The organism is Pseudanabaena sp. SR411, assembly GCF_002251945.1.
Taxonomy (GTDB): Bacteria; Cyanobacteriota; Cyanobacteriia; order Pseudanabaenales; family Pseudanabaenaceae; genus Pseudanabaena.
Genome location: NZ_NDHW01000037.1, coordinates 57,672 through 163,533 on the forward strand (window position 1 = coordinate 57,672; position 105,862 = coordinate 163,533).

Annotated in this window: 108 protein-coding genes, 1 tRNA gene and 3 pseudogenes (1 of these 112 running past the window's edge); 52 read left to right on the forward strand and 60 right to left on the reverse strand. The window is 43.0% G+C overall.

Annotated elements, in window-relative coordinates:
* On the reverse strand, positions 1-352 hold the beginning of the coding sequence (locus tag B9G53_RS02045) for a 3'(2'),5'-bisphosphate nucleotidase CysQ (protein ID WP_254923510.1). The gene continues 476 nt to the left of window position 1, outside the view; the window shows 352 of its 828 coding nt (coding positions 1-352); the start codon lies at positions 350-352; its stop codon lies off the left edge, out of view.
* Positions 353-733: 381 nt separating this feature from the next.
* The gene (locus B9G53_RS02050) at positions 734-901 is read right to left on the reverse strand and encodes a metallothionein (protein WP_094528655.1); all 168 of its coding nucleotides are present in this window, start codon (positions 899-901) and stop codon (positions 734-736) included.
* Between the two features lie 98 nt (positions 902-999).
* On the opposite strand from B9G53_RS02050, the gene B9G53_RS02055 reads away from it, so the two are divergent.
* The 5 genes from B9G53_RS02055 to B9G53_RS02075 all read left to right on the forward strand — a co-directional run bounded on the left by B9G53_RS02055 (position 1,000) and on the right by B9G53_RS02075 (position 8,390).
* Positions 1,000-1,377 carry a metalloregulator ArsR/SmtB family transcription factor gene (locus tag B9G53_RS02055; protein ID WP_094528656.1) on the forward strand — a complete coding sequence of 126 codons (378 nt, stop codon included), beginning with the start codon at positions 1,000-1,002 and terminating at the stop codon, positions 1,375-1,377.
* A 128-nt stretch (positions 1,378-1,505) separates the two neighbouring features.
* Positions 1,506-3,605 carry a D-alanyl-lipoteichoic acid biosynthesis protein DltD gene (locus tag B9G53_RS02060; RefSeq protein ID WP_094528657.1) on the forward strand — a complete coding sequence of 700 codons (2,100 nt, stop codon included), beginning with the start codon at positions 1,506-1,508 and terminating at the stop codon, positions 3,603-3,605.
* Positions 3,606-3,832: 227 nt separating this feature from the next.
* Positions 3,833-5,845, forward strand: coding sequence for a GspE/PulE family protein (locus tag B9G53_RS02065; protein WP_094528658.1), 2,013 nt, complete (start codon positions 3,833-3,835; stop codon positions 5,843-5,845).
* Positions 5,846-5,981: 136 nt separating this feature from the next.
* The gene (locus B9G53_RS02070) at positions 5,982-7,136 is read left to right on the forward strand and encodes a type IV pilus twitching motility protein PilT (protein ID WP_094528659.1); all 1,155 of its coding nucleotides are present in this window, start codon (positions 5,982-5,984) and stop codon (positions 7,134-7,136) included.
* A 45-nt stretch (positions 7,137-7,181) separates the two neighbouring features.
* A complete protein-coding gene (locus B9G53_RS02075) occupies positions 7,182-8,390 on the forward strand; it encodes a type II secretion system F family protein (RefSeq protein ID WP_094528660.1) in 1,209 nt (402 codons plus the stop codon).
* A 30-nt stretch (positions 8,391-8,420) separates the two neighbouring features.
* Here the strand turns inward: B9G53_RS02075 and miaA are convergent, their stop codons facing one another.
* Positions 8,421-9,335 carry a tRNA (adenosine(37)-N6)-dimethylallyltransferase MiaA gene (gene miaA, locus B9G53_RS02080; RefSeq protein ID WP_254923511.1) on the reverse strand — a complete coding sequence of 305 codons (915 nt, stop codon included), beginning with the start codon at positions 9,333-9,335 and terminating at the stop codon, positions 8,421-8,423.
* A gap of 97 nt (positions 9,336-9,432) precedes the next feature.
* Between miaA and B9G53_RS02085 the strand changes: the two genes are divergently transcribed.
* Complete coding sequence (locus tag B9G53_RS02085; RefSeq protein WP_094528662.1) at positions 9,433-9,897, forward strand: pentapeptide repeat-containing protein; 465 nt, start codon at positions 9,433-9,435, stop codon at positions 9,895-9,897.
* Positions 9,898-9,934: 37 nt separating this feature from the next.
* Here B9G53_RS02085 and B9G53_RS02090 read toward each other — a convergent pair whose 3' ends face one another.
* The 12 genes from B9G53_RS02090 to B9G53_RS02145 form a co-directional block, all read right to left on the reverse strand.
* Entirely contained in the window at positions 9,935-10,516 is a 582-nt protein-coding gene (locus tag B9G53_RS02090; RefSeq protein ID WP_094528751.1) for a thermonuclease family protein, read from the reverse strand.
* A gap of 46 nt (positions 10,517-10,562) precedes the next feature.
* Positions 10,563-10,934 carry a 2Fe-2S iron-sulfur cluster-binding protein gene (locus B9G53_RS02095; protein WP_094528663.1) on the reverse strand — a complete coding sequence of 124 codons (372 nt, stop codon included), beginning with the start codon at positions 10,932-10,934 and terminating at the stop codon, positions 10,563-10,565.
* 5 nt (positions 10,935-10,939) lie between these two features.
* The gene (locus tag B9G53_RS02100) at positions 10,940-11,488 is read right to left on the reverse strand and encodes a 3-isopropylmalate dehydratase (protein WP_094528664.1); all 549 of its coding nucleotides are present in this window, start codon (positions 11,486-11,488) and stop codon (positions 10,940-10,942) included.
* A 58-nt stretch (positions 11,489-11,546) separates the two neighbouring features.
* The gene (locus B9G53_RS02105; protein ID WP_094528665.1) at positions 11,547-12,050 is read right to left on the reverse strand and encodes a DNA recombination-mediator protein A; all 504 of its coding nucleotides are present in this window, start codon (positions 12,048-12,050) and stop codon (positions 11,547-11,549) included.
* A 300-nt stretch (positions 12,051-12,350) separates the two neighbouring features.
* A complete protein-coding gene (locus tag B9G53_RS02110) occupies positions 12,351-13,550 on the reverse strand; it encodes an ATP phosphoribosyltransferase regulatory subunit (RefSeq protein ID WP_094528666.1) in 1,200 nt (399 codons plus the stop codon).
* 192 nt (positions 13,551-13,742) lie between these two features.
* Entirely contained in the window at positions 13,743-15,605 is a 1,863-nt protein-coding gene (gene ftsH / locus B9G53_RS02115) for an ATP-dependent zinc metalloprotease FtsH (protein ID WP_094528667.1), read from the reverse strand.
* Between the two features lie 140 nt (positions 15,606-15,745).
* Positions 15,746-16,894 carry a cell wall metabolism sensor histidine kinase WalK gene (locus B9G53_RS02120; RefSeq protein ID WP_254923512.1) on the reverse strand — a complete coding sequence of 383 codons (1,149 nt, stop codon included), beginning with the start codon at positions 16,892-16,894 and terminating at the stop codon, positions 15,746-15,748.
* A gap of 30 nt (positions 16,895-16,924) precedes the next feature.
* Positions 16,925-17,989 (reverse strand): transposase, encoded by a 1,065-nt coding sequence (locus tag B9G53_RS02125; RefSeq protein ID WP_094528669.1) that lies wholly within the window; start codon positions 17,987-17,989, stop codon positions 16,925-16,927.
* A 33-nt stretch (positions 17,990-18,022) separates the two neighbouring features.
* Positions 18,023-18,268, reverse strand: a complete 246-nt coding sequence (locus B9G53_RS02130; RefSeq protein ID WP_094528670.1) for a GAF domain-containing protein — start codon at positions 18,266-18,268, stop codon at positions 18,023-18,025.
* A gap of 53 nt (positions 18,269-18,321) precedes the next feature.
* Positions 18,322-18,723, reverse strand: a complete 402-nt coding sequence (locus B9G53_RS02135) for a hypothetical protein (RefSeq protein ID WP_176453056.1) — start codon at positions 18,721-18,723, stop codon at positions 18,322-18,324.
* Positions 18,724-18,952: 229 nt separating this feature from the next.
* Positions 18,953-20,695, reverse strand: a complete 1,743-nt coding sequence (locus tag B9G53_RS02140; RefSeq protein WP_094528671.1) for a R3H domain-containing nucleic acid-binding protein — start codon at positions 20,693-20,695, stop codon at positions 18,953-18,955.
* Between the two features lie 93 nt (positions 20,696-20,788).
* Positions 20,789-21,790 carry an LdpA C-terminal domain-containing domain gene (locus B9G53_RS02145; RefSeq protein WP_094528672.1) on the reverse strand — a complete coding sequence of 334 codons (1,002 nt, stop codon included), beginning with the start codon at positions 21,788-21,790 and terminating at the stop codon, positions 20,789-20,791.
* A gap of 213 nt (positions 21,791-22,003) precedes the next feature.
* Here B9G53_RS02145 and clpS (B9G53_RS02150) point away from each other — a divergent pair, with 213 nt between their 5' ends.
* Both clpS (B9G53_RS02150) and B9G53_RS02155 read left to right on the forward strand, forming a co-directional pair.
* A complete protein-coding gene (gene clpS / locus B9G53_RS02150) occupies positions 22,004-22,312 on the forward strand; it encodes an ATP-dependent Clp protease adapter ClpS (RefSeq protein WP_094528673.1) in 309 nt (102 codons plus the stop codon).
* 196 nt (positions 22,313-22,508) lie between these two features.
* Complete coding sequence (locus tag B9G53_RS02155; protein ID WP_094528674.1) at positions 22,509-23,915, forward strand: alkaline phosphatase family protein; 1,407 nt, start codon at positions 22,509-22,511, stop codon at positions 23,913-23,915.
* Positions 23,916-24,092: 177 nt separating this feature from the next.
* On the opposite strand, the gene B9G53_RS02160 is transcribed toward B9G53_RS02155, so the two are convergent.
* The gene (locus B9G53_RS02160) at positions 24,093-24,524 is read right to left on the reverse strand and encodes an HNH endonuclease (RefSeq protein ID WP_094528675.1); all 432 of its coding nucleotides are present in this window, start codon (positions 24,522-24,524) and stop codon (positions 24,093-24,095) included.
* Positions 24,517-24,927: a hypothetical protein gene (locus tag B9G53_RS02165; protein WP_094528676.1), complete on the reverse strand. Its 411-nt coding sequence runs from the start codon at positions 24,925-24,927 to the stop codon at positions 24,517-24,519. Before B9G53_RS02165 ends, B9G53_RS02160 begins: the two co-directional genes overlap by 8 nt.
* 12 nt (positions 24,928-24,939) lie before the next feature.
* Between B9G53_RS02165 and B9G53_RS27090 the strand changes: the two genes are divergently transcribed.
* Entirely contained in the window at positions 24,940-25,092 is a 153-nt protein-coding gene (locus B9G53_RS27090; RefSeq protein WP_176453057.1) for a hypothetical protein, read from the forward strand.
* Between the two features lie 224 nt (positions 25,093-25,316).
* Here B9G53_RS27090 and B9G53_RS02170 read toward each other — a convergent pair whose 3' ends face one another.
* The 4 genes from B9G53_RS02170 to B9G53_RS02185 all read right to left on the reverse strand — a co-directional run bounded on the left by B9G53_RS02170 (position 25,317) and on the right by B9G53_RS02185 (position 29,579).
* A complete protein-coding gene (locus B9G53_RS02170) occupies positions 25,317-26,555 on the reverse strand; it encodes a hypothetical protein (RefSeq protein ID WP_094528677.1) in 1,239 nt (412 codons plus the stop codon).
* Positions 26,556-26,801: 246 nt separating this feature from the next.
* A complete protein-coding gene (locus tag B9G53_RS02175) occupies positions 26,802-27,074 on the reverse strand; it encodes a hypothetical protein (RefSeq protein WP_141211677.1) in 273 nt (90 codons plus the stop codon).
* A gap of 26 nt (positions 27,075-27,100) precedes the next feature.
* Entirely contained in the window at positions 27,101-28,570 is a 1,470-nt protein-coding gene (locus tag B9G53_RS02180) for a PAS domain-containing sensor histidine kinase (protein ID WP_094528679.1), read from the reverse strand.
* A 139-nt stretch (positions 28,571-28,709) separates the two neighbouring features.
* Complete coding sequence (locus B9G53_RS02185; RefSeq protein ID WP_094528680.1) at positions 28,710-29,579, reverse strand: MBL fold metallo-hydrolase; 870 nt, start codon at positions 29,577-29,579, stop codon at positions 28,710-28,712.
* 296 nt (positions 29,580-29,875) lie between these two features.
* Here B9G53_RS02185 and B9G53_RS02190 point away from each other — a divergent pair, with 296 nt between their 5' ends.
* The gene (locus tag B9G53_RS02190) at positions 29,876-30,673 is read left to right on the forward strand and encodes a class I SAM-dependent methyltransferase (protein ID WP_094528681.1); all 798 of its coding nucleotides are present in this window, start codon (positions 29,876-29,878) and stop codon (positions 30,671-30,673) included.
* 61 nt (positions 30,674-30,734) lie between these two features.
* Here B9G53_RS02190 and B9G53_RS02195 read toward each other — a convergent pair whose 3' ends face one another.
* The 3 genes from B9G53_RS02195 to B9G53_RS02205 form a co-directional block, all read right to left on the reverse strand.
* Complete coding sequence (locus tag B9G53_RS02195; protein ID WP_094528682.1) at positions 30,735-31,427, reverse strand: hypothetical protein; 693 nt, start codon at positions 31,425-31,427, stop codon at positions 30,735-30,737.
* A 250-nt stretch (positions 31,428-31,677) separates the two neighbouring features.
* Positions 31,678-32,538 (reverse strand): fatty acid desaturase, encoded by an 861-nt coding sequence (locus tag B9G53_RS02200; RefSeq protein WP_094528683.1) that lies wholly within the window; start codon positions 32,536-32,538, stop codon positions 31,678-31,680.
* An 84-nt stretch (positions 32,539-32,622) separates the two neighbouring features.
* On the reverse strand, positions 32,623-33,099 hold the full coding sequence (locus B9G53_RS02205) for a heavy metal-responsive transcriptional regulator (protein ID WP_094528684.1): 477 nt from the start codon (positions 33,097-33,099) through the stop codon (positions 32,623-32,625).
* A 226-nt stretch (positions 33,100-33,325) separates the two neighbouring features.
* On the opposite strand from B9G53_RS02205, the gene B9G53_RS02210 reads away from it, so the two are divergent.
* The gene (locus tag B9G53_RS02210) at positions 33,326-33,904 is read left to right on the forward strand and encodes a Uma2 family endonuclease (protein WP_094528685.1); all 579 of its coding nucleotides are present in this window, start codon (positions 33,326-33,328) and stop codon (positions 33,902-33,904) included.
* Between the two features lie 112 nt (positions 33,905-34,016).
* Here B9G53_RS02210 and B9G53_RS28320 read toward each other — a convergent pair whose 3' ends face one another.
* Positions 34,017-34,148: a hypothetical protein gene (locus B9G53_RS28320; protein ID WP_254923513.1), complete on the reverse strand. Its 132-nt coding sequence runs from the start codon at positions 34,146-34,148 to the stop codon at positions 34,017-34,019.
* On the opposite strand from B9G53_RS28320, the gene B9G53_RS02215 reads away from it, so the two are divergent.
* The 3 genes from B9G53_RS02215 (at position 34,147) to B9G53_RS02225 (ending at position 39,028) form a co-directional block, all read left to right on the forward strand.
* The gene (locus tag B9G53_RS02215; RefSeq protein ID WP_094528686.1) at positions 34,147-35,511 is read left to right on the forward strand and encodes an NAD-dependent succinate-semialdehyde dehydrogenase; all 1,365 of its coding nucleotides are present in this window, start codon (positions 34,147-34,149) and stop codon (positions 35,509-35,511) included. The two genes, B9G53_RS28320 and B9G53_RS02215, sit on opposite strands and share 2 nt — an antisense overlap.
* A gap of 59 nt (positions 35,512-35,570) precedes the next feature.
* On the forward strand, positions 35,571-37,211 hold the full coding sequence (locus tag B9G53_RS02220; RefSeq protein ID WP_094528687.1) for an acetolactate synthase large subunit: 1,641 nt from the start codon (positions 35,571-35,573) through the stop codon (positions 37,209-37,211).
* Between the two features lie 86 nt (positions 37,212-37,297).
* Positions 37,298-39,028, forward strand: coding sequence for an ABC transporter ATP-binding protein (locus tag B9G53_RS02225; protein WP_094528688.1), 1,731 nt, complete (start codon positions 37,298-37,300; stop codon positions 39,026-39,028).
* A gap of 35 nt (positions 39,029-39,063) precedes the next feature.
* Here the strand turns inward: B9G53_RS02225 and B9G53_RS02230 are convergent.
* Positions 39,064-39,788 (reverse strand): annotated as a pseudogene (locus B9G53_RS02230) (IS1 family transposase).
* 207 nt (positions 39,789-39,995) lie between these two features.
* Here B9G53_RS02230 and B9G53_RS02235 point away from each other — a divergent pair.
* Positions 39,996-40,271: a hypothetical protein gene (locus B9G53_RS02235; RefSeq protein ID WP_094528689.1), complete on the forward strand. Its 276-nt coding sequence runs from the start codon at positions 39,996-39,998 to the stop codon at positions 40,269-40,271.
* 265 nt (positions 40,272-40,536) lie between these two features.
* Here the strand turns inward: B9G53_RS02235 and B9G53_RS02245 are convergent, their stop codons facing one another.
* From B9G53_RS02245 to B9G53_RS02270, 6 genes are all read right to left on the reverse strand, one after another.
* Positions 40,537-41,031 carry a DUF427 domain-containing protein gene (locus tag B9G53_RS02245; RefSeq protein WP_094528691.1) on the reverse strand — a complete coding sequence of 165 codons (495 nt, stop codon included), beginning with the start codon at positions 41,029-41,031 and terminating at the stop codon, positions 40,537-40,539.
* Positions 41,032-41,108: 77 nt separating this feature from the next.
* Complete coding sequence (gene ovoA, locus B9G53_RS02250) at positions 41,109-42,434, reverse strand: 5-histidylcysteine sulfoxide synthase (protein WP_094528692.1); 1,326 nt, start codon at positions 42,432-42,434, stop codon at positions 41,109-41,111.
* Positions 42,435-42,449: 15 nt separating this feature from the next.
* Positions 42,450-43,469 (reverse strand): L-histidine N(alpha)-methyltransferase, encoded by a 1,020-nt coding sequence (egtD, locus tag B9G53_RS02255; protein ID WP_094528693.1) that lies wholly within the window; start codon positions 43,467-43,469, stop codon positions 42,450-42,452.
* Positions 43,470-43,589: 120 nt separating this feature from the next.
* Complete coding sequence (locus tag B9G53_RS02260; RefSeq protein ID WP_094528694.1) at positions 43,590-44,063, reverse strand: TspO/MBR family protein; 474 nt, start codon at positions 44,061-44,063, stop codon at positions 43,590-43,592.
* Positions 44,060-44,545 (reverse strand): thiol-disulfide oxidoreductase DCC family protein, encoded by a 486-nt coding sequence (locus B9G53_RS02265; protein ID WP_094528695.1) that lies wholly within the window; start codon positions 44,543-44,545, stop codon positions 44,060-44,062. Before B9G53_RS02265 ends, B9G53_RS02260 begins: the two co-directional genes overlap by 4 nt.
* A 177-nt stretch (positions 44,546-44,722) precedes the next feature.
* On the reverse strand, positions 44,723-45,607 hold the full coding sequence (locus tag B9G53_RS02270; RefSeq protein WP_094528696.1) for an MBL fold metallo-hydrolase: 885 nt from the start codon (positions 45,605-45,607) through the stop codon (positions 44,723-44,725).
* A gap of 515 nt (positions 45,608-46,122) precedes the next feature.
* Here B9G53_RS02270 and B9G53_RS02275 point away from each other — a divergent pair.
* The 3 genes from B9G53_RS02275 (at position 46,123) to B9G53_RS02285 (ending at position 50,728) form a co-directional block, all read left to right on the forward strand.
* Positions 46,123-48,483: a cation-translocating P-type ATPase gene (locus B9G53_RS02275; protein ID WP_254923514.1), complete on the forward strand. Its 2,361-nt coding sequence runs from the start codon at positions 46,123-46,125 to the stop codon at positions 48,481-48,483.
* Between the two features lie 276 nt (positions 48,484-48,759).
* Positions 48,760-49,080 (forward strand): quaternary ammonium compound efflux SMR transporter SugE, encoded by a 321-nt coding sequence (sugE, locus tag B9G53_RS02280; RefSeq protein ID WP_094528697.1) that lies wholly within the window; start codon positions 48,760-48,762, stop codon positions 49,078-49,080.
* Positions 49,081-49,126: 46 nt separating this feature from the next.
* Positions 49,127-50,728: a CPBP family intramembrane glutamic endopeptidase gene (locus B9G53_RS02285; RefSeq protein WP_094528698.1), complete on the forward strand. Its 1,602-nt coding sequence runs from the start codon at positions 49,127-49,129 to the stop codon at positions 50,726-50,728.
* Between the two features lie 25 nt (positions 50,729-50,753).
* Here B9G53_RS02285 and tilS read toward each other — a convergent pair whose 3' ends face one another.
* Positions 50,754-51,755: a tRNA lysidine(34) synthetase TilS gene (tilS, locus tag B9G53_RS02290; RefSeq protein WP_094528699.1), complete on the reverse strand. Its 1,002-nt coding sequence runs from the start codon at positions 51,753-51,755 to the stop codon at positions 50,754-50,756.
* Between the two features lie 251 nt (positions 51,756-52,006).
* On the opposite strand from tilS, the gene B9G53_RS02295 reads away from it, so the two are divergent.
* Entirely contained in the window at positions 52,007-53,179 is a 1,173-nt protein-coding gene (locus B9G53_RS02295) for a hypothetical protein (RefSeq protein ID WP_141211679.1), read from the forward strand.
* A gap of 183 nt (positions 53,180-53,362) precedes the next feature.
* A complete protein-coding gene (locus B9G53_RS02300) occupies positions 53,363-53,968 on the forward strand; it encodes a hypothetical protein (protein WP_094528701.1) in 606 nt (201 codons plus the stop codon).
* 218 nt (positions 53,969-54,186) lie between these two features.
* Here B9G53_RS02300 and tyrS read toward each other — a convergent pair whose 3' ends face one another.
* The 5 genes from tyrS to B9G53_RS02325 form a co-directional block, all read right to left on the reverse strand.
* Positions 54,187-55,395, reverse strand: coding sequence for a tyrosine--tRNA ligase (gene tyrS / locus B9G53_RS02305; protein ID WP_094528702.1), 1,209 nt, complete (start codon positions 55,393-55,395; stop codon positions 54,187-54,189).
* A gap of 255 nt (positions 55,396-55,650) precedes the next feature.
* Positions 55,651-57,357: an ABC transporter ATP-binding protein gene (locus B9G53_RS02310; protein WP_094528703.1), complete on the reverse strand. Its 1,707-nt coding sequence runs from the start codon at positions 57,355-57,357 to the stop codon at positions 55,651-55,653.
* Between the two features lie 132 nt (positions 57,358-57,489).
* On the reverse strand, positions 57,490-57,837 hold the full coding sequence (locus B9G53_RS02315; RefSeq protein ID WP_094528704.1) for a type II toxin-antitoxin system RelE/ParE family toxin: 348 nt from the start codon (positions 57,835-57,837) through the stop codon (positions 57,490-57,492).
* Positions 57,838-58,107, reverse strand: coding sequence for a type II toxin-antitoxin system Phd/YefM family antitoxin (locus B9G53_RS02320; RefSeq protein WP_094528705.1), 270 nt, complete (start codon positions 58,105-58,107; stop codon positions 57,838-57,840). It lies immediately after the preceding gene.
* 43 nt (positions 58,108-58,150) lie between these two features.
* On the reverse strand, positions 58,151-59,011 hold the full coding sequence (locus B9G53_RS02325; protein WP_094528706.1) for a hypothetical protein: 861 nt from the start codon (positions 59,009-59,011) through the stop codon (positions 58,151-58,153).
* Between the two features lie 35 nt (positions 59,012-59,046).
* Here B9G53_RS02325 and B9G53_RS02330 point away from each other — a divergent pair, with 35 nt between their 5' ends.
* From B9G53_RS02330 to aroQ, 4 genes are all read left to right on the forward strand, one after another.
* Positions 59,047-59,454 (forward strand): MAPEG family protein, encoded by a 408-nt coding sequence (locus B9G53_RS02330; protein ID WP_094528707.1) that lies wholly within the window; start codon positions 59,047-59,049, stop codon positions 59,452-59,454.
* A gap of 153 nt (positions 59,455-59,607) precedes the next feature.
* Positions 59,608-60,129 (forward strand): DUF1499 domain-containing protein, encoded by a 522-nt coding sequence (locus B9G53_RS02335; RefSeq protein ID WP_094528708.1) that lies wholly within the window; start codon positions 59,608-59,610, stop codon positions 60,127-60,129.
* A 320-nt stretch (positions 60,130-60,449) separates the two neighbouring features.
* Positions 60,450-60,776, forward strand: coding sequence for a BMC domain-containing protein (locus B9G53_RS02340; protein WP_094528709.1), 327 nt, complete (start codon positions 60,450-60,452; stop codon positions 60,774-60,776).
* Between the two features lie 44 nt (positions 60,777-60,820).
* Positions 60,821-61,270 (forward strand): type II 3-dehydroquinate dehydratase, encoded by a 450-nt coding sequence (aroQ, locus tag B9G53_RS02345; RefSeq protein ID WP_094528710.1) that lies wholly within the window; start codon positions 60,821-60,823, stop codon positions 61,268-61,270.
* A gap of 194 nt (positions 61,271-61,464) precedes the next feature.
* On the opposite strand, the pseudogene B9G53_RS28910 reads toward aroQ, so the two are convergent.
* Positions 61,465-61,569 (reverse strand): annotated as a pseudogene (locus tag B9G53_RS28910) (hypothetical protein); the annotation flags it as partial.
* Between the two features lie 463 nt (positions 61,570-62,032).
* Between B9G53_RS28910 and B9G53_RS02350 the strand changes: the two are divergent.
* The 5 genes from B9G53_RS02350 to B9G53_RS02370 all read left to right on the forward strand — a co-directional run bounded on the left by B9G53_RS02350 (position 62,033) and on the right by B9G53_RS02370 (position 67,171).
* A complete protein-coding gene (locus B9G53_RS02350; protein ID WP_217901491.1) occupies positions 62,033-62,602 on the forward strand; it encodes a hypothetical protein in 570 nt (189 codons plus the stop codon).
* A 37-nt stretch (positions 62,603-62,639) separates the two neighbouring features.
* Entirely contained in the window at positions 62,640-63,083 is a 444-nt protein-coding gene (locus tag B9G53_RS02355) for a DUF1772 domain-containing protein (protein ID WP_094528711.1), read from the forward strand.
* Between the two features lie 14 nt (positions 63,084-63,097).
* Entirely contained in the window at positions 63,098-63,865 is a 768-nt protein-coding gene (locus tag B9G53_RS02360; RefSeq protein WP_094528712.1) for a CPBP family intramembrane glutamic endopeptidase, read from the forward strand.
* A gap of 170 nt (positions 63,866-64,035) precedes the next feature.
* Entirely contained in the window at positions 64,036-65,370 is a 1,335-nt protein-coding gene (locus tag B9G53_RS02365; protein ID WP_094528713.1) for a cytosine deaminase, read from the forward strand.
* A gap of 43 nt (positions 65,371-65,413) precedes the next feature.
* On the forward strand, positions 65,414-67,171 hold the full coding sequence (locus B9G53_RS02370) for a M61 family metallopeptidase (RefSeq protein WP_094528714.1): 1,758 nt from the start codon (positions 65,414-65,416) through the stop codon (positions 67,169-67,171).
* A gap of 176 nt (positions 67,172-67,347) precedes the next feature.
* Here the strand turns inward: B9G53_RS02370 and B9G53_RS02375 are convergent, their stop codons facing one another.
* Positions 67,348-69,474 (reverse strand): EAL domain-containing protein, encoded by a 2,127-nt coding sequence (locus tag B9G53_RS02375; protein ID WP_141211680.1) that lies wholly within the window; start codon positions 69,472-69,474, stop codon positions 67,348-67,350.
* A 636-nt stretch (positions 69,475-70,110) separates the two neighbouring features.
* Between B9G53_RS02375 and B9G53_RS02380 the strand changes: the two genes are divergently transcribed.
* From B9G53_RS02380 to B9G53_RS02400, 5 genes are all read left to right on the forward strand, one after another.
* On the forward strand, positions 70,111-71,550 hold the full coding sequence (locus B9G53_RS02380) for an ATP-dependent DNA helicase RecQ (protein ID WP_094528716.1): 1,440 nt from the start codon (positions 70,111-70,113) through the stop codon (positions 71,548-71,550).
* Positions 71,551-71,581: 31 nt separating this feature from the next.
* Entirely contained in the window at positions 71,582-72,664 is a 1,083-nt protein-coding gene (locus B9G53_RS02385) for a DUF3474 domain-containing protein (RefSeq protein WP_094528717.1), read from the forward strand.
* A gap of 247 nt (positions 72,665-72,911) precedes the next feature.
* Positions 72,912-73,193, forward strand: coding sequence for an ATP-dependent Clp protease adapter ClpS (clpS, locus tag B9G53_RS02390; RefSeq protein ID WP_094528718.1), 282 nt, complete (start codon positions 72,912-72,914; stop codon positions 73,191-73,193).
* Between the two features lie 197 nt (positions 73,194-73,390).
* A complete protein-coding gene (locus B9G53_RS02395; protein ID WP_254923515.1) occupies positions 73,391-74,242 on the forward strand; it encodes a CPBP family intramembrane glutamic endopeptidase in 852 nt (283 codons plus the stop codon).
* 99 nt (positions 74,243-74,341) lie between these two features.
* Positions 74,342-74,423, forward strand: a tRNA-Tyr gene (locus B9G53_RS02400).
* A 286-nt stretch (positions 74,424-74,709) separates the two neighbouring features.
* On the opposite strand, the gene B9G53_RS02405 is transcribed toward B9G53_RS02400, so the two are convergent.
* Together B9G53_RS02405 and B9G53_RS02410 are read right to left on the reverse strand one after the other, a co-directional pair.
* Positions 74,710-74,916, reverse strand: coding sequence for a hypothetical protein (locus tag B9G53_RS02405; RefSeq protein ID WP_141211681.1), 207 nt, complete (start codon positions 74,914-74,916; stop codon positions 74,710-74,712).
* A gap of 48 nt (positions 74,917-74,964) precedes the next feature.
* The gene (locus B9G53_RS02410; RefSeq protein ID WP_094528720.1) at positions 74,965-75,885 is read right to left on the reverse strand and encodes a TIGR01777 family oxidoreductase; all 921 of its coding nucleotides are present in this window, start codon (positions 75,883-75,885) and stop codon (positions 74,965-74,967) included.
* Between the two features lie 85 nt (positions 75,886-75,970).
* On the opposite strand from B9G53_RS02410, the gene B9G53_RS02415 reads away from it, so the two are divergent.
* Positions 75,971-78,916 carry a response regulator gene (locus B9G53_RS02415; protein ID WP_094528721.1) on the forward strand — a complete coding sequence of 982 codons (2,946 nt, stop codon included), beginning with the start codon at positions 75,971-75,973 and terminating at the stop codon, positions 78,914-78,916.
* Between the two features lie 175 nt (positions 78,917-79,091).
* Positions 79,092-79,934 (forward strand): acyl-ACP--UDP-N-acetylglucosamine O-acyltransferase, encoded by an 843-nt coding sequence (gene lpxA, locus B9G53_RS02420; RefSeq protein WP_094528722.1) that lies wholly within the window; start codon positions 79,092-79,094, stop codon positions 79,932-79,934.
* A gap of 167 nt (positions 79,935-80,101) precedes the next feature.
* Here lpxA and adhE read toward each other — a convergent pair whose 3' ends face one another.
* The 6 genes from adhE to B9G53_RS28325 all read right to left on the reverse strand — a co-directional run bounded on the left by adhE (position 80,102) and on the right by B9G53_RS28325 (position 87,288).
* The gene (gene adhE, locus B9G53_RS02425) at positions 80,102-82,693 is read right to left on the reverse strand and encodes a bifunctional acetaldehyde-CoA/alcohol dehydrogenase (RefSeq protein ID WP_094528723.1); all 2,592 of its coding nucleotides are present in this window, start codon (positions 82,691-82,693) and stop codon (positions 80,102-80,104) included.
* 37 nt (positions 82,694-82,730) lie between these two features.
* A complete protein-coding gene (locus B9G53_RS02430; protein ID WP_094528724.1) occupies positions 82,731-83,180 on the reverse strand; it encodes a hypothetical protein in 450 nt (149 codons plus the stop codon).
* A 24-nt stretch (positions 83,181-83,204) separates the two neighbouring features.
* Positions 83,205-83,945: a pyruvate formate-lyase-activating protein gene (gene pflA, locus B9G53_RS02435; RefSeq protein ID WP_094528725.1), complete on the reverse strand. Its 741-nt coding sequence runs from the start codon at positions 83,943-83,945 to the stop codon at positions 83,205-83,207.
* A gap of 53 nt (positions 83,946-83,998) precedes the next feature.
* On the reverse strand, positions 83,999-86,227 hold the full coding sequence (gene pflB, locus B9G53_RS02440; RefSeq protein ID WP_094528726.1) for a formate C-acetyltransferase: 2,229 nt from the start codon (positions 86,225-86,227) through the stop codon (positions 83,999-84,001).
* 191 nt (positions 86,228-86,418) lie between these two features.
* Complete coding sequence (locus B9G53_RS02445) at positions 86,419-86,949, reverse strand: hypothetical protein (protein ID WP_141211682.1); 531 nt, start codon at positions 86,947-86,949, stop codon at positions 86,419-86,421.
* Positions 86,950-87,066: 117 nt separating this feature from the next.
* Positions 87,067-87,288 carry a hypothetical protein gene (locus B9G53_RS28325; protein ID WP_254923517.1) on the reverse strand — a complete coding sequence of 74 codons (222 nt, stop codon included), beginning with the start codon at positions 87,286-87,288 and terminating at the stop codon, positions 87,067-87,069.
* 1 nt (position 87,289) lies between these two features.
* Here B9G53_RS28325 and B9G53_RS02450 point away from each other — a divergent pair, with 1 nt between their 5' ends.
* A complete protein-coding gene (locus tag B9G53_RS02450) occupies positions 87,290-88,204 on the forward strand; it encodes a S1C family serine protease (RefSeq protein WP_254923518.1) in 915 nt (304 codons plus the stop codon).
* Positions 88,205-88,280: 76 nt separating this feature from the next.
* Here the strand turns inward: B9G53_RS02450 and galT are convergent, their stop codons facing one another.
* From galT to B9G53_RS27100, 4 genes are read right to left on the reverse strand one after another with little or no spacing between them, the layout of a single operon-like run.
* Positions 88,281-89,291 carry a galactose-1-phosphate uridylyltransferase gene (gene galT / locus B9G53_RS02455; protein WP_094528729.1) on the reverse strand — a complete coding sequence of 337 codons (1,011 nt, stop codon included), beginning with the start codon at positions 89,289-89,291 and terminating at the stop codon, positions 88,281-88,283.
* Positions 89,292-89,313: 22 nt separating this feature from the next.
* Positions 89,314-90,855 (reverse strand): diguanylate cyclase, encoded by a 1,542-nt coding sequence (locus tag B9G53_RS02460; RefSeq protein WP_094528730.1) that lies wholly within the window; start codon positions 90,853-90,855, stop codon positions 89,314-89,316.
* A gap of 42 nt (positions 90,856-90,897) precedes the next feature.
* The gene (locus tag B9G53_RS02465; protein ID WP_094528731.1) at positions 90,898-91,752 is read right to left on the reverse strand and encodes a Tab2/Atab2 family RNA-binding protein; all 855 of its coding nucleotides are present in this window, start codon (positions 91,750-91,752) and stop codon (positions 90,898-90,900) included.
* The gene (locus B9G53_RS27100; RefSeq protein WP_176453058.1) at positions 91,731-91,901 is read right to left on the reverse strand and encodes a hypothetical protein; all 171 of its coding nucleotides are present in this window, start codon (positions 91,899-91,901) and stop codon (positions 91,731-91,733) included. The genes B9G53_RS02465 and B9G53_RS27100 overlap by 22 nt, the downstream gene beginning before the upstream one ends.
* A gap of 78 nt (positions 91,902-91,979) precedes the next feature.
* Here B9G53_RS27100 and B9G53_RS02470 point away from each other — a divergent pair.
* From B9G53_RS02470 to B9G53_RS02485, 5 genes and pseudogenes are all read left to right on the forward strand, one after another.
* Positions 91,980-92,132 (forward strand): annotated as a pseudogene (locus tag B9G53_RS02470) (type II toxin-antitoxin system RelE/ParE family toxin); the annotation flags it as partial.
* Positions 92,133-92,160: 28 nt separating this feature from the next.
* A complete protein-coding gene (locus tag B9G53_RS02475; protein ID WP_094528755.1) occupies positions 92,161-92,475 on the forward strand; it encodes a helix-turn-helix transcriptional regulator in 315 nt (104 codons plus the stop codon).
* Between the two features lie 3 nt (positions 92,476-92,478).
* On the forward strand, positions 92,479-92,607 hold the full coding sequence (locus B9G53_RS28330; RefSeq protein WP_254923520.1) for a hypothetical protein: 129 nt from the start codon (positions 92,479-92,481) through the stop codon (positions 92,605-92,607).
* A gap of 90 nt (positions 92,608-92,697) precedes the next feature.
* Positions 92,698-92,922 (forward strand): DUF433 domain-containing protein, encoded by a 225-nt coding sequence (locus tag B9G53_RS02480; RefSeq protein WP_094528732.1) that lies wholly within the window; start codon positions 92,698-92,700, stop codon positions 92,920-92,922.
* A 64-nt stretch (positions 92,923-92,986) separates the two neighbouring features.
* Entirely contained in the window at positions 92,987-93,184 is a 198-nt protein-coding gene (locus B9G53_RS02485) for a type II toxin-antitoxin system HicB family antitoxin (protein ID WP_094528733.1), read from the forward strand.
* On the opposite strand, the gene B9G53_RS27105 is transcribed toward B9G53_RS02485, so the two are convergent.
* The gene (locus B9G53_RS27105) at positions 93,124-93,558 is read right to left on the reverse strand and encodes a hypothetical protein (RefSeq protein WP_176453059.1); all 435 of its coding nucleotides are present in this window, start codon (positions 93,556-93,558) and stop codon (positions 93,124-93,126) included. The genes B9G53_RS02485 and B9G53_RS27105 overlap by 61 nt on opposite strands.
* 179 nt (positions 93,559-93,737) lie before the next feature.
* Between B9G53_RS27105 and B9G53_RS02495 the strand changes: the two genes are divergently transcribed.
* The 3 genes from B9G53_RS02495 to B9G53_RS02505 all read left to right on the forward strand — a co-directional run bounded on the left by B9G53_RS02495 (position 93,738) and on the right by B9G53_RS02505 (position 95,141).
* Positions 93,738-93,956 carry a type II toxin-antitoxin system HicB family antitoxin gene (locus B9G53_RS02495; protein WP_094528734.1) on the forward strand — a complete coding sequence of 73 codons (219 nt, stop codon included), beginning with the start codon at positions 93,738-93,740 and terminating at the stop codon, positions 93,954-93,956.
* Complete coding sequence (locus B9G53_RS02500) at positions 93,956-94,195, forward strand: type II toxin-antitoxin system HicA family toxin (RefSeq protein WP_094528735.1); 240 nt, start codon at positions 93,956-93,958, stop codon at positions 94,193-94,195. The genes B9G53_RS02495 and B9G53_RS02500 overlap by 1 nt, the downstream gene beginning before the upstream one ends.
* 61 nt (positions 94,196-94,256) lie before the next feature.
* Entirely contained in the window at positions 94,257-95,141 is an 885-nt protein-coding gene (locus tag B9G53_RS02505) for a hypothetical protein (protein WP_094528736.1), read from the forward strand.
* Between the two features lie 58 nt (positions 95,142-95,199).
* On the opposite strand, the gene B9G53_RS02510 is transcribed toward B9G53_RS02505, so the two are convergent.
* Positions 95,200-96,069 (reverse strand): GUN4 domain-containing protein, encoded by an 870-nt coding sequence (locus tag B9G53_RS02510; protein ID WP_094528737.1) that lies wholly within the window; start codon positions 96,067-96,069, stop codon positions 95,200-95,202.
* Between the two features lie 187 nt (positions 96,070-96,256).
* On the opposite strand from B9G53_RS02510, the gene B9G53_RS02515 reads away from it, so the two are divergent.
* Complete coding sequence (locus B9G53_RS02515; RefSeq protein ID WP_141211683.1) at positions 96,257-97,147, forward strand: IS982 family transposase; 891 nt, start codon at positions 96,257-96,259, stop codon at positions 97,145-97,147.
* Between the two features lie 10 nt (positions 97,148-97,157).
* On the opposite strand, the gene B9G53_RS02520 is transcribed toward B9G53_RS02515, so the two are convergent.
* From B9G53_RS02520 to B9G53_RS02535, 4 genes are all read right to left on the reverse strand, one after another.
* Positions 97,158-98,135, reverse strand: a complete 978-nt coding sequence (locus B9G53_RS02520; RefSeq protein WP_094528739.1) for a serine/threonine-protein kinase — start codon at positions 98,133-98,135, stop codon at positions 97,158-97,160.
* A 176-nt stretch (positions 98,136-98,311) separates the two neighbouring features.
* The gene (petE, locus tag B9G53_RS02525) at positions 98,312-98,689 is read right to left on the reverse strand and encodes a plastocyanin (RefSeq protein ID WP_176453062.1); all 378 of its coding nucleotides are present in this window, start codon (positions 98,687-98,689) and stop codon (positions 98,312-98,314) included.
* Positions 98,690-98,833: 144 nt separating this feature from the next.
* The gene (gene psbV, locus B9G53_RS02530) at positions 98,834-99,331 is read right to left on the reverse strand and encodes a photosystem II cytochrome c-550 (protein WP_094528756.1); all 498 of its coding nucleotides are present in this window, start codon (positions 99,329-99,331) and stop codon (positions 98,834-98,836) included.
* A 102-nt stretch (positions 99,332-99,433) separates the two neighbouring features.
* A complete protein-coding gene (locus B9G53_RS02535) occupies positions 99,434-99,628 on the reverse strand; it encodes a translation initiation factor IF-2 (protein ID WP_094528741.1) in 195 nt (64 codons plus the stop codon).
* Positions 99,629-99,903: 275 nt separating this feature from the next.
* On the opposite strand from B9G53_RS02535, the gene B9G53_RS02540 reads away from it, so the two are divergent.
* Both B9G53_RS02540 and B9G53_RS02545 read left to right on the forward strand, forming a co-directional pair.
* Positions 99,904-101,757, forward strand: a complete 1,854-nt coding sequence (locus B9G53_RS02540; protein WP_094528742.1) for a C39 family peptidase — start codon at positions 99,904-99,906, stop codon at positions 101,755-101,757.
* A 148-nt stretch (positions 101,758-101,905) separates the two neighbouring features.
* On the forward strand, positions 101,906-102,325 hold the full coding sequence (locus B9G53_RS02545; protein WP_094528743.1) for a DUF29 family protein: 420 nt from the start codon (positions 101,906-101,908) through the stop codon (positions 102,323-102,325).
* 25 nt (positions 102,326-102,350) lie between these two features.
* Here B9G53_RS02545 and hisA read toward each other — a convergent pair whose 3' ends face one another.
* Positions 102,351-103,115 (reverse strand): 1-(5-phosphoribosyl)-5-[(5-phosphoribosylamino)methylideneamino]imidazole-4-carboxamide isomerase, encoded by a 765-nt coding sequence (gene hisA, locus B9G53_RS02550; protein WP_094528744.1) that lies wholly within the window; start codon positions 103,113-103,115, stop codon positions 102,351-102,353.
* 230 nt (positions 103,116-103,345) lie between these two features.
* On the opposite strand from hisA, the gene B9G53_RS02555 reads away from it, so the two are divergent.
* The 4 genes from B9G53_RS02555 to B9G53_RS02570 all read left to right on the forward strand — a co-directional run bounded on the left by B9G53_RS02555 (position 103,346) and on the right by B9G53_RS02570 (position 104,924).
* A complete protein-coding gene (locus B9G53_RS02555) occupies positions 103,346-104,197 on the forward strand; it encodes an ABC transporter permease (RefSeq protein ID WP_094528757.1) in 852 nt (283 codons plus the stop codon).
* A 38-nt stretch (positions 104,198-104,235) separates the two neighbouring features.
* Positions 104,236-104,436, forward strand: a complete 201-nt coding sequence (locus tag B9G53_RS02560) for a hypothetical protein (RefSeq protein WP_094528745.1) — start codon at positions 104,236-104,238, stop codon at positions 104,434-104,436.
* Positions 104,433-104,627: a hypothetical protein gene (locus B9G53_RS02565; RefSeq protein WP_094528746.1), complete on the forward strand. Its 195-nt coding sequence runs from the start codon at positions 104,433-104,435 to the stop codon at positions 104,625-104,627. The genes B9G53_RS02560 and B9G53_RS02565 overlap by 4 nt, the downstream gene beginning before the upstream one ends.
* A 78-nt stretch (positions 104,628-104,705) precedes the next feature.
* Complete coding sequence (locus B9G53_RS02570) at positions 104,706-104,924, forward strand: type II toxin-antitoxin system HicB family antitoxin (protein WP_094528747.1); 219 nt, start codon at positions 104,706-104,708, stop codon at positions 104,922-104,924.
* Between the two features lie 297 nt (positions 104,925-105,221).
* Here the strand turns inward: B9G53_RS02570 and B9G53_RS02575 are convergent.
* A partial coding sequence (locus B9G53_RS02575; RefSeq protein WP_176453060.1) for a transposase occupies positions 105,222-105,862 on the reverse strand: 641 nt, incomplete at its 5' end.

Below are 105,862 nucleotides of genomic sequence, written 5' to 3' on the forward strand. Positions count from 1 at the left end.
TTGCCACGAGTCCTAGGACAGGACGTTGGCGATAGGTCAAGCCAATATGCACCGCAAACTCATTAGTCCGACGAATAAAGTCACTCGTGCCATCCATCGGATCAATGATCCATACCCATTCATGTTCGAGGCGATCGATATTGTCCTCAGTTTCTTCGCTCAGGTACGCAAAATTATCTGTGCCAAAGGATTGCTTAAGCTGGCTCAAAATGAAATCATTGGCAGCCAAATCTGCGGAAGTCACATTGCCCTCTTCGCCCCCCTTAAACGTGATTTCTAAGTCTTGAGGCTCTTGATAGTACTTCATCAGAATATCTCCTGCACCCCAAGCGATCGGGCGAGCAAGCGACATAATTTCGTTTAAATTCAGCATCTTGAATTTTGGTGAAGCGAATGATTGCTTCTATTCTGTAACCAAAAGCCAAAAAGAAGCAAGTAGGTAAAGCCCCTTGCTCCTTATTTATTCGCCCCCTAGCCCCCAATTCTAAGGGAACAAGAAAATAAAATTTTTTCAAAGCCCCCCAGAATTGGAGAATTTAGGGGACTTAGATACATTGAAATATAGACAGAGAGACTTGTGTGTACCCGTTATTTTTTTAAGGGAGGATTGGGGGATCTAGGCAATTCTTAAATGACTTCTAAGACATAAAACCAAAAGATAATGGCGGCGCTAAGCGCCACCATTATCTAAAAAACTGGGTACAAAGCGTCCAGTTTTCTATGTCGATAAAATCTAACCGCAGCCGCAACCAGATTTTTGACAACCTGCTGATCCTTCAGGATGTCCATCGGCACAAGCTTTGCTGCAATATGGTTTGCCATTTGCCATGATCGCCGTGTCTAGGGAGACGGTACAAGTACATTTAGGGCAAGCGCATTTAGTTTCCGTGAGAGTTGTCATTTATTTAATCCTATTCAATTGAATTTATTATATATGAATATACGTTCATATATCAAGGTGAATTAAAAAAGCGATCACTTTTTTTGTAAAATGTAACAATGCTAAATTCTTCTGCACTTTCCATTGAGCACTTGCCTACTTGCGATCTCCATGCGATCGCCCCTGAAGCATTACAGGATTTAGTTAATGAGATTTTGCCAGCCGAGAAAGCGCAAGCCATGGCGGAATTTTTCGGAATGTTGAGCGATCCTAATCGTCTGCGGATTCTCTCAGTTTTATCCAAGCAGGAGCTTTGCGTTCATGATCTTGCGGCTGTAGTAGGCATGAGTGAGTCGGCGGTATCTCATCAGTTGCGAGTTTTACGCACCATGCGTTTAGTTAGCTATCGCAAAAGTAAGCGCAAAGTCTATTACCAACTCCTCGATCACCATGTTTTAGAACTTTATCGCTCCGTTTCTGAACATTTGGATGAGTAAACAAACAAGACAACATAGGGCGCAAAGCGCCGTATGTTGTCTTGTAAAACAACTTTTTGTCTTGTTTTGGAGTCGCCGTGCTAACCTTGTAGCAAATTTTTTATCCTGCTGACCTCCTCAAATAGCCAATGGAAATAACATCATCCTTAGATGCAAATCCACTACTAACACCAAGCCTAGATTCAAGTACAGATGCAGGTACGGATGCGAATCAACCCTCTCGTTTGCCCAATCCTCGCTTGAATGCTTCTACGAGCAAGCCTACTTTGGTGCGAGAGTCGTCACCAAGCATTTTGACCGAGGAATTAGCAGGGATAAAACTTTCACATACCAAACAAAAAGGGGATTGTTTATATCTTTATAGTCAAGATCGAGAGGTCACCTGTGCAACCAAGATATTAGAGGCGATCGCCCCAAGCACACAGGATTTAGAAAGTTCAGTTTTATATGCCGAAGGAATCCACCGTCTGAAGTTGCATGGCAATGCATGGGCGTTAGGACTGGATTTGCCGATCGCCCCATCGGCAATCATCGCTGCCGAAATTATCGCCGCATTATTGACCAACTTCCGTCAAGATCCGCAACTAGCCCCAAAACTTGCTCAAACTAAGCTGAAGTTGCTGCTCCAAAATAACTGCCTAAATTTACTATGTGAGACGCGCACTGCGATTTTGCAAGCAGAGATAGTGCTGCCTATGTTAAATACTTTGCGAACCGTGAGTGCATCAGAATATTTTCAATCAGTAACAGTATCCAGCCGCGTCATCGGTGAGAAAAAACCGAGTTGGTCGTTTGAAATTGACTTGTTAGCGATCGGGATACAGAACTCCAGTAATGACGAATTAGCAACGATCGAAGATGAACAAGAGCAAAGCATTGAGTTTATTAGTGAAGATGTAAATGAAGCTAATGCTTGGCAGAAACTAAGCGGATATGCAGGGACGAAATTACTGGCGGTCGGACAAGCTATCTTTGGACTGAAATGGCTAGGACAAACTGAACCGAAGATGCTCTCCTTATCTGCTTGTATGGCAAGCTTAGCGATCGGTATTGGTTCAACGATCGCCATTGATCGGACGCTGAGTAATTACGCTCAGCCCGAGCAGTCAACCAAATTTATCATCGCCGATTCCAAACTTGATGTACCAGTCAACCTGCCAGAAACCTCTCCTGAAAAGGGGCTTATCAAAAAACCTGCTCCCAATTTTAATATTGCTTTATTCAATGAAAAATTAGCCCTGCTGGATTGGCAGACCACCAATAAACAGCGATCGCCAGAAGTTTTAATTGTGGGTAGTTCGAGAGCTTTGCGGGGCATCGAACCAAAAACCTTAGAAAAAACACTGATCAACAAAGGCTACAAAAATATCAGCGTCTTCAATCTTGGTATTGATGGTGCAACTGCTAAGGTGGTGAACCTGCAAATTACGCAAATACTCTCACCGTCTCAACTACCACGTCTAATTATTTGGGCTGATGGATTGAGAGCTTTTAATAGTAGTCGCAATGATCTTACCTATGAGGAAATTACGGCTTCGGTTGGCTATAAGCAATTGCAGGAAACCCTCAAAAATACAGATCGGAATCTTGATCCTATAGCTAATCAAAGTGCGATCGCGACCACATCACCAAGTCCGATCGCCACATCCTTTGACCTTCTTTTTACTACCTTTTCTAAACGGCAAGAAATTCGGACTTCGCTAGTCAAGAAATTTGATCGTAATACGCATATGCTCAGCAATAGCGAAGCCTTAATTGCGGCGACCATGCCCAGCACCGTCACTGCTCTTGACTCCAAAGGCTTTGTCTCTTTTGATGTCACCTTCGATCCCAACACCTATTTCCAAAAATTCCCCCAAGTCCCTGGGGATTACGATCTTGACTATCGCAACTTTGAGACCAATGGTTCCCAATTCGAGGCTTTTGCCAATGTAGTTGATTTTTGTCGCCGCAATAATATCGAGCTTTTGGTCGTGAATATGCCCTTACATGCCACCTATCTCGATCAAATTCGCACTCAATATGAAGCTAATTTCAATGGCAGAATGCAAGAACTTTCCTTACGTGAAGGTTTTACCTATCTCGATCTTTCCCAAGCGATTCTCAATCAAGCTGACCTTTTTTCAGATCCTAGCCACTTAAATCAAAAAGGGGCGATCGCCATCTCTCAATTGCTTGCTCAAAATCCCAAAGTTCGATGGCAAGTCCTCATCAAGAATGGGAGATAGCGCTTTGTAATATCTCCCATTCTTAGGGAGAATTTTTTATGTAGGCGATCACCCAAATTTTTAGCTTATTTTGTAAAACTATGAAACACTTGTGCTATTTTTGCCCAATATAGTTATGCAAACAGCTATGATCGCCTTACATTGCTTTGCGATCGCACCTCATATTACTTTGCGATCGCAAAATCTAATCTCACTTGGGTAATGAACTCTTAGGAAATCTTGGGCTTATGAATACATCAGATCAAGCGCCAACCACCGCCGCAAGCAGAAATAAAACTAAAGCTCTGGCAAAACGGGGAGGTCGAACTCCCTTCGAGAGCAAACTGATTCAAGCAGGACATGCCACCTCCGACCAGTTCGATCGCGCTGTCAAAGATAGCCAAGAACAAAATGTTCCATTCCTCAGCGTCCTAGAGCAAATTCTGGGGCAGCAACTGGCTCCAGACATTACCCGCTATTACAAGCGCCAACAACTTTTTGAACTGCGGGTTCTTTACGGCATTGAACCGATCGATCCCGATGTCGAAATTGACAAATTTGATATTCCCACTCTCAGCGCTTTACTCGACTCTAACATTATTCCAATTTCCACTTGTCGGGACTGCGAAGTATTACCGCTAGTTAAGACTGAAAATAGCATTACGATCGCTGTAGTCTCTCCCGACAGCTACAAAGTCCAAAATGAGATTGCTCGCCTACTTAAAAACATCACAATCGTTCGGCGCGTGATCTCCCGTGAAGATTTTCATCGCACCTTTGACAATATTGTTCAATTTCAAGTTAACAAGAGTGCTAAGGCTGAAGGAGCAATCAGCGACGAAGATCTCCAAGTTAAAGATGATGTTTTTAGCGAAGATATCACTGGCGCAGATGATGGCGATGAACTCATGGTGGGCGGCGAAAATTCCGCTCCAATCATCAGTCTCGTCGATAAAATTCTCGTTAAAGCGCTCAAAGAAGGATGTTCAGATATCCACATCGAGCCACAAGAAAAAGACCTTTGCATCCGTCTTCGTAAAGATGGCGTACTGCGCGAATACTTCTTCCTGAGTGAAGGCAAGCGCTTACCACGTAACATCGTCAATGCTGTCATCTCGCGCTTTAAGATTATCTCCAACCTGAATATTGCTGAAAAGCGCGTCCCTCAAGATGGCAAACTGAAGCGCAACTTCCAAGGTCGGCGGGTGGATTTCCGCGTCAATACCTGTCCCACTCAAAATGGGGAAAAAGTAGTTTTGCGGATTCTGGATAACTCCAATACGCAGCTTGGACTCAACAAGCTGATCAGCGATCCTGAAAGCTTGGAACTGATGCAAAGCTTTGCCAAACGCCCCTATGGATTGATCTTGGTTACAGGTCCCACAGGTTCAGGCAAGACTACCACCCTATACTCGACTCTTGCTGAATGTAATGATCCTGGTATCAACATCAGTACTGCTGAAGATCCTGTTGAATATAACTTACCTGGTTTGACTCAGTGCCAAGTCCTGCGTGAAAAGGGGATGACCTTTGCCAGCATTCTCCGCGCCTTCTTACGGCAAGATCCTGACGTAATCCTTGTTGGTGAAACACGAGATGCGGAAACAGCGAAAACGGCGATCGAGGCGGCGCTAACAGGTCACTTAGTTCTCACGACACTACACACCAACGATGCACCTAGCAGTATTGCTCGCCTCGAAGAAATGGGCGTAGAGCCATTTATGGCAAGCACCGCGATCATTGGTGTTCTTGCCCAACGTCTACTTCGCCGAATCTGTGACAACTGCCGCATTCCTTACAATCCTAGCCAAGAAGAACTCGATCGCTTCGGGTTACCCAGCAGCGATCTTGAAAGAACCTTCTACCGAGCCAATATCGTCAACCGCGATGCCATGCTGCCCGGACAACGAGTATGTCCAAAATGTAGTGGTTCTGGGTACAAAGGGCGTGCAGGGGTATACGAGATCATGAAAATGACCGAACGCTTGCAAAGTGCGATCAACAAAGGTGCAACTACCGAAGTAATCAAAGAAATTGCTGTCCAAGAGGGCATGAAAACTCTTATGGCATACGCCTTTGACTTGGTACGACAAGGAGCAACTACTCTAGATGAGGTGCTGCGAGTTGTATATACAGACAAAGGACGTGAAGCAGAAGAACGCGCCCGACGCGGCAAAGGACTGGAATGTGACAACTGTGATGCTATGCTCACACCCGAAACAATTGAATGCCCGTACTGCACCACGCCGAGAACTTTCTAGATAGTATTTGAGCCTTGCGCGAAGCGCAAGGCTCAAATACTGGTTTTAAAGTTTGCGCTTATCGCAGTTTTTAGAGGCTATATAGGGAACCATGCAATTAATTAGGATTAGATCAGGAGAATAGCCCGCTATGGTAATGGACTACATCATTGAAGACTTGATGGAAGAGGTGGTAGAACGTAAAGGTTCTGACCTCCACATCTCCGCAGGGCTGCCCCCTTACATTCGTATTAATGGTCACCTCACCCGTACCGATCGAGATCCGCTGACCCCTGAAGAATGTCAGCGCTTGATTTTTGCGATGCTGAATAACAATCAGCGTAAAGCTCTCGAACAAAACTGGGAGCTAGACTGCTCCTATGGGGTTAAGGGACTCGCCAGATTTCGGGTTAATGTTTATAAAGATCGGGGAACCTATGCTGCTTGCCTACGGGCGCTTTCTTCTAAGATTCCCGACATGGACGATCTCAACTTACCACCGATTGTGCGTGAACTGAGTGAAAAGCCGCGTGGACTAGTGTTAGTTACGGGACCAACGGGTTCGGGTAAAACCACGACCTTAGCCGCGATGATCCAAACGATCAACAAAACTCGCGCCGAACATATTCTCACGGTTGAAGATCCGATTGAATTTGTCTATGAATCCGTAAAAAGTGTAATCCACCAGCGTCAAGTTGGGGAAGATACTAAAACCTTTGCAAATGCATTAAAAGCAGCGCTGAGAGAAGATCCAGATGTAATTCTCGTCGGAGAAATGCGTGACTTAGAAACGATTCAGCTAGCCGTATCTGCTGCTGAAACAGGACATCTTGTATTTGGGACATTACATACCAGTTCCGCTTCTCAGACTGTAGATCGCATGGTGGATGTATTCCCACCAGAGCAACAAGGACAAATTCGGGTTCAACTTTCTAACTCCCTTGTGGCTGTATTGAGCCAAACTCTTGTCCAGCGACATAATCCACAACCAGGGCAGTTTGGGCGCGTGATGGCTCAGGAAATTATGGTGGTAACGCCTGCGATTTCTAACCTCATCCGTGAAGGTAAAACTGCACAAATGTATGGCTTTATCCAAACGGGTGGTAAAGAATCAATGCAAACTCTGGAATCGGTGTTGGCAAAGTTATATCTGGATGGCGACATCACTTTTGAAGCAGCAATGTCTAAAACTTCGCGTCCTGAAGAATTATTGCGTGTAGTTGGACCAAATCCTGCTCCTGTGATGAAACGAAAAGCAACGGGAGATTTGCGATCGCCAGATATGATCAAGTCGCGATCAATCAGTGGCTAATCTAATAGTTTTCAATCCATAATTCCTATTAAAGGAGGTGCAATCATGGCAAAGTTTAAGGGAACGCTCAAAGACTCCCAAGGCAGGTCAGTACAGCAGACAATGGTTGCTGTAACAGTCAAAGAAGCCCGTGAGACTTGGAAGCAGAAAGGCTTTGTTGTTCAAGACATCAAAGAAGTGAAAGGCGGCTTTGATTTTGCTGGCTTCACGATGAAAAAAGTTTCAGTCAAGGACTTAGCTTTGTTCTCCCGACAATTAGCAACCTTGGTCAATGCTGGTGTATCGATGGTACGTGGTTTAGGGGTAATGTGCGATCAATGTTCTAACCCTAGACTCAAAATTGCCCTCACCGAAGTTCTTGACGATGTGCAGCAAGGTACTAACTTCTCGGACGCATTGCGTAAGCACCCGAAGGTATTCGACAAGTTGTACTGTGCCATGGTGCAAGCAGGTGAAACGGGTGGTGTACTTGATGATGTTTTAGCCCGTCTAGCCACCTTACTTGAAGATTCGGCACGCTTAACTAACCAGATTAAATCAGCGATGACCTATCCAATTGTGGTTTCATCGATCGCCGTTTTAATCTTCTTAGCGATGTGTATTTTCATTATTCCTGTATTTGATGGCGTATTCAAAAGCTTAGGTGGTGAATTACCTGCATTTACGCAAATATTGGTAAATATCAGTAACTTCTTAAAGAGTCCTTCGGTACTAATCATCCCAGTTATTATTGTTGTCTCTGGTTTTGTTTATAACCGTGTTTATGCAACTCCTGCTGGTAAGCTCTACCTTGATGGTGTTTTCTTGAAGTTGCCTTTGTTTGGTGATCTTGTTGTTAAAACTGCGGTGGCTCGATTTGCACGGACTTTTGGTTCACTCTCCCGTGCAGGTGTACCAATTTTGGCTTCTCTCGAAATTACGGCGGAAACCGCAGGTAATTTGGTGATTTCTAATGCGATCGATTCAGCACGAAATGCTGTAAGAGAAGGTGGTCAAATTGCACCTGCAATGGAAAAGACAGAAGTATTTCCTGTAATGGCTTTGCAAATGGTCAGTATCGGTGAAGAAACTGGTGAAATTGACAAGATGCTTATGAAGGTCGCTGACTTTTATGAGAATGAAGTTGAAGAAGCGGTAAAGGCTCTTACAAGTTTAATGGAACCATTGATGATCGTTGTCCTCGGTGGCATGGTTGGTTCGATTATTGTCGGGATGTACTTACCGATTTTCTCGATTATGGACAAAATCAAATAATAAAAAAAGCCCTGCTACTCAGGGCTTTTTTTATAACATTGCGATCGCCTCTTCCCAATTACATCCCGATCGCACCCAATGAATTGGCAAATTACCATTGCCAGAGCCACGAAACCATGTACGTTGACGTTTAGCAAATTGGCAGGTATGCGTAACTGTGAGTAGTTTGGCGGTTTCCAGATCGGTTTTATTATCTAAATAATCAGACATCTCACCATAGCCCAAAGTTCTTAAAATCGGTAAATCCTTTCCATAACGCTGCTGTAAATCGCGAATTTCGTCTAGCCAACCATTCAGGAGCATCTGTTCAGTGCGATCGCTAACTAACTTGCGATAAGCATCCAGATCGTCACATTCCAAGCCAATCTGTACAATTGGATAACTAGGTGGCTGCTCGTATTGTTGCTCTGAAAGAGGCTGTCCCGTCACATAAAAAACCTCTAGCGATCGCCAAGTTCTAATTTGATCATTGGCATGAATTTTGGTAGCACCCACAGGATCAACCTGTTTTAAAACTTGATAGCAGTAGGGTTGCCCTAATTCCTCAAATTGCGATCGCAGTTCAGGCTGAGGCGCGACTCTAGGAATCTTTAGCCCTGCTGTAATTGCCTTAATATACAAACCTGAGCCACCCACCAAAATCGGCGTAACTCCCTGAGTATGAAACTTCGCGATTAACGTTTGGGCTTGATCTTGATAATCCGCCAATGTCAAAGTTTGATCAGGTTCAATAATATCGATTAAGTAATGGGGTACGCCTTGACGTTCTGCAATAGTTGGTTTTGCTGTGCCAATATCTAAATGTCGATAAACTTGGCGAGAATCGGCACTCAAAATTGGTGCATTTAGGTGCTTGGCAAGCGCGATCGCCAGACTAGTTTTCCCCGTAGCAGTTGCTCCTAAAATCACAATTAAACCAACAGGTTGTTTTATAGATTCCATCATTGGTTAAGAATAGTGACGACATATATAGCAGAACGAATACGAAATAAATTGCAGCGATAATAGATGTATAGCATTCCTCGTATATGAGGAGGGCAAAATGAAAACTAAATTAGTTGCAATTTTGGCTGTGATTGGAATTGGGTGGGCTATGCCTGTAGAAGCCTATGACCCTGTCGAAGTTCAACAACTACTCCAAACCAAACAATGTGCAGGTTGCGATTTAACTAACGCAAATCTAGCGGGTACTGATTTGAGCCAATCGCACTTAATCGGTGCATCTCTAATGGGAGCAAACCTAAGCGGGGCTAATCTCACCAACGCTAACTTGGAAGGTGCTGATCTTACAGGTGCAAAACTGGAAACAACCAATCTTACCAAAGCTTTTCTAACCGATGCCATTCTCAATGACACCAATTTAAAGGGTGCTAACTTTACTAACGCTGTGTTAATCCATGCGAACTTGCGCAGGGCTAACATCAACAATACCATCTTCAAAAATGCCAACGTGAACGGTGCTGACTTTACTGGCACAAATTACAGTCTAGCTACCACTGAGGAATAATTTCCAGTAATTAAAAGGCGGCGCTTCGCACCGCCTTTTAATTACTTAATTGGCGGCGAAAGTCTCTAGGACTAAGGCGTAATGGATTTTGAGTGTCCCAAATTCCTAGCTCTTGCAATCTTGCTTTAGATTGGGCGCGGCTGATCCTTGCGTCATACTTGACATTAGGCGAATAGGAATCAGCGATCGCTAGCCCTTCAGCCACTAAATATTGATTTACTAAAAGATTATCTTTCCAAATATAGGCAAGCAGGCGATCAGAGTTATCTTTTTGCTTGACATCAAACTCTAAAATTACTTTCTGCTCTTTAATTAAATCTGACAGACTCTGACGAGCGCGATCGCCCCAAGGAGATTGCTCCTTAAGTGGCGCACTGATACCAAGTAATCGCACGCGCTGCACAGTCATATTTGGATTACTCACAACTGTTGCCTCAACTGTCTGACCACTGACAACTCGATTGATAATCCAGATTTCGCCATTGATCTGTTCCTTGGGTTGCATAAAGGCGATCGCTATATTGGAGATCGTCAAAAAAGCAACTAACAGCACAACCCAAATCAATAAACGCGGTGATGATTGGGCGATCGTGTCTCTTTTCCCTGTTTTAGAGTTCATAGGCATAATTCAAAGCATAAAGGGCGCAAAGCGCCCTTTATGTAATTTAGTCATGATCGATCGGAATACCAAACTGAAACCAGTGGCGTTTGCGTTTGGCAAAAAAGTTACCAAACTGGAGCCGATAGACCTCATCTTCATCTTGGGTTTCTAAGTCTAAGTCTGACTGTGCGTAACCCGAACAAATTAGTGCATACCCCTCATCCTGCAATGTCTTGGATAAACCAATCACTTCATGCTGGTCGATTTTCCCTGATTTGACCCGCATCGCGCAAGCTGTACAAGCACCATTCAAACAGGAAAAAGGGAGTTTAATACCTTGATCTTCTAAAGAGTCAAGAATATAGCGATCGCCTTCGATATCAGCTTCATAGAGCTTATCGTTTTGGCGATCGTGAATGCGAATGTGATAGGACATAGTTTTTACACGCGAGTAGGAATCATGCCCGTTTGCCGAGCATAATCAAATAAACCACCAGCATCAATGACAGGGCGCACATCGCCAAGGGATTTCAACACAAAGGTTTGGCCAGTGGTCTCATTAATAATGACATTATTATCAAAATCAATCGTCGCTTCTTCACCAGTCTTAAAGAGATCGACCAACCGCTCAACGGACTCCCAAGGATATAGCTCACCCGTCGCTGTACAGTTACGGAAGAAAATTCTGGCATAGGACTGAGCAACTACCGCATCTAATCCCGCCGCACCAAGAGCGATTGGTGCATGTTCTCGCGAAGATCCGCAACCAAAGTTTTCCCCTGCGACAATAATCGAATATACAGTCTTGCTCTCACCTTCAGCAATAAAGCGATCGTAGCGATCGGGGAGTCCAATCATCGCATAGCTTCCTAACTTCTCGTACTCATCGGGCTTAGATGGTACAAGTGTGAGATATTCCGCAGGAATAATTTGGTCAGTATCGATATTGTCATCCAATACAAACACTTTCCCCTTGATAGTCTTACTCATAATTTTTACTTATAAACTACTTACAAACAGAAAGAGCGCTAAGCGCTCTTTCTGTTATTTAATCAAAATAAAACAGTGTGACAACCTTGCGTTGCTCTTCAGCATCCTGACAAGTTTGTAATAAAGTCTCGCTGCCATGAAACGCAAAGCAAATCAGTTGCTGACACTTAGAAATAATTTCTTGGTTGCATCGGATACTTGCTTCAGCCAAGGATAGGGTGTCATTCTCACCATGCTCAATTAAATGAATCACATTTTCTAGCTGTTCGCGAGATTCATAGGGCTGTCTATCGAGACTTTGAGGCAAAATTACGGTCAACAAATTGGGGTCAGCCCGCAAAGCTCCCCGAATCGCAGCAAAATTTGTACCTGTTGCACCAGAGGTAATAATACTGTTGCCAGATAGAGCCAAGGCATAGCTGAGCAGTTCGATCAGCAGTTGGTGAGTTAATGGCACATGGCGGGAGCCTAAAAACGCAATTCGCTTTGAGCCTTGCTGCTGTATCGTGGCCAGCTCTTGCAAAAAGTCGTCTAGCTTGGGTAGATTAATTGACTGAGTCAAACAAATCCCTCTCGATTACTACTTACTGAACGAATACTTACACAATATCACTTAACCCTAGAGAAGCAAACTATAGAGTTAATCAAGATATGCATGTCCTGAAATATAGATGTAGTTTAATATTATTTTCACTCCCTAATGCTGTAACACAAAAGCACAAAATGGCTACGCTATTTTGTGCTTTTAAAACCCTTGATGGGCTTGGTTCTCAATCCATAAAAGTGTCGTCACATTTTTATGGATTGGGATAATTGACTAACGCAGAAGCATAGAGAGAATAATCAACAGTCCCTCTATGCTTTAAATGATGGCTTCTAAGTGAATTTCTCCATCACCACTGACCCATTCAATCTGAGAAATGCCACGCGATCGCGCATGGTCACGAACAGCATCCTCCGCCCGAAATTCTAGCTCTAGCTCGATCGCTTCAATATTGGGATCTTGTCGTAAAAGTGCCGCATGGGCAAAGGCTGCTTGCATTGCATCGGCAGTTTTAGCAACTACTAGGCAGTTAGAGGAGGCAAGAGCCTGAGGTAACTGCGACTGTAGAGCTTGCTGTAAATCCTCAAGATTAAGGCAAAAGCCAATGCTGGGATAGCTGACATTTTGGGGATGGTAAACCCCAAGCAGGTGATCATAGCGTCCACCCTGAGCAACCACATAGTTATTACAAGCGACTTCAAAAACGATCCCTGTGTAATAGTCAAAGGTTTGCATGAAGCTAAGATCAAGAATTAGGCGATCGCTTGAAGTTAGCCCCGTACTTTCCCAAAGATCAATTAATGATTTGAGGTAATTAATTTCGCCTGTTAATCCAGAAGTCCATGTACTACCCGACAAGCGACTCAAAACATCCTTGGGCTTACCGCGCAGGTCAATCAATTCGAGGGCATAGCCCTTGACATCAACAGGTAAGTCCATCTCTTGCAGCGCAATGCGATCAAGACTGGCTAGACATTGCCGTACTCTGGCGCGATATTGCTCTGGCAGTAAGTCTAGCAATGCACCCGTCAGTCTGGCATCACCGAGAATAATTTTCCAGTCTGGCAGTTCTAGGCGATCAAGGCTCTCGGCTAAAAGCATCAAGATTTCACCATCCGCAAGCAATCCCGAAGCCCCCAATAGTTCTACGCCAGCCTGAAAGGATTCTTCAGAAGTGTTATTGGCTCTGCGCCGAAATACATTGGCGTTGTAATAGAGTCGCTGCGGACAGGTTGCCACATTCTGCCCCAGACGAGCGGCATAGGCTCTGGCGATCGAGGCGGTAAATTCGGGGCGTAATCCTAAAATATCAATGCTGCTGCTATGCAGTTGAATCACCGATTTGGGATCAACGGCTCCACCTGCGGTCAGCGATCGCAGATGTTCGACAGTAGGAGTAATGATGCGTTGATAGCCCCACGACTGAAAAACTTGTTGAATGCGGCTCTCGATCCAACTCTTTTGAGCAACGTCTAGGGGAAGTAAGTCTTTTGCGCCAGTTGGCAGTTGATGCACCATACAATTCTCTCAGTCTTCGTCTTTTATCGTACCGTGAATCCTTACCGATATTAGGCAATCGCCTTTTACAAAACACAAAATGGCTAGCCATTCCAAGAATTAGGGGTGCGGCGCAAAGCGCCGCACCCCTAATTCTTGGACAGCCAATAAAAAAGCCGTGCTTTGTACGGCTTTTTTATTGGGTTGAGATTGTTATACGTTAACTTCAGCAGGTTTGACTTGAGCTAGTAAACCAGTCAGGAATTCACCCTCGATGACTTCTGTTTCTAAAAGCTTCTCAGAGATCGACTCTAGCAAATCACGATTCGCATTGAGAATCGCTAGCGCCTTCGCATGGGCATTTTCGACGATGGTTTTGATTTCCTTGTCGATCGCTTCCGAAGTAGCAGGGCTGACATTGCGAGCCATCTCCATTCCACCAAGGAATTGATTTTGTTGCTTTTGGTAAGCAAGTGGACCTAAAACTTCGCTCATACCGTAGCTAGTCACCATCTTATCCGCGAGATCGGTAGCCCTTTGGAGATCATTCGATGCGCCTGTAGTAATGCTACCGAAAATGATTTCTTCTGCCGATCGCCCACCGAGAAGGGTCGCAATTTGAGCTTCAATTTCTTCTTTACTTAACAGGAAGCGATCTTCCGTTGGGAGTTGCAAGGTATAGCCGAGAGCCGCCATACCGCGAGGCACGATTGAGATTTTCTCGACTTTTCCGCTACTGGAGTTAAGCGCTCCGACTAGGGCATGACCAACTTCATGATAGGCAACGATCCGCTTTTCGTTCTCATTAAGAACACGGCTCTTCTTTTCTAGACCAGCGACTACACGTTCGACGGCTTCAGCAAAGTCTTCCAGTAACACAGTTTCACGTCCCGCACGAGCCGCAAGAAGGGCTGCTTCATTAACAAGGTTAGCAAGATCCGCACCTGCAAAACCTGAAGTGCGAGTAGCGATCGTCTCTAGGTCAACACTCTTATCGAGAGTAACTTTAACAGCATGGATTTTGAGAATTGCTAATCGTCCACTCTTGTCAGGGCGATCGACTAAGACTTGGCGATCGAAACGACCTGGACGTAACAATGCTTGGTCAAGGGTTTCAGGTCGGTTAGTTGCCGCAAGAACAATCACTGTTGTTCCATCAACGCCGAAACCATCCATTTCCGTGAGCAATTGATTGAGAGTTTGTTCGCGTTCGTCATTTCCGCCGTACATGCCGCCGCTGGAACGTGCCTTACCGATCGCATCAAGTTCATCGATAAAGATGATACATGGCGATTGTTTCTTGGCTTGTTCAAACAAATCACGTACTCGTGAAGAACCAACACCGACAAAGAGTTCCACAAATTCGGAACCAGAGATACTGAAGAAGGGAACACCTGCTTCACCAGCAACAGCTTTTGCAAGCAGAGTTTTACCCGTTCCAGGAGGTCCAACTAGCAATACGCCTTTAGGAATCTTTGCGCCGATCTTGGTGTACTTCTCAGGAGTTTTAAGGAACTGTACAATTTCTTGAAGTTCTTGTTTGGCTTCATCGACACCCGCGACATCGCCAAACATGGTTTTAGTTGCTTCACCTTCGACATAGACTTTTGCCTTGCTTTTGCCAATCTGCAAGCCACCAGGAGCACCACCGCCACCGTTACGGCTGAACAGTTGGAAGATACCAACAAAAATCAAGGGGGGAATGACCCAGCTAAGTAACGTACCGAACCAGCCTGATTTCTGAACAGGTGCGGCTGCAAATTCGACCCCACTCTTTTCGAGGCGCTCTGGCAAATTCAAGTCAAAAATTGGGGTAGTCGAAATTACATCTCCAGGGATTTCAGGAGTGACACCCTTTAATTGATAGGTGATCTGATCCTGTCCGATATATACCCTTGCTACATTGCCTTCTTCAATTTCATGGACGAAGAGGCTATAGGGAACACGCGCCATGGGCGGCGCAAATAAGTTTGGTAAAAAGATGTTTATTATGAGCAATCCTGCGCCGATCAGCAATAGGACATTGCCAATTAGTCTTGCACGCGATCGCTTGGGATCTTCTTTTTTGACAGCCATTTTTTTATATTTTACGATTTGTTTCTAAAGTCATTATAGAAATGATGGTTTCTTGACGCTAGACAGCAAACGTAGGGATAGCCGCCTGTGTCGCTAGGAAGAGAATAAGCAAAAGGCAGCGCGATCGCGCTGCCTTTTGCTTATTCTGGGGAAGGCAGTAATAAAGGTAAAGTAAACGAAAATGTACTGCCTTTACCGAGAATACTTTCAGCCCAAATTTTACCCTCATGTTGTTCGATGATTTTGCGGCAGATGGTTAGTCCAAGTCCTGTCCCACCCTTCCGTCTTGAATCTGATGAATCCATTTGCTGGAATCTCTCAAAAATACTTTCTAATTTATCCGATGGAATTCCTTGCCCTTCATCTTGAACTGAAAATAGTACTTCGGTATCAGATTTACGCTCAGCAGTTAACCAAACAGTCCCGTCGGTTGACGAGAATTTGATCGCATTACTGAGGAGGTTTGTGAGAGCTTGAACAATGTAATCAGAATCAACTAAAATATCGATGTCGATTGGCTTAGCTGCCAAGATTACCCCCTGCTGTTGAGCCATGGGTTGCATAGATTCCGTTGCTTTAATCATTAAAGCCGCAGCATTACAGACCTGCTTTTCCATTTGGACTTCCCCTGCCTCAATCCGCTGCAAATCAAGGACATTATTAACTAAGCGTAGCAATCGTTCGGTATTATCATAAGCGATCTCTAGCATTTGCTTACCATCTCTAGACAAGTTACCTAAGCGCCCAGTTGCCAAAATTTTTAAAGCACTATGCATAGATGTTAAGGGTGTGCGTAATTCATGACTGACCACAGCGATAAATTCATCTTTCATGCGTTCGATCGCAAAGCGATCGCTGATATCACTGGTCAACGCAAAGAACCCAATCACATTTTTGTGTTCATCAAGGTGAGGAATATAGGTAACATTCACCGAGCAAGGTAGTCCATTCTTTAAGGTAATTTCATTTTCGTAGGTAACTGCTTGTCCTCTTAGCACTAACTTCACATAGATTTGCATTCGTGCATAACATTCAGCCCCCCAAACGGTTTCAATATTGCTGCCATAAATATTGTCTGGTGACTTTCCTAGCCAATCTTCATAGGCTTTGTTGTTAAAGCGATAGTACTGATGTTCATCGACATAGGCAATCAGAACTGGTAACGCATTGGTGATTAGTCGCAACTGTTCCTCACTACGACGTAGCGCTGTTTCCGCCAACATCCGATCATTGATTTCTTGCTGAAGACTGCGATTGACTTCTTGTAACTCCGCAGTGCGTACTTCCACAATTTCTTCAAGATGTTCTAATAACTGATGTTACGTGGAAGGAACAGTCAGTTTTTGAAGAAGAGAGAAACTAGCCCTAATAGCATTGAAGTAGAGTTTAGCCTTGAGAGCACAATGATTGAGTTTCGTATTGATACGAAGGCGCTCTAACTTAACAAAAGCCAAAAAGCAAGCAAAGATGTGATTTTTCTGAGTATGAGCAATCCCTGTAGGAGACTTAGCAAGAGCGAGATTAGATTTCAAAGACTTGTGAAATTCTTCGACTTTCCATCGTTTTTGATAGATTGTGTTGATGTCAGTTGCAGTTAAGTCGAGATTACTGCAAGCTAAATACAAAATCCCTGTGGATTGATCTTTGTTTCTAAAAACTTGCTTGGTGATCGAGACAGGAAAATCAAGTCCCTTTAAAAACACCTTGCAACAGGAATCTGGGTTTAACTCAATTGACTCAAGATTAACGAAAAGTCCCTGACATTTATCGTCTGGAGATAATGCAACCAAACGATTGCCTTTAAGAGCAATGATGAAGTCTTTTTTGACTCGGAGCTTAATGTATTGCATATTTTCTTTGCTGCTGAACCAACTATCGGCCAATACATAACTGAACTTTAGTCGATTCTGACAGCAGACATGGAGCATGTTTCGCATCATCTCATTTTTGCTTTCCTCAGATACGAATTTTGTTTTACCTGTTTTTGTGTCGGTTACCTCTTGCAGTTTTTGGACAATTTCAAAGGCGACAGGTAAGCTGATAGCTTCGTTGTGATAAATACAGTTGAGGATATTTATGCCTTTGACACTACGGTTACTACTATGGTCAAAGTACCACCCTACTATCGTATTTTCATCACTATAAGGTTTTGGCTCTAGGGTGTCATCAAATATCAGTACTCCCTCTTCGCTTTCATGCTTGCGGATTGTCGGTTTGACAAGATACCATAACTCTGGTGATCCTCCTGTAATTTGCCTTAACCGACTGGTAATTTGGTCATGGCTTAGTTCCCCGTCTAGTAATTCTGATAGTCCTGTTGCGGTCACCTTTCCGAAACTACTGATTAGGTAATCTGAGTATAGGTCTAAGAACTTTCTGTCCATACCTTTTAGCCTCTTTTTGAGCCTATCTTTACTCTACTCTGCTTTCCTTCCACGTAACATCAGTCTTAATTGAGCTTGAGCTAAAGCAATGCTGATCTGATCAGCGAGTTGTTGCATTAGCTCAAGCTCAAAATCAACCCAATGATGAGGGCGATCGCAATGATGAGCAATCACTAAACCCCATAACTGATTAGGTGCAACAGCCTCATTTTGTTGATGGGAATTGAGATTTTGGAGAATCGGGACAATTAATACCAAAGAACAAAATGGCGTAGCCATTTTGTTCTTTTAAAACCCTGACTGAGTTTGGTTTTTAATTCACAAAAGTGTCGTCATACTTTTGTGAATTGGTATAACTTGGCTTTGATGTTGAACTGATTAACAAACTCAATTAGACATTCCGATAATCCTGCTTTAGGATCATGCACATCAGCGATCGCCCTCACCCGTCCCTTAGCATAAAGCCCTTGATATTCCGTAGGAAAAACTTCTTCGGGAAACGCCAAATCGAGGAGAGCTGGGTAATCAGGTAGCACTGATTCACTAATGGCTCGTCCTGTCCCATCAGGTAAAACTTGGTAAATCAGCACGCGATCGGCTCGTAAGATGCGCTGTACTTCCGTGATGGGAGCTCGTAAAATCTCCTTAAACTGCAACGATTGGCGAATTTTCAGCGTAACTTCTGCAAACAACTTCACCCATTTGCCTTTGTCTCCACAACACATCTTGCTCATGATTTGGAGCAGCGAGAGGAGTCTTACCGACAAGTGGCTGATTTGCTTGGCGAAGATTAGAACGCTTGCGTTCAGCCATTTTCAACAGTCAAATTAATTATCAGAATGCCCTGCACTCAAGTGCAGACTGAAAGCTAAAACCCGTTGCAACAAGTTGACTTAATTGAGTCATATCTTAGATGACTTTAGCTTTTAGCCAAGAACTCAAGTTCTTGGCTACTTGTGATTACTAATTAGGGAAAATGCGTAAACGTCGATTTGGTTCAGAACCGTAGCTCTCCGATCGCAGTTGGTAATGCTCCACTAATTCATGCTGCATCCGCCGAATAATTGATGAACGCGGTAATAACTCCACTGGTTGACCTTTAGGAATCACAATCTGCTCCACGGCGAGACGAGTTTCTTCGAGAGCTTCGATTTCATCCTCAGAGTCACCATAGGCAAACATATTCAAGTCGCTAATCGTATCCGCAGGACTTTCATCAATGTGTAAAATCCTCCGCAGAGCGCGAGTGATTTGGGGGAGGGTGCTAGTTTTGATCGCATGAATGGGAATCTGACGTGCTTCAGCAACTTGGCGCACTTTGGAACTGGTGCGAATCTGCGATCGCAGCGCCAACACAATATCTGCCTCATCAAGATCCTTGGTGATTTCAATCGGTAAATTAATCGATTGCACCACCTGCTCAGTTTGATGGCGGCTGACTCCATAGAGATAAACATTCAACGTACCAAAACGCTCTCGCATCGCCCCATAGGAAGAAAGATCGCCAAATTCCTCTTCCTCTTCTTCGCTAGCATCGTTTAATTCTGCTACAGCAGTATTACTAATCTTGCTAGTCAAATCAGCAATTTCAGAACGCATTTGCACCTGTGGATCAAGGGGAATCGGCTTGAGTTTACCTGTGGCTCGCCAACCTTTGACGGCAGGATTTCGCATTACTTCAGGATTTTTGGGCTTTTCCTCGGCGGTGGTAACTTCACCCTCGTCGCTGACGGAGCGAATTTGACGACCAGGATCGCGATCGCGCAGGAGCATATCAATGGTTCCCGCAACATCTGCATGGACAGCCCAACGGTAACGCTCCCACATTTCCACCGCAATATCAAAGGTCGGTTGCGCTTTACGTTCAAGAATGCTCTTTTGGGGTAAGCCGCGCCGCCGCATTTCTTCATCACCAAGGGTGACAGACTGAATACCGCCAATTAAGTCTGAAAGAGTAGGATTTTTAATTAAATTGGCAAGTTGATTACCATGCGCTGTACCGACAAGTTGCACACCACGCTCAGCGATCGTTCTCGCCGCCAAAGCTTCTAGTTCCGTACCAATTTCATCGATGACGATCACTTCAGGCATATGATTTTCCACTGCCTCGATCATCACTTGATGCTGCAATTCAGGCTGTGAGACTTGCATCCGCCGCGCCCGACCGATCGCAGGGTGGGGAATGTCGCCATCGCCAGCGATTTCATTGGAGGAGTCAATAATCACCACCCGCTTATTCAGGTCATCGGCAAGCACACGGGCAATCTCGCGCAGGGCTGTGGTTTTGCCCATCCCTGGTTTACCTAGCAATAAAATCGATTTGCCTGTTTCCACTAAGTCGCGAATCATAGCGATCGTGCCATAGACAGCCCGACCGACGCGACAGGTTAACCCGATGATTTCACCCTTGCGGTTGCGGATGGCACTGATACGGTGCAGAGTGCGCTCGATACCTGCACGATTATCGCCGCCAAATTCACCGACTTGATGCACACAGAGCGCTAAATCTTCTTTAGTAATCGGGTCATCAGTTAAATATTTAGTACTGTCAAAATAACGCGCTTCTGGCAACCTGCCTAAATCCATCACAATTTCGACAAGTTGTTCTAACCCGCCGCATAGTTCGAGACTGCTTTTGATGCGTGGTGGCAAAATATCCAGAAGTTGATCGAGGTTGTCTGTAACTTGCTTGCGGATGGAGTCCATTAGGCTTTTTCAGGTTTTACAGTTAGGTTTGATTTTGCAGCGCTAAGCGCTGAAGTCAAACCCAGCCTAAAAACTTTTGCAAAGCAAAAGTTTTTAGGCTGGGTTTTTGATTTGGGAAACGAGTTGACGGGCGATCGCCACAGCTTGCCAGAGCAAACAAGGACGATCTTCAAGGCGATCGGGTATGTCTTCTCCCAGCCCTTCCAGAAAATCAATCACGATTTTACGAGCATAGCTGCCATAGGCAACACCAGCCACGGGGATGTTTGCTTGGCGCAGTTTGGGGACAGTACTTGCATTTGTACCACCAGCCAGTTGCACAAAGCCCAGAGGTAATTTAAAATCCAGAACCTTCTGCCCAAGTTGCAGCGCCGCACGGGTTGCACCGTCACCAATATCGCCGCTCATCGGTCTGCCATCGGTCTGCCAGATCAGCGATCGCGGTTGGGGATTCATCCCTTCGAGCAACGACATCAGATAATTCTGCAAATCTTCGCAATCTGGGAAGCTTACAGCTACTAACTTGAGCTTAGGGATAATCGGACTCAAGCGCTGCCAAAATGCGGCAAATTCTTTAGTGCGATTGGGCTGCGTATGAATTTCGATCGCATTAACCGACTGGTTAAGTACTTCATCAAAAATATCTTCAGGGACATAAACCTGTTCGCGGGTATGAATAATCTGCACTGGACATAGCGGCAAGCAACGACCGCACCCATAACAAAGATTTGGCATGATCCCATTGTAATCATTACTAAACTTTATTGCAGTGGTGGGGCATACTTTTTCGCAAGGTCGGCTGCAATCGCTAGGACAAAGCTGAGGATCGAAAAAAGCTTTCCGAAAATGGGGGTCTTCGCCATCATTAAAGCTAACCATCACTAAAGGGGCGATCGCCTTTGTGTCTAGCTCTAGTGCGGCGGCGATGCCTTCCCTTGCGGCGGCGATCGTGGCAGGATCGGGAGCCATATCAATGCAATCAGCGCCAGCCAATGTATAAATTAGCGCCAGATGGCGAATTGAGGGTAAATGTTGATAACTCGCACCACAAATGAGCTTAAACCACTGGTGCGATCGGAGAGCTTCAAGTTCCATAGTTTCAGTGCTATTTACTCAAGGTCATTAGCACGCTGAAAAACCTCGTAGTTGGGGATATTTTCGATTGTAACCGCGATCGGGCTTTGCTTTTCGCAACCCAGAAGATGAAGGCAGCGCTTTGCGCTGCCTTCATCTTCTGGGTTGCGTTCTATATGCACAACTATGATCGATTTTTGCGATAATGCAATATATAAAGCGTGAGTTGAGATTATGGCTATTTTTGCTGCTGTTCAAACCCCTGAAAAAGTCAAAGATACTGTCAAAGAGGTAGTACGCAAGCCTTACCCGAAATATAAGGTCATTGTGTTAAACGATGATTTCAATACCTTTGAGCATGTTTCTGAATGCCTGATGAAGTATATTCCAAATATGACTGAGGAAATGGCTTGGGAGTTGACCAATCAAGTACATTTTGAAGGCTTAGCGATCGTTTGGGTGGGACCAATGGAGCAAGCTGAGCTTTATCACGCTCAACTGAAGCAAGCGGGCTTAACGATGGCTCCTCTAGAAGCTGAGTAAAGGCAATTATTTTTCTTTGAGTTGGGATGTATCCTGAAAGCGATCGCCAATAACTTCTCTAAACTCAATGACGAAGCGAACTATTTCTGATGGCACAATCTCGGATAGAAACAGACAACTTTAGCGGGCATGAAGATTAAGGGAGGAGACGATCACGCTACAATGGTCAATATGGTGAATCCATTCAAAAATATCCATGGCAAATTCTTCGTTTCCCAATGTGACCTCCATTGCTGAAAACGCCTTGCTCGAAAGACAATCGCTGCCACCTGAATTGTTAGAAGCAGAAACGGTCTGTCCTAGCTATGATGGCTTGGGACTGGCGAATGTGCCTGCCTTAGCGATGCATTGGTTGGGGATCGATAAGATGCCAGCTTCCATCGCTACGTTGCCGCCATTCAATCCATCACTGTTGGAGAATCCAGCCGTGACCGAGGCGTGGAAGTCTTGGCAACAGCAGGATGACATCAACCACGTGGTTCTATTAATCATGGATGCCTTTGGTTACGATCAACTCCAAACGGTAATGGCAGACGGTGATGCCCCTGGACTAGCGATCGCCTGCGGCAGTCCCCAAGCTTTTTTCATGCCTGCGACTTCGGTTTTCCCCAGCACCACCGCCACTGCTCTCACCAGCGCCGCCACTGCCCATGCTCCTGCCCAACATGGCATCATGGGGACAAGAGCCTATGTCCGAGAAGTGGGAAGTATTGTCAATTTTCTACGGTGGACACCAGGCTTATCCCCCACATCGACCCCCTATCCAGATTCACAACTTAATCCAGACACGTTTGTCCCCGTCCCGAATTTATATTTGACCTTGGAGGATGCTGGGGTCGATGTGGGGATTGTCAACTGGCGCAACTTTCGAGGAACTAGCGTCAGTCGATTCACTACAGGCGGCGCACAAGCGGGTAAAAAAGGGTATGTTGATTATCTGACGGCGAGCGATGGATTTGTTCAGCTTCGCAATCGATTGCTCAACCTTCAAGAGAAAAGCCTTCAAGAGAAAACCAAGAGTTTTACACACATCTATATTCCGAATTTAGACAGTGCAGCCCATCGGTATGGGCCTCTCAGTGATTGTTACCGAGCAGAGGTCGCAACGTTAGATTTTGCGTTGAAGCGGGAGTTGTTCGAGCCATTGCGAGGGCGATCAGACATTGTGTTATTACTGGTCGCTGATCATGGACAACGGATGATCGATCCAGATAAAGTGCTGTGGTTGAATCACCATCCTGAGTTAACGAAATGTCTGTGTGTTACCGCAACGGGTGAGTCGCAAGCTCGATTTTTGCATGTTAGATCGGGGCAAGAAGAATCAGCGATCACCTATATTCAGACTCATTTGAGAGATCGGTTTTTAGCAATTCCAAAAGATAAAGCAATCCATCTTGGATTATTTGGATTACCCGAGCAGCCACCTACTGAGGAAATGAGCGATCGCATAGGAGATTTGATTTTAATTCCCCAAAATGGCTGGTCTTGTTTTCAGCATGTGGGAGAAACGAAACCAGAGGATTGTCAAACGACGCTCTTGGGTATTCATGGCGGGGTGACCCGTGCTGAGATGCTGATTCCGTTCTTAGCCTATCGATTTTAGGCTGATCGCAATCTCTATCTATTCTGTGCTGTTATTGCTAATTAGCACGCTAAAGAATGGATAGATTTCTCTCTAAAAGTGGATTACATATTCTTGTTGAGCATTAAAGCAAGAGTGCTAATTTATCCATGCGATCTCATGTCCAAAAATTGAAGGTGATCGCAAAGATCGTCACGATTATTTGTCAATAGGTGGATGTAGCCCTGCCATGAGGAGCAATCTTCGCATGTTGAGAACTCCAGATCGATTCAATTGAAGCGCGTTTATAGTAGCCCTTGCGATCGCAGTTAGTCCAACCACCTGAAGAAAATCATCGCTCCAAACGAAATTATCTCGCCAATTTTGCTGTCTTGGATTGTAAAGTGATACAACTTCTCTACTGACTGGATCTAGCGCTTGGATTTTTGTATATTTGTGTCCGTTGCATCCACCACAGGAGAAGGCTAAGTTCTCTAAATCTGTTTTTCCACCTTCAGCAATCGGAATAATATGGTCAATCACAAATGGTTGTGCAGAATAGTCCATAGAACTACGGCAATATTCACATAGACGATTAGCACGTTCTATGATTTGACGCTCCTCTGTGGCAGTGATGTATCGTCTAGACATGAACTGGTTGAGGATGAATATCTAACTGTTGCATCAGTTCGGGTAAGGAAATATTCCGTAATTGTGATAGTTGGATCAGATATTGCAGGCGATCGCCATCATTTTGTTCAACAATGTCGATAAGTTTGAGCAGTTCTTGATGTTCGTTAGAAGTGATCACTCCCGATCTCATTTTTTTGCTTAAGTCGTTGTATTGCTGTTGTAATTCGTCGGGTAAGGTTTGATTAATTTTTTGCAGTAGTTCGATTTCTAGTGTAGGTAGACTAGGATTTTTGCGATGTGCAAGTACCTGTCGAACTTGAATGAGTAGTTTTTCTAAGTCGGGGGTGTCTAGCTGGGCTACTCCAGCAAGTAGTTGATCGAGTTCTATGCTGATCTCTGATTTAAACTGAACTGTAGCCATTAGTGATGACCTTTGACAGGTTGTAGATTACATATTCTTGTTGAGCATTATAGCAAGAGTGCTAATTTATCTATGCGATCGCCTATCCAAAAATTGAAGGCGATCGCTACCAGTGTATTGAAGCGCGATCGCTTAAATATTATTTGTCTTTGCGATCACCGATAACTTCCCGGAACTCATCAACGAAGTCAGCCATTTTTACTTGCCTAATCTTGGCTAGCAACAGATAAATTTAACGGGCATTTCGTTTAGATATAACGGTTGATGTCAGCGGCGGGCAAAGAATGTCACGAAAATATCACAGAGAACGCCCGTCCGCTGCACTGAATGGTTAGGCAACATCAATCGAATCCAGCACTTCTTAAAAACCATGAAAAAACCTCACATAATTATCTAAAAACAATTGTAAAGATTTCATCACTTACAGCAGGATCGAAATTAGCGTTTGCGATCCCTTGGACACTACCAACACTGTCATGACAATTGAAGAAAAAACCTCGACGGCTTCGAAAAAGAATTTTGTCTCCACTGTTAATAATTCCACCGCCGTTCTTAACAATTGTAAAGATTTCATCACTTACAGCAGGATCGAAATTAGCGTTTGCAATCCCTTGAACACTACCAACACTGTCATGACAATTGAAGAAAAAACCTCGACGGCTTCGAAGAAGTACTTTATCTTCACTGTTAATACTCTTATCTTGGTTATTACTGCCATCACCAAGCTTAACAATTGAAAAGATCTCATCACTTACAGCAGGATCGAAATTAGCGTTTGCGATCGCTTGAACACTACCAACACTGTTATGACAATTGAAGAAAAAACCTCGACGAGTTTCGAGGGTTATTAACGAGAGGGTTATTAATCCTAGGTTAGGTTTTAGATTAATGAAATTATCTGGAATAATCTTACGTGGAATTACAATATCCGCAGAAAATTGAGTCTTTTGTTCATTAGTATCTCCATCACGTATAGTTACATTTACCAAAACGGTAAAGCTTGTATCTTCATTTGTTATCACAGGAAAAAGAGAATCACCGTTAGACAACCGAAAGTTTTTATGAAAAGTACCACCAATTGAAGTCTCACCAAAAGTATCAATATTTAGAAAGGCTTTGTCGAGAATAAGTATTGGTCCAGGATTCCACTTTATTCTGATAAAGGCATTGCCAGATTCATCTCTGAAGCCATAACCATTAATACTTGCTTGTTGATTACTAGAAACTCGATCCACACAAACTCGCCAGGCTTCAATAGTGTTGGGATCTCTTACAAAAGTTGCAAAATGGCTTGCAAATGAGAATGATTCATTATCTTGCCTTGAAAAACTTGTTTCGTTCTTCCATTTGCTATATGCTTCCCTAAATTCTGAAGTAGTGAAAGCCCTACTCCCCTTTCCAGCAATATCAATCCCAACTGGAAATCCCTCAAAAGGGAAGCGGGCACCAATATTAAGGCTTTCTCCACCATTTTTCGATACCCAATTCTGATATGTTGTAAAGGCTTCACTCTCGCCCATATGGAAGAATGCAAGAGAGCTAACATAGTTTTGCTCTTGTGTTATTGAGGAAATTGACTTATTGAATAAATCTCCAGCCAAGACAGCATTGCAGTCATCGATGCTCATTCTTTCTTCCTCATTGATTAATTTTAGTAAGGTTAGCCTAAATAGTAATTATACTGAAATTCTTTGTATAAATACCTTAAATGTGATGATCACACAGAAACTTTCTGGGTAACACAGCCATTTTGCGTAATATACGATATTTGTCTGGGTAACACCCTTATAGGTGAGTTATCCAGACAAATGTTGGTTAACACGACAGAGCAAAAGCCAAAAAATTTCTAGCCCGATCGCACAACACAATCCGCATTAAATACCAAACGAAGCTAAACATTCCTGCATTGCTTGTGCCATAGTTTCGAGATCGCTGTGATAGACCATTAACAATTTTGTAAAACTTGAGCAGCCGTTAACTGAAGTTCGGGAAATATTGGCGAAGCGATCGCCGATAACTTCTTTGGACTCAACATCATCGAAGCAAACTATTTTTAACTGCCCAATCTCGACTGGAAATAGATAAATTGGTCTTATCGCTTCGGTATAACTTTCTCGCTGAGCGTCTGCTAGCAACCTTTGCAACACCACTAAAGTTGTCCCAAATTATCAACTCAATTGCCGGCTGCCCTATCTAGTGGCAGCCTGACCACAAAATGAACGCCCAACGCATCACTTTCAACCCATAGGATGCCCCCTAAATATTCTATCTGCTTCTTGATGAGTGCTAACCCTAAGCCAGTTCCACCCTGCTTCCAGTGATCACTCTGAGGGATTCGATAGAACTTCTCAAAGATGCGGTCTAACTGGTCTTGAGCAATCTGAACCCCACTATTGCTGACCTGTAATTGAAGATGCCCTTCTGATGAGCCAACATTAACCGTAATCGTTTCTTCAGGAGGGGTGTACTTACAGGCATTAGTCATCAATTCCGTGAAGATACGAGTCAAGATGTTGATATCAGAACTAAAGGGTGGAAGTTCATCGGGCAGAATCACCTGTAAGTGTTGCTGCCGTTCCTCCATCCTGTCTTCAAAGGTTGCGGCAATATTGGAAACCCACTCAATCACATGAATAGGGGCAATGCTTACCTGAATTCTTTCTGCATCTAATCGCTGTAAGTCCAGCAGGTTATTGACGAGTTCCAGCTCTTGGTCACACTGTTCACTCAGAATCCCTAAACACTTTTGGAGACGTTGTTGTTTGGCGTGATCATCTGTGCCAGGAGTCGCTACAGGGAGTAGCTCTTCAACCATCATCTCAACCACCTCGATCGCCATTTTAATACTGGCTAGGGGAGAGCGTAATTCATGGGATACTGTGCTGAAAAAATCATCTTTCATCTGGCTCAGTTGATGTTGCTGTACCTCTACCGCCTTCCGTTCAGTGATATCTAGAGCAACTCCCACTAAGCGCACCACCTGATGATGATCATTCAAAATAGGTTTGCCCTTAGCTAATATCCATCCATTTGAACCGTCCACGCGAATAATCTGGAGATCGACCTCATAGGGTTCTGCTTGTTTTAATGCCCTCCTGACACACTCATTGAGCCTTTGTCTATCTTCAGGAGGAAAGTGTTGCTCTAGCAGTTCTTCATAATCGGGTTCTTGTTGACCGAGTGTGAACCCAAAGATGCGAAAGATTTCATCAGACCAAAAGACTTCCTCGGTGGCAGCTTCTAATTCCCACCTGCCAATATGGGCAACTTCTTGGGTTTCCACCAAGCGATCGCTGAGGGTTTGTAGTTCCACTGTGCGCTCAGCGACTCGTTGTTCTAATTGGGCATTAAGTTCCTGCAATGTCCTTTGAGTAATCTGTAGTTCCTCAAGCGCCTTTTTAAGTCTGATAGTGGCAATTCGCGCAACCCGCGTTTCCCTATTAATGAGCCAATAAAGCATTCCTGCGGTTGCCAAGACGTAAAACCAACCCTTTAGAGTTTGGAGTTGGGTCAGTACGTTAGCGGGAGGATAGGTCAGGTAACTGAGTAGTTGGTCTGAGAAGAAGATCCATAGACATCCAACAATGAGATACACTCCCACTACTTTGACAGCTATGGGGACTTTCAAAGGGGTGCGGGGCATAGGAGAAAGGTTCTTTTTTGCGGAATATAAGGAATTTTCTTGGGTCACATCCCATATAGGTGAGTTATCAAGAAAAAAGCATGTTAACACGACAGAGCAGCCAAAAAACTTCTAGCCCGATCGCACAACACAATTCGCATTAATCACGAAACGAAGCTAGACATTCCTGCATTGCTTTCGCCATTGTCTTGCGATCGCTGTGATAGCGGCGACCATGCCCAGGCAAAACCCACTCAAACTGATAGGTTGCCAACCTTTCCATCGATCGCCCTAATTCATCCCATGAATACCAGCAAGCATTCCGAAACGCAATTAAACGCTGGAGTCGCTCAGACCAAGCTAAATGATCACCCGAAAACAGAAACTTCTGCCCATATAGCAAAACCGTATGTCCCTTAGTATGTCCAGCCACAGGAATGATTAGCAAATCATCAGCGATCGCGATCGGCTCTGTTCCCGTTATTTGCATCTCAACACTGCGAGTACTTGTCGTAATATCATCTTGATGCAGAATGCGATCGCAACCAAAATGGTCATGGAACTTCTGATGATCGGCAACATCATCACGATGGGTCAGATACAAATAACGAATCCCTCCCATCGCTTCTATCTGTTTTACTAGTGGAGCCACAAAACGTGGCGAATCAACTAAAATATTACCTTCAGGATGCTGGATCAAATAACTAGCCGCACCATAGGAAGACTCCGCATGATAACCACAATGGAAAACATTTTGGTCAATGAGAATTGGGAAACTTTGCTGCGCCATCTGAATGTCAGTTGGCTTCTCGACCGTAGCAATGGAAGCAGTAGGACAGGATAGAACGGCTTGTAAAGCTTTGAGACGTTCGCTGGCATTAGTGGGTTGATGATAAACAGCAGACTGCTCAGCGACTTGATGAAATATTTCTGGAGCCATCCATCGACAGGTATCACAATCAATACAGGAGCTATCAACATAAAAATCACCACTCACATTATGAGGGAGTCGCCGTTCAATTTTTGCCATCACATTCCATTCTCCTAATATTTTTGCAAAACTTGCGCTGCTGTTAACTGGACTTCGGGAAATATCGGCGAAGCGATCGCTTGCTCACCTTCATAAACTCTCTCTTCATAAAAGCCTTCCACCCATTCTAATACTGTTATCTTTTGATTGTTATTTCTCCAATGGTTTTGCTTAGACTAATTATCACCGATCGCATCGACAGTTGTTGCCCTCAAAATGGTATGTTGATGAGCCTGACTATTTTGTTTTTTAAATGCAAGTAACTTTCCACAATTCTCCTTCAAACATAGTGCTTCATGTTTGAGCATAATCATCAAGTTTATACAGCTCGTGAGATTGTTCAACACTATAGCCAGTTATGCCAACTACAACCTGCTGAACAAACCATTCTCGATCTCCTACGCGATGAATGGGCAAGTATGAAAATGCTAGATATTGGTGTGGGGGGAGGACGCACTACCCAACATTTCTCTGGAGTTGTTCAGGAATATGTGGGAATTGATTATGCTAAAGAGATGATTACAGCTTGCCAAAAACGCTTCCCACCGTTTTCTGCATCATCTTCTCAGTCAAGAGTTTTTGCAGTGGGCAATGCTAGAGACATGAGTCAGTTTGCAGATAACTCTTTCGACTTTATTTTATTTAGCTTTAATGGGCTTGATTCTCTTTCCCATCTGGATCGATTGCAGGTATTTCAAGAGGTCAGTCGAATTGGAAAGTCGGGAGGCTACTTCTTTTTCTCCAGTCATAGTTTACAAGGGCTAGAACGAGAATTTAACTGGCGAAAACAGATCAGCTTAAATCCTCTAACTACCTATGTTAACTTGGTCATGTGGGGGATTCTACGCTTCTTTAATCGTTCCATTTCCCCGCAACAGATCAAATCTTCTAACTATGAAATTATTCAAGATGAACCGCATAACTTCCGTTTAAAGCAGTATTACATTAGACCACAGGAGCAACTCAATCAATTAAAAGCAGATTTTGGCAATGTCACAATGTATTCTTGGAAAAGTGGTTTAGAACTCGCAACGCCACAAGAGTTAAACGACAATATTGATATGTGGCTTTATTATCTTTGTAAGATTAAATGAAGCTTAAATTAGGCTTTTTCAATGAGTCCTGCCCACGAAGCTCATTGGAAACCTACTAGTTTTATTTGCTTTCTTTAGCCTTTTTTACTTCAGCAGGAATAATGGTTGTAACGTTGTAAATGTTCTGTTTATTATCTACTAGTTCCGTGAAATCACTGCTTAGGGCGATCGCTTCAGGTTTGCCGACATCCTCAAACATGGCGCTACAATTCCAATTCGTCATCAGTACCAAATCATCACTATCCAAACTCTTCAACAAGATCACTGACTGCGGGATCGGCTGATTTTCCAGAATAGAGGGAACCATCTCTTCCATGCTAGTCAGAACCTGCGATCGCATTTCAGGACTTCTTGGAGCTAATTGAGTCAGTCGGACAACGGCTTCTTTACCACGAAGCGCTGGAGTCGCCCCTGCGATCGCAGACTGAGCATTTACAACTTCAAATATGAGGGTTTGGATAGGTGCAGGTGGTGCAGTTAAGCCCTCTGCACTTTTGGACTTACTAAAGTCAGCGGCTAAAGGTGGGACATAAGCCTGATAGCTAGGTAGATCTTGCCATTGAGAGAGCGCAATTATTTGTTTACCATCTTGACTTTGGAGCAGAGAAAATCCTTTAAACCCCGTAGCTTTTTTCATAAGCTTATTACTGATTTTCAAGGACTTCACAAGAGCCTTCTGGGTTGAATAGGAAGTTTCGTAGATAGCTGCAACCTCAACTGGGTCATTCGCAGTATCAAAGACTAGAGAAGCCATGAATTTACCAGCTTGAACTGGACTGTCAAAGGTTAAAAGAATGGGACAGCACAGTAGGCAAAAAATTAGTGAGGCTCTTAAAAATACTCTTAAATAAGCGATCGCCAGCTTAAGCATAAAATCTCTCAAAAATGCTCCTATTAGCAAGATAATATACCAAAACAGAAAATGGCTACGCCATTTTCTGTTTTGGTATATTCCTATAAAAAAAGGTGAGATCCAAAGCATCTCACCTTTTTTAGTTTTTATTTTAATTTTTAAGTGCAGGAGGCATAATTACCTTTGTGGCTAACCCTAAACTTCTTAGCAATTGAATAGCCCACCAAGTGACATCAACTTCCCACCAACGCCAACCTGCTTTGGCGACATGAGGATAAGCATGATGGTTATTGTGCCAGCCTTCGCCATAGGTAACGATCGCCGCCCACCACAGATTCCGTGAATTATCATTAGTCTCAAACGTGCGATATCCCCACATATGCGTAACCGAGTTGATAAACCAAGTACTATGCCATAGTAAAACTGAGCGTACACACATGCCCCAAATGATATAAGACCAACCACCGAGGAGATATAACGCAACTCCTAAAGGAATTTGTAATAGCAGATAGTACTTATCTAGCCATAGATAGAAAGGATCGCGAGCCATTTCAGGCGCATATTTGCGGTACAAAGTTGGATTGAAGAATTCTTCTTTAGGGTAGAACAGCCACAACATATGACTCCACCAAAATCCTTTACGAGCCGAGTAAGGATCTTTCTCTACATCTTCAGTATGCGCGTGGTGTAAGCGATGCCCTGCTACCCAAAAGATTGGACCTCCTTGAACTGCGGCGGCTCCGACTAGGGCGATCGCATACTCGAGCCATTTAGGGACTTGAAAGCTGCGATGACTCAGCAACCGATGGTATCCCAAACAAATACCAATACTTCCTAAAAACCAATGCAATATCAGAGTCACACCTAAAGCTGACCATGAGAAGAACCAAGGAGCTAATAGAGCCAAAGAGTGGAAAACCGCAAAGAATATGATTGCTGGCCAACTTAATTTTAGAGGTTTAGAGTTATTGTCACTAGATGGATAGAGAATATCTGAGAATAGTCTGGTCATGATTTACAACTAATATTTTTGATACAGGACTTTTGATTTTGCCTACTTGAAAATCAAAACCACTATGGAGATAAGGGAGATTATTTATTGCTTGATTTCTGAAGACATTTCAGTACGTCCTTGCCAAGCGCTACAAGATTGGTGGAACCCATGACGCGGATCATCTGTATCAGCACAAGATTCCTGTGAATTCGGACAATCTTGGCATTCGATATGTTGTCTACAGTGATCAATCAGTGGCAAAAGTTCGTCATGTAGTATTTGCAGTTGTTGGATTGTCTCTTCAATCATTCTGGCTTTTTTAAGAAGAGAATCATGTACAGCCTGACAAGCTGGGAACTTTCCGTCTTTGGCTGCCAAAATCTCTCTGATGTCATCTAGACTCAAACCCATCGCCTTAGTCTGGGTGATAAAAGCTAAGCGATCTACATCCTCTTGACTAAACAAGCGATATCCTGCCTCAGTTCTAAGAGGAGAGGGAATTAAGCCAATTCGCTCATAGAAATAAAGCGTCTGAGGATTTAAACCCAATTTGCGAGAGACTTCACCAACTTGCAGCATTGACATCTTTGCTTTTTACATCCAACGGTTACAAGTGTAGACCTTATACTATGGTATAAGGTCAAGGATTTCAGGTAAGCTTCTTTATTGTAAAGATATTTTTCATGATTTATTGCAAGATTGCGTTCCTAAGGGACGCAATCTTGCAATTTTTTGTTTTAACCTAGCGATCGCTATCCCAAATTTTGCTTATTGGTATCCTAGAAGAAGAAATTGAGAGGACGTTATGGTTGTAACAACGAAACTTGCCGCAATACCTACACCAGCTAAGTATCGTCTCACTGTTGAGCAGTATTACAAAATGGCAGAAGTTGGCATCTTAGGAATAGAGCAACGCACAGAGTTAATTGAAGGAGAAATTATTGAGATGTCACCGATTGGAGCAAAACATGCTGGTACGATTAACCGACTAAGCCGAGTTCTGTCACCACGTATCTCTGATCAATCAATAATTTCGATTCAAAACTCAATTAGGTTAAATGACAAGACAGAACCACAACCAGATTTAGCGATCTTACATTTACGCGATGATTGCTATACCGAAAGTATCCCTACGCCTGATGATGTTTTCTTGTTAATCGAAGTTTCCGATTCCACCTTGAAATACGATCGCGATATTAAGATTCCACTCTATGCCAAAGCAGGAATTCCTGAAGTATGGATTGCCAATATCGAAGAGCAGGTATTTGAAGTTTATAAATCCCCCAATCAGAATAGTTATGAACAGATCAAGATTTATAGCAAAGGTGAAGTAATTCTGATTGAAAGTTTAGGGGTAGCGATCTCTGTTGATGAAGTTTTCTAAATTTCTATATCTAAAGATTTGGTATTGCTCTGGAGGTAAGGACAAAGCGCCGCCTATCCTTACCTCTTAAATCTTGCCATCTTGATGAACTTCAATCGTGATACATCGTAAATTAAGTTGAATTATCGGTATATTTAGCGATCGCAAGGCTTAAGATCTTAATACATACAGATATAGCGAGTTCAAGCTTACCAATGGCGAGTTTGAGCTTGATGTAGCTGCTCAGGAATGGAGAAAAGATCATGGCGATCGCATCAATAAATCCTGTAACGGGAGAATTGTTAAAGACCTTTGAGCCTTTGACAGATGAGCAACTCGAACATAAGCTAGCACTCGCCGATCGCACCTTTGCCACCTACAGACATACAAGTTTTCGCGATCGCGCCCAATGGATACACCAAGCCGCCGACATTCTAGAAGCCAAGAAAACCGAATTCGGGATCATCATGACCCTTGAGATGGGGAAAACACTCAAAAGTGCGATCGCCGAAGTCGAGAAATGTGCCAATCTCTGTCGGTTTTATGCCGAACATGCGCCCCAATTTTTAGCGGATACTCCTGCCCAAACCGATGCTAGCCGCACGCTCATTCGTTATCAACCCTTAGGAATTATCCTCGCAGTCATGCCTTGGAACTTTCCTTTTTGGCAGGTGTTTCGCTTTGCTGTCCCTGCTTTGATGGCGGGAAATGTAGGACTGCTCAAACATGCTTCTAATGTGCCGCAATGTGCTTTAGCGATCGCGGAAGTCTTCCATGCCTCAGGTATACCTGAAGGTGCATTTCAATCCCTGTTAATTGGGGCGGATCGCGTAGCGGGACTAGTTGCTGATGCGAGGGTAAAGGCGGCGACATTGACAGGAAGCGAACCTGCGGGACAAAGCCTCGCCGCGATCGCAGGGCATCATCTCAAAAAAGTAGTTTTGGAACTTGGGGGCAGTGATCCATTTATTGTGCTTAAAAGTGCGGATTTGGAATTAGCCGTGAATACCGCAGTGATAGCGCGAGTGATGAATAATGGGCAAACCTGTATTGCGGCAAAGCGATTTATTATCGAAGAGGCGATCGCTGATCAGTTTATTGCTAAATTTGTCGAGAAATTCAAAGCTTTGAAAGTAGGCGATCCGATGCAACCTGAAACCGATGTTGGGCCCCTTGCGACACCACAAATTTTAAAAGAGCTAGATTTGCAGGTGAAAGCCAGTGTGGATCTAGGCGCAAAGGTCTTAGTTGGGGGTTATCGCGTGAAAGAGAAAGGTAATTTCTACGCGCCGACAATTTTGGCGGATATTCCCTTGGGTGCGCCACCCTATCAAGAAGAATTTTTTGGCCCCGTTGCTTCGGTGTTTCGGGTGAAGAATTTCACTGAGGCGATCGCCCTTGCTAATAGCACTAATTTTGGATTGGGGGCAAGCTTTTGGAGTAACGATCAACAAGAAATAGAGTTGGCGATCGAACAAATCGAGGCGGGTGCAGTCTTTGTAAATGGGATGGTCAAATCCGATCCGCGTATTCCTTTTGGGGGAATCAAGCGATCGGGATTTGGTCGTGAGTTAGGTGTCGAAGGTATTCGCGAATTTGTGAATATCAAAACTATTTGGATTAAATAAACCCTATTTGGATTCGCACGCGAAATGTGCGAATCCAAACTTAAATTTGTGAGAAAGCTATGAAAACCGCAGAATTATTAGTCAAATGCTTAGAGAATGAGGGAGTAGAGTATATTTTCGGTCTTCCGGGGGAAGAGAATATGGCGGTTCTCAATGCCCTTGAGAATTCATCAATTAAATTTATTACCACTCGCCATGAGCAGGGAGCCGCTTTTATGGCAGATGTCTATGGCAGACTTACAGGCAAACCAGGAGTATGTTTGTCGACGCTAGGGCCAGGAGCTACAAATTTGATGACGGGGGTTGCTGATGCCAACTTAGACTGTGCGCCCTTAATTGCGATTACGGGGCAAGTGGGAACCGATCGGATGCATACCAATTCTCATCAATACCTCGATCTAGTTGCGATGTTCGAGCCTGTAACCAAGTGGAATGCCCAAATCGTGCGTCCTAGTATTACCCCTGAAATTGTGCGGAAAGCCTTTAAACTGGCTAAATCTGAGAAGCCGGGGGCAGTGCATATTGACTTGCCAGAGAATATTGCTGATATGGAAGTCACAGGGCAACCATTATTGATTAAAGGCGATCACAATTCGATGTATGCATCCTATCGCAGTCTCTCGGAGGCAGCATTGCTGATTGCTCAGGCAAAAAATCCTTTGATTTTGGTAGGCAATGGTGCAATTCGTTCCCAAGCTAGTCAAGCTTTCATCGATTTTGCGACCCGCTTAAATATTCCTGTGGCAAATACCTTTATGGGTAAGGGTGTCATTCCCTACCGCCATCCTCTGGCACTTTGGTCAATCGGTTTACAGCAAAGGGATGTAATTAATTGCGCTTTTGATGAAACGGATTTAGTGATTGCAGTTGGCTATGACTTAATCGAATATTCACCCAAGAAATGGAATCCTAAAGGGACTATTCCGATTATTCACATTGCGGAGTTAACGGCAGAAGTTGATAGCAGCTATATGCCACAGGTGGAAATTGTAGGTGATATTTCTGATTCATTAATGGAGATTATGCATCGTTGCGATCGCACGGGAATGACTGATCCTCACGCGATCGCCTTACGTCCACAAATTTTGGCGACCTATGAGCAGTATGCCCATGATGACGGGTTTCCGATTAAGCCGCAAAAGATCATCTATGATCTGCGTCAAGTCATGGCTGCTGAGGATATCGTTATTTCCGATGTGGGAGCGCATAAAATGTGGATGGCAAGGCATTACCATTGCGATCGCCCTAATACTTGTATTATTTCCAATGGTTTTGCGGCGATGGGGATTGCGATTCCGGGAGCGATCGCGGCAAAACTGGTCAATCCTGATCGCAAGATTGTGGCCGTAACAGGTGACGGTGGCTTTATGATGAATATGCAAGAATTAGAAACCGCAACTCGCATCGGTACGCCCTTTGTGACGATTATTTTTAATGATGGTGGCTATGGACTGATCGAATGGAAGCAACAAATCCATTATGGTCGATCAGCCTTCATCAAATTTGGTAATCCTGATTTTGTGAAACTAGCGGAAAGTATGGGACTGAAGGGATATCGTGTGACTTCGGCGGTGGATTTAATACCAACACTTAAGGAAGCTCTTGCCCAAAATGTACCTGCTGTCATCGATTGTCCCGTTGATTACCGTGAAAACATGCTTTTTTCTCGCAAAGTTGGTGAGTTATCTTGTCCAATGTAAGGACTTCTCCGTAAGATTTTTGATGGCACGGCTTTGCTACACCATCAAAAATCAGTTACTTATCAAATTGCCCAAACCTCGAAATTATGCAAGCGATCGCCGTCTTAGACAAAGTTTCCTATATCTATCCCAACTCCAAGGAGACAGTCTTAAAAGATATCTCGTTAACCATTAACAAAGGAGAATTTTTAGGCATTATTGGGGCGACGGGAGCAGGAAAAACCACTCTATGTCTTGCACTCACTGGCATCGTTCCCCAGTTTTACGGTGGACGTTTTTTTGGCAAAATTGCGATCGCAGGATTAGACAGCCTTGAACATCCTGTCAGTGAGCTAGCGCGTCATGTAGGCATAGTTTTTGAAGATCCTGAAATCCAGATTACCGCTACATCCGTCGAAAACGAAATCGCCTTTGCCCTCGAAAATCTCTGTGTCCCTCGTGAAGAAATCCTGCGACGGATTCCCATAGTTTTAAAATCAGTCCGTCTAGAAGGATTTGAGAAGAAGAATCCGCAAGAGCTTTCGGGTGGTCAAAAACAACGTTTAGCCATTGCCGCCGCACTAGCATTACAACCTGATTTACTAATTCTTGATGAACCCACTTCGCAACTCGATCCCATAGGTTCCCAAGAAGTCTTTGCTACAGTTAGGGAATTAAAAGAAGAACTCGGCGTGGCGATCGTGATGATCTCCCATGCTGCGGAAGAAATGGCAGAATTTTGCGATCGCATTGCCTTACTCTCAGACGGGCAATTACTAGCCGTCGGTACTCCCGAAGAAATCTATGCAAAGATTGATTTACTGGAACAAAATAAACTCCGTCCTCCTGAAGTTGCTCAAGCTTTTAGCCAAGTTCAGCACAAGGGAATTAATATTCCGCAGATTCCCGTTACTTTGGAATCGGGAATAGTCGCTTTAAATGCACTGCGATCTCAAATTCCGCCTAATGATCCGCCCCTATTTACAACTCCGACTCGCAGTAGCAGACCACCTGTTCTCTCAGTCCAAAACCTCCAACATACCTATGACGATGGTACGGAAGCTCTCAAAAATATCTCACTAGACATCCATGCAGGTGAATATGTACTCATCGTGGGACAGAATGGCGCTGGCAAAAGTACCCTAGTTAAGCATTTTCTCAACTTACTAAAACCGACATCAGGCAAAGTATTAGTAGGCGATCGTAATACTAAAGAGCTATCCGTCAGCGACCTTGCTCAATCCATCGGTTACCTTGCCCAAAATCCCGACAATCAAATTTTTAATACTTCCGTTGAGAAAGAAGTCTCTTTTGCTTTGCCATTTCTTGGTTACGCTCCCGATGTAGTAAAGAAAGAAACCGAACGTAGTCTTAAAGCTATGCAATTATGGGAACAACGTCATGCCCATCCCTTATCTTTACCCAAGGGAGAACGTGGACGCATTGTGATTGCGGCTCTATTGGCAATGAATCCTGAGATCATTATTTTTGATGAACCGACGACAGGACAAGACTATCAGGGTGCTTCTTCGATTTTAGAAGTCAGTCAGCAACTGCATCAAATGGGGAAAACTGTAATTGTAATTACCCACCATTTATATCTAATGCCTGACTATGCCGATCGCGCGATCGTGATGGGCAAAGGAACGATCTTGCTAGATGCGCCGTTGCGCCAAGCCTATCATCAAACTGATTTGCTAGAGTCCACCTATCTCACGCCGCCACAATCAGTGGTGTTATCACAAAAGCTAAGTATGTTGTGCGATCGCGACTATCCTCTAATTACGCCCACAGAATTTGCTAATTGTTTCATTCAAATACAAAGCATTGTAGGCTAAGATAAATAGCAGCTATCCCTTTCCCTATGACACTTTTAACTATAGAATCTCTGGTAGTCCAAAAAAGGAAAGGATGAACATAGAGGAAGAGAATCATTGTAGTGATGGATAAAATTCCAAATAGCACCAATATGATTTTCTAACTTTTTAGAAAAAGCTAGAGCTTTCCTAACCAGACGCGATACTCGTTGCCTGAGGGTGCAATTAAACCTTTCAATATAGCTAGTTTTACCCGTTTCTTTACCCACAACCCAATGACCCTTACGGGGAAGAACATTCGGATAAGCTGACCAGAAGTCGGTGTAACAGACAGCACACTGACGATAGACTGGAGGTAGAGAATCCCATAACTTTTAAGCTGATGCACCAGAGTGATCGCCAATATAACAACCAACAATTTCACGCGTCTCAACATCAAGACCTAACCATACCCACAGTTGATTGTCGGTGTTACCGAAAAATGACCATAATTCGTCCATCTGTATAGTCAGACGACGTTTAGGACGTATCTCTGTAACCAACGTTCTGACACTTTCAGCACTCTTGCAATCCCTCCTAACGGGATTTTTTCCAATAGCAGTCGCTCCAGCAGAGATTGCATGGGTTGAATAGGTTCTAACACTCTTTGATATTGAGGATTTTCAACAAATTGACGACCACAGTCTCGACACTTGTAATTTTGTTTGCCGTGACGGGTTTTACCATTTTTTACCACTGACTCGCAATGGCACGATAGGCAGTTTGGTCTGGGCTCTGTCATGGGCTAATTTAGGACTACCTAAATTCATCACATCTCTTGAAAGCTAATTTGAGCAAGCTAGATTTATAGCTTTACTTCGTTAGTGCGATCGCTTCCCATAGCAAATTTATTACTTACAATGCCACAGGTTTAAAATTATTATTAGCGATCGCGATTGCATTCAAAATCAAGATAAAATCGAGAAATTAATGGGAGAAACAACCAGCTATGGCTAAAAAATCTAGAGAATTTAGTGAACTTGTCCGCCAGCAAAAATGGGAGAAAGCCAGCAATAAGTCATTCGAGAAATTGCAAAAAACTGTTAAACAGGATTTTGGCGAGGATGTACAGATGGTGAGAAACATGGAAGGAATTGCCAAGATGTCTGAGGTTTTGAAAGACTTCATTAGACCCTATGCTGATATTTCCCAGAACAAAAAAGAGCTTCAGCGCCTGTTAGAGACCGCAGTGACAGCTTGGGATTTAGCGCTTATGCCAAAATAAAAAAGGGAATCTGAGTTAGACCAAATATTTGCCTCAATGCTTAAAAAAGCTAAGAAGAATATAGATAAAGAGGATCTTGCGACTAGTAGAGCTTTGATTGAAGACTTTATTGATCGTAAATTAAAGTATTTTGCCGATGAGCAGCGACAAGTCATAGATTTTCAGTTAGAGTACCTTGGTCGAGGTTCATACCATCTCTCAGTAGCCTCCTCAATGTTCAAATCATCAATCTAAGCAAATTTTTGCATACTGTATTGAGGAAAAGCTACCAGCCCCAAGTACCTACCTCGCCTTTAAATGGCCCCACAATATCAGAAGTAATCCAGCCACCGTAAAAGTCACCCGCTTGCGGCGTGATTAACTCGTCATTCACATAGCAAGCATCCATAAGGCTGCCGTAGAAACTTATTGAATCTTGAATATCCACGAAATTAGGAGTGGGGATAGAATATCGCCATGCCGCATTTTGGATATATTTATCAGCGATCGCAATATCATAATATTGACTGATTCCCTTCCATTCACACCTTGTCCGCCGCGAAGTCTCGATCAGATACTCCATTTTAATATCTTCAATGGGAATGTAATAACAAGGCGGATGACTGGTTTCTAAAACTCGCTTAGCGCGTTGGGTTTCGGCAAGAACGATGCCATTACAGATAACGCGAATATGTTTCGTCATATCTTCTAGAATTGCGGGACGAGGATAGTCCCATACGGATTCTTGACCTGCTTGTGGTTCAATTCTTTGTGGATGCATTATTTTCTCCAGCGCTTTGCGCTCTCATTAAAAACAAATAAGCCATATAAAATCTGAAACGCTTTGCGTGTCAGATTTTATATGGCTACTCTGAAACCTGCGTGTTGATAGAAGTTGGGACGGAACCAGTTGCGGTAGTACCTCTCCGCTTCAGTTCCACTGGTAATCCATGAGCCGCCTGCCATCATATTGTGCTTCGTATCAAAATATGGCGCAGAATAATTCTCATAGAGATAATGCGGCTTATATCCTGTTAGTGGCGTTAAATGATCGCTGAGCCATTCCCACACATTACCGCGCAAGTCGTATAGTCCGACATCACTTTTGGCTTGAGGAAGATAACCAACGGGATTTGGAGAAGCAAATTTTAAATTGAGATTGTAATTTTCAGCTTGGCTATCTGCTGTTTGAGCAAGTTCAGAAGAACCATAGGTTGCCAGATACCATTCAGCTTCGCTCATCAGGCGTGTATGATTTCCTTTCCAGCGACAATAGGCGTTCGCTTCATAATGATTGACCTCCACAGGAAAATCAAAGGGCATCGCAATTTCATCAAACATGGCACGATATTTATAGCTGTTAGCATCAGGAATCCAGAATTTAGGATGCTTAATCTGATTCTCAACTTTCCAAGCCCATGATTGCTCATGCCAATAGGCTTGATTGTCGTAGCCGCCATCTTTGACAAAATCGAGAAATTCAGCATTAGTAATTAGATATTTACTTGCCTGAAAAGTCGCCACATTCACTGTGCGATCGCCATATTCAATATCCCAACCATAGATATTTGAATCTTGAGGTTTGCCTAGTCGCACTGTACCACCCGTGACTTCAATCATTTCATTTGCCGTGGTATAGCCATTGGCGGGAGCATATTGCCAACTTTCGGGACGTTGCAGTTGATCAACAGGCAACTGGCGAATTAACATCGAAGAGGTTTCGATATGAATGTATTGATGCTCGATCGCCATCATCAACGCCCAAAGTGGATGCTCTGAATTAATCGGCAGGGTAATATTTGTTAAGTTATTAATTAGCTCAGAAATTGCGTTATAAACTTGGTCGCGATATTGCCAAACATCTGTAACTTCTGCTTGGCGAAGATTATCAAAAATATTAGCTATTTCTTCGGGTTTCTCTGGATCAACTCCAAGTTCAAAAAGCCTTTCAAAATCAGGATTTAGGCGTTGATCTAATAAGCCAACTTTGACTAATTTATTAATATAAAAGGCTGCCGAATGCCCTAAATAGAAAATCAATAAATTGCGTAAGGGATCTGGATTTGTATAAAAAGTTTCTGGATTAACCAAACTTTTCATTAAGCTATCTTCAATTTGCCAAGCTCTTTGAAAATAGGCAAGAATTTCTGGGCGATCGCAACGGTGGAGATTTGGTGGTTGCATAGAATTAAGGCAATATTAATTATGGGGAACTTGACAAAGAACTAAGCCAAACCATTTTTGGGGATCTGTCCAGATTTTGACGGTTTCTAAACCCTGCGATCGCAGTTGTGCTTGAACTTTTTCTAAGTCAAATTTACGCGAGATCTCCGTAAGAATGCTTTCACCTGCTTCAAATTGAACCTTGAGATCGAGTATTTCGAGAGATGCTTGATGGGGCGATCGCGCATGTAAATACATTTCAATTTGATGATCGATCTCGTTATAAATGGCTTGGTGCTTAAATAAATCGAGATCAAAATCACCTTGAAATCGCCAATTTAAATGGGCAAGCATATTCAAGTTAAAGGCAGCCGTTACTTCTTGACTATCGTTATAAGCGGCTTCTAAGATTTCTTTCGGTTTCTGCAAATCAATTCCTAATAAGAAATAATCTCCTTGAGTCAAAGCATGGGAAACCTTACCTAAAAAATCATTGGATTCGGATTCTGTGAAGTTACCGATCGAGCTACCTAAAAAGAAAATCATCCGCGATCGCAAATGGTTTTTGCCCAAGTGAAATAACGCTTCGTCATATGTGCCAATCAGTCCTTCAATGGATAAATCGGAATATTTTTGTTGTAAATGTAAGACTGTAGTTTTGAGAATGCCACCACTCACATCAATGGGAATATAGCTAAAAGCATCGGGTATGACTTTAGTTAAGGAGTTAGCAACTTTTTGATAAGCATTTAATAAATAATGAGTTTTTGCAGAGCTACCGCTACCTAGTTCTACCAATTCACAGCAACCTGTAATTGCTGCAATTTCATCAGCGTATTGATTGAGAATCCATGCTTCGGTGCGGGTGGGATAATATTCAGGTAAATCACAAATCTGCTCAAATAATTCTGAACCGTGATCGTCATAAAAATACTTGGGCGGCAAACTCTTCGGTTTTTTTGTTAATCCTTGAACAACATCATGACCATCTTTTTCAAAAATTTGATTAGTCGATGAATTATGTTGATGGAGTATTTGTAAATGCTTAACTGTCATGCTCGGATTTATGTCTGTTGATGTTTATACGATAGATTAATTTTTTTGGATGAAAGCTAGAAACTCCTTTTTATATAACAATCCTAATTTATAGAAGAGCAGCCTGAAAGGCTGCTCTTCTTAGGGTTGCTGTGGATTTAATCTTGCCATCACCCATGTTACATATGTGCCGACGGGACTCCAAAGCAAATAGGGTAATAATAACCATCCTGCCAAGCTGGAGATTTGCCAAACTTGAGTTGTTAAAACTAACCCCAATATAAAACCGATCGCTCCTACGAGTGCCCCTAACCTGACATTACGAAATCGGGTCATCACTGGGGTATAGGCTAAAATTGCAATTTCCAAGATCGCATAGCCAACCATCAGTAACCATGTGTTAACTGTGGCAGGTTGGGCTTCCCAGAGGAAGGCGGCGGAAGTGATGCCACAAATAAAAATCGCGATCCAAATAAAGGGAATTGCGCCTTCAAAGGTGAGCCATCGTGGACGACGCAACCGCATAAACCATTTGTAGTCAGCGGGATAAAGCTTGTTGAGGGCAAATCCACCAACAAAGGAGATAACCACGATCGCTAGCCAAGTAATAATCATGATGTTTCCTGATCGGCGATCGCACAGCCATCAGTACAACCTTGCAATCTTTGCCGACGTTCAGCAACGATAGTTTGGAGATCGGCGCGACCAGTTAGTAAAAGGCGATAGTCTGCCCAAACGCCATAAAGTGCATCGGCTAAGCTCCCGACTAATGGCAATTTGGTAATTGCATAGATCCAACCGATGCCTAGAATGTCATAGGTTTGGCGAAATACTTCAACATTTTGAACGATCTCACCATTAGGCAACACTGCATGAATCCGTCCCATGGCAGTCTCAAAATCAATCCCCGCATTGTCAGCAGGATTGTAGTCATCGGCGGCGATATCCACAAATTTAATCAAACCGCGATCGCCATCTTTGCCTTTTAAAAAGTTAACTTCACGCACACAGAGAGGACAAGCGCCATCGTATAGCAGCTTAATTTTCCATGTGGACGCTTGGGGGGCGAGTTTGTCTGTTACCTGTGGAGATAGCATTTGGTTCGGCTGATGTAGTTTCTAGCCCTATTTTATCGAGATCGCTTTGGATTTATCTTTGCACAAAGGAATAGATACGACGCAAAGCGTCGCATCTATTCCTTTAGATTAGTAAATTAATGGCGCGGCTTCGCCGCGCCATCAAAAATATAATTCTTTGTTTTATGGAAGCCTATATCAAACTTTAACTAGGGGCTTGGAACCAGTGCGAACAGGAATAGAAATATACATGCCTTCCCTAGCCATCACCGCTCCCGCAAACTTCTCTTGAGCTAGCCGACCAAACTCATCTAACTGATCGTCACTATGCAAAGGATCATGATGGAAAATTACGAGCGTCTTCACATTGGCAGCCTCAGCAACTTTGATCGCCTCTTGCCATGTCGAATGCCCCCAGCCGATTTTGGGACTGGAGCTTGACCAATATTCTTCATCAGAATAAGTAGCATCCATAATCAACACATCAGCATCACGCGCCAGATATACCAGATTTTCATCAATGCGATCGCCAAAATGTTCAGTATCCGTCGCATAAACCGCCACGCGATCGCCACAACTCACTCGATAACCTGTCGCCTCCCCTGGATGATTCAGCAGCCCTGTCTCAATAGTGACCCCATTCCCAATCTCGATCACACTCGGAACTTCAACATCAAAAAACTCTAAACATGAAGCCATCACCCTTAATGGCACAGGAAAATTAGGATGATGCATCTGCTCCTCTAAGCGTTCCTGCATCGTTTGCCCTGTCGGGGCAATTTTCCCGTAAATTTTAAATAGATTCCCTTTCACAAAAGCAGGTGTAAAAAAAGGAAACCCCTGAACATGATCCCAATGGCTATGGGTAAAGAAAATACTCGCCTCGATCGGCATCTGCTTTAACAGATGCTGTCCTAACACCCTAATCCCCGTTCCCCCATCAAAGATGATACGTTCACCTTGGCAACGCATTTCTACACAAGGCGTATTGCCACCATAGCGTACTGTGGTTGGACCAGGGGTAGCTATACTGCCACGCACACCCCAAAAATGAATAGAGAACTCGCTGTCAGAAATGGACATTAGCTAACTCATTGTCAGAGAATTTTGAACCATTGGGGCAAGTCTGAAAACCTAGAAAATTTTAGTAAATTTCTACTTTTAAATTGTTAATCTCAACACTAAGCGTGAATACTAAACGACATTACAAATCTTGCGACTCTTAGCTGCATTACTGTTCAGTTGTTACAATTTATTATCTAGTATGAATAGCAGCTATGTACTACTCACCTAAAATTTAAATCTAGACACCTTTAATTTTAGCAGTCCCATAGAATAAGCAAGATTGGTAGGAAACGATTAAAATATCAGAACGCTGTATCAGAATAATTACCCAATCAATCAAATTAGATTTGGGTATATGCTAACCCTATGTATTGCTTTGTGGCTATCAGCTTTTAGTACTAGCTAGCGACAGACAGACATCGTGAGGAACTAGCAAATTACAAAAAATGTTTTTTACACGTGCGGCAAGGTCACACCTGTAAAAAGTAAGTTCTTCAAATTATAGATTTTTTATAAATTTTGGATACAAGTTTGTGGTACTGACTCAATCAATAGCAACAGCATCTTCTGCCCTACAGTCTAGCTCCTTAACCCTAGCGATCGCAGGCATGAAGTGCGCGGGTTGTGTGGCAACAGTTGAAAAGCGTTTGCTAGCCTGTGACGGGGTAAAGGCGGCAAGTGTGAATTTACTAACGGAGAAAGCAACCGTAGTTTATGGTGGTGAAAGCTTGCCACAGGATTTAGCACCACAATTGATTGAGGCGATCGCCAAAGCAGGTTTTGCGGCGGAGTTGATTAATAAAGGCGATCGCCAATCTTCTCGCAATGCTGTATCTAAAAATTCCCCTCAAAGTTCTGGGTTCGGGCTGACCAAAGAAATTGTTATTCCTGCCTCGTTGGTGATTTTAGCGATCGTCGGACATTTGGGTTTAATCGGTGTCGCTGATTTGCCCTTGATTGGCAATATGTATGCCCATTGGCTAGTCTCAACCGTAGCCTTAGGCTGGATCGGTCGTCCGATTTGGTGGGATGGCTTGAAATCACTGTGGTATCGCGCCCCCAATATGAACTCCTTGGTGGGTTTAGGAACAATTTCGGCATATTTAGCTAGCACGATCGCCTTATTTGTACCGCAGTTAAATTGGCAATGCTTTTTTGAAGAGCCTGTAATGCTTTTGGGTTTTGTGCTTCTGGGACAAGCTCTGTTAGAACGCGCTAAGGGCAAAGCCTCAAATGCAATTCGCGCTTTGATGGAGTTGCAACCTGCTAGCGCCAGATTATTAATCAATAGCACTGATGGCGATCTGCAAGTACCAATGGCAGTCGAAGATCTGCAAGTAGGCGATCGCATCGTGGTTTGGGCTGGAGAAAAAATCCCCGTTGATGGCGAAATTATTGGTGGTGGTTCTAGCGTTGATGAGTCAATGCTCACGGGTGAATCAAGCCCTGTTGCTAAGCAATTGGGAGCGCGAGTCACTGGGGGAACCTTGAATTTGACAGGCGCGATTACAGTCCAAGTTTTGCAAACTGGCTCGGAAACGACTTTGGCGCGGATTGTCTCGCTCGTAGAATCAGCGCAGGCAAGCAAAGCCCCGATTCAATATCTAGCCGATCGCGTAGCAGGATATTTTGCTTACTCAGTGATGGCGATCGCCGCTTTGACATTTTTGACATGGTACGGATTGCTCCATGCCGAAATTGTGTTTAGTTTGAAATTAGCGATCGCAGTTTTAGTAGTGGCTTGTCCCTGTGCGCTAGGATTGGCAACGCCAACAGCAATCATGGTCGGTACTGGGATCGGTGCAGAAAAGGGCATCTTAATCAAAGGTGGGGCAAGTCTAGAAAAGATCGATCAATTGTCGGCAGTGATCTTTGATAAAACAGGCACTTTGACCACAGGTAAGCCTGAAGTCACCGATGTGATCACCAATGACTTAATCGTTTTTGGGCGCAAACTAATCGAGCAAACTACTTTTAAGAGTATGGTCGAAGAGCGCGAAGTCCCAGCTTCCGCTTTACGGTTGTTGCAACTAGCTGCTAGTGCCGAAACTGGCGCAAATCATATTCTCGGTGCAGCGACGATCGCTAAGGCTCAAGAGTTAAATATCGAGGTACTGCCAACACAATCTTCGCAAATTGTGACGGGCTGTGGTGTTGAAGCAATATTGACCACAGGAGAAGAAATTCTGGTGGGTAATAGTGCATGGTTGCGCGATCGCCAAGTGGAAATTTCTGACGAGATGCTAGAGCGTTCTCAGAATTTAGCAGAATTCGGCAAAACTCCAATTTTTATAGCTGTGGATTATCAACTGGTGGGGATCATCGCCATGCGCGATCGCCTTAAACCTGAAGCCCCAGAAGTTGTGCGCCAAATCGAAGCGATGGGTTTACAGGTTTGGATGCTCACGGGTGATCATCAAGAAACTGCCAAGGCGATCGCCAACCAATTAGGCATTCCCCCCGAACGGGCGATCGCTGAAGTCAAGCCCGACGGCAAGGCTGCCACGGTGATGAAATTAATCGCCGAAGGTCAGCGGGTGGCGATGATTGGGGATGGGGTTAATGATGCTCCAGCCTTAGCCAGTGCCACTATAGGCATTGCCCTCAGTTCAGGAACTGATGTAGCCATGGAAACCGCCGATATTGTATTAATGCGTCATGACATCAGCGATGTTGTCCCCGCAATCCAACTCAGTCGCGCCACCTTCAGCAAAATTCGCCAAAATCTATTTTGGGCTTTTGCTTACAACACATTAGCGATTCCCGTCGCCGCAGGTATTCTTTATCCCAGTTTTGGTATTTCTCTCAATCCCACGATCGCAGGTTTAGCAATGGCATTTAGTTCTGTCAGTGTGGTTTTGAGTTCGCTGTCATTGCGAGCCAGAAAACAATAGGTTGTGCAGCGCAAAGCAAAGTACAACCTACTTTTTTTGCAAAAAGATCTAATGTAGGGGCATAGCATTCCCGCAAGAATCCATTCTTTTAGACTGTTTTAATTTGGGAATGCTATGCCCTAACCTCGCAACGTGGGGACAATCTATCGTTGAAAGCAAAGAGGGTTGAGTATTTGCGACTCAAGATTGTGGTGGGGAGTATAAAAATATTGGCGAAAATGCTACACCCATACAAATTTTTGTTTTTTTATTTACAAATCAATTAAGGAATACACCGTGGATTGGATTAATTTAATAATTGCAGGACTATTGGAAGTTGTCTGGGCAAGTAGCTTGAAATACACCGAAGGCTTTACAAAACCATTACCTACCCTCCTCACCATTTCAACGATCACAGCTAGCTTTATCCTGTTAGCACAAGCCTTAAAAACTCTACCAGTAGGCACTGGCTACGCAGTTTGGACAGGGATCGGTGTAGTGGGAACAGCGATCGTTGGTTCTATGTTTCTTGGTGAATCCCGTGATTTATCAAGATTTATCTGCATCAGTCTCATTGTGCTGGGTATTGTCGGTTTGCGATTTACAGGGTCAAAATGATAGGATGATCGCTGCTTTGCAATGCCCTATCGCCTGAAGTACAAGAATGGATTCTAAGCCTCTGCATGAAAAATCTTTGAATGCTAAGTCATTACTATTAAGTATTCTCAGCTTATTGTCTGTTTTATTTATTGTTTTCACTTTACAGGCAAGCTGGAATAATCCACAGGAGCAGACAAAATTAGATTTGCTCCAAACTGATTTGATTTTGCAAGCCACACAAATTCAAGATCAAAATACAGAGAATGCTCAAGATCGTTCCCAAAAAGATGATATCTTCCAAGTCTTGATCGGTGAGAGTAAACCTCAAGACCTTTATAAACAGTCGCTCAGCAGTTATCAAGAAGTTCTCAAAGCCAATAAATCCACACTCACTCGCCTCGATCGCCTAGCACTAGCTCCAGATTCAGGCGGCTATGATCCACAGGCTCTCTCGAAACAACAGCAAAAGAAACTAACTAGCGTCAGTGAAATCAGTATTCGTGCGGGGCTTCTGCAAATGCAGACTGGTGATATTCAAGGGGCGATCGCGACATGGGAAGACGTGGCAAAATTAGAGGGAGAATCCATGAGCAGCTATGGATTAACTGCCCAGATTCTCAAAGGATTATGGTCAGAGCCGACGATGTTATTTCCTAATGCCGAAACTCAGATTCGGCGCACCCTTGATGGCTGGTATCGTAAAGTTGCACTGACTAAACTCTATCAATCTCAACAAAGAGATGAGAAATTACCTGAACTCGAACAACAAGCCCAAATAGAAGTCAACTTAGCAATTAATCGTTTAGTAGTCGTTAATTCTATTCCCCTCATCGGTGGCAGTGTGGGGATCTTAGTGTGGTTAGGCTTACTAGTGCAATGGATTTTCTTCCGTAAGTCTTCTCCATTCCATCGCAAAAGTGACCTAGACCAAAATCTCAATCAAATTAATTGGCAAGTGCCTTGGGGAATTGACACAACTTGGGAAGTAATGGTGCTATGGTTTACCGCATTTTGCTTGATGACTCAATTAGTGTTGCCATTGATTTTTGAGTTCCTCGGTCTCCAATCAAGAGCCAGTGAAGATTTCACCATTCAAGCATTACTAGTTCTAATTCCCTATACGCTCTCCGTTATTCCCATGCTGCCAATTTTACAGGCTAGCCTTGCCGCCTACCGTCCTTTACCCGAAGGCTGGTTTCGCATCAAGATTACGCCGCCACAATGGTTAGCTTGGGGAATTGGCGGATATTTTGCCGCCGTTCCCTTAGTGCTGATCGTTTCTGTGATTAGCCAAAAATTCCTACAAGGACAAGGTGGCGGTAATCCTTTATTACCAATCTTGACCGAGAGCCAAAATGATCTGCCCAAGTTTTTACTCTGGACAACCCTTGCGATCGCTGCACCCTTCTTTGAGGAATACCTATTTCGCGGATTTCTATTACCATCATTGACCAAGTTTTTACCAGTTTGGGGTGCGATCGCCCTCAGTGGATTTTTCTTTGCTCTCGCCCATTTAAATGTCGCGGATATTATTCCCCTCAGTGTTTTAGGAATGGTGATGGGTTTTGTCTATTGGCGATCAAAGAACTTACTCTCTTCGATGCTACTGCACTGCCTCTGGAATAGCGGCAGTTTCTTTGCGTTGATTGCCCTCGGTGGTAAATAGCTAGAAGGTTTGCAAAGCAAACCTTCTAGCTAATATGCAGAACAATCCAAGGATGTTCTACAAAAGCGAAAATATTGCCTTTAAATGGTGCGCTCTGCGATCGATTCTGAGCCGTCAATAAATCTAAAAATCGCTCAATATCTTCAAAATTTACCTGATGCACCAAATATCTTGATAAGAACTGCCTCACAATCCTTCTTTGCAAAGCTAAAGGCTGTTCTTGCAAACGTTGACGATGTAAACGAGGCGCATGATCATCCCAAATCACTGTCATATTATCTACAAAAAAGCTCCTCGCTTGCTCCTCCAAATAGATGACATCACCATGCAAAAGCTCTGAAGTCTGCGCGATCGCCATTTCTAACTGCGGATTAAAATGCTCTTGCAGATAGGGAATCGTTTCTAAACGTAGACGATTGCGTCGATAGTCTAGATTTTGATTAGTGCTATCTTCCCAAATTGGAATTTGCTGCTCATGACAAAATCCTAGAGTTTCATGACGGCTGACATTGAGCAAAGGGCGCACCAACTTAATTTCATCAGTAAGCGATCGCATCCAAGTCAATGACGCTAAGCCATCGGCTCCACTCCCCCGCATCAAGTTATACAGCAATGTCTCAACGCGATCGCTACGAGTATGTCCTGTCACTACATGAGTACATTTATGAGTATTCGCCATCTCCACCAGCATGGCATAGCGCCATTGTCGAGCTTCAGCTTCACTGGTGAGAAAGCTTTCGGCTGTTCTCAAACAAAAGGTAATTCCCCATTCCTTCGCAATATGTTCAACATGCTCAGCATTTGCCACAGAGTCACTACGCCACTGATGATCACAATGGGCGATCGTTAAATTCCAGTTAAACTTAGCGCGTTGCATCTGCAAAAGCTTCGCTAAACATAACGAATCCTGCCCCCCAGAAACCGCCACCAAAAGACTTGCTCCTCTTGGCAATATTTCAGGCTGCGATTTTAAAACAGCGTTTAAGTTAGCCCGTAATAGTTTTGTAAACCGATTATTAGATTTCAAGGGTTATTGCTTAGTAAAATTCGGACGAAACCTGATTATTCATGGCATAATAATGTACAATCTAAAACCTTCAGCATCAGAGAAATCGTGCGAAGATCTTAAAAGAGTATTGCATTTTTGTGTTGTTTGAAGGAGAAGCGATCGCCTCTCTGCTGTTCCGCCTATATTGAGCCTAAGATTGCACGATTTCTGCTAATCCAGCGAAGTTAGTTTGTGGGTGAGGAATATACAAAATGCAAAAGGGAAGCTCTATGATCAATAAATTATTGCTGGTGTCCACAGGCGCAATCTGGGGATTGATGGCGATTGGGCCAATTAATGCCCTCTCTGCACAGTCAAAAGTCGCCAAGAACGTTAAAGTAACCAATTCACAAGTTGTCAAAGGCAAAGTAACCAACGTCACAACGCCTAAGAATACTCCTAAGAAGGTTACGAAAAACGCTCCAACTGTCAAGAAAACTCCTAAAACGGGAGTAGCAAAAGCGCCAGTTCTCCAAAATAAGTTACCTGATACTGCTAAGGATCTTAAGCCTCGGATCGATGTTGTAGCTATCCCCTCATCATTCAATCGCAGTTCTTCTATCTCAATCTCCACCAATCCTGATGTTAATCTTGTAGAAATTGCCCAAGCCAGTACAGACATCGCCCAAGTCGGTAATACAACTTCCAATTCTCCAGATATTATTCGGCAACAACTACTCATTCGTCCGATTCAACCACCAGCTACGAACGTATTCAGACAAATCTACACTCCTTCATTGAATGCGGGTACTCCCGTTGCTTTTGGTCTGCAAACAGGTGATGCTTTTATCAGTGTTGTAGGCTCGACTGCTGGTAGATTAAGAGATACCGTTGATGGCAGTATCTCTGTCGGTACTGGATTGGGAGATGCTAATCAGTATTTTGCAGTTGAAGGTGTTTTCAACATCAATAGTATTCGTAACTTCGGTTCTAACGGCTCTTTTGATCTTAAGGTTCATCGTTCCATCTATCAAGATGATTCTATGCAAGCGGCGATCGCGGTAGGCTGGACTAACTTTGCCAACTATGGAACAAACGCAGGCGGCACGCCTTCCTCAGTTTATGGAGCCGCAACTATTTCTCAATTGACTGATCCAACTAATGCTGACAGTCCGAAGCCTTTAGTCGCGACTATTGGTGTTGGTGGTGGCACTTATCGCAAGTCTACTAGCAATGATGGGGTCGGCATTTTTGCTAACGTTGGCTACCAATTTGATCCTCAGTGGGGTGTGAGTACAGCATGGTCTGGACAAGGGCTAAACTTCGGGTTGGGCTTTTTACCAGATGTCACTTTTCCTTTAAACCTTACCCTGACCTATTCTGATGTTACTAACAATAGTAATGCAGGCACTCAGGTTATCTTTGGTGTTAGCTACGGATTTAACTACTCTGGACGTAGGTAAGTATGAGTTAACCTTTGGGAAAGGTTAACTCATCGGATAATACCAATTCACGAAAGTGGGACAACACTTTTGTGAATTAAAAAACTAACCCAGTAAGGGTTTTTAAAACTAAAAATGGCTACGTCATTTTTAGTTTTGGGATAAGTTGCGATCGCTCTAAAATCACCTAGCTGCCAAATTTCTATGAAAAAAATATTTCTGTCAATTCTCGCTTCAGTGATCTCCTTTGCTGGGATATCACCTGTTTTTGCTGGTACTGCACCTGTTCAACCAGGATGTCAAACCTCCAGCAGTCCAATTTTATTGAATATCCCGCCTAAAGCCCAAAGCAATTTGTTGAGCATCGATATCAGCAATGCGATCGCTCTATTGTTAAATTCCGCGAATACTAACGCAGATATTAGCAACGTTGTTGTGCTGTTGAGCAATGGTAATGGAAGTGGAACTGGTGTGCAGACAGCACAAAGTGCTTTAAGCGCTAGCTTTGCAAATTTGGGAATTAATGTTGGGGCTGGATCGCCTGCATCTTCCTTAATTGATGCGCTTACTGGACTAATTCCTGCTAATTTTAATGCAGGAGATGGACAGACTCAATCTGTTGATCTCCAGAAGCTATTTCTAGCAATTGAGTCTTTTAATCAGATTGTGAATGAACTAGCTAATATTGCCAATGGCTCAGATCCTGTTGCAGCAGAAAAGGCTTTAGCCTCTCTAAATGCTCTATCAACAAATCAAGCATTCACCACTCTTTCTACGACTCTGGCTTCTATCTCCAAAGATTTGAAATAATTCCTAACTGATGTTACGTGGAACTCAGATAATGAACCTCTTGCTGCTAGCATAACAGGGCAACCACGGGGGGATTGCCCCTACCTGTAAATTTTAGATCTTGTAGGGGCTGCGCCCCCGTGCCAGCCCTAGACTTACGCCATCGCAAGAATTCCTTCCACGTAACATCAGTTCCTAAAGAAAAGAGTGGCGGCGCAAAGCGCCGCCACTCTTTTCTTTTAAATTAATCGCAGAAACTTTTTCTTGCCAACTTGCAAAACTTTACCAGCGAGTTCTTCGACATTGGCAAAGGTGCGATCGCCTAATTTTTCACCATCCAGTTTCACCGCACCATTTTTGATTTGGCTTTGGGCTTCGCTATTGCTTTTGCAGAGTCCTGAGGCCTTAACCAAATAATGCAATGGCGCAGGGAAATTGATTTGGGATAGGTCAAATTCGGGAATATCACCAAGATCGTTAGTATTACCAGCGAGAACAATTTGTTCAGCATCCTGTTGGGCTTGAAGTGCTACTTCAGGACTGTGGTATTGACCAACGATCGCTAAAGCTAGTTGTTTTTGCTTTTCGCGAGGATTTTCGGGGAGAGTTGCGAGATCGATATCGGTAAGTAACTCAAAGTACTTATCCACAAGAGCATCAGGGACTTTTTCCAACTTGGAATACATGCTCAATGGCTCATCCGTCAGTCCCACATAATTACCGAGGGATTTAGACATTTTCTGTACACCATCTAAACCTACTAACAATGGCAGCAACAATCCAAACTGAGCAGGTTTACCTTGGCGATTTGGATCTTTTAGTTGTAGGTCACGCCCGACCAGAATATTAAACTTTTGATCAGTTCCGCCTAACTCTACATCCGAGTCGATCGCTACGGAGTCATAGCCTTGCAAAAGTGGGTACAAAAATTCATGCAGGTAAATTGGATTGCCTTTTTCGTAGCGATCACTAAATCCTTCTTTAGCCAGCATTTGCCCCACGGTCATACTTGCCTGCAAGTTAATAATTTGCTGCAAATCAAGTTTATTGAGCCATTCGCCATTACGACGCAACTCAAAGCGATCACTGGAAAAGTCGAGAATTTTTTTGGCTTGCTCAAGATAGGTTTCGGCATTGTAAGCAACTTCTTCAGGTGTGAGACGGGGACGAGCCTCTGAGCGACCTGTGGGATCACCGATTTGGGCAGTGAAGTCACCAATGATTAAGACTGCTTTATGTCCAGCATCTTGAAATTGACGTAATTTTCGCAGCGCTACTGTATGTCCAAGGTGCAGATCAGGACGGGTGGGATCGATCCCTAGTTTAATGCGAAGGGGGCGATCGCTCTTTTGGATGCGATCGCGCAAGTTGTCAGATTCGCTATTAGGAAATATTTCGACAACGCCTCTTTCTAAAAGGGTTGCTAAATTGGGTTGGCTTTGAGACATTCTAAAAAGTTACTTAAAATTTTTGTTAACTATAAATTTGTGAAATCACAAGGTTTTAATCATACTACGCTAAAGGTTTGAGGCTTTTAAAGCTTCTAACTCCGCGATCGATAAACCAGTAATTTGAGAAATTGTGAGATCTTCCAAAAGATTCAATATTTTTCTAGCTATTTCAATAGTGCTTTGCTGGAAACCCTGTTGTTTAGCTTTAGCTGAAGATCATGGCAAATTAACGTTACACAACATTATGAGCCTTTAGCCTATGGTATCAAATTGGCGAGAATGTAGCTGAGCATAACGTCCTGCTTTTTGCAGAAGCTCATCATGGGTTCCTGATTCAACAATTTGACCTTGTTCTAAAACGATAATGCGATCGCTATTTCTAATCGTCGCCAAGCGGTGAGCAATGATAAATACAGTGCGACCTTGCATTAAGCGTTGTAATGCTTCTTGGACAAGGCTTTCTGATTCTGCATCAAGAGCTGAAGTGGCTTCATCAAGAATCAAGATTTTAGGATTATGGAGAACTGCCCTAGCGATGGAAATGCGTTGACGCTGACCACCAGAAAGATTAACTCCGCGTTCTCCTACCCAAGTATCATAACCTTGGGGAAGTTCCATAATAAAATCATGGGCATTGGCAATTCGTGCCGCTTGTTCTACAGATTCAGTATCGTAATCCTTCTGTCCAAAGGCAATATTAGAAGCAACGGTTCCTGAAAAGAGAATATTCTCTTGGGGAACGAGGGCTAGTTGCTGACGGAGACTTTTGATTTGGACATCACGAATATCATAGCCATCAATTAAGATTTTGCCAGTCTTGACATCATGGAAACGCATTAATAGATTCATCAGCGTTGATTTACCTGCGCCTGATGCACCGACTAGGGCGATCGCTTCGCCTTTATTTGCCACGAGATTAATATCCGTGAGAACAGGGCGATCGTTTTGATAATGGAAGCCCACATTAACGTATTCGACTTTGCCTGTGACTTCAGGAAGGGCGATCGCATTAGGCTTTTCCGTAACAACGGGTTGAATCTCAAAAATCTCGAAAATGCGATCAACAGAAGCTTCAGCTTGTTTGATTTCGTTATAGCTTCCAGTGGTATTTGCGATCGGGTCAATTAATAGTGCTACACCTGCACCAAAGGCAACAAATTGTTCGGGAAGTAACCATTTATTAGAAATGAGCCAACCTCCCAATAAAAACAAGAAGCAAATTCCTGCGGCCTCTAAAAAACCAACTACGGGATATTGAATGGCTCTAACGCGATCGGCGGCATATTTACGGCGGCTATTTTGTTCTGATTCTTGCTTAAACCGCTCGACTTCGTAGGATTCTGTGGCAAAGGCGCGGACGAGACGAATGCCGCTAAAAATTTCTGATAGTAAGGCGGCGAGGTTAGAAACTTGATCTTGGCTACGGCGGCTAAGGCTCAACATGCGATCGCCAAACCATGCAATTAACAAGGCAATTAGGGGTGCAACTGCAAGCGTAGTCAGGGTTAAAATCCAATTTAAATAAATCATGTACGCCAGTACAAAAATCAATTGCAATACTGACGGAATGAATTGATGGAAAAACTTACCGATGACTTCACCAATGCGATCAATATCTTCAGTCAATCGATAGGACAAATCTCCAGTACGCGACTCCGCAAAATAATCCAAATCAAGGGTTTGCAAATGGGAGTACACATCCACACGCAAATCTCTTGCTGCATTCAAAGCTGCCTGAGCCATCATCGAGTCCTGTCCGTACTGCCCCAAGCCCCGAAATACGAACATAACTACGGTGAAAATCGCGATCTGAATAATCGCATTGACATCCCCCTTGCCTAATGCTTGAGCAACTCGCCCTAAAAGTTCAGCAAGTAGAGGCATTGTACCGATAAAGACTAACGTGCATAAAAATGCTTTAGCTATGAGAAAACGTTGGGGATAAACGTAATCTCGCATCTGCCAGTAGGAAGAGCGCTTTGAAGATTTCCCTAAAGATCGTTGTTTCAAACTCGTAGCTCAAATGTTTGCAATTCATCAAAGATAAGTTTCTCACTTTATCGCACCAACTTGCCGCGATCGCATTGCCTATCATCGCTCAGGATTGTTGGGATCTTCTTCTGGCGGATCTAAAAGCCCAAGCCTTAATAACTTTTTCGCTAAGTTATAAGCATCTTGCTTACTACCGTCTTTGCGAATTCCAAGCACTACAACAACTACAGTAATTTGAGCTTGCTCAATAGTATAAATTATGCGATATCGCTGTCCAACCGCGCGGACGCTGTAATAACCATCTAGTTCACCTAGCAATGGTTTACCCTGTATTTCAGGAGATTCTGCGAGTTTATCAATGCGATCGCTAATTTTTTGACGAATGCGGCGATCGTTAATCGCTTGCAATAATTTGAAGGCTGTAGGCTGAATGACGATGCGGTACATTTAGAGGTCTAAGTCCCGTTTAGCAGATTCCCAATCGAGACCTTGTGCTGATTGAGCCTCAGTAATCCCTTGGCGTAAGTTAACCATGAGGCTAGAGTCTCCCAAAATTTCTAAGGTTTCGAGAATGGATTCGTAATGTTGCCATGTCATGACGGCTAAAACAGGCTTACCTCGGCGGGTAATAGCCAATGTTCCACCTTCTTTAACTAGTTTTTCAGGTAACGAAGTTAGTTCATGCCTTGCTTCGGTAATGGGAAGGTTGGATAGCATTGTTTTTAGAAATCATCTGTACATCTAAGTGTACATCTAAATTTTAGTCTGTGGGAATGAGAGCGAAACTATTAGCAAATTGCTCAAAGTCTGCAAAATTTGGTCTATTAGAAGCATTTTGAGCATCAGGTTGGTAATAGCTGACTGTATAGATAAATTTATTGGCTTCCAGAGTTAATACTTTGACTTTCCAGCTTGTGGAGTTACTGGAAGAATCACCAGTCTCGCCTGCAAATTTTTGGGTGAATTCCTTTTTCGAGCCAGACTTTGCCCCTTTGACTTTGGGATCAAAAGGAACTTCTTTTAGATCTGTGATGTTTTCAGCACTATTAGAGGCGATCGCTTTGCTATCAATCGGTTGTCTTGATATCACCGTATAGATTTGCTGTTTTTGTTGTAGTTGTTTCACTAAATCATTTTTATTTAGTCCCTTAGCAATATCTCGACTAGGCGTAAAAATTACCGTACTTGCACCTGAAGTTTCTAAACCGAGATCAATCGCTTGCCAGTCGGCAGGATAGCGGAGGGTATAACCTGTACCTGTATACTTTCCTGTTGTTTCGGGTTTAGCATCCTCAGAGCCACAAATCTCAATTTTGCTAGCATCTTGATTGGTCTGCAAGGTGTAGCGCATATCTTCAGCGATCAGTTTGATTTCCAATCCTTCTTGAGTCGGAGCCGAGGTTTGACATAAATCGCTAATATTTGCTAGCTGCGGTTTTTGAGCCTCTGCCACAATCGCTACATTGGGCGACAGATTAAGCTGCGATCGCAAATAACTAATTGCTTTTTCAGTCGCAAGATTATTAGTTGGTGTGGTCAGGCTAGTCAATGGAGTCTGCTGACAGCTAAAAAGCAATCCTGCGATCGCGACAATTCCGATATAGGTGTGAAACTTTGGCATAACATAAAACGACATATCGCCACTATCTTAACTAAATGGACATCAAAACACTCGTATTTCCTGCGATCGCTACGATCGGTGCATTGCTCGTTTACTTTGGCTTAGGTATCGGTGTGGGCGTAGCGCGAGTTAAATACAAAATTATGCCGCCCCAAACTACAGGCAACGAAGACTTCGAGCGAGTCTATCGCGCTCACCAAAATACATTGGAGCAAATTGTAATTTTTCTACCTGCCCTATGGCTATTTAGTATTTTTGTTAATCCCAACTGGGGGGCAATCTTAGGTGCTGTGTGGATTGTGGGACGCATCGCCTATGCATGGGGATACTATATCGAAGCAAGCAAACGCGCCGCAGGAAATGGGATCGCTTCTTTAGCAACCCTTGCTCTCATCTTTGGCACACTTTTTAACCTTGTGCGTGGACTATTTTTTGAGAAGTAATGAAGAGTCGTTCACACGACTCTTCATTACTTAGGCAATCGTTGTCAGACAAGGGGCTTAAGCCCCTTGTTCCTATTGATGGATAGATAGAAAGAGTCTATAGGTGTCATAATCATTTGCGTATAAATACTCAGCGAAACTAACAATATCTATATGTCTAAACTTGTCGCGATCGCCGCGAGCTTATACTTTGTTACCCTTGCTTATTTCGGATTTGTCCCTGCTGCTTCGGCACATACACTCAACTATTCTCTAAATTCTGCGATCGCAACACCTATGGCAATTTTTTCTTTTTCTGGCACACGCCCTACAAATATCGGTGTAACCGATGGCAAACTGCTTGCTTGTCCCGATTCTCCCAACTGTGTCTCTAGCCAAAGCACCGACGCAGAACATAAAATCGCACCTTTAAACTACACAGGTGATCCTGCTAAAGCGTTAGCAGATCTTAAGGCGGTAATTGAAAACATGCCCCGCACCAAAATTATTACCGCCGAAGGTAACTATATTTACGCTGAATTTACCAGCGCTCTCATGGGCTATGTCGATGATGTTGAGTTTTACCTCAATACCGACAAGAGCGTGATCGAGGTACGTTCAGCTTCTCGCCTAGGTAAGTCAGATCTTGGAGTCAACCGCGATCGCGTTGAAGCTATTCGCGCCCAAATGGCTTAAATACAGCGTAAAGCCTTGTAAAATCTCAATAGAATTACCGCAATCATCTCTTATCCCAATTCACAAAAGTGTGACAACACTTTTGTGAATTTAAAACCCAACCCAATAAAGATTTTAAAAACGCAAAATGGCGTAGCCATTTCGTGTTTTGGTATAACAAAAGCTAAAGAGCGCACTTTGTGCGCTCTTTAGCTTTTGTTATATCGCAAATAAACAATGCATATCACTCAATCGATACCATTGAGATTTATGATTGATATTGATAAAAAACCGTTATTTGATTATTTAACTAGCTTAATTTACAAGCTCAAGGAAATCTTATGGGAATCGCAGTTGGTTTGGTTGAGGTACTGGGTCATCCTCCCGCACTTTCCGTCGCTGACACAATGGTCAAAGCCGCGAATGTAACTTTTGTGGGCTACGAGAAAGTAAGCGGCGCACGCCTAACCATTATCATCCGTGGACCAGTTGGCGATGTCCAAAAAGCTGTCGCCGCAGGTGTAGAAGCAGCTAAAAAAATTGAAGTCTTGAGTTCCAAGGATAAGGCTCTATTTTTGTCGGCTACTGTAATTCCTCGTCCCCATGCCAATGTCGAAGTAATCACTAAGACTATGCAATTTAGCGAAGCTATGGAGCAATTCCGTTAATCAAGGAAAAGGGAAAAAGGAAAAAGGAAAAATATATTTAAAGAATGAAAATTCTGGTTTTGCATGGACCAAATCTGAATATGCTCGGCTTACGGGAGCCAGAGGTATATGGCAGCACTACATTAGCGCAAATTAACGATCGCCTAACTCAAGATGCAATAGAGTTAGGCGCAGAGTTGAGCTTTTTGCAATCCAATCATGAGGGTGTGCTGATTGATAAAATTCATGCTGCTTTTCAGGTACAGCAAGGAATCTTAATCAATCCTGGTGGGCTTACCCATACGAGTGTGGCGCTTAGAGATGCGATCACCTCAGTGAATATCCCGACAGTAGAGGTGCATCTCAGCAATATCCATAAGCGCGAAGAATTTCGTCATCATTCATTTATTGCACCAATTGCGATCGGGCAGATTTGTGGTTTTGGCGCTGAGAGCTATCGTTTAGGCTTACGCGCATTAGTTAATCATTTACTCCCAACTCAACAGGGAGATTGACATCAAGAGGCAATTTTTTGTTTAGTCTGGTAAAGATCGCAGATCTTCTAGCGTTAGCCCTGTTATATAGGTGATCGTCTGTTCATCAAAATTACCCAACATTTTTTTCGCAATCTCAGAGGCTTTCTGAAGTTGCCCTTCTTGCCTTCCTTTATGTATTTATTATTTAGCGGTACTGATAATATTTTAGTTATTCAAAGCGCGATCGCATATTCCGTTATCCAAAGCGATCGCTGAATATTTTTTGGACAATGCTTGTTGTGAAACAAAATAAATCGCCTAATCCACTGCATATAGTTTTCTTCGGTGCGTTAAAAATATTTCTTAAGCATTATGCGATCGCTTACTCTATCTGACAATTTTCGAGGTGGTGGCTCTCAGTTTACAAAAAAATCATGAAGCAAATAACCTAAATAATACATTGTATTTTCAGGTTAATGCACCATTTGGGTGATAGCCAGAATTTTGCTGCTTTGTACACCATATAGGGTAAATAGCTTAAATAGACAAAATTTTTCTCCCTAATACGCCGTATAGAGTGATTAGACAGCAACTTGACATTCAGACTATATCGCCTATAGTCGTACTAGACAGAATTTTTCTATCTAAACACAGTTAGATAGCTTCTGTTACTGGGTACATTGGTAGCGAAAGGGTATCAGTCAGTTGTTCCAGCTACGATTCTACTTCCGCTACACACTGGCAGAATCGTAGCTGAGCTAGTACTAACTTGCATACAATCTCAGTCGAGAGAAGGTGTAGATGACAGTAGCCTTACAATGGATCATTGCGATTACAGCTATCCTCGCTCCAACCTTACATCTGTTGTCAGATGTACTGGAGTGGAATAGCGGAGGTTTTTCACATATGCAACTACTCATCAACTACGTCGGATTTCTGCCAATACCGTTTCTCCTGTTTGGATTGTATGCGTATCAGCGTCCTCAAATCGGATGGGATGGGTTGATTGGCTCGGTGCTGTATGGAATAGCCTTTATTTACTTTGCTCACACAACACTGATCGCAATTGAGGGGTCTATCTCCAACTACGAGATGCTGCTGGGGAAACTTGGTGGTGTCTACACCTTTCACGGAGGGTTGATGGTGGTTGGGGGCACAATGTTTGGAATTGCTTCTCTACGCGCTAAAGTTCTATGGCAAGGTGCTGTCAGCCTCTTCATGGTTGGGATTATTCTGAACTTTGGTGTTGCGCTTCTACCGCTGCCAGATATTCTCCAAATACTGGGGAGTTCAGTAAGAAATTTGGGGCTGATTGCAATGGGGGTATCGATCATACGAAAATCTGTTGTGTTGCCACAATCGTTAACCTAATGAGTTCCTGCATAAGGAATACCTTAAGGAGACATCAATGGAATTACTTTTTAAGATTTCGTTTTTAGTGCTTTCTGCTCTGTTTGCTGGAGTTGTTCTATTCCTTGCTACAGTTCTCCGATCAACATTTAACGCATTAACAGAAGAACAATATTATGCTGTTTTTTCAAAAATTATTGTGATGGGGAGAAAGTCGATTGCGATCAACACAATTGTGCTCATTCCGATTCTGATATTTGTAGCATATCTGATTTATGGCTTTAGAAACTGGTTGTTTATCATCGGAGCATTGCTATACATATTAGGTTCTTTTGTATCATCAAGATTGATTAATGAACCTGCATATAAGCAATTACTTGAAACAGATATCAATGATCCAGCAGCATTAGCTAGGATTCGTGGATTGCTCAATAAAGGTAATATAACCCGAGCAATTTTCTCTCTATTTGGGACAGTATTGGTTGGAATATCAATCTATTAATATTTCAGTTGATAATGACAAGACTGCAACAGCAACAATTCCCATGGCAAGAATTAGGCAAAATCTTGGCAGGCTTTCTCTGCATCTGGGTTGCATTTGATCGCACTGCCCATTTAACTCACAGTACATTTGGAGAATCGGGTGTACTGATTTGTATCGTTGTAGTAGCGACAACTTTTGGGGTGGAAAAGTTAATCTTTAAACAAACAGTAGCGGATGCAATGCGATCGCTTGGCTTGGGATGTCCTAATCTGCGTACAATGCTGATTGCAATCTTCATTTGCGTGATGCTTTTAGCGTTCTACCCAGCTTTTTCACTGGTGACAGGAGCTAAGTTGACCTTGCATAATGACTGGCTTGGGATGTCTCTAGGCTTGTTTGCCCAAGCAGGAGTCGCAGAGGAAGTCTTATTTCGAGGCTATCTGTTTGGACATCTCCGAAGGGAACGGACATTTTGGCACGCGGCACTCCTTTCATTGCTGCCCTTTGTCGCAGTACATGTCTTACTGTTTGCGTCCTTGGATTGGGCAATCGCTCTGGCTTCAATACTTTTAGCTGTGGCAGTGACAGTTCCATTCTGCTATCTTTACGATCGCAATCGCCGCACCATTTGGGCATCAGCACTCATCCATTGGATTATTCAAGGTGCAATCAAACTGGTCATTATTCCCGATAGTTTCTCCCTACCAATCGCACTTGGTTGGATGGCAATGTGTGCAACCGTACCCTATGTTGTCTTTGTGTTTCGAAGAAATCGGATCTCTAACCAGCTACTGATATAACGCCAGCTAACAAGTAGATGAAGCGAACGATTGAGGAATGTGGATGATGGTGATGCATAGGTTATCTATATGCCGCTTATCTTGATCATTAGTTTTCTCAACAAATTATTTATAGCAAGAGATAGTTGCACATCACGGTATATTTAGCTAAATATACGATCACCCTCGCTATGTCAGAACCTTCGCATTATTGGATTGTCAATGTACGGATTCCTAATTGTTTTATTAATAGTGAGATTCTTGGGCTAGATTTAGAAACTAACCTCTCGCCAACCTTACAGCGCGATCGCCTATTTCCTTGTCACCTCGAAATTCGTAATGGTCAAATAACAGATATTTTACCGAACTCTCAGATTTCACAAATCCCGACTGAAAGTTTACCAATCATTGATGGCAAGCAAGGAATCCTGATTCCTTGCTTTGCGGATTTGCATACCCATCTTGACAAAGGACATATGTGGGAACGTAGTCCGAATTTAGATGGCACATTTCAAGGCGCACTCAAAGGCGTGTATCTAGATTGCACAGAGCAAGGCAATTGGAACTATAACGACCTCTATCGTCGCATGGAATTTGGGCTGAAGTGTAGTTACGCCCACGGCACAAAAGCAATAAGGACGCATTTAGATTGTCCACCGCATCAGGTGAAAACGACATTGCAAGTATTTAAAGAATTGCGCGACAAATGGAAGCAGAAAATCACCCTTCAAGCTGTGTCATTAGTACAACTTTCCTATTTTGCAACTGAGGAAGGAGAACAATTTGCTGATGCGATCGCTGATTTAGGTTGCATTCTTGGCGGCATTGCCCATATGGCTCCAGAGCTAGATCAACATCTAGATCGGATTCTTGCCTTAGCAACCGAACGTAATCTCAGTGTTGATTTCCATGCAGACGAAAATAATGACCCTGAGTCACGCACATTACATCATATTGCCGAAGCAGGTTTAAGAAATAATTTTAGTTCGCAAATAGTCTGTGGTCATTGCTGTAGTTTGGCAGTGCAAGATGAAGATACAGCCAACGCCACGATCGCCCTCGTCAAAGAAGCAAATATCGGCATCGTTAGTTTACCGATGTGCAATCTGTATTTACAAGATCGGGTTGCAGCACGCACACCGCGCTGGCGTGGGGTGACGCTAGTGCGGGAACTGAATGATGCGGGTGTAACCGTGTCTCTAGCTAGTGATAACTGCCGCGATCCTTTTTATGGATTTGGCGATCATGATCTATTAGAAGTTTTCAGCATGGGAACAAAAATTTCACATTTAGACACACCCTATGACAACTGGATCGAATCTGTAACCTCTCGCCCTGCGGCTTTGATGGGCTTATCCGATGTTGGTAAGATTGAGATTGGACAAGTTGCGGATTTGGTTCTATTTAAAGCACGTAGCTATAATGAGTTGCTATCTCGTCCCCAAGGTGATCGCACTGTGTTTAGAAATGGCATAGCGATCGATACGACTTTGCCCGACTATGCAGAACTTGATGATTTGATATAGTCGGCGCAAAGCGCCGACTATGCTAACGATAAATTAAAAACCCATGAAAAACTTTTCTAGCAGCCAATTTAATTACCGTCTATCAATTCCAGAGCCAGAAAATCATCTATTAGAAGTTAAACTAGCGATCGCTGATTGGCAAGCTGAATTTATCGATCTGAAGTTGCCAGTCTGGACACCTGGTTCCTATTTAGTACGTGAATATGCTAAACATCTGCAAGATTTTGAGGCAACTGATGCTACAGGAAATCCTCTATCGTGGCAAAAAATCAGTAAAAATCATTGGCAGGTGAAATATGCAAGTAATAGCGATCATCCCAAAGATACAACCATCAAAATTCGTTATCGCATCTTCTGCAATGAATTAACCGTCCGTACTAATCATATTGATCGCACCCATGCCTTTTTGACTGGTGCAGCCGTTTTTATGTACGTGACCGAATATCAGCAACAACCCTATACAGTCGAGATTGGCGAGATCAAAGATACTTGGCAAATTGCGACTGCTTTACCAGCACTTGAGAATGCTACTAATACTTTCTATGCCAAGGATTTTGACACTTTAGTTGATAGTCCCTTGGAGATTGGGATTCATCAGCGCTATGAATTCACAGTTCTGGATAAGCCCCATAGCTTTGTCGTCTGGGGGCAACATAATGCGGATATGCAACGTGTTGTTAAAGATACGGCAGCGATCGTGGCAGTGGAAGCGGAAATATTTGGGGGACTACCCTATGATCGCTATGACTTTATTCTTCATGCTGGCAACGGATTTGGCGGACTAGAGCATAAAAACAGCACCGTCCTGCTCTACAACCGTTTGGGCTTTCGCAAAGAAGAGAGTTATCTCCAATTTATGAATCTCGTCGCCCATGAGTTCTTCCATACTTGGAATGTAAAACGGATTCGCCCTAAAGCTCTAGAAAAATTTGATTATGACAATGAGAATTATACAAGTTCACTTTGGTTTAGCGAAGGAACTACCAGTTATTATGACCAAATTTTCCCACTGAGGGCTGGGCTTTATGATGCTAAGCATTATCTCAAACTAGTCAGCAAGGCGATCACCCGTCTGCAAACTACCTTTGGACGCAATGTTCAATCCCTCTATGATTCTAGTTTTGACACATGGATTAAGCTCTACCGTCCTGATCCAAATACCCATAACAACCAGATTTCCTACTACCTGAAAGGGGAATTAGTATCGTTGCTATTAGATTTGCTAATTCGTTCTAAAACTAATAATCTGCGATCGCTTGATCGGGTTATGCAGATTATGTGGGAGCGCTTTGGAAAAGAAGAAATTGGCTTTAGCGAAGCGGAACTGCATGAAGTCATTGAGAAGGTAGCAGGTGCTGACCTATCGAATTTCTGGAATGATTATCTCTACGGCACTAAAGAACTTGATTACAACTATTATCTCGAACCCTTCGGGCTAGAATTACGCACATCTCGCCAAGATATTCCCTTTACGGGGATGACGCTAAAAACTAAAAATGGGCTTGCGGAAGTTGAGAAGGTTGAGTTTGGCTCACCTGCCCAAAAAGCGGGACTTAGCACAGGTGACATGGTAATCGCGATCGCAGGAATTCGGATTACTGCGGAAAACTTTAGCGATCGCCTCCGCGATTACGCATCTGGTGAAACGATCACCGTTACCACTTTCCAGCAAGACTTGTTACATACCGTTGAAGTTACTTTACAAGATCCTGTCTGTAATCATTTTGATCTAGTCCAAATTACCAATCCTTCCCCCAACCAAGAGCTAAACCTAAAATTGTGGCTCAGCATCGAATCATAAAGAAGGAAAAAATTCTTGCTATGGCTAGGGCTGGCACGGGGGCACAGCCCCTACAAAATCTGAATTATTCAGGTAGGGGCAATCCCCACGTGGTTGCCCTGTCTCTCTAGCAGCAAGAGATTCATCATCTAAGTTCCACGTAACATCATAAAGAAGAGAAGCGCCGCCTCTCTTTTTTATGGTTCGATTTTATTCGGTTTAGTTACACCTTGCGCCCTTAACAAAGCCTCAATTTCTTCGGCGGGCAAAGCTTTATGGAAAAAATAGCCTTGGATCTGATCACAGCCAAGCGATCGCAATATATCCACCTGCTCTATCGTTTCCACACCTTCAGCAATCACATTCAAATTCAAACTATGGGCTAAATTAATAATTGAAGCCACGATTGTACGATCATGTGCGCTGTGAGTAACGTATTCAATAAAAATACGATCAATTTTTAGAGTGTCAATTGGTAGATTTTTCAGATAACTCAAAGCCGAGTAACCAGTCCCAAAATCATCAATTGATAACTGAATACCCATCTGGCGGAATTCATTTAACAAGATAATTTTTTCTTCAACATTATCCATCATGATCCCTTCAGTAATTTCTAATTCTAGAAAATGCGGATCAAGATTTGTTTCTTCAAGAATTTGTTGTAAACAAGATAGAAAATCCTTTTGCTGGAGTTGCTTGATCGACAAATTCACACCGACTTGAATCGGCGGTAAACCCATATTTTGCCATGCGATCGCCTGTAAACAAGTTTGTCGCAATACCCAAGATCCGATCGCCGTAATTAGCCCTGTTTCTTCAGCAAGAGGAATAAATTGACTCGGTGGAATCGAACCTAAAGAAACATGTTTCCAGCGTAGCAAGACTTCTAAGCCAATAATTTGACCACTGATCAGATCAACCTGAGGTTGGTAGTATGTCAGCAGTTCGTTGTTTTCTAGCGCCCTTCGCAAGTTGTTTTCCATCGATAAGCGCTGAAAACTCTGCTCCTGCATATTCGGAACATAAAACTGAAAGCTATTCTGTCCCTCAGCTTTAGCTCTATACATAGCCATATCTGCATTCCGAATTAGTCCTTCAACTTCAGTATGATGATCTGGATAAATACTTGCACCAATACAGGTGGTGATATGGAGTTCATGACCACCGCAGTTAAAAGGTAAAGTCAAAGCTTGAATCATGGATTCAGCAACTTGGACAACGGCATCCGTAGAATGAATCTCCATAGCCACGATCGCAAATTCATCAGCACCCCAACGCACCATTAAATCACCCTGTTTCAGCAAACTCTTAAGGCGATCGCTAACGGCTTTCAGCAACAAATCACCAACACTATGTCCAAGCGAATCATTAATTAACTTAAATCGATCAATATCCAGAAATAAAACCGCAAATTGTTGTTCTTTATCTTCTAATTTGTTGATAACTTCAACTAAGTGTTCATGTAAATATTTTCGATTTGGTAGCCCTGTCAGTGTGTCATGATGACTTTGATAGGCGATAATCGCTTCTGCTTGCTTTTGCTTGGTCACATCAGCTATGTGAATACGAATGACTTCATTCCAAGGCATAAAATGGATGATTTCTTCAAACACCTTGTCATCGATCATCACCTCTCGCATAAAGAATTTGCTGACAGGATTCACCAATGGCACTAATTGAACCAACAGTTCTTGAAGTAAAGGATGACTAATTCGCATCTCTTCAAGATTAGGAAATTGAGATAAAGCCGCAGGATTAAGATATAAGATTTTGCCAACAAGATTTAACTCAATAATTGGTTGTGGGTTTAGCTCAGGCGATGAAATGAATTGGTTAACAGTCTTATGAACATGAGCCGATATATCTTGCTCAGCAATAGACTGTAAAGGAGAAAATCGAAACAGCTCAGTCTCATCGAAGGGCTGATTATTTAGATGAGGATAGCTGCTTTTAGTAATCTGATTTTGAGAAATATTACTTTTGGGGATATTAGTAATCGCACTGATCACTTGATACACCGCCTTAGTATCCTTACTAAATAGAATTTCATCCCCATGGGATAATATATGCGAAAATCTCTTTTTGCCGTTAATTAAAATTCCATTTGTACTGCGTTTTCCTTCGATACTGCCATCAATTATTCGGAAAAAGCATGAAGACTTCTTAGAAGTTACGGCTAATAAAGTTGCATGTTGACGCGATACAAGATTAGATCGCAGAATGATCGAATTACCTAAGCTTCGTCCCAACGAATAAGTCATATTATTCAAGAGAAAATTGCGAAAACCTTGTGGATCTTCAACCGTAAGTACGTGATGAAGCATCTCTTTGATCTCAAGAGTGGATGACTCTTCTGGTCTCACCTGAATAATGTCCCTTTACAACGAGCTTTAGAAGGATTTGCAATTATATAAACTATTACATCTGTGTTAAAAGTATCATTAACCGATAGCTTTAACAAAAATTCGTATTTCGCTCAAGTGAAATACGCTCTAAGCACATGTATTTCTAATCTTAGAATTTCTTTACTTTTGAGAATTACTAGTTTTAAGGATATGAGTTTAATTATATAAATTTATTAGTCGAAAACAGTCACCTAACTTACGGTTATACAACTAGATTTAGCGGTTGTGAAGTAAATACTAGTAAGTCTATGGCTTTTTAACTGCTTTTCAAGTAATTGTTTAGAGATTTTAGATAAATCGGTAGATTAACGAACCACAAGAGATTTTTTGAAATTGTTGCTTTGCAACAATTTCAAAAAATCTCTTGGTTTGGATTTGAGCACAAAGCGCTGTAAGTACTATCAATGACTGTAGCAATCATAAATCATTTTTTAGAATTGCTAACAAAACCAGAGCTTGGGCAGCCCGCTACGCGGGCTGCCCAAGCTCTGGTTTTGGGTTTTAAATATACTGAATTACTTATAAAATATTGTTATTAATGGCTCGTTAATAACAATGTCAGAAATATGTAGAGAATGGACGGAAGTTCAGCAAACATTTCAGAAAATATGGGGATATGACGATTTGCGTCCATCTCAGCGTGAAGTAGTTGCCAGCTTGTTGAGGGGACAAGATAGTTTGGCAATTATGGCAACAGGCGGAGGTAAGTCTATTTGTTTTCAGTTGCCAGCAATCATCAATGAAGGACTAACTTTGGTGATTTCTCCTTTACTTGCTCTGATGGAAGACCAAGTACGGGACTGCAAATCGCGAAATCTCTCCGCCGCTTGTTTGCATAGTAACTTATCGCAAATAGAGCGCCGCGAGGTTTTGCGTAATCTCCCAAACACGAGCTTGCTTTATATTTCTCCAGAAACTCTCTTGAGTCAGCCTGTCTGGGAAAAACTCAGCGATCGCCAATTAAAAATTTCAGGACTAATGCTTGATGAAGCCCATTGTCTGGTGCAGTGGGGAGACTCATTTCGACCGAGCTATCGTCGATTAGGAGCCGTGCGATCGGCTTTGATGGCACAAAAGCCTGATCATCACCCACACATAGCTCTAGCAGCATTTACAGCAACGGCCGATCGCGATACAACTTCTGAGTTGCAGGCTTGTTTACAGCTAGAGAATCCCCAAATCATCCGTACTAGCCCCTATCGTCCCCATCTCAGCCTCCAAGTGGCGATCGCATGGACACACGCAGGACGCAAATCACGCACCCTCAAATTTATCCGCGATCGCAAGGGGCAGTCGGGATTGATCTATGTGCGGAGTCGTCGTGATGCGGAGATGCTAGCCACTTGGTTACAAAACAATTCGTTTAAAACCGCCGCCTATCATGCAGGTTTACCACCCCAAGAGCGACGACATATCGAGCAGCAATGGCTGACTAATCAATATCCCTTTGTGATCTGCACTTCAGCCTTCGGGCTAGGCATCAATAAACCAGACACCCGTTGGGTCTTGCATTTTCATCCGCCTTTAACACTTTCAGAATATATCCAAGAAATTGGACGAGCAGGACGCGATGGCAAACCTGCTGAGGCTTTGATGTTAGTCAGTGAACCCACAGGATTACTCGATGATAGCGATCGCCAAAGGGTAAATTTTTTCTTGCAACAGCAGCAAAAAATCCAACAACAAGCTCTAGCCCTTTTGCCAAAGCTACCGAGACAAGGAACTTTCGCGGAAGTTGCCAAATTACATCCCGATGCAGCGATCGCTCTGGGGCTGTTGCATCGCGCAGGACATCTCACATGGAAAACACCATTTGTTTATGAAATTCATGGCTTACATAACCAGCAACAAAAACTAAAACAGCAAATGGGGGATCAAAGCAAAATTGCTCAAATGCAAGCTTATAGCCGTGTAAAAGGCGATCGCTGGGCTTTTTTACTTGATAACTTTGGTTTTGAGGAAGAATCCAAGTTACTGCTAAAATCTAGAAGCTAACTTAATTTTTCTTAACAACAGGGAAATATACGTGTCGTCTTCGACTATTCATCGGATCAATCTTGACAACCCGCTTACCGATACATCTTCGACATCTCAAACCGAGCTTCCGTTCACCTTCCAAGATGTAAAAGCCGCTATTCCTGCTGAATGTTTTGCTCCAAATGTATGGCGATCGCTCGCCTATTTTTTTGCCGACGCGGCGATTATCGTGGGCTTATATGCCACTGCTGCTTATTTAGATGCATGGTGGTTTTATCCAATTTTTTGGTTTGCTACGGGGACAATGTTTTGGGCTTTCTTCGTCGTCGGTCATGACTGCGGACATGGTTCTTTCTCACGCATTAAATGGCTAAACAACTTAGTTGGTCACCTAACCCATATTCCGATTCTCGTGCCATATCATGGCTGGCGCATCAGCCACCGTACCCATCACCAAAATACGGCTAATATTGACACCGATGAAAGTTGGTATCCAGTTACTGAGAGCCAATACAAGGCGATGGACTGGATTGGGAAATTCATCCGCTTTGATGCCCTCTTATTTGCTTATCCTTTGTATTTATTTAAACGATCGCCTGCGCGTCCCACAGCCTCGCATTTCGTTCCCAACAATGATCTTTTCCGAGAATCTGAGACTAACGATATTCTCACCAGCAGCATCCTCTTTTCAGTGATGGTTGGCTTTTTAGGATGGTTGGGTTTTACCTATGGATTCCTATTTCTCTTCAAGTTTTATATCGTCCCCTACCTTATCTTTGTCGTGTGGCTTGATCTTGTGACCTATCTCCACCACACCGAAGCTGATATTCCTTGGTATCGTGGGAAAGATTGGTATTTCTTGAAGGGAGCGCTCTCCACCATTGATCGTGATTATGGAATCTTCAACGATATCCACCACAATATCGGCACTCACGTTGCCCATCACATCTTTATTGGTATTCCTCACTATCACCTTAAGACTGCTACTGAAGCGATCAAACCAGTTTTAGGCTCATATTACCGAGTTTCCAACGTGCCAATCTGGAAATCCTTTTTTACTTCTCAAAAGGCTTGTATATTTGTCCCTGACTCAGGCAGCGGCGTATATTACAGCGATCGACTTACAGATTAAAAACCGATCCCAAAAAAGATAGGGGGGCGCAATGCGCCCCCCTATCTTTTTTGGGAAAAAGCGTCCACTTCACATTTTTTGGGTTCGTACTTATAATGTAAGTGAGCATTAAGTATTATTACTGTCTTATCTACAAAGCAGATCAGCAAACACTTTTATCTTACTTAATACTCCAAACCAAATACCGCAATTATCTAAAAACATAAATTCCCCTGATTGCAAACCTTTGTTGGAGGCTGCCTAATATATGTCTACCGAAACTATTAAACGTCCCGAAACCATACGCAAAATTGCACCAAGATATCGGGTTTTGTTACATAACGACGATTACAACTCAATGGAATATGTTGTTGAAACCTTAATGCAAGTCGTAAATGGGCTTACCCAGCCGCAAGCTGTAGATATTATGATGGCGGCTCATGCGAGTGGTTGCGCCTTAGTCATTACCTGTGTACAAGAACATGCCGAATTTTATTGTGAAGGACTACAAAGCAAAGGCTTAACTAGCACCATTGAGCCTGAATCATAGGAAGGCAGGACAAAGCACCGCCTTCTTAATTAAACGCTGAATATATCTATAGCCAATTGTATTAAAACCCACAAGATAAGATGCGGCGCGAAGCGCCGCATCTTATCTTGTGGGTTTTATGTGCTAACAAGACTGACGACAGCCATATATAGAACAGGTAGGATTGTTAATAACAAAATCCTACCTGTTTTTTTATTGTGAATTTTGATCGCCTCAATTCCTATCCAGCACCAGCACGCATCATTCTGTTTTTACTAACTTTATTGGTGTTGTGGCTACCGATCGCTGCACCAATGTATTTAATTTGGGGTGAGGCGGTTGGCGTTGGGCTAACCATTTTGTTGTATTGCGGATTTTTGGGATTAATTTGGTTCTGGGGACGCAAAATTGCTAAATATTCGTATCCCTATCGCTATTACGGTTTGTCATTTACTCGCCAAAATGGCAGCGATTTTTTGCTCGGCTTAGGGCTAGGCTGTGTGACCCTAATTATTTTCTTTGGACTACAGGTAAGTCTGGGTTGGCTATCAGTGCAAACTGTCACTTGGCAGCAGCCCTTACCAGATAACCTCTTACCAGCGATCGGCGTCTATTTTGTCGATTGGCAAGGGGCGATATTACCAGGGCTATTGACTTCTGTGGGCGTAGGATTTGCAGAGGAAATGTTGTTTCGAGGTTGGATGCTATCAGAGCTAGAGCGCGATTATTCCAAAAATACAGCTTTACTGGGTTGCAGTTTAGTATTTGCGATTTTGCATTTTATTAAGCCCCTAAATGTAATCCTCGAAACATGGAGCCAATTTCTCGGTTTGGTGATGCTCAGTGTTGCCCTAGTCCTAGCACGACGCAGATGTGGTGGCAGATTAGGAGTATCGGTGGGCTTACATGGTGGCTTGGTTTGGTGCTATTACATCGTTAATACGACCCATTGGTTAAAACCAACAGGCGCTGTGCCTGAATGGGTAACGGGTATTAGTGGCAATCCGATCGCAGGTGTGATGGGAATTATTTTTTTAAGTGCGATCGCGATCGGCTTCCATAAAAAATAAAAAGAGGCTAAGCCTCTTTTTATTTTTTATGAAAATGCCTATTGCAAGTAGTGCAATAAGTGTATATGATTAGATTCGCTTGGAAAACAACCAAGTAAGGGGTCGATGCCCGAGTGGTTAATGGGGGCGGACTGTAAATCCGCTGGCTACGCCTACGCTGGTTCAAATCCAGCTCGGCCCATCTCAAAAAGGGAGAGTGAACTAAGTTCACTCTCCCTTTTATTTCAGTAATTACTAGTCAAACCAACGAAAGAGCTTTTTTTGCCAGTGGATGCAAAGCACCACTGGCAAAAAAGCTCTTTCGTTCAGATAATAGTGGAATTATTCGGAGTCATCATCATCTAAGTCTGGATCATCAGTAAATGGCTCTCCTAACCATCGCTCTAACATCCGCCTTGTCTCAATGCGTAAGCCGCGAATTTCTTTGTCTACTTTCCTATCTCTACGCTCTAACCTTTCTAACCTTTCTAACCTCTGATGACAGCATCAGCGATCTGGTTAAACTTTGCATCTAATGCGTTGTTAGTTGCCTGTATTGCTCTTGCATTAGAGTCAACAATAGAGCGAGTTTCCCTCAGTTCTTGCTCTAGCCTAGAGATTGATTGGCTATTCCTTTCTGAGAGGATCAAGGCTTGTTCGGCAATAATTTGCAATTGCTCAAATGTCATACTCATCTGAATTATTCTCCTTGGTTAGCTAGCCAAGCTTTGAACTCTTTTTTATTAAGCAAAAATTTGACCTAGTGCTGCGTCAATATCTGGATATTGGAACGTGAATTTATTAATCTCAGCCTTGTGTGGCACAACTCGCTGACCATCTAGCAATACCGTTGCACCTTCGCCAAATACCAAGATCAACGCCGCTGCAGGCACAGGTAAAAAAGCAGGACGTTTAATCGCTTTGGCAAAGGCAACCGTGAAATCTTCATTGGTGACAGCTTTAGGAGCCGTAGCATTGAGCGCCCCTGTAATCTGAGCATTATTCACAGCATAAATGATTAGTTCCGCCAGATCATCGCGATGAATCCATGAAAACCACTGCTTGCCAGTGCCAATTTTGCCGCCGCCACCAACTTGAAAAATCGGTAACATTTTGGCGATCGCCCCACCCATTCCTAATACAATTCCTGTTCTCAGCTTGACTAGGCGCACGCCCAAGCCTGTAACAACATCGGCAGCAGCTTCCCAGTCTTTGCAAACATTAGCTAAGAAGTCATCACCTGCATTACTATATTCGTCAAAGGATTTATCCAGACTTGTACCGTAGTAACCGATCGCTGAGCCGCTAATTAATACCTGTGGTTTCACATCGGCTTGGGCGATCGCCTCAACTAACACTTTTGTAGTTAAAATACGACTATCACGGATCTCTTGCTTACGTTTATCAGTCCAACGCACACCAGCGAGGGGTTCGCCAGCCAGATTAATTACTGCATCGCTACCAGATATCACCTTCATCCAATCGCCTAATTCAAAAGGCTTGTAGCTAATTACTTCAACATTGGGAAAAGATTCTTGGGGAAATTGCTGATTGGCTTTTTGGGAATTCCGCGCTAAAACGATAATGCGATTACCTAAAGCATGTAACCGCTCAACTAATTTCACACCAACAAACCCAGTAGCACCCGTTAATACAATCTTCATCATATATTTTTGCTTAAATTATTAGAGACATCAACCCAAGACTAGTCGCTTATTTTAATGTGAAAACATCTTCGTAACCACATACATGCATAGTTCACCAGAAAATAAACAAAGCAAAAAGTCACGCAACAAACTGTTGATCGTGGATGATGAAGAAGATAACTTAGACTTACTTCAACGTATTTTTCATCGAAGTCATCTGATCCTGCGGGCTAAAAATGGATTTGAGGCGTTGGCAATTTTAGCGAATGAACCAGATATTGCGGTCATCGTCTCCGATCAGCGAATGCCCATGATGTCTGGAACTGAGTTTTTGAGCCAAGTTGCGGAAATGTATCCTGACACCTTGCGAATTATTTTGACCGCCCATACTGATGTGCGCGACTTGGTGGAAGCGATTAATCAATCAAAGGTTTTTAAATATATTACTAAGCCTTATAAAGTAGAAGATTTAGTAGAAGTTGTGCAACAAGCGACGGAAATCCATAAATTATTACAATTAAGAACTTCCAAACTGCGTAACGATCTCGAAAATGCTGAAGCTAGGTATCAAGGCATTTTTGAGAATGCGATCGAGGGAATTTTCCAGACCACGATAGATGGACGTTATCTGATCGCCAATTCCATGTTGGCTCAGATTTATGGTTATCCTTCGGCGGAGTCTCTGATTAGTAATGTCACGAATATTGCCAATCAGATTTATGTGAACCCATTGCGTCGTCAAGAATTTATTAATGTTTTGCGTACCCATGACACAGTTTCTAATTTTGAATCTCAGGTTTATCGCCGCGATGGCACAAAAATCTGGATTTCGGAAAATGTACGTGCAGTCAGGGATTTTGATGGAACTCTAATCGGCTTTGAAGGTACTGTACAGGATATTTCTCAACGCAAGCGGGCGGAAGAAGAATCTCAATTATTACAATGCTTAACCTTAGAAATTAGTGCCGCTAATGATTTTCAAACAGCGTTAGAAGTAGCCCTCACCAAAATTTGTCAATTTACGGGATGGGACTATGGTGAAGCATGGATACCATCGGGGGATGAGCATTTGATCTGTAGCCCTGCATGGTACAGCAGTATTGAGGGTTTAGAAGATTTCCGTCAATTTAGTGAGAGAATTTCTTTCCCAACAGGAATTGGTTTCCCAGGGAGAGTTTGGGGAAATCAACGCCCAGAATGGATTTGGGATATTTCTCTGGAGACCGAGTCCCACTTCTTACGCAAATATCCCGCTTTAGAATGTGGTTTGCGATCGGGTTTGGCAATTCCCGTCAGTGCCGACACCAATGTTGTTGCGATTATGGCTTTCTTTACTAGATCTCCCAACGATCGCGATCAGCAATTAGTAGGCTTAATCGGGGCGATCGCCATGCAGTTAGGGGTATTGATGAAGCGCAAACGAGACGAAGAAAGACTCCGCTTGATGAATGAAGAACTTGCACTAGCACGCGATCGCGCCTTAGAAGCAAATCGCACCAAAAGCACCTTTGTCGCCAATATGAGCCATGAGTTACGCACACCTCTCAATGCGATCATTGGCTATAGCGAGATGTTGCAGGAGGATGCGGCGTTATTGGGATTGGATGATTTTGAAGATGATCTCCAAAAAATTTATCGGTCTGGAAAGCATCTCCTAGATTTGATTAACGACATTTTGGATATGACCAAAATTGAAGCGGGTAAATTAGAAATTTATTACGATGATTTTGATGTACCAATGCTGATATTCGATACCAGTAAAACAATTCAGCCATTGTTGCTCAAAAACAATAATCGTCTAGAGATAGAATGCGATCTCCAACTTGGAGAGATTCGCGCCGATATGACGCGCCTACGCCAAGTTCTCTTAAACATTTTAAGTAATGCCTGTAAATTTACGAAATCAGGTGAAATTAAAATTCAGGTAAATCGCCAAAATTATGTTCAAGGAGAATTCTTTTGCTTCACGATTAGTGACACGGGCATAGGAATTAGTCCCGAAAATCTGCAAAGACTATTTCAGCCATTCAACCAAGCTGATAGCTCCACAACCAGACAATATGGAGGGACAGGGCTAGGGCTTGCCATTAGTCATCGTCTTTGCCAAATGATGAGTGGTGATATTAGGGTAATAAGCGAATTAGGAAGAGGTTCGACTTTCACGATTTGTTTACCTATTGATTGCGAAAGTGCGATCAAAAACTTGCCCAAAAACGGACAAAATTCCTTGCCTAATTTATCAGAATTGCCTCAATATTTACCAAACGAAGCAGGTAAACCACATCCCAAACATCCTGCAATCTTAGTGATTGCTGATGATCCGATAATCCATCAAAGTACCCATGCCTCTCTTAATCATCTAGGAGTTTCTATCTACTCATCCCTAAGTGGAGAGAATGGCATGAAATTAGTCTACCAAATCTTACCTGATGCGATTATTTTAGATATGCAAACTCCTTCTATAAGTGGATGGGAAATGCTGAAGGAATTAAAGTCACAACCTTTAACTTCTGGAATTCCAATTATTTTGTTGACAATTAATGATAGTGACGAAAACCACCAAAGCTGTGAGATTGGGGCAAATGATTATTTGTTTAAGCCGATTGATCGCGATCGCTTGCTGACGATCATTGATAAATACCGCACTGAGCAGAAGTCTGAGCTTTCAGTATTAGTCATTGAAGATGATCTGAATACGAGAGCAATGTTAAAACGGATGCTGGAAAAGGAGAATTGTATTGTCTCGGAAGCCCAAGATGGACAGGTCGCTTTAGAGTTGATGGTTGATCAATTACCGCAAGTAATTTTGCTCGATCTGATGATGCCTAATAGTGATGGCTTTGAATTTATTCATTTACTGAGACTACGATATAACACTCCATCAATTCCAATTATCATCATCACCGCTAAGGATTTGACCAATGCAGACTGCATTCGTCTAAGTGGATCAGTCCAAAAAATCCTCCAAAAGACTAATTATAGTTACACACAACTGCTAGAAGAAATTGTCCAAAGACTCTATAAATTGGGAGTCTTAGCAGCAAATTAGCATTATTCCAAAGCAAAAAAATGGCATAGCCATTTTTTTGCTTTGGAATAATGCTTTCCATGAGGATTCGCCGCGCCTACGGCGTGGCGAATCCTCAAATTCTGGGTACTTTGCCGATGATTGCGATAGACTATTGATTGTTTTCTAGCGCCCCAGCATATAGACCGCTATTTCAATGCCAAACACCAAACCAAATCCTAATATCACGATCCATCCCCGCGCCATCGTTCATCCCCACGCCAAAATTGGTGAGGGGACAACCATCGGAGCTGATGTCATTATTGACGAGTTTGTGGAGATTGGCGATCGCTGCGAGATTCGCGCTAGAGCAATCATCACAGGACATACCAAGATCGGTCATGACAACCAAATTGGCTATGGCGCAATCGTTGGCTCTGAGCCTCAGGATACCTCTTACAAAGGCGCAGTTAGTTTTGTGGAGATTGGCGATCGCAATGTGTTGCGCGAATATGTGACGGTCAATCGCGGCACTAAGGAAGGCTCAGCAACAAGCATTGGCAATGATAATTTATTTTTTACAGGCGCTCATGTAGCTCATAACTGTGCGATCGGCGATCGGGTAATTTTAGTAAATAATGTGTTGTTGGCGGGTTATGTAGAGGTACATGACCACGCCTTTATGGGCGGGGACTCAGTAGTGCATCAATTCACGCGCATTGGTTCCTATGCGATGATTCGTGGACAAACTCGCCTTGGCATGGATGTGCCACCCTATTGCATGGCTGTGGACACAAATATGGTGTTTGGTTTAAATCGCCTTGGTCTACGTCGCAATGGGTTTAGCCACGATCGCCGCCGCTCTATTCTCTCCGCCTATGAAGTGATCTATAAGTCTGATCGCAATCGCACTCAAGCGATCGAATTTTTAGAGTCAGATCCTGAATTTGCCGACAATCCTGATATTCAATTATTTTGTAATTTCATTAAGAATAGCCGTCGCGGCATTTGTAAACTCTATGAAAAAGGTGCAAGTCGCATCGAAGAAGATCGTGATTAGGGCTTCGCCATCAAAAATGAATAACCCCGCCGCAAGCGGACGGGGTATCAAATTCTTTTTTACTAGAATTTACTCACACCGCAGAGCGGTGGGGTATTTACCCTCTTAGTTCAAATAAAGCGGATCAAGACAGAGCAAAGCTCTGCCTTGATCCGCTTTATTGATGCTTAGCCGTAATAGGCTTGGAGCATTAACTGCTTGAGGTCAGCAATTAATGGATAGCGAGGATTTGCACCCGTGCATTGATCATCAAAGGCTTGATCCGCCATATCTTCCACATGAGCCATAAAGAACTCTTCACCAGTTCCCTGCTCCGAAAGCGCATCTTTAATCGTATTAGGAATATCCACTTGACGTTTGAGATTTTCCACAGCAGCGATCAATAATTCCACCTTCTCATCATCAGTCTCACCACCCAAGTTTAAATAGTTAGCAATCTGGGCATAGCGCCATTTACTATTGGGATACTTGTTTTGGGAGAAGATTGCTTGCTTAAAGGGAGTATCGGTGGCATTGTAACGGATTACATGGGAGATCATCAGCGCATTGGCTAGCCCATGAGCAATATGACAAGTACCGCCTAACTGGTGGGCGATCGAGTGACATACACCTAGGAAGGCATTGGCAAATGCCATCCCTGCGATCGTGGCAGCGTAATGGACTTTTTCCCTTGCTTTAGGATCTTTAGCTCCATTTTTATAGGCACTGGGCAGATATTTGAATAACAAACGAATTGCCTCAAGGGCTAAGCCATTGGTGTATTCCGAGGCTAGGACAGAAACATAGGACTCGATCGCATGGGTAAGCGCATCAATACCTCCGTAAGCCGTGAGTCGCTTGGGAATATTCAGCGTCAGTTCAGGATCGACGATCGCCATATTCGGAGTCAAAGCATAATCAGCGAGAGGGTACTTGATTCCCGTTTTTTCATCGGTAACTACGGCAAAAGGAGTAACTTCAGAACCAGTTCCCGATGTAGTAGGCACAGTAACCAAAATCGCTTTTGCGCCTAGAGGGGGCAACTCATAGACCCGTTTGCGAATATCCATAAATCGCATCGCCAAGCCTTCAAATTCGATTTCAGGATGTTCGTACATCAGCCACATGATTTTGGCTGCGTCCATTGGCGATCCGCCACCAAAAGCAATGATCACATCGGGGTTGAAACTATTGCAGATTGCCAAACCTTTGCGAACTGTCGCCAAGGAAGGATCAGGTTCGACAGCATAGAAGGTGTAGTGGGCAAGTCCGATTTCTTCCAAACTGTCGGTGACTTCTTTGGTTAAGCCAAGTTCAAATAAAGGGCGATCGGTGATAATCAACGCGCGTTTTCTGCCCATGAGATCCCTCAGTGCGACAGGCAAGCAGCCAGACTTGAAGTAAATTTTGGGTGGGATGCGAAACCAGAGCATATTTTCGCGACGCTCGGCGGCGGTTTTGACGTTCAGTAAATGATGAGGGGTGACATTCGCAGAAATAGAATTTCCACCCCATGAGCCACAACCAAGGGTTAGCGAAGGATCGAGACGGAAATTGTAAAGATCGCCGATCGCACCCTGCGATGATGGTGTATTAATTAGTACTCGCGAAGTTTCCAACTTATGCTCGAAATAGCGAATATGTTCCTGATTACTAGGAGCCGTATACAGCACCGAAGTATGTCCATGTCCACCAAATAGAACTAGCTCTTCAGCCTTGTCTACCGCATCATGGAAATCTTTAGCCCGATACATTGCCAGAATTGGTGAAAGCTTCTCGAAGGCAAAAGGTTCATCTTTGGAGATCGCTTCAACCTCACCAATCAAAACTCTGGTATTGTCTGGGATCGCAAACCCTGCAACTTCAGCGATTTTAATCACCGTTTGTCCGACAATTTCCGCGTTCAAGCGTCCATCGGTCAAAATCACCTTGCGAACCTTATCGCGTTCCTCCGCATTCAGGAAATAAGCACCACGCTTGATAAATTCTTCTCTGACGGTTTCATAAATTGCATCGACAACGACGACTGACTGTTCAGAGGCGCAAATCGTGCCATTGTCAAAGGTTTTGCTTAAAATGATCGAACTCACCGCCATCTGAATATGCGCGGTTTCATCAATGATCGCGGGCGTATTACCTGCACCTACACCGAGGGAAGGATTGCCCGAAGAGTAAGCAGCTTTGACCATCCCTGGCCCGCCAGTTGCCAGAATCAGCTTGATATTTGAGTTCTGCATCAAAGCTTGAGAGAGGGGGACGGTTGGCTCATCAATCCAGCCAATAATATCGGGGGGCGCACCTGCGGCTACGGCTGCATCAAGGACAATTTTTGCAGCAGCGATCGTGCATCCTTTAGAGCGTGGATGGGGCGAGAAAATGATGCCATTGCGGGTTTTCAGCGCAATCAATGACTTGAAAATAGTCGTTGAAGTGGGATTGGTGACAGGTACGATCCCCGCTAAAATTCCTACGGGTTCAGCGATGCGCTCATAGCCAAAATGCTTGTCGGACTCAATTACACCGCAAGTTTTATCATTCTTATACTTGTTGTAAATCATCTCCGAAGCAAAGTGATTCTTAATCGCTTTATCTTCGATTACGCCCATGCCCGACTCTTTCACCGCCGCCTTGGCTAAGGGAATCCGCGCTGCATTTGCTGCGAGAGCCGCCTGTTTGAAAATGCGATCGACCTGTTCCTGTGTGAAAGTAGAGAATTCCGTTTGCGCTGCTTTCACTCGTTGAATCAACAATTCCAATTCTTCAATATTTGTAACTTTCATTTTCAATTCTCTTGATATTTTTGTCGAAATTTCTAGATTAAGCTTGCGTTAGATGTTGATGGGTGGATTTCTGGGAGCGATCGCGCATCCATTGCCAAGAAACAATATTAATCAAAAGCCCGATCACGAATAGAATTGCCATGAGTGCGATTTGATACAAATCTGTCTGCACCATGATATCGGCGATAAGATGCGAGAGATTTAGGATGGTGTAAAGTACCGTAAAACTAAAGTGGATCGTGCGATAGCGCCTTGAGTTGGTAAAAACAGTACCGATAATTGCCGCCATTGGTAGCACGAAGAAGAGCAGCATCAACCACATAATTGGAGCAATCTCTGCCATGTTTTGAGATTGGGAGGTGATAATATTTAGCCCGTGAAATAGGGGCATCAATCCTAGTTGGGTATGGAAGAGTAAACCTAACAAGAATACAACCCAAAGAGAGATGATTTTCTCTTGATATTGTTCATAATGTTTGTGTAGCATAACCCCTTGCCTCCTAACTTATTATTAAATCCCAACTGCACCCAGCGCATTGATCCCGCGATCGCGAAATATATCAACTGTCTGCTGCACCAGTTCTGGTGGTGCAGGTGGTGTGTCTTTGAGAGAATAGGGCAATCCTAGCTGTTCCCATTTATATTCTCCCATTTTATGAAATGGTAAAACTTCTAATCGCTCCACATTCTTAAGGGTCGCGATAAAATCTGCGAGTTGATTGATGTTGTCCGTGTTATCGGTGAGATGGGGGACTAAGACAAACCTGATCCATACAGGTTTAGCAGTTTCGCTGAGATACTTTGCCATAGCAAGAGTTGGCTCAATGGAAACGCTGGTAACTTTGTAATAAAGTTCAGGAATGTAGGATTTGATGTCTAGCAACACCAAGTCGGTTTCTTCGAGAACGGGTTTGGCTACTTCTAAAGCACAATAACCTGATGTATCGAGGGCTGTATGCAAGCCTAGTTGATGGCAACGGGTCAAGATTTCTCTGGTAAATTCAGGTTGCATCAAGGGTTCACCGCCACTTACGGTCACTCCTCCTTTACGAATGAAGGATTTGCACTTTTTAATCTCATCGATCAAATAGTCAACGGTAACTTCTTTGCCATCATGGGCATTGCGACAGTCTGGATTATGACAATAGAGACAACGGAGGGGACACCCTTGAGTGAAGACGATAAATCTGATCCCTGGCCCATCTACCGTACCAAAAGTTTCGATTGAATGAATGCGTCCAATTCCAGACATAGAATCTCCTCTTTGTTTTAAAAAAGTGCCGCTTTGCGGCACTTTTTTAAAAACTATACTCGTTCATGGAATGTGCGTTTAATCACATCCATTTGCTGTTCGCGAGTGAGCTTGATGAAGTTCACCGCATAGCCCGAAACGCGAATCGTAAGCTGTGGATAGTTTTCGGGGTGATCCATTGCATCCAGTAAGGTGTTGCGATCAAGCGCATTCACATTAATATGATGTCCGCCATCGTGGAAATATCCATCTAGCAATCCAACCAGATTATTGGTGCGATCGCTTTCCTGTCTGCCCAAAGCCGAAGGTACTATCGAGAAAGTATTCGAGATACCATCTTGACAATCGCTGTAGGGCAGTTTGGCAACCGATGAGAGCGAGGCGATCGCACCGCTTTCATCGCGTCCATGCATGGGGTTGGCTCCGGGAGCAAAGGGTTCACCAGCCCTACGTCCATCGGGAGTGTTACCTGTTTTCTTGCCATAGACCACATTAGAAGTAATGGTCAGCACGGATTGAGTGGGAACTGCATGACGATAGGTGGGATGTTTGCGAATTTCGTTCATGAACCTTGTCACAAGGTCGATCGCAATATTATCAACACGATCATCGTTATTGCCATATTTGGGATACTCGCCTTCAGTTTCATAATCCACTGCCAAGCCTTGTTCGTTGCGAATTACTTTTACCTTGGCATGTTTAATTGCCGAGAGCGAATCCGTAACTACTGACAAACCCGCAATCCCACAGGCCATGGTTCGATAGACATCGCGATCGTGCAGAGCCATTTCGATGCGCTCGTAGCAATACTTGTCATGCATATAGTGAATGACATTCAGCGTATTGATGTATGCCTTAGCAAGCCAGCCCATCATTTGTTGCAAGCGTTCATTGACTTCTTGATAATCAAGATATTCACTGGTAATCGGTGCAAACTTTGGTGCAACTTGATCCCCAGATTTCTCATCCTTACCACCATTGATCGCATAGAGCAAAGTCTTCGCAAGGTTGACCCTCGCCCCAAAGAATTGCATCTGTTTGCCAATTCGCATTACTGACACACAGCAGGCGATCGCATAGTCATCACCATAGATGGGTCGCATCAAGTCATCATTTTCATACTGAATCGAACTGGTGTCACTGGAAATCTTGGCGCAGAACTGTTTGAAGTTTTCGGGTAAATGTTCTGACCAAAGCACCGTTAAGTTAGGTTCTGGAGCAGCACCCAAATTTGAGAGCGTATGCAAAAATCGATAACTAGATTTGGTAACCAAAGTTCGACCATCGGCACTCATACCACCGATCGCCTCCGTTACCCATGTGGGATCACCTGAGAACAAGTCGTTGTAGTCAGGAGTACGCAAGAAACGTACCATGCGTAGCTTCATCACAAAATGGTCAATCAGTTCTTGCAATTCAGTTTCTGTAGTTAGACCATTCCGTAAATCCCGCTCGAAATATATGTCTAAAAACGTTGAAACTCGACCAAGGGACATCGCAGCCCCATTTTGTTCTTTGACCGCACCTAGATAGCCAAAATATAGCCACTGCACAGCTTCTTTGGCAGTCATTGCAGGACGACCGATATCAAAGCCATACTTGGCTGCCATTTCCTTTAGCTCAAACAAAGCACGAATTTGCTCGGAGAGTTCTTCCCGTAGACGAATGGTTTCTTCGTCCATTACGTCCAGTTCGAGAGATTCTTTCTGGGTCTTTTTGTCGTCAATCAGGCGATCAACCCCATATAGAGCCACACGGCGATAGTCACCAATGATCCGTCCCCGTCCATAGGCATCGGGTAAACCAGTGATGATCCCCGATTTCCTTGCCTTTCGCATTTCACTGGTATAAGCGTCAAACACACCATCATTATGGGTTTTGCGATACTTAGTAAAAGTTTCTTCCGTTTGGGGATCAAGTTGATAACCATAGGCTTCCAGCCCAGCCTTAACCACACGAATACCACCATAGGGCATGATCGCGCGTTTCAAAGGCTTATCGGTTTGTAAACCCACAATTTGTTCTAGTTCACGATCAATATATCCAGCATCATGAGCCGCGATCGCTGTAGGAATCTTTGTATCAACATCCAATACCCCTTTTTCGCGCTCTAGCTTCATTAGTTCCAAGACTTCCTGCCAAAGCTGCTGTGTTCTTGCGGTTGGTGCAACTAGAAATTCGGCAGATCCTTCATAGGGAGTGTAATTCTTTTGGATAAAATCCCTAACGTTAATTTCTCTTGTCCAACTGCCTTCCGTAAAGCCCTGCCATTCTACATACATTGCTTTAATCTCCAAATTTTTTGCGAAAGATTAAAATCAATTTATCTTTCTATTCCATTATAGATTTACCTACAAGTTCCCAAGAGAATGCTGTTAATGTCATTACAAAAGTTAACTACGCGATCGACTCATCACATCGCTAGATGACAACAAAATCTTGGAGTTAGTTAGGTCATGAAAATTGCTGTAAATTATTTCCATTTACACAGTTGTGTGGGAGAAGTCATGAGTGGCTGTTGATATTGATAAAACCCCTCAGTATTCAGCTTTGCATCATTAAACAAAATCCATTCTGTCTTTCCACCTCGATCCATAGCAGTACGAATGACTTTGCCATCTTGGAGAGACAAGCGCCCTTCTTGATCCCAGTTAAATTCAGTGTTTGGAATGCTAATCCATTGACTACCACCCCAAGACATTGCTAGAGCTTCGCCTGTAACCAGACTACCTTGCACTTCACCGCGAACACAGATCAAGTCATCCGTATGAGGGTAGCCATAATATCCATCCACGCGATCGCCTATTTTGGCAAAATTAAAACAGACCCCTGCGCCATTGCGCCAATCTTGGGGTTGTGGTTGACTACAAAACTGATAGTTGCCATTTGATAGTGAGGCGATCGCATTTTGAGCATTGGCTTTGTCACTAGAGAGGAATAAACCCATCGAGATAGCTATCAAAATCACGCCGCAGAACTTGAGGAGATTGTTCTTGCCAAACACAATTGCATCACCCCCTAATAGGAAGTTGCTTGTATCTATATTCTACTCCTTTACATTCACAACAGAGGGCGGCGCGAAGCGCCGCCTTCGCAATTTGGGATTACAGCGCCAAGCGCTTTAATCTGCGACAAATGGCTTAAACATTAATCGGAACTGTGCGATCGCCGCTCTCGTCAAAATTGGCAGAACAGGAATTATACAGACAGCAGAGAAGCCAATGAAAACCAGAGCGATCGCCTTGAGCGTGATAACCGCCTTATTAGTTAGTATTCCCAGCTTTGGTAGGGTCGCTGCCGTAGCCGCTGCACCAAAGGATTTTGAACCTGAAGAAAAAATCACAATGGAAGTCTATCGGTCAGCAAATCCTGCGGTAGTAACCATCAAGACTACGAATAGCACTGGCTCAGGCAGCATCATTACCCCTGAAGGCTTAGTAATTACCAATGAGCATGTCATTCGTGACGCAAAAAATGGGCTGGTCAAAATTATTAATACTGAAGGTAAAACCTATAACGGACAGGTTCTCACGGTCGATCGCAAAAATGATTTGGCTTTAGTGCGGATTAACTCTAGCGATCGCTTTCCAACCCTAGTATTTGCTGATCGCGAAAATATTCTTGTCGGTCAAAAAGTATTTGCGATCGGTAGTCCCTTTGGATTGTCAGGCACACTCACCACAGGCATTCTCAGCCGTGTCGCAACCAATGGCGATCTACAAACCGATGCCAGACTCAATCCTGGGAACTCTGGTGGCCCATTGCTCAATTCTCGTGGTGAAATGATTGGTGTAAATAAAGCGATTCTTAGCCCCGATGGACGTTCCAATTCAGGAATTGGTTTTGCCACAAGCGCCCCCATCGCCAAAGAATTTCTCACCCGTAGCGCCGCAATCATCAAACCCAATACTGTTGCCAGTCTTCCTAGTTCTCAGACAAAAACAGCACCTGCCCTATCGCCCCAAACCACAGCTCCAGCGATCGCCTCGGCACAAACCGCACCACAAACTGCACGATTAACAGAACGTCCCCAATTAGGAGTAATTCTCAATCCAGCGAGCCTCACTGTTTATGAAGTGCGTCCCAACTCTCTCGCTAGTCTCATGGGTTTACAACGGGGCGATCGCCTGATTGGTTTAAATGGCGCACCAATCAGCGATGCGAAACAAATTGTTGATTATTTAGCACAGCGTCCATCGACTGCAATTTTGACCATAGCCAGAAATACAGGTATTACCAACTATCAAATCAAATTCTAAAACCCAAAAGAGAAATGGCGGCGCTTCGCGCCGCCATTTCTCTTTTGGGTTTTAGACCTGCGCTAAGCACAGGTTTTTAAATTTGAGAAGATACATCGATCTCTCGTAAGAATTTAGCGCTATCCTCTGGCATCGCTGGATTAATGTACATGCCACTACCTAGCTCAAAGCCTGCGGCTTTAGTTACGCGCGGCACGATCGCTAGATACCAATGGAAATAGTCAGATTGCCGCTCATCGGTGGGCATAGAGCGAATTGTATAATTGTAAGCAGGATTATTTAAACCATAATAAAGCTTAGCTAGCACTGTTTTTAGACTATAGGCAAGATCCACTAATTCAGTGTCGGTAATATCACCAAAGCAGGAAACATGTTGACGAGGAAATACCCACAGATGGAAAGGTGAAAGCGCCGCATAGGGGATGAACGTAACAAAATGTTCTGTTTCTAAAACAATTCGTACTTTTGCCTTTAATTCATCTCGGAGCGTATAGCAGAATAAACATTCGCCCATATCATCAAAATAACTAGTTGCTTCAACCATCCGATAGCGAATCTGTGAAGGCACAACGGGCGTGGCAGTAATTTGTGAATGGGGATGCTCTAAAGATGTCCCTGCACCCTCACCATGATTTTTAAAGATGATGATGCTTTCAATACGCTTATCTTCACTAATAACGTTATAGCGCTGACGATAAGCTCTGAGAATATTAATCACATCACCAATTTCCATTAAGGCGATCGTGACATTATGAGCGGGATGTTCAATCAAGACTTCGTGATAGCCCACACCTGTAATCGAGCGATGAATACCTTCACTATGACGAATGCGATCGCCGATGGGAGAAAGCGCGGGATATTTATTTGGGATAATCCGTACTCGCCAACCATGTTCATCTTCTATGCGTAAATATTCTGTTTCCGATGGATTTTCATTGCCTTTACAAAAAGGGCAGCTATGTTTATAAATTGGTAATTTTGGAGGAATCTCATCAAGCGATCGTATAAACTCATGGGGACGCTTCGATCTCTCTGTGGCAAAAATCACCCAGTCTTTAGTGATCACGTTTTGGCGGAGATGTGACATAGCAATTTACGAGGTTTGAGCGCTAAGTATCAGAGAAAACTACAGACTGATTGCGCCCCTGCTGTTTAGCACGATAAAGCGCGGTATCGGCCTGCTTGATCAGTGTTGCTGGCTCTTGCATAGAATTTGGTAGCAGACTAGCAACGCCGAGACTAATCGTAACTATATCGCTGATACTAGAACTTTGGTGAACAATACCTAAATTTGTAATCGCAATCCGAATCTGCTCCGCAACTATCAACGCACCTTGAATATCGGTATTTGGTAAAATTATGACAAATTCTTCACCACCATAGCGAGCTACTAGATCCGCAGGACGAGATATAACTTGTTTGACTCTTTGCGCGATCGCCGTTAAACAATCATCGCCCATTTGATGTCCGTAAAGATCGTTATAGAGTTTGAAATAATCTATATCAAACAATATCAAAGCGATTGGTTGTGCATTACGGCTCAGTCTGCCCCATTCCATTTTCAGGCGATCGTCAAAACATCGACGGTTACCAACTTGGGTCAATCCATCAATATTCACTAACTTTTCTAATTCTAAATTGGCTTGTTTGAGAAGACTTTCACTATGTTGTAATTCTGTAGTTCTCTCAATTACTTGCAATTCAAGATTTTCCATTGCTTGTTTGAGAGATATCTGTGCTGCATTTTTCTCATCAATTACCGCAGAAAGAATTAACGATGTTAAAGCTAGCACTGCCATAAAAGATTGCAGTAGTAATAAAGATGCGTTGGGTTCATTGGGAATATAGAGTCCATGATTTTTTGCCGTGGCTAAAATCGCTATTAGGGAAACGATACTCACTAATAAGCTCGCAAAAAAACTGCCATACCGAAACACTGTCCAAATCAGAATTGGTAGAAATAGATAAGCTAAGGGATAGCCACTCACAAAAGCAATCCAGCTAACACCTAAAAATATGCTCAGTCCTAATCCTATTTCCCAATATTTATCTTGAATATTTTTATTCTTGTATGTATCAGCGAAGTTTTGCCATAGCAGTAAGGTCGGGGTAAAAATTAAATGTGGCAGCGCACTACCTAGCCACCAAGTCATCCAACTAAGTACATAACTCGTCCATGGGATGACTCCAGTCACCCAAAGGCTCGTAATCCCAAACGATGCGGATACAGTCGGCGCAAAAACTGCTGCCAGAATATACAAAACGACTGTATTCACATGACTAAAAATATCTTTGTGCCGTGCAAACCTTTTAATTAGATAGGTGGCAATCATTGGCTGTAGAACGTTTCCACAGGCACAAGCCATCAGAATTAATACGAGATTAAAAACCGATAATGATGGGATGGAGTTTGATAAACCTAGGGTCAGGGCATAGGTAGAGCCACAAATAATTCCTAAAATGACGCGATCGCCTAGTAAATAAACTAGGGCTAAGGTCATCCCTGAAGGAAACCAAACTGAAGCGACTGTACCGGGTAAAGTCGCAAATTCATGACTAATCCTTACCCCATAAGCATAGGCAATTGCTATCAACAGATTCAGAATAATAAATTGAGCAATTCCCCTCTGCAATAGCCAATTGCCTTTCATGTAATACCCTATGAAATTATCAGGCTTTTCTTATTTTACAGCCTATATAACCTCTTTTAGCATCCAAAATCCCGCAAAATGTTCGATATCTGGGCTAGTTTGTACTGCTAAGAAGTGAAATCCTTGAGAGTTTTGTTTGGATTTCTCAAAAGCGGCTCCCTGTGCGATCGCCTCTTTATCTTTAGGTGCTTGCAAATTTGCCAAAACCCATCGGGCATCTGCACTAGCTTCTAGTTGCATCTGTGTGCGATCGCCCAATAAATTGCGCTCAAACTTGATAAACACAGGATCAACCCCTGACATCCAAGCCGCTAGAGCCGTCGCCCTTGCCGAAATAATAATGATCCCTGAAATGATGGTATCGGGATCAAGATGCCTGATATCTAGCAGTTCGCTAAAGTCCATCGACCATTCTTTCGCATCTGCAAAATCACCTGCCTTCAGCGATACCAAGACCCACCGCTCACCCATCAGCGCATCAGGAACAGGCTTGGGGGCTTGGGCTGCTAATACTTTTAATGGCAAAGGATTAGGATCAACGGCTTGAAAGCCATCACGATTAGGATAAATGCTCGCCATTCTCTCCACTAACCAAGCTGACATCGTAAATACCCGCCGTGATGCTTGTCCAGTAATGCCTGCGAGCTTACAACCACGCATAATAATATTGGTCATGCTAGGACGGAAAAAGCGGATCTTAACGGGAGTTTGTCCTGTGCTATTTACGCAGTCAGTGAGTTGCTTGGCTAACCATTCGGAGTTGACTTCCGTAGATGGACATTCGCGCACCCATTCAAACTGGCGATCGCGATCGCAGATCAGCAATTCCCAAACTTTTTTATTATTGCTATCCAGTAAGGGACGGGAATAAAAATCTAACTCCCAAATATTCGACATAACTTAATTTCTAACTTGACTTTGTATAACATGGCTTTTTTCATGTTATCGCGATCGCTACCTCTAGAGTTTTTTAGGTGTGGGATTTTAGCTAGGCGATCGCGAATATAGGCAGTTGTTTCCGCAAGTCCTGCAAAGTAGTGCAGCAAATTAGGATGAGTAAGGGTTATTCAAAATTTAGAGCAAGGCTAATCCATGTTAATATATCAAATGTGATATAAAGAAATATGGACAATCAAAGTAAACCTTTAGTGTGGCTGCATGGAGAAGTTAAGACTCCGCCTTTCAGCCAAGAAATACGGGTAGAAACAGGTGTTCTACTTAGGCAATTGCAGCAAGGATTGTCTCTCAGATTACCTCATTCTCGTCCTATGCCAAGTTACGATGCTGACTAGCAGGATTAATGCGATGGATTTAGATAAAAGAGCGCGTTTGGAGTCTAAGGGCTGGAAGGTCGGTACAGTTTCAGATTTTTTAGAGTTAACACCTGAAGAATCTGTTTTGGTAGAAATTAAGTTGGCTCTTAGTCAAAGCTTGAAGGAGCGTCGGCAAAAGCTGATGACTCAAAGTGAACTTGCTTCTAAGATGAGTTCTAGTCAGCCTCGGATCGCTAAAGCTGAAAATGGTGATGCTTCTGTTTCTATTGAGTTATTGATTAGGGCAATGTTGGCGACTGGTGCGACTCCTCAAGATATTGGACAGGTTATTGCTGGCGTAGGTTAAGCGATGGTTGCGGCAAGTCGAGATATGTCGATAGATGCGTTGCTAAAATTTTATATTGGGCACGGGTTACGCGAAGATAAGGCTAAGTTATTTAGCGATCGCAAATCTCTCCACGAAAAAGGCGATCGCTAAGAAATAAATCCCAAACAATTATAAAATTCATGGTTCAATTTTTTCGCTGTATGTTCTAGGTTATAAGAGATCTAACATTGAGGCAACAAAATGGAAAATCAATTAATTGTAAGAGATCCTGAAATTCTCTCTGGAATACCTATATTTAAGGGAACTAGAGTTCCTGTAAAGAACTTAGTTGATTATCTGGAGGCAGGAGACTCTCTGGAAGATTTTTTAGATGACTTCCCAACTATGCAGAAAGAAAAAGTAGTGAAGTTTTTAAATCTATCAATCAAATATTATTTGGCACATGATTATGAAAGTGCTGCTTGATGAGTGCTTGCCCAGCAAATAAAAAGGCTAGTATTGTAGATGTCTCTAATTACATCAATTAATCATGAAACACATCAAAATTTTGGTAGAAAAGCATCCAGATGGTTATTTGGCTTATCCTCTAGGTATTCAAGGGGTTGTGGTTGGTGAGGGAGATTCCTATGAAGAGGCTCTCAATGATGTGCGATCAGCTATTTTATTTCATGTCGAAACTTTTGGGCGATCGGTTTTAGATGATGTTGATGTAGCTTTTTGCTTGTAACAAAGAAATTCTGTGAACTCTTTAACTTGCAGTATTGATTCTTCTGGAAGTAGTTCTAGTAATTCTAAAAGTTGTTGCTTTACTTTCTGTTTGTCACTTTGTTGATGAGCGTTTATTGGATTTATTTGATGAGGATAGAGCGTTTCTACATCTAGAGTGTCACGAAATGCTTCGGGATCGTTTTGAGATGTTTCGATCATATCGCCTTCAGTGGTGAACTTTAGCCATCCCCCAAATAGTTCAACTAGGTAAGCTTCGCCATCTTTAAATATTTCCACGATCGCACCATCAGTCCCTTGGGGGGCTGTTCCACCAGAGTGAAGCTGAATTTCTTGATTTAAGGTGACGGAATCAAACATTTGAAACTTACTCATGTTTTTGCCTCCTGCTGCGTTGTGGTACTGCTGTTACAAATCTAGCAATGTTTTCGCCTTTCAGTACAATCCAAGCTGTGAGGATTTCCCTTGATTGCTCATACCGATAAGTTGATGATTGCTTGCCCCAAAAATAAAAAGGTTAGTATTATAGATGTCTCTAATTACATCAATTAATCATGAAACATATCAAAATTGTGGTGGAAAAGCATCCAGATGGTTATGTGGCTTATCCTCTAGGTATTCAAGGGATTGTGGTTGGTGAGGGAGATTCCTATGAAGAGGCTCTCAATGATGTGCGATCGGCGATTTTGTTTCATATCGAAACCTTTGGGCGATCAGTTTTAGAGTCTGAGTCTTCAGTGCTTGAGGCTTTTGTAGCTGAGGCAAGTGTGTAATGGCTAAGTTTCCTGTTGATGCGCCGAAGTCAAAGGTAATTAAGGTGCTTGAGAGTTTTGGATTTTCGATAGTACGAGAGAAGGAGCATATCTCGATGGTCAGACAAAATGCTGATGGAACAACGACTCCTTTAACTATGCCAAATCATAAGCTGATTAAGGGTTCTACGCTTAGAAGTATTTGTACTCAATCGGGGATTTCGCGGGATGATTTTATTGCTGCTTATGAGCGAATATGAGAGATAGCTTTTTTACAATTAATTCCAACTGTTAAAACTAACCTGTCTAGAAATCATAGAAATGTACTCTTACACTGCTATTTTTAGTTTGTCTTCACAAAATCATCTTTGGTTTCAGTGTTTTATCAGAGATATTTTGCTTGACGATGAAAATCCAGTAGAATTTTTTAAAACTGAGAAATATCAACTATTAGCGACAAGAAATTTCATATTTTACAAGTCCGATCATGAAGAAGAAGTCAATAATAAGCATTTTGAGACTGAAGCAATAAATGTAATCGTAAAAGCTCTAAAACGTCTGGAATTTGCTTATGTAGCGCTAGATGAAAATCTCATTTGGCATACCACTGATATCATGAACAAATATGGATATTTAACCCATATTAAAATATCAAATCATGCAAATCAAGACGAATCTATTGATTCACTAGATATATTTGGAAATGCTTCTAGTGGGATTTCTTTCCCAAACTCAAATATCACCCTATCTTTTGATAAGATAAATAAAATATTAGAGGTTGTAGAAAACAATCTTGATGAATATATTGATCGATTTTTAAGTCTTAAAAAATCAAGTGTAGATCCAGTTTTGCATCTAATGAATTTGTATTCCTTGTATGAGTATATTAGTGAAATAAATGCATCAATTAAAAGTTTATTTAATAAGGAAATAGAAGGAAAATCAATAGAACAAAATGGTAATATCAAAAAAATTACTTTTTCTAAAAAATTCAAAAATGCTAGAAATTTTGTTGCACATGGTTCACTTCATGGTATTGAAACTTTACTAGTTCTAAAACAATTCTTACCAAGTGATTCTGGAGGTAATTCACTTTCATTTAGCCGCTACAACTCAGAGCATATTAATTTACTCAATGAAGTAATACATGAATCTCAATTTCTTATTTTGAAATATTTGAAGGAGACTGTAGGAATTTCTGAATGAATACATATTATGGAACTAAAGAAGCACTAAAAGTACTTCTTTGATATTAAATTACAAGTTATAGGTCTTTTCGTGATAGCAGAAGATATCCCAATCTATAAAATTCATTGTTGTGAAGACGCACAACAGACTCCCATCCATGCCAGCCTTGATCGCTGCACAAAAGCAATGCTCTAGGAAGACTAGCTTTTAATGCATTTTCAGTATTGTCAGTCCTATTCATAAACTCGATATACGAATACCATTTACCGTCAAACATATTTAAAATATGAGGTGGATAGTACCAACCAACCTTTGCCCCAAACTTTCTCCAAACCTCGTAATTGTATTCATAGATTTGTCCCCCGCATTCTAGCCACACCTCTTTCTGTACACTAAACCCAAACTTCCCATCACTATAACGTACCCATAACTGGTCAATTGTCAGTAAATCTTCAGAAGGAAAGTCTTTAATATGCTTGATGTCCAACCAAAACTCTTTTTCTCTATCTGAGATATTCAACATGATCGAAGTAGTCAGTTCATCAGCATTACGAAATTCTTTTGCCTTGAGTAATCGTTCTAATTTACGATAATCGATGCCTTTAGCCGATCTCAACTCAACAGGTGATTGAGATAAATTAGAATTTGAGGCGGTTTTACTAGAAGATGTTGTCTGTTGATTTGATGCAGAATTAGGACGTGTTACCCCAACTTTATCAATATACTTCAAGGCTAAAGGCTCAGATGGATTAAGTCTCAGAGCTTGCTGAAAACTCATCTTTGCCATACCAATTAGGTTTTGATTCATGTAAACAACACCTAACAAAGCATGACAAGTACTATTATTTTCATCAATTTGGATTGCACTCTTCAATTCTTGTAGTGCTGATTTCCATAACTTTTGAATGATATAGCTTTCAGCTTGGCGAATATGCCGATTGATCAAGCTATTAGATTTACTTGAACTGCTATTTTGGGAATTATTTTTGTTAGAGGGTGGTGCTTGCTTATTTGGTATAGCTGAAGGAATTGATACAACGTGAGTTCGACGGAGTAGACAAAAGCAAAAGAAAAGCTGAGACTAGGTTTGAAGAACTAAAAGCCTCAGCAATATGAACAATATCGTATCGCACTTGGATATCACGCGAATCTTCTGTGAAGTGGATGATTTCTGCCAAAGCTTTGAAAAACACTGGCAAAAGCAACCAATGTTGCCGTCAATGATAGGAGAAAGGAAAAGTCGGTCAAGAATGAGGTTGAGTGAAGTAATAACCATAGCGATCGCCTTTCATGGGTCAGGATACAAGACCTTCAAAGAGTTCTATACCATGACCGTATTACCGTTTTGGCGAAAAGCTTTTCCCAACTTGGTAAGCTACAACCGCTTTGTGGAAATAATGCCATGGTCATTGATGTTGCTATGTTGCTTCCTGCATACGCGCAAAGGGGAAGTGACAGGAATATCGTTCATTGACTCAACCCCAATTGATGTCTGCGTAACCTTTCGCGCCCATGCCCACAAAGTATTTAAAGGAATGGTCAATTGGGGTAAAAACTCAATTGGTTGGCACTTTGGCTTCAAACTGCATGTGATTGTTAATGACAAAGGAGAATTGCTTGCCTTTAAACTTACTCCCGCTAATGTTGATGACCGTGAACCTGTGCCTGACATGGCTCAAGACCTCTTTGGCCAGCTATTTGGTGACCGTGGCTATATCTCCCAAAAACTCTTTGAACAGTTGTATCAACAGGGTTTGCAACTGATTACCAAGCGTAAGAAAAACATGAAAAACTGTCTGGTCAAGTTGATCGACAAAATTCTACTTCGTAAGAGAGCAATTATTGAATCGGTCAATGACCAACTCAAAAACATTTCTCAGATTGAGCATTCAAGACACCGCAGTATTTTCAATTTTCTCGTTAACCTTTTGGCTGGTTTGGTTGCTTATACCTATCGTGAGACTAAACCTGCTTTAGATCTTCAGTTTAAAGGCTTGCCTGCTCTTCCTCCTGCCTGCTTTTAGCCCGTCGAACTCACGTTGATACACGGTGTTCTGCTTGTAACTCTTCGGCTTTAAAACTATAGATGCCAGAAGAAGTATTAACAGAAGTTGATGTTTTTCGCCCAACACCTAGCTCTTGTAAACTCTCTGTAACCGAATTGGGACGTTCTTTAACCCTGTAAGCAGTGAGTTGATCCAATAACTTCCCAAACTTATCACTCACTACTTTCCCATTCAAAAACTGTCGCCATTGATATTCATTTTCCAAAACGTCATAGAGCGTAAACGGTTCCACATTCGTGAGCAAATGCAAACAAGTCACACCCAACCCAAACAAATCGCTCTGAAACACCGACTTACCCAAAATTTGCTCAGGAGCGCCATAACTCGGCTTCCCGATGCCCGTCCCCGTCTTTGCCAATAAAGTCGCCGTTGCGTGTTTTGCCGCCCCAAAATCTACCAGCACCAACTTTTGATCACTACGCCGCCGAATGATATTGTCTGGCGAAATATCACGATGAATTACTAACTTGCTATGCACAAACTCCAAGATTTGCAGAACCTCCACCAACACATCCCGCACCTGCTGCTCACTAAAAGCACCAACTCGCGATAGTTCCTGCTCCAAAGTCTCACCATCGATAAACTCTTGGATGAGATACTGCTTGCCTTCATGAATTGTGAAAGATAGAAGTTCAGGAATTTGCGGATGCTTACCCAAATCATCGAGCCGCTTTGCCTCCTGCTCAAATAACCTGATCGCGACATCCAAATTCCCTTGACTGGCATTAGGATTGATCGTTTCAAACGCAAACTGCTTAATCACACAACGCGGCTGTGATGGCTTCGACTCATCCTGAGCCAAGAAAGTCTTACCAAATCCCCCCTGTCCGATTACCTTCAAAGCTCGATAACGCTCTTGAATTTGTAACTTCGCACCGCATTGGGTGCAGAATTTGGTGGTTATGGAGTTTGCGCGATCGCAAGCAAGACAAAGACAGTTACTCATGCCGAATGAAATTTTTTGGAAAGCTATCTTTGATAATTATGACATTTAGATAGGATGATGATCCATCATCATCGATTACCTCAAAGCGATCGCCTTACAAATCAACTCAAACAAAAAAGAGGAGCAAACAATGTTTGCTCCTCTTTTTTGTCAAATAAGCTCAGTTATTAATTGGACTATTGGACAACCACTTTGCCTGCCATACCAGCACCACGGTGAGGAGAGCAGTAGTAAGCAAATTCACCAGCTTCGTTGAAGGTGGACTCTAGCTCAGCCTTAGGCTTTTGAGCTAACTTCTTGTGAGAAAGTTCTTCATGACCATCAAACACGATGTTGTGGGGGAAAGCTTTGTTATTCACCCATTTAACAGTGTCGCCAACTTTGATTGTGACTACCTTAGGTTCAAATACTAGTTGACCACCATCAGAACCCATCTTCACAGTGACGGTATCAGCCGACGCAGGCGAAGCTGTGATGAAAAGGCTACCAACAACAAACAAAAGGCTAGCGATCGCTAGACCTAGCTTTTTCGCAAAGGAAGAAATATTCATAATTAACTACCGACTAAAATTCAACTTGACCTGCACTAATTCGACTCGACTCGAACTAAAGCAACTAAAACACGTAGAGAAAAAGCTAATAAAATTAACTTTTTATTTAACTAGACCGTGACTCGACTAAAAGCACAGAATTCTAGTTTAATAATATACCTTTCCGCCGCCCCAGCCGATACCTTTGACCTTAGGTTCGTAGAGGATATAACCTGCAATTAGCTTGAGGTCATTGTCGGTAAGACCACGCATGGTGGGGAAAATGTCGGTACTCTTGAGGCTGGGGTGAACGTCGTAAATTTCGGTTACACCGTCATAGGTAGTAGGCTTCTTCATGAAATCCACCAAACCGAGAACGTTGTTACGGACAGGATTTGCACCAGCCAAGGATTCGGGAGAAAGGTTAACGTTAGGATTGGTGAAAGTTGCACCGCCAAGGTGACAGGTAGCACAGGCATTAGAGAATAATTTCTTGCCCTTAGCAATATCCTTTTGAGTTAAAACAATATTGGTAGTTTCGTTAAGGGGAACTGTACGCAGCTCGATCGGAATATCGGCGGCGCTGACACTGGAAGTAAAAAGCTGGAAGGCTAGCATTACGAATGCGATCGCCACCGCTAAATATTTAAAAGAATTTTTGTTCATAATTACGGACATAACTTAATTTATCTAAGTTTATCTAAAAGAATTTAACCTAATCTCAAAGATTTATTGCGATTTTGCGATCGCGATTACTCTTTAGATTTTTTAGGGATTTTTGGAAGAGGTTTTAGAATTTTGGGCTTCGGATGCCATGATTACAGCTTTTGCGTCTTCCAAAGCAAGTTTGGTTTCGGCATCTTGGTAAGCGATCCCAAGGCGATCGCATAATTTAAAAACAGACTCAAGGGTGAGTTTGTAGTCTTCTGCGATCTCAGCGATCGAATAATCAGCAAAGCCCATAACAATACTCTTATCTAGTTAATTCTAGAGACGTTTGTGCTATTTTCTCATGCAAAGGGGAGACAAAACCTAAAAAGTAAAGGCGGCGCGATGCGCCGCCTTTACTTTTTAGGGCTTAACTAAAATGGCTTTAACTTACAGCAATTACCGATCAAACAAACCACAAGAAAATTTTTGAAAGTGTTGCAAAGCAACACTTTCAAAAATTTTCTTGGTTTGGGTTTGAGCACGAAGCGCTGTTAGATAATAAAGACAGTAGTAAACAGTGAACAACAATGACAGACGCTTCTAATAATTCACCTGTTGATTTACCTGTTGATGTTGCAGTTAAGGCGGCGATCGCAGTTACCCAAGCACCTGACGAAGTGCTGATCAATCGTGAAATTGCGATCGCAGGGACAGCAGATTTTTCTCAAGTTTTACAAATTTTGGTGCAATTGCCCAACGATGCCACTGTAGCGGTACAAACTGACCCAAACACGGGAATTTGGCAGGCAAAAATTGCGGCAGGTTTTCCCAATGCATCGGCGACATTTTTGCGGGTACGGGCTATAGGCGTAAACAATCTGCTCTTGACGGAGCTAATCGTCAATATTTTAGTCAAGCTGCCAACAATTTCCCTAGTCACCAAGCAAGGGACTCTCTTCAAAATCTCACCTGCGGATTCCGCAACCTTACCACCCAACGCCAAGGTCGAAGTGACGGCTGGGCAAACCTTTGAAGTTTTGCGTTATGGTGCTGTCGATGGACATATCAAGGTTTTGCTCAAGCAACCGATCGCCCCTGTTGGGGAATTTGGTTATTTCTATGCGCTCCATGTGGATTTGATTGCCCCAATTACGCTGACAGTGAAGCAAGACACAGTTTTTAAAATCTCCAATGCTGCTTCGATGGCTCTGGCTTTTAATCAGAAGGTATCGATAAAGGCGGGGACAGAATTGTTATTGGATAGCACCTATGAGTTCGCTGATCACCATATCAAAGTCAAGCTTGCACAACCCTTAGCCCCTGTAGGACAAGATGGTTACTTTTTCCTGCCCCATGTGGAGTTGTCGAAACTAGGTGAAGCGATTGATTTTACGAACCCTGCGGATGTTGACAATATTCAGATCAAGGGCGCGATCGCCACGGTGATCACTGACACTTTTTTGAAATCATCTTCGCAGGATGCCAGTAGACTCTCCAATTCGCAAAAAATCATGGTCAAAGCGGGTACGACCTATCCGATTAGTGGCTATGCTGCGGTTAATGGTCATTTTCGGGTGAAGTTTACCTCAGAGATTCCGCCTATTGGGGATGTGGGCTTTTTCTATGAGCGCCATGTCAGCATTACCAAAAATGGCAAAGCGATCGCCTTTGACCCAGATATGAAAACGCTGACCATCAGACAAAATACGGTACTCAAAAAACGCCCCATCGATTCGCGCCAGTTAACAGCTAGTGAGTTAGCACCTCTCACCGCAGGCGATGTTTTTGGGGTGGATAGCTATAGTCTCACCGATATTCATTTTCAAGTCACCTTAAATGAAGACGTACCCCCCCTAGGAAAGTCTGGGTTTGTATTTACGGGGCATGTCAATCTCAAGCAAGGGAATAAGGCGATCGAGTTTACGCCCAAGCGCAAAGTTTTAGGTGTTCCCTATTTTTCGCAGTTAGATAATCCCCGTGATCCTTTTGTAACTTGCAATGTTACTTCGATCGCGATGGTGTTGGCTTTTCATGGCAGGCGATCGCGCAATCCCCAACAACAACTAGAGGATGAGTTATATCAATGGGTAATCGATCGCTACGGTAGACAGGCGCGGACTGATAATTCGGTTTTGCAAAAGCTGTATCAAGCCTATGGCTTTGGTGGTGGCTTTAGTACATCTCGCACATGGTCACAAATCAAACAAGAACTCATCGAAAATCGCCCCGTTGTGATCGGTGGCTACTTTACCCACGGCGGACATATCGTTTGTATCATCGGCTTTGATGAATTTGGCTACATTGTCAATGATCCCTATGGCAACGCCCTCACAGGATATCGCCAAACTGAGGGAAAAGGTTTGCGCTATCCCTACATCTACATGCGCGACATGTGTGGTGTCGATGGCGATGTCTGGGCGCATTTTATCTTGCCAAAATAGAATTAAGCCTTTGCTATGCAAGGGCTTATTTCTATTTTGGCGCTTTGCGCTGAATGCAAACCCAGAGAGATTTTTGAAAGCGGCGCTTCACGGCGCTTTCAAAATAACTAAAGCTTCAATAGATGTAATTTAGTTGGAGAAATCAATTATGGAAGAATTGCTAGAGCTACGCTCGTTACTAATTGACGGCAATATCTCCGATGCGCTGTTGTTGGTGGAGGAGATGACAGAGATGAGCAAAGATGACAAAATCAACAAAATTTCTAGCTATGCCAAAATTCTCCTCTTGCATCTAATTAAACGCGCTGCCGAACAACGCACCACAAGATCATGGGATCTGTCGATCAAAAATGCCGTCAATGAAATTCAGAAAACTAATCGGCGGCGCAAAGCTGGCAGTATGTATCTTGATCGCCAAGAATTGACTCAGGCGATCACTGAGAACTATGACATTGCCCTAGAGTTAGCGGCGGCTGAAGCCTTTGGTGGTAAGTATGAGGCAGATGCGCTAGGCACAATGGTTAATCAAGCAGAAATTGTCCAAGAGGCGATCGGGCTGATCAATTAGAAAAGTTGCAAAGCACCTTTTCTAATTAGGCGATCGCCGATCCATCGATCACATCTTGCCAACGCCCATTACCCACAGCCCTTATAGCTTCTTTAAGTTGAATATCACCTGTATAAATCGCTTTACCAACGATCGCCCCTGTCACACCAACGGACTCTAGGGAGAGCAGATTTAGTAAATCCGTAATCGAGCTAACCCCACCTGACGCAATCACAGGCACATCGACATTTTCGGCAAGTTGACGCAACGCTTCGATATTTGGTCCTTGCATCGTGCCATCGCGATGGATATCCGTGTAAATAATTCCTGCGATACCCACAGAAGTCATCCGTTTCGCTAGATCCACTGCCATTACTTCCGATGTTTCCAGCCAGCCTCTAGTCGCGACTTTGCCATCACGGGCATCTATACCGATCATGATTTGTTCAGGAAATTCCGCGCAAATATCGGCAATTAATTGCGAACTCTCCACCGCCGCCGTTCCCAAAATCACCCGACTCACGCCAGAGTTCAGCACTGACACGATACTTTCGCGATCGCGCAATCCGCCACCCATCTGCACACGCATTGGAATTGAACGAGCGATCGCCTCAATTACCTTTAAGTTTTTGGGCTTGCCTTCCTTTGCACCATCCAAATCAACTACATGCAAATACTTAGCGCCTTGACTGTACCAGCGTTGGGCAACCTCTACGGGGTCTTCACCAAATACTTCTGATTGTTGATAATCCCCCTGATAGAGCCTGACACAGCGTCCATCTAAAATATCAATTGCGGGAATTACATCCATAATTTTTACCTACGATCCCAGAAGCTTATTTTAGCTAGATTTAGCGATCGCGGTATAGTACAAATCAAGGAAAATCAAATTTATGGCTTTACCGTAAGATAAAAAACCAGTTTTTGATGGCGCGGCTCCGCCGCGCCATCAAAAACTGGTTTCGTCTATGGCTAGAAACCGATAAATTGGTTTTTATGCAGTTTTTATTTAATATTTGCCAAACTCAAAATTTGTCCCCTATGAAATCGCCTAAGCAGTCAGTATCGCAACGGTTAATGTCTATTGGTATCGTGATTAGCGTTGTCTTTTTGCTGATGGCGATTCTTGCGCCGTTCCTGCAAGCCATAGGGGTATTAACCAATCCCAGTGAATTTCTCAGCAATCCGATCCATCAGCCACCATCACCACAACATTGGTTTGGCACAGATTTACAGGGGCATGATGTATTTACAAGGACGATCGCTGGTGCTGGTGTGGCATGGCAAGTAACGATCGCCTCAACGGTAATTAGCTTAGCGATCGGCGTACCCTTAGGGATGCTAAGCGGCTACAAGGGCGGTTGGTTGGATCGCGGCTTAGTGTTTCTGATGGATGCGCTGTACACTTTGCCCAGTCTATTGCTTTCGCTGACGATCGCCTTTGTGGTCGGTGCTGGTGTCTGGAATGCGGCGATCGCGCTCAGTGTTGCCTATATCCCTCAGTATTTTCGCGTAATCCGAAACCAAACTGTAAGTACCAAAACCGAAGTTTATATCGAAGCTGCTCAAGCGATCGGTGCTGACACGAAAACGATCCTCATCAAATATCTCGCGCCCAACGTGATCCAAAGTTTACCCGTAATTTTCACTCTCAACGCTGCTGATGCGATTCTGACTCTGGCAGGTTTAGGCTTTTTGGGCTTAGGCATTCCCGAAGATGTGCCTGAATGGGGTCACGATCTCAAGCAAGCTCTAGATGCGCTTTCGACTGGTGAAAATATCTGGTGGACAACTGTTTTTCCTGGTTTAGCGATTACTTTTATGGCGATCGGTTTATCGCTAGTAGGTGAAGGCTTGACTCAGAGATTTAGTAGCAAGAAAACTGAAGTTTAACAACATTACAATGAGCCATCAACACACAAATAACTAAGATGAGTCAAGATAAACCAAATAATGAACAAGCACAGGGACTGTATAGGTTATGCTACCGCCTAACAAACGCTATCTATCCTAATTGGCAGTATAAAGCGATCGAGCTTGTTAGAATAGACGAACGTACTGGACATCTATATGTGCTTGCAGAAGGAAATCTTGACTTTGAGATAAAAACTACAGGAGGCTATGAGCCATGACAGACATCAATTACAACAAAATGGAATTGGATGACTTACGGAAATATGTACTTACTCATAGGGAAGATATCCAAGCTTTTCAGTCATACATTGATCGCTCGAAGGCTTCTGGAAGAATGATAGCTGTTGACGCAGCCACACCTAAATGGGAAGAAGCTCTAGAGGAAAATATCCGCCGTACAGCTAATTAGCGATCGCCGATCTTGTGGTGCGATCATTGCAAAATTATTGGATGCAATCAAGAAGCTAGGGAATCAGGAGGAGGATTTATGAGTAGATACAGTATGAATGTTCAATGGTCTGAGGCGGATCAGTTGTTTCTAGTCACAATTTCAGAATTTGCTGATCTCGTTGTCATGCCTTGTACTCATAGCGAAACTCGTGAGCAAGCAATTCATAATGGTGAAGAGGTTATTGAAATGTATTTAGAAGCTTGGCAAATGGAAAGTGAATCTATTCCTGAACCAAAGATACTTCAAGCTGCTTAGCTATGTTCAAATGAGATCACCAATCTTGTAGAAGGTGCGTTAAGGAAATGTAACGCACCTTCTTAATTTCAATTAAATGAACTTTTTACATAACAAATGTTTGTTCGTTAAGCTACGCTAATGCACCCTACCTGCTCAATCGTTAGACATCAAAGAAACTCATGACACAAAACTTCTTTGTTCGGCTTAGAACATACTTTGAGAAAGTAGGAGCAGTTCTACGTGGCGAGGCAGATTCAGCATCGATATTTCCGAACACGACTGACATAGGGGACTTGCGAGGAAATAAGATACCAATCAATTAGGAACAATGGTTATATCCCATTTGGGTAAAGTATCAGAACGTTGCCAAAATGGAAAATACTGTTTCAAGTCTTCTGGTAGAAGTTTTATGCCCTTCACATAGGCTGTTTCCACTAAATGAACAATTGGTGAAATCCCTTTCCATGTCATGTTACTAGCCCACCTTACAGCAGCATCAACAGAATCTAGAATCGTACCATGCCAATAATTTTCTAGAGCAGCCCAACAGCGTTCAATAGGATTATATTTACTGTGATAAGGGGGATAGTAAACCAGACGAATTTTCAAGTCAATCTTTTGCGATAACTCGACCATGCGTTTGATAAATTGAGTGCGATTACTGCGGGTAGCCGAACCGCCATCAAGGTTAATCACCCATTCGTCAAAGGCTGAAGCTCGTAATTGATTCTTTTGCCACCAATCACTCAAGCAATCAACAATAAAATCACTGGTTTCCGCAGACTGCCCCATATAGATTGCCAATTGGTCATTATTGGTATTGAGGATACCAAAGGGAACTAAAACTGCTGACCATTCGGTATCATGATCGTTAGCTTTTTGGGGTTCTAACGTGCGGGCTTTGCCACCCCGTGAAAGATTACCAATCTTCACKTTTGCTTTGCTATCAATCGAAA

Bases quoted from the DNA above. Each gene is read 5' to 3' on its own strand.
- B9G53_RS02075 (WP_094528660.1), top strand. From the start codon at position 7,182: ATGGCAAAGTTTAAGGGAACGCTCAAAGACTCCCAAGGCAGGTCAGTA.
- B9G53_RS02095 (WP_094528663.1), bottom strand. From the start codon at position 10,934: ATGTCCTATCACATTCGCATTCACGATCGCCAAAACGATAAGCTCTAT.
- B9G53_RS02335 (WP_094528708.1), top strand. From the start codon at position 59,608: ATGTCTAAACTTGTCGCGATCGCCGCGAGCTTATACTTTGTTACCCTT.
- B9G53_RS02310 (WP_094528703.1), bottom strand. From the start codon at position 57,357: ATGCGAGATTACGTTTATCCCCAACGTTTTCTCATAGCTAAAGCATTT.
- B9G53_RS02460 (WP_094528730.1), bottom strand. From the start codon at position 90,855: ATGAAAGGCAATTGGCTATTGCAGAGGGGAATTGCTCAATTTATTATT.
- clpS (WP_094528718.1), top strand. From the start codon at position 72,912: ATGTCTACCGAAACTATTAAACGTCCCGAAACCATACGCAAAATTGCA.
- B9G53_RS02055 (WP_094528656.1), top strand. From the start codon at position 1,000: ATGCTAAATTCTTCTGCACTTTCCATTGAGCACTTGCCTACTTGCGAT.
- B9G53_RS02565 (WP_094528746.1), top strand. From the start codon at position 104,433: ATGACAGACATCAATTACAACAAAATGGAATTGGATGACTTACGGAAA.
- egtD (WP_094528693.1), bottom strand. From the start codon at position 43,469: ATGACAGTTAAGCATTTACAAATACTCCATCAACATAATTCATCGACT.
- B9G53_RS02170 (WP_094528677.1), bottom strand. From the start codon at position 26,555: ATGAGCATCGATGACTGCAATGCTGTCTTGGCTGGAGATTTATTCAAT.
- B9G53_RS02315 (WP_094528704.1), bottom strand. From the start codon at position 57,837: ATGTACCGCATCGTCATTCAGCCTACAGCCTTCAAATTATTGCAAGCG.
- B9G53_RS02410 (WP_094528720.1), bottom strand. From the start codon at position 75,885: ATGAAGATTGTATTAACGGGTGCTACTGGGTTTGTTGGTGTGAAATTA.
- B9G53_RS02245 (WP_094528691.1), bottom strand. From the start codon at position 41,031: ATGCATCCACAAAGAATTGAACCACAAGCAGGTCAAGAATCCGTATGG.
- B9G53_RS02050 (WP_094528655.1), bottom strand. From the start codon at position 901: ATGACAACTCTCACGGAAACTAAATGCGCTTGCCCTAAATGTACTTGT.
- B9G53_RS02285 (WP_094528698.1), top strand. From the start codon at position 49,127: ATGGATTCTAAGCCTCTGCATGAAAAATCTTTGAATGCTAAGTCATTA.
- B9G53_RS02235 (WP_094528689.1), top strand. From the start codon at position 39,996: ATGGCTAAAAAATCTAGAGAATTTAGTGAACTTGTCCGCCAGCAAAAA.
- B9G53_RS02495 (WP_094528734.1), top strand. From the start codon at position 93,738: ATGAAACATATCAAAATTGTGGTGGAAAAGCATCCAGATGGTTATGTG.
- B9G53_RS02110 (WP_094528666.1), bottom strand. From the start codon at position 13,550: ATGGTGCATCAACTGCCAACTGGCGCAAAAGACTTACTTCCCCTAGAC.
- B9G53_RS02465 (WP_094528731.1), bottom strand. From the start codon at position 91,752: ATGTCGAATATTTGGGAGTTAGATTTTTATTCCCGTCCCTTACTGGAT.
- B9G53_RS27105 (WP_176453059.1), bottom strand. From the start codon at position 93,558: ATGAGTAAGTTTCAAATGTTTGATTCCGTCACCTTAAATCAAGAAATT.
- B9G53_RS02545 (WP_094528743.1), top strand. From the start codon at position 101,906: ATGGAAGAATTGCTAGAGCTACGCTCGTTACTAATTGACGGCAATATC.
- clpS (WP_094528673.1), top strand. From the start codon at position 22,004: ATGGCTATTTTTGCTGCTGTTCAAACCCCTGAAAAAGTCAAAGATACT.
- B9G53_RS02130 (WP_094528670.1), bottom strand. From the start codon at position 18,268: ATGGCTACGCCATTTTGTTCTTTGGTATTAATTGTCCCGATTCTCCAA.
- galT (WP_094528729.1), bottom strand. From the start codon at position 89,291: ATGTCACATCTCCGCCAAAACGTGATCACTAAAGACTGGGTGATTTTT.
- B9G53_RS02185 (WP_094528680.1), bottom strand. From the start codon at position 29,579: ATGGCAAAAATTGAACGGCGACTCCCTCATAATGTGAGTGGTGATTTT.
- B9G53_RS02485 (WP_094528733.1), top strand. From the start codon at position 92,987: ATGAAACACATCAAAATTTTGGTAGAAAAGCATCCAGATGGTTATTTG.
- B9G53_RS02325 (WP_094528706.1), bottom strand. From the start codon at position 59,011: ATGCCAAAGTTTCACACCTATATCGGAATTGTCGCGATCGCAGGATTG.
- B9G53_RS02350 (WP_217901491.1), top strand. From the start codon at position 62,033: ATGACAGTAGCCTTACAATGGATCATTGCGATTACAGCTATCCTCGCT.
- B9G53_RS02265 (WP_094528695.1), bottom strand. From the start codon at position 44,545: ATGCTATCTCCACAGGTAACAGACAAACTCGCCCCCCAAGCGTCCACA.
- B9G53_RS02365 (WP_094528713.1), top strand. From the start codon at position 64,036: ATGTCAGAACCTTCGCATTATTGGATTGTCAATGTACGGATTCCTAAT.
- B9G53_RS02165 (WP_094528676.1), bottom strand. From the start codon at position 24,927: ATGGCTACAGTTCAGTTTAAATCAGAGATCAGCATAGAACTCGATCAA.
- lpxA (WP_094528722.1), top strand. From the start codon at position 79,092: ATGCCAAACACCAAACCAAATCCTAATATCACGATCCATCCCCGCGCC.
- B9G53_RS02060 (WP_094528657.1), top strand. From the start codon at position 1,506: ATGGAAATAACATCATCCTTAGATGCAAATCCACTACTAACACCAAGC.
- B9G53_RS02320 (WP_094528705.1), bottom strand. From the start codon at position 58,107: ATGCTATCCAACCTTCCCATTACCGAAGCAAGGCATGAACTAACTTCG.
- B9G53_RS02225 (WP_094528688.1), top strand. From the start codon at position 37,298: ATGCAAGCGATCGCCGTCTTAGACAAAGTTTCCTATATCTATCCCAAC.
- B9G53_RS02215 (WP_094528686.1), top strand. From the start codon at position 34,147: ATGGCGATCGCATCAATAAATCCTGTAACGGGAGAATTGTTAAAGACC.
- B9G53_RS02090 (WP_094528751.1), bottom strand. From the start codon at position 10,516: ATGAACTCTAAAACAGGGAAAAGAGACACGATCGCCCAATCATCACCG.
- B9G53_RS02100 (WP_094528664.1), bottom strand. From the start codon at position 11,488: ATGAGTAAGACTATCAAGGGGAAAGTGTTTGTATTGGATGACAATATC.
- B9G53_RS02125 (WP_094528669.1), bottom strand. From the start codon at position 17,989: ATGGACAGAAAGTTCTTAGACCTATACTCAGATTACCTAATCAGTAGT.
- B9G53_RS02430 (WP_094528724.1), bottom strand. From the start codon at position 83,180: ATGCTACACAAACATTATGAACAATATCAAGAGAAAATCATCTCTCTT.
- tyrS (WP_094528702.1), bottom strand. From the start codon at position 55,395: ATGTCTCAAAGCCAACCCAATTTAGCAACCCTTTTAGAAAGAGGCGTT.
- aroQ (WP_094528710.1), top strand. From the start codon at position 60,821: ATGAAAATTCTGGTTTTGCATGGACCAAATCTGAATATGCTCGGCTTA.
- B9G53_RS02555 (WP_094528757.1), top strand. From the start codon at position 103,346: ATGAAATCGCCTAAGCAGTCAGTATCGCAACGGTTAATGTCTATTGGT.
- B9G53_RS02155 (WP_094528674.1), top strand. From the start codon at position 22,509: ATGGCAAATTCTTCGTTTCCCAATGTGACCTCCATTGCTGAAAACGCC.
- B9G53_RS28330 (WP_254923520.1), top strand. From the start codon at position 92,479: ATGGTTGCGGCAAGTCGAGATATGTCGATAGATGCGTTGCTAAAATTT.
- B9G53_RS02070 (WP_094528659.1), top strand. From the start codon at position 5,982: ATGGACTACATCATTGAAGACTTGATGGAAGAGGTGGTAGAACGTAAA.
- B9G53_RS02480 (WP_094528732.1), top strand. From the start codon at position 92,698: ATGGAAAATCAATTAATTGTAAGAGATCCTGAAATTCTCTCTGGAATA.
- B9G53_RS02190 (WP_094528681.1), top strand. From the start codon at position 29,876: ATGTTTGAGCATAATCATCAAGTTTATACAGCTCGTGAGATTGTTCAA.
- B9G53_RS02205 (WP_094528684.1), bottom strand. From the start codon at position 33,099: ATGCTGCAAGTTGGTGAAGTCTCTCGCAAATTGGGTTTAAATCCTCAG.
- B9G53_RS02340 (WP_094528709.1), top strand. From the start codon at position 60,450: ATGGGAATCGCAGTTGGTTTGGTTGAGGTACTGGGTCATCCTCCCGCA.
- B9G53_RS02330 (WP_094528707.1), top strand. From the start codon at position 59,047: ATGGACATCAAAACACTCGTATTTCCTGCGATCGCTACGATCGGTGCA.
- B9G53_RS02135 (WP_176453056.1), bottom strand. From the start codon at position 18,723: ATGAGCAAGATGTGTTGTGGAGACAAAGGCAAATGGGTGAAGTTGTTT.
- B9G53_RS02535 (WP_094528741.1), bottom strand. From the start codon at position 99,628: ATGGGCTTTGCTGATTATTCGATCGCTGAGATCGCAGAAGACTACAAA.
- B9G53_RS02260 (WP_094528694.1), bottom strand. From the start codon at position 44,063: ATGATTATTACTTGGCTAGCGATCGTGGTTATCTCCTTTGTTGGTGGA.
- B9G53_RS02300 (WP_094528701.1), top strand. From the start codon at position 53,363: ATGAAAAAAATATTTCTGTCAATTCTCGCTTCAGTGATCTCCTTTGCT.
- B9G53_RS02450 (WP_254923518.1), top strand. From the start codon at position 87,290: ATGGAAGTCTATCGGTCAGCAAATCCTGCGGTAGTAACCATCAAGACT.
- B9G53_RS02540 (WP_094528742.1), top strand. From the start codon at position 99,904: ATGACAGACGCTTCTAATAATTCACCTGTTGATTTACCTGTTGATGTT.
- B9G53_RS02140 (WP_094528671.1), bottom strand. From the start codon at position 20,695: ATGGACTCCATCCGCAAGCAAGTTACAGACAACCTCGATCAACTTCTG.
- B9G53_RS02375 (WP_141211680.1), bottom strand. From the start codon at position 69,474: ATGCTTCATCACGTACTTACGGTTGAAGATCCACAAGGTTTTCGCAAT.
- B9G53_RS02500 (WP_094528735.1), top strand. From the start codon at position 93,956: ATGGCTAAGTTTCCTGTTGATGCGCCGAAGTCAAAGGTAATTAAGGTG.
- pflB (WP_094528726.1), bottom strand. From the start codon at position 86,227: ATGTATGTAGAATGGCAGGGCTTTACGGAAGGCAGTTGGACAAGAGAA.
- B9G53_RS02415 (WP_094528721.1), top strand. From the start codon at position 75,971: ATGCATAGTTCACCAGAAAATAAACAAAGCAAAAAGTCACGCAACAAA.
- B9G53_RS02065 (WP_094528658.1), top strand. From the start codon at position 3,833: ATGAATACATCAGATCAAGCGCCAACCACCGCCGCAAGCAGAAATAAA.
- psbV (WP_094528756.1), bottom strand. From the start codon at position 99,331: ATGAACAAAAATTCTTTTAAATATTTAGCGGTGGCGATCGCATTCGTA.
- B9G53_RS02355 (WP_094528711.1), top strand. From the start codon at position 62,640: ATGGAATTACTTTTTAAGATTTCGTTTTTAGTGCTTTCTGCTCTGTTT.
- B9G53_RS02145 (WP_094528672.1), bottom strand. From the start codon at position 21,790: ATGGAACTTGAAGCTCTCCGATCGCACCAGTGGTTTAAGCTCATTTGT.
- B9G53_RS02475 (WP_094528755.1), top strand. From the start codon at position 92,161: ATGGATTTAGATAAAAGAGCGCGTTTGGAGTCTAAGGGCTGGAAGGTC.
- B9G53_RS02180 (WP_094528679.1), bottom strand. From the start codon at position 28,570: ATGCCCCGCACCCCTTTGAAAGTCCCCATAGCTGTCAAAGTAGTGGGA.
- B9G53_RS02405 (WP_141211681.1), bottom strand. From the start codon at position 74,916: ATGAGTATGACATTTGAGCAATTGCAAATTATTGCCGAACAAGCCTTG.
- hisA (WP_094528744.1), bottom strand. From the start codon at position 103,115: ATGGATGTAATTCCCGCAATTGATATTTTAGATGGACGCTGTGTCAGG.
- B9G53_RS02200 (WP_094528683.1), bottom strand. From the start codon at position 32,538: ATGACCAGACTATTCTCAGATATTCTCTATCCATCTAGTGACAATAAC.
- ftsH (WP_094528667.1), bottom strand. From the start codon at position 15,605: ATGGCTGTCAAAAAAGAAGATCCCAAGCGATCGCGTGCAAGACTAATT.
- B9G53_RS02360 (WP_094528712.1), top strand. From the start codon at position 63,098: ATGACAAGACTGCAACAGCAACAATTCCCATGGCAAGAATTAGGCAAA.
- B9G53_RS02380 (WP_094528716.1), top strand. From the start codon at position 70,111: ATGTCAGAAATATGTAGAGAATGGACGGAAGTTCAGCAAACATTTCAG.
- miaA (WP_254923511.1), bottom strand. From the start codon at position 9,335: ATGATGGAATCTATAAAACAACCTGTTGGTTTAATTGTGATTTTAGGA.
- B9G53_RS02160 (WP_094528675.1), bottom strand. From the start codon at position 24,524: ATGTCTAGACGATACATCACTGCCACAGAGGAGCGTCAAATCATAGAA.
- B9G53_RS02370 (WP_094528714.1), top strand. From the start codon at position 65,414: ATGAAAAACTTTTCTAGCAGCCAATTTAATTACCGTCTATCAATTCCA.
- B9G53_RS02505 (WP_094528736.1), top strand. From the start codon at position 94,257: ATGTACTCTTACACTGCTATTTTTAGTTTGTCTTCACAAAATCATCTT.
- B9G53_RS02560 (WP_094528745.1), top strand. From the start codon at position 104,236: ATGAGTCAAGATAAACCAAATAATGAACAAGCACAGGGACTGTATAGG.
- B9G53_RS02220 (WP_094528687.1), top strand. From the start codon at position 35,571: ATGAAAACCGCAGAATTATTAGTCAAATGCTTAGAGAATGAGGGAGTA.
- pflA (WP_094528725.1), bottom strand. From the start codon at position 83,945: ATGTCTGGAATTGGACGCATTCATTCAATCGAAACTTTTGGTACGGTA.
- B9G53_RS02570 (WP_094528747.1), top strand. From the start codon at position 104,706: ATGAGTAGATACAGTATGAATGTTCAATGGTCTGAGGCGGATCAGTTG.
- B9G53_RS02085 (WP_094528662.1), top strand. From the start codon at position 9,433: ATGAAAACTAAATTAGTTGCAATTTTGGCTGTGATTGGAATTGGGTGG.
- B9G53_RS02210 (WP_094528685.1), top strand. From the start codon at position 33,326: ATGGTTGTAACAACGAAACTTGCCGCAATACCTACACCAGCTAAGTAT.
- B9G53_RS02270 (WP_094528696.1), bottom strand. From the start codon at position 45,607: ATGTCCATTTCTGACAGCGAGTTCTCTATTCATTTTTGGGGTGTGCGT.
- B9G53_RS28320 (WP_254923513.1), bottom strand. From the start codon at position 34,148: ATGATCTTTTCTCCATTCCTGAGCAGCTACATCAAGCTCAAACTCGCC.
- ovoA (WP_094528692.1), bottom strand. From the start codon at position 42,434: ATGCAACCACCAAATCTCCACCGTTGCGATCGCCCAGAAATTCTTGCC.
- B9G53_RS02295 (WP_141211679.1), top strand. From the start codon at position 52,007: ATGATCAATAAATTATTGCTGGTGTCCACAGGCGCAATCTGGGGATTG.
- B9G53_RS02195 (WP_094528682.1), bottom strand. From the start codon at position 31,427: ATGGCTTCTCTAGTCTTTGATACTGCGAATGACCCAGTTGAGGTTGCA.
- B9G53_RS02520 (WP_094528739.1), bottom strand. From the start codon at position 98,135: ATGAGTAACTGTCTTTGTCTTGCTTGCGATCGCGCAAACTCCATAACC.
- adhE (WP_094528723.1), bottom strand. From the start codon at position 82,693: ATGAAAGTTACAAATATTGAAGAATTGGAATTGTTGATTCAACGAGTG.